This is a genomic window from Bacillus cereus group sp. BfR-BA-01524 (assembly GCF_022662595.1).
Lineage (GTDB): Bacteria > Bacillota > Bacilli > Bacillales > Bacillaceae_G > Bacillus_A > Bacillus_A thuringiensis_S.
Genome location: NZ_JAKUDW010000013.1, coordinates 1 through 89300, shown reverse-complemented (window position 1 = coordinate 89300; position 89300 = coordinate 1). Strand labels below are relative to the sequence as shown.

Here is an 89300-nt window from a genome sequence, read left to right as displayed (position 1 = left end):
AAACAAGAAGAAGAAAAGAAACAAAATGAACAAAATAACGGAAATGGTCAAGGAACGACACCTCCAGCGAATAACGGAGGAGGCCAAGGAACGACACCTCCAGCAAATAACGGAGGAGGTCAAGGAACGACACCTCCAGCGAATAACGGAGGAAACCAAGGGACGACACCTCCAGCAAATAGCGGAGGAGGCCAAGGAACGACACCTCCAGCACATAATGATGGAGGTCAAGGAACTCCAACCCCACCTGCAACAGTACAACCAAATAATGGTGGAAATGCAGGAGAGGTTCCTGCCAATAATGGACAATAAGAAAAATTTATAGAAAAGTTTTCAAAAGAGCACTTAAGATTTGTAGGAATTTACAATCTTAAGTGCTTTTTTCATTTTGCTACAGAAAATGTAATGTTAAGGGCTGGATAGAAGAAAAAGAGTGAATTAACGTAAAGAGAGGAAAGTCTATTTGCAAAAGATGGTATGTGTTGGTTATCCCGCAAAGTGACTAACTGTGATGAATCATATAAAGTATTAAATAAGTAAAAATTATATTCAAATCTTTAATAAATATCTTTCTTTAATGGTTACTTTAGTTGGGGAAACAATTTAAAAAGTCGAATTTCTTATTTAGGAAATTCGACTTTTTTATGTTGAAACTGGAGTGAAGTTAATCTTTATTGCAATGTAGGGGGAATACAGTGATGGCTATTAAATGTTAAACGTACCATAAAAATTTTGAAAATAAATTGATGGGAAATGATAAAAGACTTGGGCCTGAGGTGGTGGAGCGTAGCTAGGGTGATAAAAGGTAGTGCTACTTGGATGGGCACCATGATGCCAAAATGAAGGGGTAGTTTGACCTGGTGATTGGTATTGTTGCCAAATTGCTGGAAGTTCAATGCCGACATCGGAACTTGCTGTATGAACGGCGGGGGCATGTATTTCGGGTATCGAAGGAACCGCGACAGTTACTCTTGATGATAATACCCACATAAAATAATCACTCCTAAGTTGTGATAATAAATTAGTATATTCTTTTCACACGTATAAAGGTACATATATAGGACTTTCGTTTAAAACATGCGTACAAAGTCTTAAGACTAATGTAAGCTGATGGTGGACTATTTAATAAGAAAAGATACGTCTATTTGCGGAGGGAAAAAAGATCAATAAAATGTACAATGAGGGTGTTAATCGTAATATTTTACGAGTGTATGGAGGGGTTTTTATGGAACGATTATGGACGAAATCATTTATTCAAATGACTTTCGCAATGTTATTTTTATTTACAGGATTTTATTTACTTGTCCCAACGCTACCGCTATTTATTAAAGAGATAGGTGGCAATGAATCGCAAGTTGGACTCATGATGGGGATGTTTACAATAGCTGCTGTTGTAATACGACCGATTATTGGAGGAATGTTAGATCAATATGGTAGAAGCTCCTTTATTATTTTCGGACTCATCTTTTTTGGATTAACGATGTATTCCTATAATATAGCATCGACTATTGTCCTTTTAGCTGTTTTACGTGTTATTCACGGAGTAACATGGGCTGTTTCTACAACAGCTGTTGGAACAGCAATAACGGATATTATTCCAGATTCACGCCGCGGTGAAGGTATGGGTTGGTACGGGATGGCGATGACAATTGCAATGGCGATCGGACCAATGATTGGACTATGGGTTGTACAAAATTATTCATTTCATGGTCTATTTTTATTAGCGACGTTGTTATCTTTTATGGCAGTCGTATTATCACTAATAACGAAGATGCCATTTACGCCACAAAAAGAAAAAGGAAAAATTCAGCTATTTGAGAAATCCGTATTAACAATCACGATTGTAGTATTCTTTTTATCGTTTGCATATGGAGGAATTACAACCTTTTTACCGTTATTTGCATCATCAATTCATGTGAATCCGGGAACTTTCTTTCTTGTATATGCAATTGCATTAACAATTGTAAGACCAATTTCAGGGAAACTATTAGATAAGTATGGAGAAGTATTCATCATACTCCCCGCATTATGTATTACTATTTTAGCTATAGTTGTTTTAACTATTTCAAATGGTTTGTTAGGTGTAATTATCGCAGCAACATTATACGGTATTGGATTTGGTTCAGCGCAGCCAGCTTTGCAAGCGGCAATGCTTACAATTGTTGATCCGAGTAAAAGAGGAGTTGCGAATGCTTCATTTTTTACAGCATTTGATTTAGGAATCGGATTAGGTGCTATTTTACTTGGAGTGGTTTCACAAATGTTTGGTTATCGTATTTTATTTTCAGGGAGCGCAATTTCAGCATTAATAGCCTTAATTATTTTCGTCTTCTTTGTAAAACAACGATTAGGAAAAAAAGAGTTTGCGTAAACTGGAGGAATAAAGATGAGAATTTCAATTGATCGTAAAGCTCTGCAATGGTTCCAGGAAGAATTACGTATAAAGCACGGTGAATCTGTACGTTTTACTGTAAGGTACGGAGGGGATAGTTCAATTCAGCCCGGATATTCTTGAGGGGTTGTTGCTGAGAAAGCAGATGGGGAAATAGTGTCAGTTGAGAAGGAAGGTATTATATTCTTTGTAGATTGTGATGATCTTTGGTATTTTCAAAACTATGATTTATTTGTAAGTTATCATGAGAAAATGGAAGAAATTCAATTTAATTATGTAAAATAATAACTTTATTAAAAATGAATAAGTTTTATATAAAAATTATATTTAAGAGATAGTGAAATAAATATCATATAGTAACGAGCTGTATTTATGTACAGCTCGTTTTTTCTATTTCTCAAATAAAATTAGAATAATGGTGTATTTGGCGGTGTTATATGAAAAATCTTTATATCTTGTTTTTGAAAATACACAAAGAAGTCTATTCTTTCTTTATAAAACATAATAATTATTTTCAAAAAATTGTATTGTTACAGTAAAAAAAGTGTAGGAAACTTATCATTATAAAATAAATTGAAATCTTCTAAAAACTCTGATACATTGAAATAGAAATGTAGTTTCACAATATTGTAAAGGCTTACAGTTATGTGCACGAAGATCTATTAGGATTGGAGGAAATAATGATGAAAGCTGAAGAAAAATTTTCCCCGGGATTAGATGGTATAGTGGCAGCGGAGACGAAAATCTCGTTTCTTGACACAGTAAAAGGTGAAATTGTAATTCAAGGGTATGACTTAATCGAACTCTCAAAAACAAAAGAGTATTTAGACATTGTGCACCTTTTATTGGAGGAACAACTACCGAATGAAGATGAAAAAGCAGTACTTGAAAAGAAATTAAAAGAAGAATATGCAGTACCAGAAGGTGTATTCAACGTACTAAAGGCATTGCCTAAAGAGACGCATCCTATGGATGGATTACGTACAGGTGTGTCGGCGTTAGCTGGTTACGATAATGATATCGAAAACCGCTCGTTAGAAGTGAATAAAAGCCGAGGGTACAAGCTGTTAAGTAAAGTGCCAAACATTGTAGCGAATAGCTATCATATTTTAAATAATGAGGAGCCAATTGAACCTCTTAAAGAATTATCTTATAGTGCGAATTTCTTCTATATGTTAACTGGTAAAAAACCAACTGAACTTGAGGAGAAGATCTTTGATCGTTCCCTTGTTTTATATAGTGAGCATGAAATGCCAAACTCTACATTTACAGCTCGCGTTATTGCATCAACACAATCAGATTTATACGGTGCTTTAACAGGTGCAGTTGCATCTTTAAAAGGAAGTTTACATGGCGGTGCAAATGAAGCGGTTATGTACATGCTTTTAGAAGCTGGTAATGTTGAGAAATTTGAAGAGTTATTACAGAAGAAACTATATAACAAAGAAAAAATTATGGGCTTTGGACACCGTGTTTATATGAAGAAGATGGATCCAAGAGCACTTATGATGAAGGAAGCTTTAAAACAGTTATGTGATGTAAAAGGTGATTATACACTATATGAAATGTGTGAAGCTGGAGAAAAGATTATGGAAAAGGAGAAGGGAATTTATCCAAATCTTGATTATTATGCAGCTCCAGTATATTGGATGCTAGGTATTCCAATTCAACTTTACACACCAATCTTCTTTAGCTCTAGAACAGTGGGATTATGTGCACACGTTATTGAGCAACATGCAAATAATCGTTTGTTCCGTCCACGTGTAAATTATATTGGCGAGCGACATGTACTTAGTAAATAAGAACAACTGGGGAGTTGTTAGCGCCGCCCGCCAGATGGGTGTTTGACCGACACCCATCATTAATAATAACGAATTTTCGACAGAAAGGAAAGGATAGCATGATTAAAACAAATGAAATTAAGCAAAAAGATGCATTATTAGAAGAGATTACGGATTATGTATTAAATAAAGAGGTTACTAGTGCAGAAGCATTCAGTACAGCTCGTTACGTATTACTTGATACACTTGGATGTGGAATTTTAGCACTACAATATCCAGAATGTACGAAATTACTAGGACCAGTTGTGCCAGGAACAGTCGTGCCAAATGGTACACGTGTACCAGGTACGTCTTATGTACTAGATCCAGTAAAAGGTGCATTTAATATCGGATGTATGATCCGTTGGTTAGACTATAACGATACTTGGCTTGCAGCAGAGTGGGGACATCCATCTGATAACTTAGGCGGAATTTTAGCGGTTGCAGATTATATTAGCCGTGTTCGTATTTCAGAAGGAAAAGAAGCTTTAAAAGTACGTGAAGTATTAGAAATGATGATTAAAGCACATGAAATTCAAGGCGTCCTTGCTTTAGAAAACAGCTTAAACAGAGTTGGTCTTGACCATGTATTATATGTAAAAGTAGCAACAACTGCAGTAGTTGCGAAAATGCTTGGCGGAACACGTGAAGAAATCTTTAATGCATTATCACATGCGTGGATTGATAATTCTAGTCTTCGTACATATCGTCATGCTCCAAATACGGGCTCACGTAAATCATGGGCTGCAGGTGACGCAACGAGCCGCGGTGTTCATCTTGCAATGACTGCTCTAAAAGGTGAAATGGGTTATCCAACAGCATTATCTGCACCAGGTTGGGGATTCCAAGATGTATTATTTAACAAACAAGAATTAAAATTAGCTAGACCACTAGAGTCTTATGTAATGGAAAATGTATTATTTAAAGTATCATATCCAGCAGAATTCCATGCACAAACAGCTGCAGAGTGTGCTGTGAAATTACATCCAGAAATTAAAGAAAGATTAGATGAGATTGACCGTATTACAATTACAACTCATGAATCAGCAATTCGTATTATCGATAAAGAAGGTCCATTAAATAACCCGGCTGATCGTGATCATTGTTTACAATACATTACGGCAATTGGTTTATTAAAAGGAGATATCGTTGCGGATGACTATGAGGATGCAGTAGCAAATGATCCACGTGTAGATGAATTACGTAATAAGATGGTTGTTGTTGAAAACAAACAGTACAGTTTAGATTACCTTGACCCGAACAAGCGCTCAATCGCCAACGCTGTTCAAGTTCATTTCAAGGATGGCACTGTAACAGAAAATGTGGAATGTGAATATCCACTTGGTCATCGTTTCCGTAGAGACGAAGCAATTCCAAAAGTTGTTCAAAAATTCACTGCAAATATGGCAGGTCATTATTCTAGTAAGCAACAAGAACAAATTCATGAAGTTTGTTTAAATGAAGAAAAGCTAGAAAATATGAATGTAAATGAATTTGTAGATCTATTCTTAATTTAATAATAGGGGGAATTTAGAATGGCTTGGGTTGTGAAAAAGCAGTCAACACAAGAGGAGCTTGCGAATCGATTCCGAGCTTTAGTAGAAGCAAATGAAATTTTGCAAATTCCAGGTGCTCATGATGCAATGGCGGCTTTAGTTGCAAAAAATACAGGTTTTTCAGCTCTTTATTTATCAGGAGCTGCTTATACTGCAAGTAAAGGCTTACCAGATTTAGGTATCGTGACGTCTACTGAAGTGGCTGAGAGAGCAAGAGATCTAGTTAGAGTTACAGATTTACCAGTTCTTGTTGATATTGATACAGGATTTGGCGGTGTATTAAACGTAGCGAGAACAGCAGTAGAAATGGTGGAAGCAAAAGTTGCGGCTGTTCAAATTGAAGATCAACAATTACCGAAGAAATGTGGACATTTAAATGGTAAGAAACTTGTTACTACAGAAGAATTAGTTCAAAAAATTAAAGCGATTAAAGAAGTTGCGCCAAGCTTATATATTGTGGCACGTACAGATGCTCGCGGTGTAGAAGGCTTAGATGAAGCGATCGAAAGAGCGAACGCCTATGTAAAAGCAGGTGCAGATGCGATATTCCCTGAAGCGCTTCAATCAGAAGAAGAGTTCCGTCTATTTAATAGTAAAGTAAATGCGCCTTTACTTGCGAATATGACTGAGTTCGGGAAAACACCGTATTATAGTGCAGAGGAATTTGCAAATATGGGCTTCCAAATGGTTATTTATCCTGTAACTTCACTTCGTGTTGCAGCGAAAGCATATGAGAATGTGTTTACTTTAATTAAGGAAACAGGTTCTCAAAAAGATGCACTTTCAAGTATGCAAACGAGAAGTGAGTTATATGAAACAATTTCATATCATGACTTTGAAGAATTAGATACTGGAATTGCAAAAACAGTATTATCAGAGGATCAATAGATAAAACAACTAAGGCGATGAGAATACATCTTTGGCAAAACGAACTGCTTGATGTGAAAATTCATCGCCTTCTGTTTTCAAAAATAAGAAATTCCACTCATCGTAGACGAGCATACATAGTAGCAAGTAAGGCCGAAATGATAGGGGGATTCAGATGGAGAAAACGAAGTTACCGTGGGATGAATTTTTTTCACTTAATAAAGATGTGAATCATGCTTTCTTTACGCCAGAAGATTTTTCAGGTGATGAAGATTTAATCGCAAAAACGACAGAACAATTCGTTAAACAAGAAATTGTTCCACAAATGGACAATATAGAAAAACATAACTATAAAGTTTCTCGTCAATTATTTGAGAAAGCTGGAGAACTTGGATTATTAAGTATTGAAGTCCCAGAAGAGTTTGGCGGGTTTGAGTTAGGAAAGGCAGTTTCAGGGCTTGTAGCAGAAAAAATGGGATATGCTGGGGCATTTAGCGTTTCCTTTAATATACACGCTGGTGTTGGTACATTGCCTTACATATATTACGGAACGAAAGAACAGAAAGAAAAATATTTACCGAAAATTGCATCAGGAGAATGGATTGGGGCTTATGCTTTAACTGAGCCAAATGCTGGCTCGGATGCATTAAGTGCAAAAACGAGCGCAGTATTGAATGAAGATGGTACAGCTTGGAAGTTAAATGGTGAGAAGCAATGGATTACAAATGCTCATATGGCAGATGTATACGTTGTTTTTGCGAAGACAAATAAAGGAATGACAGCGTTTATTGTCGAAAGAACATGTGAAGGTGTATCTATTGGATTAGAAGAAAAGAAAATGGGGATTAAAGGTTCTTCAACAGCGACTCTTATTTTAGAAGATGTTGTCATCCCTGCTGAAAATGTTTTAGGGGAAGTTGGGAAAGGGCATCACGTAGCCCTTAATATTCTTAACTTTGCTAGACTTAAACTTGCTTTTGGAAATATTGGAACAGCAAAACAAGCAATTGGTTTGTCGGTTCAATATGGAAAAGAGCGAAAACAGTTCCAAACGGAATTAGTAGACTTTACGATGATTCAAGAGAAAATTGCAAATATGATCATTGCTACATATGGAGCAGAAAGTGCAGCTTATCGTACAGCAGGTGTAATCGATGAAGCAATTCATGAGAGCGATGAAGATCTTATGAAGAAAATGTCCCAATTTGCAATTGAATGTGCACTGAATAAAGTGAACGCTTCTGAAACACTTGCTTATATCGTAGATGAAGCTGTACAAATTCATGGTGGTTACGGTTATATGCAAGAGTATGAGGTAGAACGATTATATCGTGATGCTAGAATTAGTCGTATTTTTGAAGGAACGAATGAAATTAATAGATTAACAGTTGCCAAAATGTTAATGAAGCAAATCGAACAATTAGAAGATACTGAAGTAGAAAGTGATGTAGCAAATGTCGAAAGAAACCATCGTTACATATTATTAGCGAAAAAATTGTTGAAACAATCTTTGAAAACGCTCTCTAAAACTCCAGGTCTAAAAATCGACCAAGAACAAGAATATTCACGTGTAATTTCAAATATGTTGACGGACGTGTACGTCATGGAATCAGCGTTTTTACGTACGAGAAAAGCGGTAAGTAAAAATGGTGAGGAAAAAGAACGTACGAAGCAACTCATAACGGATGTTATTTGTGAAGAAGGATACCGTAAAGTAGAAGAAGCAGCGATTTCTGTACTTTCGGCGGCTGTCACAGAAGAACAAGATAGACATGTGATTTTAGCTGAAATCCGTCAATTATTAGTACCTTTATACACGAACGTATTTACGAAGAAGAGAGAAATTGCGAAAGCTATTATAAATCGCGGGAAATATATTGTGTAAATAGGAGGAAAGCGATATGAAAAAGATTGGTTTTATCGGTTTAGGTAACATGGGTCTTCCGATGTCAAAAAATCTAGTTAAATCAGGTTACACAGTATATGGCGTGGACTTAAATAAAGAGGCAGAAGCGTCCTTTGAAAAAGAAGGCGGAATTATCGGTCTATCAATCTCAAAACTAGCAGAAACATGTGATGTAGTTTTTACAAGTTTACCTTCACCTCGCGCTGTTGAAGCGGTATATTTTGGAGCAGAAGGATTATTTGAAAATGGTCACTCAAATGTAGTTTTCATTGATACAAGTACGGTATCGCCGCAGTTAAACAAACAATTAGAGGAAGCTGCAAAGGAAAAGAAAGTAAACTTTTTAGCAGCACCTGTGAGCGGCGGTGTAATTGGAGCCGAAAATCGTACATTAACGTTTATGGTTGGTGGATCAAAAGAGGTATATGAGAAAACGGAATCTATCATGGGCGTACTAGGCGCGAATATTTTCCACGTTAGTGAGCAGATTGATAGTGGTACAACTGTTAAGTTAATTAATAACTTATTAATTGGTTTTTATACAGCTGGTGTGAGTGAAGCTTTAACATTAGCGAAAAAGAACAATATGGATTTAGATAAAATGTTTGATATTTTAAATGTAAGTTATGGTCAAAGCAGAATCTATGAACGTAATTTTAAAAGTTTTATAGCACCTGAAAACTACGAGCCAGGATTTACTGTGAACTTATTGAAGAAAGATTTAGGGTTTGCAGTTGACTTAGCTAAGGAAAGCGAACTCCATTTACCGGTAAGCGAAATGTTATTAAACGTATATGACGAAGCGAGTCAAGCTGGATATGGTGAAAATGATATGGCAGCTTTATATAAGAAAGTTAGCGAGCAATTAATTTCTAATCAAAAATAAATTATACAAAGGAGAGAATATAATGATTACAACTGAAATTAAACGAGTAAAAAATCACATTAACGGTGAGTGGGTTGAATCGACAGGTACGGAAGTAGAAGCAGTTCCAAATCCAGCGACTGGAAAAATTATCGCTTACGTTCCACTATCTCCAAAAGAAGATGTTGAAAAAGCTGTTGAAGCGGCAAAAGCAGCATTCGAAACATGGTCTAAAGTACCAGTTCCGAATCGTTCAAGAAATTTATATAAATATTTGCAGCTATTACAAGAAAATAAAGATGAGCTTGCAAAAATCATTACGCTAGAAAATGGTAAGACGCTAACGGATGCAACAGGTGAAGTACAGCGTGGTATTGAAGCGGTAGAACTTGCAACATCTACGCCAAATTTAATGATGGGTCAAGCGCTGCCGAATATTGCTAGCGGAATTGATGGATCAATTTGGCGCTACCCAATCGGAGTTGTTGCTGGTATTACGCCGTTTAACTTCCCGATGATGATTCCGTTATGGATGTTCCCACTTGCAATTGCTTGCGGTAATACATTCGTATTAAAAACATCGGAAAGAACGCCACTTTTAGCGGAGCGACTTGTAGAATTATTCTATGAAGCAGGTTTCCCAAAAGGCGTATTAAATTTAGTACAAGGCGGAAAAGATGTTGTAAATAGCATTTTAGAAAATAAAGATATTCAAGCTGTTTCGTTCGTTGGCTCTGAGCCGGTAGCTCGTTACGTATATGAAACAGGTACGAAACACGGAAAACGTGTACAAGCGTTAGCAGGTGCGAAAAACCATGCGATTGTAATGCCAGATTGCAATCTTGAGAAAACAGTACAAGGTGTAATTGGATCTGCATTTGCAAGTAGTGGAGAGCGCTGCATGGCATGCTCAGTAGTAGCAGTAGTGGATGAGATTGCTGATGAATTCATTGATGTATTAGTAGCAGAAACGAAAAAATTAAAAGTAGGCGATGGCTTTAACGAAGATAACTATGTTGGACCATTAATCCGTGAATCTCATAAAGAGCGCGTTTTAGGCTATATTAATAGCGGTGTAGCAGATGGGGCAACTTTATTAGTAGATGGCCGTAAAATTAATGAAGAAGTTGGAGAAGGTTACTTTGTAGGTGCGACAATCTTTGATGGCGTGAATCAAGAAATGAAAATTTGGCAAGATGAAATTTTTGCTCCAGTATTAAGCATTGTACGTGTTAAAGATTTAGAAGAAGGTATTAAACTAACAAATCAATCTAAATTTGCAAATGGTGCGGTTATTTATACGTCAAATGGTAAACATGCACAAACATTCCGTGATAACATCGATGCTGGTATGATTGGTGTAAACGTAAACGTTCCAGCACCAATGGCATTCTTCGCATTTGCAGGAAATAAAGCTTCATTCTTTGGTGATTTAGGTACAAATGGTACAGATGGCGTTCAATTCTATACACGTAAAAAAGTTGTAACTGAGCGCTGGTTTTAATATAGAGTAAACAGCCAAATCAGCTATTAAATGAAAACCACCACTATTAATAGTGGTGGTTTTCATCTTGTTAATTATTTTTTTCAAAAGCTAGTTTAATACCAAATCCAATTAGGACGACTCCTGTTAGCCCTTGAATATAACGTTGCGTCTTTGGTTTTTTCATAAAAGCACTAATTTTATCAATTAAAAATATATAAAATGCAAACCAAATGACTGTTAAAACGAGGTAAGTAAGGCCCATTACAAGAAGTTGAATAAATGTATTATGATTTGGATTTAAAAATTGCGGTAAAAAAGTTAAAAAGAAGACTGCAACTTTAGGATTTAATAAATTTGTAAGAAATCCTTGGCGAAAGCAAGAAGTATGTTCGTTTTCATTATTCAAAGATAGATCATTTGTATCTAAGTTTTCTTTGTTTCTTACTGCTAAAAGGGCTTTAATACCGATATATATTAAATAGAGAGCCCCAACGTACTTGAAAATAGAAAATAAAAGAGCTGACTTTACAATAAGTGCAGAAAGACCAATTACAGCAGCTAAAGTATGAATTAATAGTGCAATACATGTACCAAACACTGTTTTCACTCCACCGACTTTACCAGCAACCAATGTGTTTTTCGTAGCCATTGCTGTATCTGGACCAGGTAAAATGATAAGGCAAATAGACATAATGATGAAAAGAAGATAATTTTCTATCATAGCCGCCCCTCCTTTTTATTTTTAGAATATTTGATTAAAATCAGTGTAGCACAAAAATGGATTTAATAAAATTAAATTTTATTAAAAATTATTAAATAAAAAAGGCTATATAGTAGCTGTAATTTCACTACTATATAGCCTCGATTTTATCCCGCAATTTGCGAGTAGTAAGATTTCCACCGCACAAGATTTAGCTGGAGCAAAGAAATTAGGTGGGGGATGAACAAACCACCCACTCGTTACAGTTTCATTTTATGCATTAAGTAAATTAAAGAAACGATTCACATCTTCTTCTGAAACGTCACTTAACTGTTTATATTTATAATTCGGATTTTGATCTTTATCAACGACAACGGAGCGTACTCCTTCGAAGAAATCTTCATGTCTCATGAAGTTTTTAGCAAGTATAAGGTCCGTAGCGAAACATTCTTCAACGGATTTATCTTGTCCATCAATAAACTGTTTTAATGTTACTTTTAGTGAAATAGGGGATTTTGATAACAGTGTTTCTTTCGTTTTTAGAGCAAAGGAGCTTTCATCTTTCTCCAATGAATGGATGATTTCTTCAATTGTATCGAAAGCAAAATGTGAATTGATTACTTCTAATGAAGGAGGCAGCTCGCTTTCTAAGTTTGGAGCAGTTGCGAATGTACGAATAACTTCTTTTAAATTAGTATGTACATCATCTTCTTTATGCCAATTTACACTTTCAAGTTCAGTAAGAAACTCTGGTAATGAATCAGATGTCATAAAGTAATCAGCAGCATTAATAAATAATACGTCAGAAGCTTTTAAAATAGATGCTGTTAAAGCAACGAAGCGTCCTGTATATCCAGGTGCTTTATTTAAGAAATATGCAGCTCCGACATCTGGGAAGAAGCCGATATTCATCTCTGGCATTGCCCATTTCGTACGTTCAGTTACAATGCGATACTTCGCACCATTTGTAAGACCGACACCACCGCCCATTACAATTCCATCTAAACAAGCAATAATCGGTTTTGTATATTGATAAATATATGTATCAATTTCATACTCTTCTTCAAAAAAACTTTCTGCATGTTGCAATGCCACTTCATTGGAACGCGCTTCATAAAGAGTTTTAATGTCGCCACCTGCACAAAAACCTTTTGTGCCAGCTCCTTTTAACACGATAAGTGCAATACGCTCATCGCGTTCCCACTCTTTAAGTTTTTGTCCGATAGGTTGTAACATGTCATAAGATAAAGAATTAAGTGCTTTTGGACGGTTTAAAGTAATTGTTGCAACGCCGTTTTCACTAACAGAAAATAAAACGTGTTCAGTCATAATGCATCCTCCCTTACATATCTTCTTATTCTTAATTCTTGATATGTACTGAAATGTCCTTTATAAATTTCGTCAAAAGTTGACGGTAAATATTAATTTGGTCACCGCGTATTTTGACGAGTTATCTTTGCAGGATTTCAGAGACTGAGGGGGAATATTACAACATTACTGTAAGTGTAATTATTTGAAGTTATAATGATAAAAGCGCTATTATATAGGTGTGAATTGTTCATTATCAATTCTAAAAAGAGTGTTTGAAGAAAAAATGAATCGTACAATTGTAATAAAAAATTTTACACTGAATTAGAAATAGAGAAAGGAGAAATCGGAATGCCAGGACCTTTACTATTGTCGGTTATTATTTTGTCTTCTTTAATGATAGGGATAACGCAGTATTTTCATCATACAGATACGACAGAAGAAGTGAAGGATAAAGTACGTCTCGTATTTCCGATTTTTATAATATCTATTTCATTCTGTATTTTATTAAATAAAGATGGGTACATTGTCGCAGTGTTCTCATTTTTCGTCGCAATCGTTTTAATTACCGTTTTATATTATGTAATGAAAGACTTTATACAAAAATAAAGATGTCATAATAGGCATTTTTATTTTGGGGAAAATATAAAATTTCACATACCGTATTTTATATAAAATACATAAAACATATAACAATAGAAAAGTATGTACTTTGCTGTGTATGTACTTGTCAATCTTGCATAGCCACTATACTATTAAAATGTAGAGATTATAAAAAGGGGTTGTATCTATCATGAAATTTGAGATGCACACAAAAATTATTTCAAATGAAAAAGAAGTAAGATTACATATTGAAGAAAATATATTTCAATTAATATTGGATGGTTATCACTTATTTACAATTCAAGAAATATTGCCTTTATATAAATCAAATGAAGAAAGAATTGGAAGTGCAACGATATTGAAGCTAGAGTGGGAGAACGGAAAAACTACAATAAACTATCAACTCGTTTCACTAAAATCAGTAAATTAAAAGGAGTAGAAAAATATGAAGTTATTTCATACAGCGGATTGGCATTTAGGTAAGCTTGTTCATGGCGTGTATATGACTGAAGACCAAAAGATTGTATTAGATCAGTTTGTACAGGCTGTTGAAGAAGAAAAACCAGATGCTGTAATTATTGCAGGGGATTTATATGACCGAGCAATTCCACCTACAGAAGCAGTAGACTTATTAAATGATGTGCTGCAAAAAATAGTTATTGATTTACAAACACCAGTTATTGCAGTAGCTGGTAATCATGATAGTCCGGATCGTATCCATTTTGGAAGTAGTTTAATGAAAAAACAGGGATTACATATTGCAGGCCAATTTCAATTCCCGTATGAACCTGTTGTACTAAATGATGAATATGGAGAGGTTCACTTCCATCTAATACCGTATGCAGACCCAAGCATAGTTAGACACGTGTTGAAAAATGAAGACGTACGTTCTCATGATGATGCGATGCGCATTTTTATGAATGAGCTCTCTGAAACAATGGATAAAGAAGCTAGACATGTATTTGTTGGACATGCATTTGTAACTTCTTCAGGAGAAGCGGAGGAGAATACAAGTGATGCAGAACGACCACTTTCAATTGGTGGTGCTGAATATGTAAATAGTCATTATTTTGATAAGTTTCATTACACAGCGCTTGGACATTTACATCAAGCGCATTTCGTACGTAATGAGACCATTAGATATTCAGGTTCACCACTTGCCTATTCAATTTCTGAAGAGAAACATAAAAAAGGTTATTACATTGTAGAACTGAATGAAACTGGTGAAGTAGCAATTGAAAAAAGGTTACTTTCACCACGTCGTAAAATGCGAACAGTAGAAGCGAAAATAGATGAATTATTACAGCACCCAGTAAGTGAAGATTACGTATTTGTAAAATTATTAGACGAAAACCCTGTCTTACAGCCAATGGAGAAAATACGATCTGTATATCCAAATGCAATGCACGTTGAAAGAGCGATGCAAAGGCGAGAACTCACAGATACAAATGAAGTAACTGTTTCAAGACATAAAACGGATGATTTATCTCTTTTAAAGGCTTTCTATAAAGAAATGAAAGGGTTAGATTTATCAGAAGAGAAAGAACGCCTATTTATAGATGTATTACAAACAGTGCAAGAACGGGAAGGTGAACGAGGATGAGACCGATTCAGCTTATTATGACAGCATTCGGGCCATATAAACAGAAAGAAGTAATCGATTTTGAAGATCTTGGAGAACATCGTATTTTCGCTATTTCTGGGAATACGGGAGCTGGAAAAACAACGATTTTTGATGCGATTTGTTATGTGTTATATGGTGAGGCTAGTGGAGAAGAACGTAGTGATACGAGCATGCTTCGAAGTCAATTTGCTGATGATGATGTTTATACAAGTGTAGAACTAACCTTTCAGTTAAAAGGGAAGCGCTATGAAATAAAAAGACAACTTGGACATAAAAAACAAGGGAATAAGACCATTACAGGACATGCAGTAGAATTATATGAAGTGATTGATGGAGAAAACGTTCCAGCCGTCGATCGTTTTCATGTAACAGACGTAAACAAAAAAGTGGAGGATTTAATTGGGTTAAGTAAACATCAATTTAGCCAAATTGTTATGTTACCACAAGGGGAATTCCGAAAACTATTAACATCTGAGACAGAAAACAAAGAAGAGATTTTACGTCGCATTTTTAAAACGGATCGTTATAAATTAATGCGTGAGTTACTTGATCAAAAGAGAAAACAATGGAAAGACGTCTTGCAAGAAAAACAAAAAGAGAGAGAGCTCTATTTCCGTAATGTTTTTAAATTACCAATCCGTGATGGAGCATTATTAGAGACATTAGCGGCACAAGAACATGTAAATACGCATCAAGTAGTAGAAGCGTTAGAACAAGAAACAACAGTGTATAAGGCAGAGGTTGAGCAATTACAAGTAGAACAAGATGTTCAAACGAAGCAATTAAAGGATGCAGAAACACGTTTTCATGCAGCAAAATCTGTAAATGAGAAATTTATAGATTTACAACAAAAGAATGAGAAATATAACACTTTACAAGAGAACCGTGCAGCAATTGAAAGAAAAGAAAAATCCTTTAAACGTGCGGAACAAGCAAAGCGCTTATTACCATTTGAACAATGGTATGAAGAAGCGATGCAAAATGAGCAGAAAGCTGAAAGTTTGTTAAAACAGATAATCGTCAAACAAGAACAGATAATGAACAGCTTTGAACTTGCTGAGGAGAAGTATGAAGTAGTAAAGAATAAAGAAGCTGAACGAGAAGAGGCTAAAAAACTTGTTCAAAGATTAGAAGAGTTACAAGCAATCATTGAATCATTAGCTGAGAGAAAGCTGAATTTACAAAATGCCGAGATTCAAATAGGGAAATTAAAAGAAAGTATGCAAAAGTTGGATCAACAACTAGAAGAGCATACAAGCCAAAAACAGAGAATGTCTGATGAATTGCAACAATTAGAACAAGCACTTGAGCAATATGTAGCTAAAGTAGAAGAACTAACGAATATGCGAGAAGATGCAAAAGTTTTAAAGCAAGCATATGATGTTTGGCAAGAAAAACAAAAATTCGAGCAAGAAAAAGAATCGGCAAATAATAAAATGCAAGTGGCAGTTCGCGCATACGAAAACATGGAGCGCCGCTGGTTAAGTGAACAAGCTGGTATATTAGCTCTTCATTTACATGACGGTGAATCTTGTCCAGTATGTGGTAGTACGAATCATCCGCAAAAAGCTACAGAGCAAAGTAATGCGATCGATGAAAAAGAGTTAAACGATTTAAGAGATAAGAAGAACATTGCTGAAAAATTACATGTGCAAGTAGAGGAGAAATGGAATTTTTATCGACTACAATATGAACAAGTGATAGAAGAAGTTGTGAAGCGTGGCTATAACTCCGAAAAATTAGTTGAAACATATAGTGCACTTGTTCAAAAAGGAAAACAATTAGCAGCAGACGTTAATACGTTAAAAGCAAGTGAAGAAACACGTAAGCAGATTGCTGCGAACATGAAAAGCGTAGAAGAAAAAATAGAAGAACTTCAGAAACAAAAACGGGAAGTAGAAACAATGCAGCACCGTACAGAAATGGAGTGCATGCAACTTCGTACGTCATATGAACATGATAAACGAAATATTCCAGAAAACATACAAACAGTACAAGCTTGGAAAGCACAGTTTGACCAAGCTATGCACGAACTCAAGTTTATGGAGGATGAATGGAAGAAAGTGCAGGAAGCGTATCAGCATTGGCAAAATGAAAATATACGTATTCAAGCAGAACAGAAAGGTGCTTCTAATCAATTTGAAAGTGCAAAATTGAAGAAAGAAGAGACTTTCGCACGCTTTATGAAAGAACTAGAACAAAGCGGATTTACAGATCAATTCACGTATAAAGCAGCCAAATTAAGCGATGCCGAGATGGAGATGTTACAGAAAGAAATTCAAGGTTATTATTCATCTCTTGAAGTGCTTGCAAAACAAATTGAAGAGCTAAACTCAGAATTAAAAGATAAAGAGTATATGGATATTACATCTTTAGGTGAACACATAAAAGAACTAGAAATTAATCTCGATATAATTAAAGAAAAACGTCAACGTGCGCAAAATGCGGTAACATATATTTCTGATTTACATGAAAACATTAGACGTATTGACGAACAAATTCACGAGGAAGAAAAAGCCTTCCAAGAACTTGTTGATTTATATGAAGTAATGAAAGGTGATAACGAAAGTCGTATATCATTTGAACGTTACATTTTAATTGAGTATTTAGAACAAATCGTTCAAATCGCAAATGAACGACTACGTAAATTATCAAATGGACAATTTTATTTAAAACGAAGTGAACGAGTTGAAAAAAGAAACCGTCAAAGTGGATTAGGCTTAGATGTGTACGATGCATACACTGGCCAAACGCGCGATGTAAAAACATTATCCGGCGGAGAGAAATTTAACGCATCACTTTGCTTAGCGCTAGGAATGGCAGATGTCATTCAAGCATATGAAGGTGGTATTTCTATCGAAACGATGTTCATCGATGAAGGGTTCGGTTCATTAGATGAAGAATCATTAACGAAAGCAGTTGATGCCTTAATTGACCTACAAAAATCAGGCCGATTTATCGGTGTCATTTCACACGTACAAGAACTGAAAAACGCAATGCCAGCTGTATTAGAAGTAACGAAGCAGAAGGATGGTTGTAGTCAGACTAGGTTTGTGGTGAAGTAAGCTTAGAAGATGGAGTAGGGAATCTACTGATACTTTTAGTGTCATATGTATGAATCATAAAACGTCGTCTCTTCATATTGGAGGCGACGTTTTATTTTATAAAATATCTATGAATTATCTGTAGAAGGCGGCGTATTCTCCAAACGATTATAAGCTTTAAAGGCTGAAATTGCTGAGATAACCCCGCCTACTAAAAATAAAGCGGATCCTCCAACTAAGATGATACGACTGACATATGTTTCCCGTGCTTCTTCGACTTCTTCTTGTAACGCTGTAGGCATATGAATTCCCCTTTATAAAAGTTGTTTTATAAATAGTATATACAAACGCCTAAAATGTGTTAAAATAACTGATGATTTTATGCAGTGGGTAATTAGATGAGTAGGATGCGAGTGGCTAAATAAATCTTCATCACAAATTTATGCGAACTTCACATAGAGCACATATTAACATTGTATTATGTATATGTACCAAATAAATAAAGTGAATGTAAGTTCTGTTTTCAAAAATTTAAAATCCTTTTATTTCTATATGAAAGTTTTAATCGAGGGTTTTAAAAATTTTGGAAATAGATCTTATAAAAATGGAATTCATATAAAAGGGGAATGTCTTATGACAACATATACAAGTGAAATGAAAAAAACTTTAGTTTCAGAAGAAGATGTAGATATTTTAAAAATTATGGCGCATCCAATCCGACTGCAAATTGTAAATGAATTAAGTACAAGAAAAACTTGTAATGTAACACAATTAACAGAGTTACTGAACATCCCGCAATCTACTGTTTCACAACATTTATCAAAAATGAAGGGTAAAGTGTTACGAGCAGAGAGAAGAGGTTTAGAAATTTATTATCATATTAACAATTTAAAAGCGAGTAAGATTGTTAATGTTTTAGGGTATATAAACTAGTGAAATATTTTTATATAAAATAGCCCCTGCTGTTTAGCAGGGGCTATTTTGTGTTGTTTTATGTATTTGTATTTAAAACTTTATAGTTTTTATGATTTACAATTGTTCGATCAAATTCAAAAGTACCACCGCTTACATTTGTAATTTCAACTAAGACCGATTCAGTATAAAGTTTTAATACAGATCCTGTAATCTTTAAATTGTTTCGTTGAAAAAGTATAGTATCCCCTACGTTTGCTTTCATAGTACCTCCTCATTAAAGACAGAAATATTTTTTTATTATATATATTAAACCACGGATAGATATATTAGTGAATATTTAGTTTTATTTATTGGGAAAAAAATTGTGATTTTATAAAAAATAAGGTGAATCGAAGTATAAAAAATTTTTCTATTGTATTTAATCAGTAGCTTTTTGTATTTCATCCTTCGTTTCTTGTAACTGATTCCATGTTTTTGACGCTCTATCTTGTAAGTGCTTACATAAACGGAAACATCTTATACAATGAAGGTGTTAAATCAAAAGAGGTGACCAAAATGAACATAAAAAAAGTAATTTTAGCGAATAGCATTGAAATAGAAAGAGGAGGCGGAAAGATATGAAAAAATCAACTGTTAATCCATGGTTCGTTGTCCTTGGCACAGTTATAGTACAAATGGGGCTTGGAACGATATATACATGGAGTTTATTCAATCAGCCTTTAGTTAGTAAATACGGTTGGAGTCTTAACGCTGTTGCGATAACTTTCTCAATTACTAGTCTTTCTTTAGCATTTTCAACTTTATTTGCGAGTAAATTGCAAGAAAAATGGGGACTTCGTAAACTTATTATGATAGCTGGATTAGCATTAGGACTAGGGTTAATACTTAGTTCACAAGCGTCTTCATTAATATTGCTTTATGTACTAGCAGGAGTTGTTGTAGGTTATGCAGATGGTACAGCATATATCACTTCACTATCAAATTTAATAAAGTGGTTTCCAGAGCGTAAAGGTCTAATTGCTGGTATTTCTGTCTCTGCATATGGTTCAGGTAGCTTAATCTTTAAATACGTTAACGCACAGTTGATTGAATCAGTTGGTGTATCGCAAGCATTTATATACTGGGGTTTAATTGTTACAGCTATGATTGTAATTGGTGCTTGTTTAATTCATCAAGCTGCAGATCAAGGAGCAGTTCATGAAACAAAAACTAAGGAATACACAACGAAAGAAATGTTAGGCACAAAACAAGTATACTTATTATTTATCATGTTATTTACATCATGTATGAGTGGCTTATACTTAATTGGTATGGTAAAAGACATTGGTGTTCAACTTGTAGGACTTAGCGCAGCAACAGCAGCTAATGCGGTGGCTATGGTTGCAATCTTTAATACATTAGGTCGTATCATTTTAGGACCGTTATCGGATAAAATCGGGCGTTTAAAAATCGTTACTGGTACTTTTGTTGTTATGGCGAGTTCAGTCTTAGTTCTAAGTTTTGTAGATTTAAATTACGGTATATACTTCGTATGTGTAGCAAGTGTAGCGTTTTGCTTTGGTGGAAATATCACTATTTTCCCAGCTATTGTTGGTGATTTCTTCGGTATGAAAAACCATAGTAAGAACTACGGAATTGTGTATCAAGGATTTGGATTTGGGGCGCTTGCAGGTTCCTTTATCGGTGCACTTCTAGGTGGATTCAAACCAACGTTCATGGTGATCGGTGTATTATGTGTCGTGTCATTCATTATCGCAATTTTAATTCAAGCACCTAAACAGAAAAAAGAACACGAAGAAGAGTATCGCAGCGTAGCGTAAGTATACAAATCTTCTATAACACTATGATTACGAAAAAGCATCCTATTCTATTAATTAGGATGCTTTTTTTTATGAGTTATTTTAACAAGGTTAAATTACTTTTGGGATTTTTATAGATGTAAAAGTGAGTGGAACACCCATTTGGATTATATTGGAATATGATAAATTGATACATGGCATTCGAAATATATATTAAATCTTAAATGATAAAGAAGACATTCGTTAGTATTTGTAAGATATATTTTCAGAAAAATATTGAGAAAATATATACTTGAGTTTTTCATAAAGCATTGTAAATGAACGTATCTCTAGTTTGTCTTCTTCAATTTTAAAAAGAGGATTTGGAATTTTATTTATAATATAAGTACATTTAATACGTTTACATATGATTTTATTAAGAAGCATTAAAATACTTTGTCTGAAAAATAAAAAAAGATTGACAAGTTTATTGAGAAACATTATCATTTCGGTGTAAGATAGTAAATGAAAAACATTATCAATAAAATGGATTTTAAAGTAATGCGCACTTGACCAATTAGTTTAGTAAGTGTATTATTTTTTACAACACAACTGATAATGAAAATCAATATCATTGGTGTTACTTAATGAAATTAATGTTTATGTGAAAGGATAGAGAAAATGAACTTAGGGGAATTTGATGGGAAAACAGTTTTAGTAACAGGTGCAGCACAAGGCATAGGCAGTGTTGTTGCCAAAATGTTTTTAGAAAGAGGAGCCACAGTTATTGCGGTTGATCAAAATGAAGAGGGGTTAAATGTACTCTTAAATCAAAATGAATTAAATAATACACGTATGAAAACGTTTCGTTTAGATGTGAGTGATAGCGCTGCTGTTGAAGACATGGTAAATCATATTGCAAATGAAATAGCGCCAATAGATATTTTAGTAAACGTTGCAGGGATTTTGCGTATGGGACCAATTCATTCGTTAAGTGATGAAGATTGGAATAAAACATTCTCTGTAAATACTACAGGGGTTTTCAATATGTCCCGAACGGTAAGTAAAAATATGATGTTAAGAAAATCAGGGGCAATTGTTACAGTCGGTTCAAATGCGGCAAATACGCCGAGAATGGAGATGGCTGCGTATGCTGCGTCAAAGGCTGCAACGACGATGTTTATGAAATGTTTAGGACTAGAGCTTGCGGTATACAATATACGCTGCAACTTAGTTTCTCCAGGTTCTACTGAAACTGAGATGCAAAGATTACTATGGGCTGATGAGAATGGAGCTAAAAATATAATTGCTGGTTCTCAAAATACATATAGACTCGGAATTCCATTACAAAAAATTGCACAACCTTCAGAAGTTGCTGAAGCAGTGTTATTTTTAGCCTCAGATAGAGCAAGTCATATTACAATGCACAATTTATGTGTCGATGGCGGTGCTACGTTAGGAGTTTAATAAAAATTCAGGAGGTTATTATATTATGAATGAACATATAGCTGTAAAGGAATTGTCAGAAAAACTTTTAGAAGATTATAAGACTGAATCTTCATTCTTTTTCGCTTCACCAACTCGAACTATATTAGCAGAAGGAGAGTTTACTACAGTAAAGCATCGTGAAATTGAAAATTTCCCAGAGCTTGTGCAAGCGACATTAAGTAATGCGAAACAAGCTGGAAATCCAAATCCTATCGTTGTGGGTGCTTTGCCATTTGATCGTAAAAAAGAAGTTCAACTTATGGTACCAGAATATAGTAGAATTTCTGAGCGTTTACAATTGGATACAACAAATCAGCTTGAAACAAATGAGAACGTAACATTTGAAATGACGCCAGTACCAGACCCTGAAGTTTATATGAATGGTGTGAAGCAAGGAATTAAAAAAATACAGGACGGTGATTTAAAGAAAATCGTTCTATCTAGATCGTTAGATGTTAAATCTTCCGAAAAGATTGATAAGCAAAAACTTCTGCGAGAATTAGCAGAACATAATAAGCATGGTTATACATTTGCTGTGAATTTACCGAAAGATGAAAAAGAGAACAGTAAGACGCTAATTGGAGCAAGTCCTGAATTGCTTGTTTCACGTAATGGTATGCAAGTTATTTCTAATCCGTTAGCTGGTTCAAGGCCACGTAGTGAGGACCCAGTAGAAGATAAAAGAAGAGCAGAGGAATTACTTTCTTCTCCAAAAGATTTACATGAACATGCGGTAGTAGTTGAAGCGGTTGCCGCTGCACTTCGTCCGTATTGTCATACATTACATGTTCCAGAAAAGCCATCAGTTATTCATAGTGAAGCGATGTGGCATTTGTCTACAGAAGTGAAAGGTGAACTTAAGGATCCAAATACTTCTTCTTTACAATTAGCAATTGCCCTTCATCCTACGCCAGCAGTTTGCGGAACTCCGATGGAAAAAGCAAGAGAGGCTATACAGCATATTGAGCCATTTGACCGCGAGTTCTTTACAGGAATGCTAGGATGGAGCGATTTAAATGGAGATGGAGAATGGATTGTTACAATTCGTTGTGCTGAAGTACAAGAAAATACACTTCGTTTATATGCAGGAGCTGGAGTTGTTGCTGAGTCAAAACCAGAAGATGAGTTAGCAGAAACATCGGCTAAGTTCCAAACAATGTTAAAAGCTTTAGGGTTAAGAGATAGTTCACTTAATGAAAAATAGGGGGAAGAAAGAATGCTAGTAGGTTATACGGAATGGCCAAAAGAATTTGCAGATCGTTATCGAGAAGAAGGGTGTTGGCTTGGTGAAACATTTGGAGGAGTGTTAAGAGAGCGGGCTGAGAAATACGGAGATCAAATCGCGGTTGTAAGCGGTAAGACGCATATAACGTATAGTGAACTTGATAAAAAGGTAGATTGTTTAGCAGCAGGTTTACTGAGTTTAGGAATAAAGAAAGAGGACAGAGTTGTAATCCAGTTACCTAACATTATCGAGTTTTTCGAAATATGTTTTGCACTATTTCGAATTGGAGCGCTTCCTGTCTTTGCACTACCTTCACATCGAAGTAGTGAAATTAGTTATTTTTGTGAGTTTGGCGAGGCGAACGCTTACGTTATTTCAGATAAGGCTCTCGGTTTTGATTATCGAAAACTAGCAAGAGAAGTGAAAGAGAAAGTGCCAACTTTACAACGTGTAATTGTAGTGGGGGAAGAAGAAGAGTTTGTGAACATAAATGATCTGTATATGGATCCCGTCTCATTACCAGAAGTTCAGCCAAGTGATGTTGCATTTCTCCAATTATCAGGAGGGACAACAGGTCTTTCTAAATTAATTCCTAGAACACATGATGACTATATTTATAGTTTACGTGTAAGCGCTGAAATTTGTAATTTGAATGCAGAAAGTGTCTATATGGCAGTTCTTCCAGTAGCACACAATTACCCAATGAGTTCTCCAGGGACATTTGGAACTTTCTATGCGGGTGGAAAAGTGGTATTGGCAACTGGTGGTAGTCCAGATGAGGCATTTGCTCTCATCGAAAAAGAAAAGGTTACAATTACAGCGCTCGTTCCGCCATTAGCAATGATTTGGCTTGATGCTGCATCTTCTCGTAATGCCGATTTATCAAGCCTAGAGGTTATTCAAGTAGGTGGTGCTAAGTTTAGCGCTGAGGTTGCAAAACGTATACGTCCTACATTTGGATGTACGTTACAGCAAGTATTCGGTATGGCGGAAGGATTAGTGAACTATACAAGATTAGACGATCCGGAAGAAATTATTATTTATACACAAGGTAGACCAATGTCTGCACTCGATGAAGTACGAGTTGTTGATGAAAATGACAACGATGTAAAACTTGGCGAAGTAGGTAGTTTATTAACACGAGGTCCATATACAATTCGTGGTTACTATAAAGCCGAAGAGCATAATGCACGATCATTTACAAAGGATGGGTTTTATCGCACAGGTGATCTTGTAAAAGTAAATAAACAAGGATACATCATTGTAGAAGGAAGAGATAAAGATCAAATTAACCGTGGTGGTGAGAAAGTTGCTGCGGAAGAAGTTGAAAATCATCTATTAGCACACGATGCAGTTCATGACGTAGCAATTGTATCTATGCCTGACGATTATTTAGGTGAACGCACCTGTGCTTTTGTTATAGCTCGCGGACAAGTTCCGGCAGTAAGTGAATTAAAAATGTTTTTAAGAGAACGTGGTATCGCGGCTTATAAAATTCCAGATCGAATTGAATTTATTGAATCATTCCCGCAAACAGGAGTCGGAAAAGTCAGCAAAAAAGAACTACGTAAAGTCATTGCTGAAAAACTAATTATAGTAAAACAATAATAAAAACCGGAAGGAAGTGATTAGATGGCTATCCCATCTATTTCAGTATATAAAATGCCAATTGAATCAGAACTACCAAAAAATAAAGTGAATTGGACACCAGATCCGAAACGTGCAGTACTTTTAATTCATGACATGCAAGAATATTTTCTTGATGCATATAGCGATAAAGAATCACCAAAAGTAGAACTTATTTCAAATATTAAAATGATAAGAGAAAAATGTAAGGAACTTGGTATACCAGTTGTTTATACAGCACAACCTGGTGGGCAAACGTTAGAACAACGAGGTTTATTACAAGACTTTTGGGGTGACGGTATTCCTGCTGGACCAGATAAAAAGAAAATTGTTGATGAACTTACTCCTGATGAAGATGATATATTCCTAACAAAATGGAGATATAGTGCATTTAAAAAGACAAATCTATTAGAAATTTTAAATGAACAAGGAAGAGATCAACTCATTATTTGCGGTATTTATGCGCATATTGGCTGTCTTTTAACAGCTTGTGAAGCATTTATGGATGGTATAGAGCCGTTCTTTGTAGCAGATGCAGTTGCTGATTTTTCACTAGAGCATCATAAACAAGCATTGGAGTATGCATCTAATAGATGTGCAGTAACGACATCAACAAACCTACTGTTAAAAGATTTACAAAGTGTAAAAGGTGATGAGAGTAAAGGAATCACTATACAGGAAGTGCATGAACTAGTTGCACAACTACTTCGTGAGCCAGTAGAGAGTATTGATATTGATGAGGACTTATTAAATAGAGGGCTTGATTCGGTCAGAATTATGAGTTTAGTAGAGAAATGGCGTCGTGAAGGGAAAGAAATCACTTTTGCAGATTTAGCAGAACGTCCAACTGTTGCAGGTTGGTACAGTTTACTATCTTCACAAACAGCACAGGTGCTGTAACAAATAGACTACATAATAAAGGGGTAGTAAAGAATGCCTAACAGTCAAAAGATTCGTCATTCGTTATCATCTGCGCAGTCTGGTATGTGGTTTGCGCAACAATTAGATCCGCTTAATCCGATATATAATACTGGGGAATATGTAGAAATAAATGGAAATATTCATCAAGACATTTTTGAATTAGCTGTACGTAAAGTTGTAATGGAAGCAGAGGCACTTCACGTTCGCTTCGAAGAGGATGAAATTGGCCCATGGCAAGTTGTTGAAGAATCACAGTTTCATATGCATTTTATTGACGTTCGTAAAGAAGAAAACCCTGAAGAAGCTGCTAAAGTATGGATGAAAAATGATTTATCTATACCAGTCAATTTGAAAAAAGATATATTATTTACTGAAGCACTTATTCAAGTTGAAAATAATCGTTTCTTTTGGTATCAGCGCATCCATCACATTGTGATGGATGGCTATGGATTTTCACTTCTTAGCCAAAAGGTAGCGAATGAGTATACATCACTTATAGAAGAAACAAACAAGAGTCAAAAGCCATTTGGTTCTCTTGCAAAAGTCGTGCAAGAAGATATTGAGTATCGTGAGTCTAAACAATTTCAGGAAAATCGTACTTTTTGGTTAGAAAAGTTTGCGGATGCCCCAGAAGTTGTAAGTTTGGCAGAACGAGCACCGAGAACATCAAATGGATTTTCACGAGAAACAGCTTATTTATCTAGTTCTAGCACGAAAACTTTACTAGAAGATATCAATATTTCGTTAACAAGTTGGCCGGAATTCATTGTCGCTGTAACAAGTATTTATATGCATAAATTAACAGGTGAAAATGATATTGTTTTAGGTTTACCGATGATGGGACGTCTAGGTTCTGTATCTATTCATACACCAAGTATGGTAATGAATTTAGTTCCACTTCGTATTACAGTAACTCCAAATATAACTCTTGCGGAATTATTGCAGCAAGTTTCTAAAGAAATTCGAGATGTACGTCACCATCATAAATACCGTCATGAGGAATTAAGAAGAGACTTAAAGTTACTAGGTGAAAATCAAAGGTTGTTTGGACCGTTAGTGAATGTTATGCCTTTTGATTACGGGCTTAATTTTGCTGGAAATCGTGGTATTACACATAACTTATCAGCAGGACCTGTAGATGATTTATCGATAAATGTATATAAACGTTTTGATCAAAATGAGCTAATGATTCATTTTGATGCGAATCCCGAAGTATATAATGGCGCAGAGCTAGCATTGCATAAAGAAAGATTTATGAATCTATTTGAATTAGTAATAAATAATTATGAGAAAAACGAGTCGATTGGAAAAATAAACATTACTCTGCCTGAAGAAAATCATAAAGTTTTATTGGAATGGAATGAAACGAAGGAAGATGATGAGTTAATTAGTCTACCTATATCATTTGAAAAACAAGTGCAAAAAAATCCAAATAAACTAGCGATTACTTGTGACAGTGTAAACCTTACGTATAAAGAGCTAAATGAACGAGCGAATGAACTAGCACATTATTTAGTAGAAGAAGGAATACGACCAAATCAGTTTGTAGCTTTAGTATTCCCTAGATCAATAGAAATGGTAGTTAGTATGCTAGCAGTCGTAAAGGCTGGTGCAGCGTATTTACCAATAGATCCAGAATACCCAGCAGAAAGAGTTAATTATATAGTAAATGATGCAAAACCAGTTTGTATCATAACACATTCATCTGTTTCATCTAAGTTAGTTATAGAAAATGATATGAAAAAAATTGTATTAGATGATGAAGAAACGAAAATAGCGTTACATACATATTCTCGTATGAATATAGCATGTAAGAATGATGTATCACTTTTAAACCCAGCCTATACAATATATACTTCAGGCTCAACAGGAAACCCAAAAGGTGTAATTGTTCCTATGAGAGGTTTAAGTAACTTTTTAATGGCTATGCAACAAAAGTTTTCATTAAATGAAAATGATCATTTATTAGCAGTTACAACGTTTGCGTTTGATATTTCTGCTCTAGAAATTTATTTACCTCTTATTAGTGGTGCAAGTTTAACAATTGCGCAAAAAGAAGACATACAAGAGCCATCAGCATTAACGACACTTTTACAAGAAGAAAGAGTGACCATTATGCAGGCTACACCGACGCTTTGGCAGGCGTTAGTAACTGATTATCCAGAAAAGCTACAAGGGCTAAACATACTAGTTGGTGGTGAAGCTCTTCCAGCGCATTTAGCAAATAAATTAAAAGAATTAGGTTGCTCAATAACTAATTTATATGGACCAACTGAAACGACGATTTGGTCTACTTTCATGAACATTGATGCAGGTGAAAAGGGTATACCTCCTATCGGAAAGCCAATTTGCAACACAGAAGTGTATGTATTGGATGCAGGGTTACAACCAGTTCCACCTGGAGTTATTGGGGAATTATATATTGCAGGTGAAGGACTTGCAAGCGGATATTTAGGAAAACCTGAGTTAACAGCTGAACGGTTTGTTGCAAATCCTTATGGAGAATCAGGGAAGCGCATGTACCGTACAGGAGATCTTGTGAAATGGCGTAGTGATGGTGCGTTAGAGTACATTAGTCGCGCAGATCATCAAATTAAAATTCGTGGATTCCGAATTGAATTAGCTGAAATTGAAACGGTATTACAACGACATGAAAATATTCAACAAGCGGTAGTAATGGTACGAGAAGATCGTCCCAATGATAAACGCATCATTGCGTATATCGTTGCAGAAGAAAAGGAACCGATTAATCTTTCAGAAATTCGTTCTTATGTTTCAGAAAGTTTAGCGAATTATATGATACCATCGGCATTTGTTGTGCTAGAAGAATTACCATTAACGCCAAATGGTAAGGTTGACAGAAAGAAATTACCTGCTCCTGATTTTAATGGAATGAACAATGAGAGGGTTGCTAGAAATCCGAAAGAAGAAATATTATGTGATTTATTTGCAGAAGTACTTGGTGTTTCTCGAATTAGCATTGATGATAATTTCTTTGAAATGGGTGGACATTCACTTCTCGCATCTCGTTTAATGGCAAGAATTCGTGAAACGTTAAGTGTGGAATTAGGAATTGGGAAACTATTTGAATCACCAACTGTTGCCGAACTGGCGAAACAATTAAACCATGCAAAAAGTGCAAGACCAGCTATTCAGAAAGCAAGTAGGCCAAATGAAATTCCACTTTCATTTGCACAGCGCAGGTTATGGTTCTTAAATTGTTTAGAAGGTCCAAGTCCTACTTATAATATTCCGCTAGTCATTCGTATGAATGGAATATTGAATCGGGAAGCATTACAAGGTGCTTTTTATGATGTAGTTGAGAAACATGAAACACTTAGAACAATTTTCCCTAACGTATTAGGTAGTTCCTATCAGAAAATTTTAGATATGGAAAACTTAAATCTAGAAATGGTAATAACTAATACATGTAAAGATGAATTAGAAAGTGTACTTTCAAAGGCGGTAAGATATAGTTTTAACCTCGATATTGAGCCGGCAGTTCGTTTGCAACTTTTTACAGTGAGTGAAACCGAACATGTATTATTAATTCTATTGCATCATATTGTAGGTGATGGCTGGTCATTACAGCCGTTAACGAGAGATTTTACAGCGGCGTATAAAGCACGATGTCAAGGTGACAGAGTTCAGCTGGAGACACTACCCGTTCAATACGCAGATTATGCACTTTGGCAACAGCAATTGCTAGGTGATGAAACGACACCAGAGAGTCTTATTTCAACACAATTAGATTTTTGGAAAGAAGAACTTAAAGGTTTACCAGACCAAATGGAGTTACCTACAGATTTCCAGCGTCCAATTGAGACGAGTTACCGCGGGGAAACAATTCATTTTCATATAGATGAAGGTATGCATAGTAGGTTAGTAGAGCTTGCACGTAAAAATGGAGTTAGTTTGTTTATGGTATTGCAAGCAGGGCTTAGTGCACTATTTACAAGATTAGGTGCAGGAACTGATATACCAATTGGAAGTCCGATTGCTGGAAGAAATGATGATGTACTTTCAGATATTGTTGGTTTATTTGTAAATACATTAGTGTTACGTACAAATACTTCAGGAGATCCAAGTTTTAAAGAATTATTAAATAGAGTGAAGCAGGTAAATCTTGCAGCTTATGAAAATCAAGATGTTCCATTTGAAAGGCTTGTTGAAGTGTTAAATCCAGTACGTACTCGAAACAGCCACCCGTTGTTTCAAGTTATGTTAGCTTTTCAAAATACACCAGAAGCAACGTTTCATGCACCAGATTTAGAAGCGAGCCTTGAAATTCAAAGCGTTGGTTCTGCAAAATTTGATTTAACATTTGAAATTAGTGAGAGTAACGGGGTTGATGGTACTCCGAACGGTTTACATGGATTACTAGAGTTTAGTACCGATTTATATAAACGTGAAACGGTTCAAAAACTAATAGAACGATTCATTTTGTTATTAGATGATGCAGCTACAAATCCGGATCAATCAATTGGCAGATTAGAAATATTAACTGTAGCAGAGAAAAATACAGTGTTAGAAAAATGGAATGGTGGTTTTCAAATTGTACCAGAGATGACATTGCCACAATTGTTTGAAAAGCAGGCTCATATAAATCCAAATTCTATAGCTGTTGTCTTTGAAGATAAGAAATTAACTTATGAAGAGTTAAATAGAAAAGCAAATAAAATAGCTCGATTCCTAATAGCAAAAGGGATTGGTCCTGATCAACTCGTTGCTTTAGCGATGCCAAGATCATTAAACATGGTTGTAAGCTTATTAGCTGTTCTTAAAGCTGGTGCTGGATACCTTCCGTTAGATCCAGATTACCCAGCAGACCGCATTTCATTTATGCTACACGATGCGAAACCATCATGTGTTTTAACGAATTCAGAAGTGGAAATTGAATGTGATGAGGCACTAAAAGTTTTAGTTGATGATGTGAAAGTAATAGCAGAAGTTGAGAAATATAGTGATGACAATATTGATGAAGTGGAACGAATTAAGCCATTATCTCCATCACATATTGCTTACGTTATTTATACGTCAGGCTCAACGGGTAGACCGAAAGGCGTTATGATACCTCATCAAAATGTAGTAAGACTTTTAGGAGCAACTGATCATTGGTTCCAGTTTGACGGAAACGATGTTTGGACGATGTTCCATTCATACGCTTTTGATTTCTCGGTTTGGGAAATTTGGGGACCTTTATTATACGGAGGGCGTTTAGTTGTAGTGCCACATACTGTAAGTCGCTCACCGAAAGAATTTTTACAGCTTCTTGTTAAAGAAAAGGTTACGGTTTTAAACCAAACTCCATCAGCGTTCTATCAATTGATGCAAGCAGATCGTGAAAATGAAGAGATTGGCCAAAAATTATCTTTACGATATGTTGTTTTTGGAGGAGAAGCACTTGAGCTAAGTCGCTTAGAAGATTGGTATAGTCGATATCCTCATAACGCACCAAAGCTTATTAATATGTACGGTATTACGGAGACGACAGTACATGTTAGTTATATTGAATTAGATGAAACTATCGTCTCTTTACGAGCAAATAGTTTAATTGGGTGCAGTATACCTGACCTTAAAGTGTATGTGTTAGACAACTATTTACAACCAGTGCCACCTGGAGTAGTTGGAGAAATGTATGTTGCAGGTGCAGGGCTTGCGCGTGGATATTTAGGAAGAGCAGGATTAACGGCTGAACGCTTTATCGCAGATCCATTTGGAAAGCCAGGTACAAGAATGTATCGTACAGGAGACTTAGCTCGCTGGCGTAAAGATGGGACGCTAGATTATATAGGACGTGCAGATCATCAAATAAAAATTCGTGGATTCCGAATTGAATTAGGAGAAATAGAAGCAGTCACAATGAAGCACCCTAAAGTTGAGCAAGTAGCCGTTATTGTACGGGAAGATCAGCCAGGGGATAAACGGTTAGTTTCTTATATCGTTGCATCAAATAATGAAGCGATTGATACGAATGAAATGCGTCAGTTTGCTAGTGGTAGTTTACCAGATTATATGGTTCCATACGCTTTTGTAGTAGTAAATGAGTTACCTTTAACTCCAAACGGTAAGTTAGATAGAAAGGCATTGCCAGCTCCAGAATTTATTGCATCATCTTCTAGTCGTGGTCCAAGAACACCGCAAGAAGAAATGTTATGTGACTTGTTTACAGAAGTGCTAAGTGTACCTCAAATTGGAATTGATGACGGATTCTTTGATCTTGGTGGCCATTCACTCCTTGCAGTGCAGCTTATGAGCCGCATTAAAGAGGCGCTTGGAGTGGAACTAAACATTGGTACTTTATTTGCAGCACCGACTGTTGCAGGGTTAGCTGAAAGACTTGAGATGGGGAATGGTCAAAGTGCACTTGATGTGTTGCTTCCATTACGAGCAAGTGGGGATCAATTACCACTATTTTGTGTACATCCAGCAGGTGGATTAAGTTGGTGCTATGCAGGACTTATGAAATCTTTAGGAACAGATTATCCAATCTATGGTGTACAAGCACGTGGTATCGCTAAAAATGAAGAACTTCCAAAAAGTTTAGAGGAGATGGCGGCGGATTACTTGAAACACGTTCGTGAAGTACAGCCTCATGGACCATATCGTTTATTAGGTTGGTCGCTTGGAGGAAATGTTGTGCATGCAATGGCGGCGCAACTACAAAATGAAGGGGAAGAAGTAGAATTACTCGTTATGCTTGATTCTTATCCTGGACACTTCTTACCGAATACGGAAGCGCCTACTGAAGAGGAAGCGTTAATCGCATTACTCGCTTTAGGAGGATATGACCCAGATAACATGGATGGTAAACCACTTACAATGGAAAGTGCAGTTGAAATCCTTCGTAAAGATGGAAGTGCATTAGCAAGTCTTGAAGAAGAGACTATATTGAACTTGAAAGAAACATATGTAAATTCAGTAGGGTTGTTAGGGAAATATGTACCGAAAGTTTATAACGGAGACATCTTATTCTTTAGATCTACTGTTATACCAGACTGGTTTGATCCTATTTCTCCAAATACGTGGCTAAATTATTTAGATGGGCAAATTGTGCAGCATGATATTGACTGTAGACATAAAGATTTATGTCAGCCAGGTCCACTTACGGAAATTGGACAAGTATTAGCGAAATATTTGCAGAATAAGAAAGGGGTAAGTAGAGTATGACGAATCCATTTGAAAATGATAATTACACATATAAAGTATTAATAAATGAGGAGGGCCAGTATTCTCTCTGGCCTGCTTTTCTCGATGTACCTATTGGCTGGAGTGTCGTATATGAAGAAGCTAGTAGGCAGAGTTGCTTAGAATATGTTGAATATAACTGGAAAGATTTGAATCCAAAAAGTAATCAAGTTCGTGAAAAAACATTAGCAGGAAAACGATAATGAAAGCAAAACTAAATCCAAAAGTAGTCGTAAGTATCGTTTATATAACTGCGATGTTTATGGCTGCGATGGATGCAACGATTGTAAATGTAGCACTACAAACGATAAGTAAAGAACTGCAAGTACCTCCATCTGCAATGGGGACGGTTAATGTTGGGTATTTAGTTAGTTTAGCTGTTTTCCTTCCGATTTCTGGTTGGTTAGGAGATCGATTTGGTACGAAAAGAGTATTTTTAATTGCTCTTTTCGTATTTACAATTGCCTCTGCTTTATGCGGAATGGCTAACGATATTACTTCATTGAATATTTTCCGTATTATTCAAGGTGCTGGTGGAGGGCTTTTAACACCGGTCGGAATGGCGATGTTATTTCGAACATTTTCACCAGAGGAAAGACCGAAGATTTCTCGGTTCATTGTACTTCCAATTGCTGTAGCACCAGCAATTGGTCCTATCATCGGTGGTTTCTTTGTAGATCAAATGTCTTGGCGTTGGGCATTTTATATTAATCTACCGTTTGGAATCGTTGCATTGCTCTTTGGACTTCTATTTTTAGCAGAGCATGTTGAAAAATCAGCTGGTCGCTTTGATTCTCTCGGCTTTATTTTATCAGCACCAGGATTTGCGATGCTCATATATGCACTCAGCCAGGGACCATCAAAAGGGTGGATTTCTCCAGAAATTATGAGTACTGGGATAGCTGGGGTTGTATTCATTACATTGTTTATAATCGTAGAACTGAAAGTAAAGCAACCAATGTTAGATTTACGCTTATTAAAAGAACCAGTCTTTAGAAAGATGAGCCTTATATCATTATTTTCATCAGCTGGTTTACTAGGAATGTTATTTGTTTTTCCACTTATGTATCAAAATGTGATAGGAGTTTCCGCGCTAGAATCAGGACTTACGACATTTCCAGAGGCGATTGGATTAATGATTTCTTCACAAATTGTGCCATGGTCATATAAGAAATTAGGAGCTCGAAAGGTAATTTCTATAGGATTAATTTGTACGGCGATTATCTTTGTTTTATTAAGTTTTGTAAATCACGATACGAATCCGTGGCAAATTCGGGCATTATTGTTTGGTATCGGTATTTTCTTAGGTCAATCTGTCGGTGCGGTTCAATTTTCTGCCTTTAACAATATCACGCCGCCTTCCATGGGGAGAGCGACTACTATATTCAATGTGCAAAATCGATTAGGTTCAGCGATAGGAGTAGCTGTTTTAGCTAGTATACTAGCTGGTTTTGGAAGTAATAACGTTCAATCCGATTTTTTACCATATCAAGCAGCATTAATTGGATCAGCAATATTTTTGCTCATAGCACTACTATTTTCTTTACGTATTTCCGATAAAGAGGTAATGTCAAATAAGAAAGAAAAAACATTATCTGTATCAAAAAAAGAGAAAGCACTCGTCAATGAATAACAATATACGTATGCTTTTTTATGAAAATTGATATTCGTTGAATAAAGGAGAGTTTACATGATAGAAAGTAAAGTTGCAGATTCTGTTCCAACTTTGAATGAGAATGATTGTCAAATATGGTGGGCAAGAATTTCAGATTTACAATCATGGCATTACAATTTACTAAATGATATAGAGCGAGAGAAAGCAAATTCGTATCATCATTCGGCAGATCGAGCTCGTTTTATAATAGGTTGCGTAATTAGTAGATTAGTTCTCGGCAAGATACTTTCTATGTCACCAGTCCAAGTACCAATTGATCGAATGTGCTCCGTATGTAAATTGCAACATGGTAGACCACAATTACCAGAAGGTATGCCGCAATTATCTGTTTCGCATTCAGGTGAGTGGGTTGTCGTTGCATTTACAAAATCTGCACCTGTTGGCATAGATGTAGAACAAATGAATCCAAATGTAGATGTTGTGAAAATGGCAGAAGGTGTATTAACAGACATTGAAATAGCGCAAGTTATGAAACTACCAAATGAACAGAAAATAGAAGGTTTTTTAACATATTGGACTCGAAAAGAAGCGGTGCTGAAAGCGACAGGCGAAGGACTATTGATTCCACCAGTACATATTACAGTATCAGCTCCAAATAATCCTCCAAAATTGTTAGTTTTTAAGGATAAGCAAGAGTTGGCAGATAATACAATGATGGAAGATGTAAGACCTAGTTTAGATTATATGGCTTCTGTTGCAGTATTCAGTAAGGAAGTGACTGAAATTACGCAATTAGACGCGGTAGCACTTTTAAATCTTAAATAAAAAAATTATAGAAGAGGTGTTCCTCATGTTAGTGGCGGAAAATAGAAAGAATGAATTCACTTATAACATACAAGCAATTAAAAATATTTTATTTTCTGGAGATACATCATCCATTCACGCTTTAGAAAAGCTTTTAAATGATACAGTTCAGTTTGATGTTCTTGAACAAGAGGCACTTGGTAGACAGTACATTCCGAAAGAAGCAAAGAATTTCTTTGATAAAGATGGAACATTTCTTTACCGTGTATCTAATGTTAGTTATAAAGGCAAGGTGTTATCTGAAAATCTAATTTTTGCAGACACTTCGTTTTTACCGGACGCAATAAAGAGTGAATTAGAGAGTGGAAATATTCCTGTTGAAAAGCTTATAGAAAAGATGGAAGTAAGAAGAAACGTATTATATGAAGGATATCAGCCATCTGGAAATATTATCGAATTGTTTGATGGATGTTCTGTTACAGCGAATGTGTATCCAACTAGAAAGTATCAAATTGTCAGTAACTGCAAATGTGTATTTTATATTTGTGAAGTGTATCATGCAGAGAATATAAAGCAATTGCTTAAATAAAAACAAGAAACCAGCCTATAAAATGGCTGGTTTCTTGTTTATTTAACAGCTTCTTTTAATTCTTTACCTGCTTTAAATGCAGGAACTTTACCAGCTGCGATTTGAATTTCTTCGCCAGTTTGCGGATTACGTCCTGTACGAGCAGATCTTTCGCGCACTTCAAAAGTTCCAAATCCGATTAATTGAACTTTATCGCCAGATTGTAATGCATTAGCAATTGTGTCAAATACGGATTGTACAGCTGCAGAAGCGTCCTTTTGAGAAATATCAGCTGATTGTGCTACGTTTTTAATTAATTCTGTTTTGTTCATGTTTTCACCTCATAAAAAAATTTTTGGAATGAATGTTTTAGTATAATAGATAGTAAAGATAAAGCTATCACTATGATTAGAAAGAATACTATATAATTATGTTAATTTCGTTGCAAGAGACTGAATCCCTTCTATTATTTGGGGATTAATTAAGAATCGATGCATATAAAAAGCTTTAGTATGAGGATGAGGGGGAGTATACGAATGATTTTTCGTGAAAAAAATGAGAAGGAAAGTATATTAATTCGTCAACATGATCATGGTTTTTTAGCTGGAGAGATTGCAAAGCATATAAAAGAACACTTTTTTGAAGGTAAAACATATTTAAAAGAAACAGTTGATGCAATATATGAGCATGACAGAGGATGGATAGAGCTTGATAAAGTACCAATTTTAAATGATGCTAAAAATATTCCATATACATTTATGGATTGTCCAAGCCCATTACGTTTTGTTTTTTATACGATTGGTTTGAATGAAATTGAAAATTCTAATCCATACGGGGCATTGCTTTGCAGTAAACATTTTTTATCATTTCCACTAAACGAGGAAGATGAAGAGATGATGTCATTTTATAAACATGAATTAGAACGACAAAAAAGAATTTTGAAAACGTTAACAAAGGAACAGTTTGCGATGTTTGATAAACATTATAGATTATTAAAGTTTTGTGATGAACTTTCTTTATACGTATGTATGAATAAGCCTGGTGTAAAAAAGAAAGATGAAATTGATTTATTTAAAGATGGTTTTGAAGGAACAGAAATGTTTAATAGTAAGGATGAGAAACTTATTCAAGCTGAATGGGTGGACGAGGAAACAATTCGGATTACACCATTTCCATTTCAAACGGAATTTCATACGTATGTAAAATATAAAACGATAAATAAACATGAAATGAAAGAAAAAGGGATTGCAAAGGTTGATAGAGAATCGGAAACGAAGAAACAAATTATTCGTTTCATACAATAGGGAGGTAATATAAATTGAAAGATTATATATTAAAACAGTTTGATTACCATGCTTGGGCTAATACTAGATTATTCAATCGATTAAAAGAGTTACCAAACTATGAGACAATTTTTAATGAGCAGATACAGAGTGTATTCCCATCCATTAAGGATACTTTTGTGCATATTTATATTACAGATCAAGTGTGGTTACACATATTGCATGGTAAAAGTATGAATGAAGCAATACAAGACCGAGAAAATTTACGAAAACAAATTGAAACTAAATCGTTACATGAATTAGAAAAAATGTTTGAAAACATGGCAAATCAATATAAAGACTTTTTAATTACAATACAAGACGTGAATGCTTTATTTGTTATTGAGAACCCATATGCAGAGGCATTAGAAACTTCAATTTTAGAGTTAGTACAACATGTCGTAAATCATGGTACATATCATAGAGGAAATATAACAGCGATGATCCGTCAACTTGGTCATTCGTCGACAATGATGGATTTTGTACTGTATTTACATATGGTTAAAAAGCAGGGAGAGTAATATAGTTTGTAAGAAGGAGAGGCTTTAATTATAGAAGTCTCTCCTTCTATTTTATCCCGCATTCATGGTAGATCGACTGATTAAAGTTTTCTTAAGAAGCTTTATTTTCTTGTAATTGCTTAGCGTATTGTACAGCCTTAAATGCATTGACTCTACCATTTTTCCAGTACGTACCTGTACCGCTAATTTTATCAGAAGTTGACTCAATAATTTGGCGAATTTGTGTATTGCTATATCCTTGATTTGCTAAAAGGGCAGCGACTCCTGCAACATGAGGTGTTGCCATAGATGTACCACTTAATGATTGATACGTGCTTCCTTTATATGTGGAATATATATTTGAACCTGGTGCTGCAACATCTACCCAGCTACCATAAGTAGAAAATGAAGATTTTCTATCTGCTTGATCCGTAGAAGCAACTGCAATCACTTCGCTGTAATAAGCAGGGTAATTAGCTTTTGTATTTCCAGCATTTCCAGCAGCTGCAACTATAACAGAGCCTTTATTCCATGCATATTGAACGGCTTGTTGTAATGCAGTACCACCATTTGGAGCTCCTAAACTTAAACTAATTACTTTTGCACCCGAATCAGCAGCTTCTCGAATACCTTGCGCTACAGCATCAAGAGTACCACTTCCTTGATTATCTAATACGCGGACAGCATAAATTGAAGTTTGTGGGGCAACACCAGCAATTCCGACACTGTTATTCGTAAGTGCTCCAGTAATTCCAGCGCAATGTGTACCATGACCATTACCATCATCAGATTTATTGTCATTATCAACATAATCATGCCCGTAAATTACTTTTGAAGCCAAATCGGGATGTGAACCTTGAACTCCTGTATCAATAATAGCTACTTTTACACCAGGATCACTTCGTTGGCTATCCCAAGCTTGTGGAGCTTGAATTTTTTGTAATCCGTATTGATTGTTAAAATATGGGTCGTTTGGAGTCCAAAAGGCGTGAACGTAATAATTCGCTTCTGCATATTCTACATCTGGATTATTTTTATAACTCTTTATTTTTTCTTTTACAGTACCTTTTGAAAATTGAACGACTTCAAAACCTAATTTATCATCTTTAGATAAGACATTAGCTCCGACAGATTTATGAAAAGATTGCACATTACTTAAAGATGCATTTTGCTTGAACTTAACGATTAATTGGTTAGGAACGTAATCAGTAGATGATGTTTCAGCGCTTGAAGTATTCGTGTTAAAGAAGAAACCACCAATGATAAATGATAAAACTGATAGGAAAACAATGATTTTGTTTTTCAAAAGATTTTTCCTCCCTTTTCTTGGATGAGTTTTTCAGCGACACTTTAATGTCGCATTCCTTTTCAACTATATAGTTAGACCATACGATTTATGACATTTATGTGAAAAACTTTTGGAGGAATAAAAAGGAGTAAACATTGATATAAATATATTTTTAATGATAGTAATTAAGTAAAAGAGGGGATGAAAAAAGGAATGCTCATCATGTATGAGTCATTCCTTTTTTCATAGATTAACTTGCCTGTTTTTTATTATTTTCTTTCAATTTCTCTGCTTGTAAAAAGCGATTCGTTTCAGCAACAACAATACTACTTAATCCAATTAGACCAATTAAGTTTGGAATGGCCATAAGTCCATTTGCAATATCAGCAAATGTCCATACGATTCCTAGCTTTAAATTAGCACCAATTGCAATCATGACGATAAAGATTGCTTTATAATATTTAACAGCACTTTCTCCGAATAAATAAGCTACACATTTTTCTCCATAATACGACCAGCCTAAAATAGTAGAGTAGGCAAATAAAATAATTGCGATACCGAGAATCATACTACCAGCAGTACCAAATACAGATTGGAATGCAAGTGTTGTAGCTTCAACGCCTGTTTTACCAGATTTCCAAGCACCTGTAGTAATTAATACTAGTCCTGTAATTGTACATACAATAAACGTATCTAGAAAAGTACCAGTCATTGAAACTAAAGCTTGCTTTGCAGGTGAATCAGTTTTTGCAGCCGCTGCAGCAATTGGTGCACTCCCTAAACCAGCTTCGTTCGCAAATACACCACGCGCCATTCCGATTTGAATAGCTGATGCAACTGTTGCCCCAATAAAACCACCAGCAGCTGCTGTACCATTAAATGCACCAGAAAAAATAAGTAAAAATGCTTCTGGAATTTGGTCGTAGTGATAGAAAATAATTATAAGACCAGCAATTATATAAAAGAAAGCTTTAATAGGAACGACATATCCCGTCACTTTCCCGATTTTTTTTACACCGCCTAAAATAACAATTGCGATTAAAAATGCCATTAGTATACCAGTTAAAGCAGGAGGGAAAGAGAAATTAATTCGCATTGCCTCTGCAACTGAATTAGATTGCACCATATTACCAATACCGAAAGAAGCAGTTGTACCGAATATAGCGAATAATACTGCCAGCCATTTCTTACCTAAACCACGTTCTAAATAATACATTGGTCCACCTGAATATTCACCATTTTCATTACTAACACGGTATTTCACTGCAAGTATTGCTTCAGCATACTTTGTTGCCATACCGAACAATGCGGTAATCCACATCCAAAATATTGCACCAGGTCCACCTATAGTAACAGCTGTTGCAACACCAGCGATATTTCCCATACCAATCGTTGCGGCCATAGCTGTCATAAGTGCTTGGAAGTGACTAATATCTCCAGAAGAAGAGGTATCTTCTGATTTTTTAAATGCTAGTTTGTGAGCGTATAATAGTTTACTAAACTGTAAACCTTTTAAACGCACTGTGAGAATGACACCAGTTCCAACGAGTAGCAACAAAGTTGGTAATCCCCACACGTATTGATTCAGTTGTTCTAATACTTTACTTACTGTCTCCATCTTTATTCTCCTTTTTTAGAAAAAATAAAAACCACTTCAAGTAAATGAAATGGTCTCTGGAGAAACAAGGGATAGAAAAATAAACCGATACAATCGGCTTTTTCTTTCGCTTGTCTCTGTCCTTTTACCTGAGAGATTATCCGCTAAAGTAGCGGATTTGCTCCTTCGGTGCTCGTTTTCCTCCGCGCTATATAAAAGCGAGAGGGAGTCTCTCCAGAGATTCGTCCCCATGCAGTTCTACTTGTAACCAAGACCTGAGAGTTTCAAAGTTGGTATAACAACTTTTTGCCCCGTCGGTAGATCAATAGACCTTCTCCTGAATGGTTCATCCGAATTATAAAATTTACAAACACATTGATTGTAAATCAATAAAAACATTATAGACATACAAATTGTGAATTGCAATCATTTTTTATTTTAAAATAGTAAATAGTTTTATTTTTTTGTAAGTCCTAATTTATCTTCAACTTCATTTAAAGTAGATAAAGCGATGACAATATGTTGATCCGCAAGTCCTAAAGCTTGTTTTGTTTTTTCAATAGTTTCATTGGTTGGAGTAGAGTTATTTGCTCCGTCTATAATCAAATTTGCTGCATTTTTCATGAAATTTGATGCGGATTTAAACTGATTTGTGAATTGAAGTAGTTGTTTTTGTATATCTATATTTGTTATGTTTTCTTCAATTTTAAGCGTGTCTATTTCGTTCATAATTGTTTCATACCGCTTGGAAACGGCATTCATTGTAACTAATAGTTTATTTCGATCTACTGAATCTCCATTCGTGTTAATCTCTTCCCAGGCAGGCAACCAATCTTTTTCGATGATGTTATTATAAGTAGTAGTCAATTCATTAATTTTAGGTTGTAATTTCGTTTTGAAAGTTTTTGTATCCGCTGTTTCTACAGGTGCTTTTTCGTTGTTATTTTTAACATTAGTAACGTAGAAAATTGTACTGAAAATGATGAAAATAGAAATAATAACTGTCCATTTAGTAAAAAGTAATTTCTGCAATATGTAACGCCTCCAAAATTTAAAAACTTATAATTATAATATATAACAATAATGTTGTTTTAAGTAGAGAAAATAGGTTGGAAATGATTTAAATTATATCTTTTCTATACATAAATAATTAAAGTTAGTAAAATGATGAAAGTTATATGTGAGAAAAGAGGGTTTTTAGTGAAAATGAATAGAAGAAAACTAGTTTCAAATATTTCAATGGCTATGTTATTAGTTGGTTTAATTGCATTCATATTTATGAATAAAGAATCTAAAATTAAAGGTTTTCCAGTACCAATGTCAGCAATTCATATTAACGATGATAATGAAGAGGACTATCAATATATAAGTGTAATACCTATTACAAAAGCAAATGGATGGGAGAACTTAGGGGAAAACGGGCATACTGTTAGTTTTAAAAAAGGGGAGCGGAAGGTAACTGTATTACATTATCCAGGAGAAATTACGTATTCTATATTTGAAAAATAATTGATGATTAAAAAGATAGGGAGTAGATGATATTGTAGGATTGTTTACTTCCTATCTTTTTTAGTTTTTAATTCTGAATTGTTTGAATTAAAATTATTATGCGTATAGAATAAAATAGTATTTCTTATGAAAATAAGTGGATAGTTTACCAAGTATAAAAAATAGGATGTTTTATTGAATGATATAGATAATCAGTAAGGTATAATTATGTTATGTAAACTGCAAGTGGAATAAGAAAGCGAAGCAAGAGATTTGAATTTTTATATTCTAGATGTCTTTTTACAAGCTAAGTATTTCGGTAATCAACTTACAGCATTTACGGAGGGGCATCAAACTTCGAGTAAGTAAATGGATCGAATCATAAGGGGGAATTAAAAATGTTACTAAAAACAATCTACTGTAAGGTGGAAGAAGAGAAAAAAGAATTGTTTTCCAGTGCGCAAGAAAAATGGCGTGATATACAGCACCTAGATGGTTTTCATGGACAATTTGGTGGATGGAATGAAGATGAGGCATGTGTATTTACTTTATGGGAAGATAGAAGTGCATATCAATCATTTATGAATGGTGCTCACGATACAATTTATTTAAATAGTAATCAAGAGGATACGTTTCTTTCATGTGAAATTGAATTATTTCAAACGTTGTATGATATAACTGATATGCATTTGAAAGACGTTGTAGTAGAGGGAGCATTCGTAAGAGTTGCTATATGTGATGTAAAGTTGGAAAAGGAAAAGCATTTTTTACATAAGCAAGAAACAATTTGGAATAAAGGAATGGAAAAAGCAAAAGGAATGCTAGGTGGAGTAGTTGGAAAGTCTTTAAAAAATGAAAATCGTTACATAGTATTAACGTATTGGAAAGATGAAATAGCGCACCAACATTATGTGGAAGAGATTTTCCCAGATTTATATAAATTAGCTAATATTCATGAAGATATAGAAGAGATAAAAGGAAAACAAGCTGTATGTAAGGAAGAATGGCTTGTATATTAAACGATGAAAAAGTGCATAAATGATTGTATAATAACGATATTTTCTTATAAACAAGTAATTAATAGAAGACGTTATATACCCTTTCATGTTAATATATTTAAGTTATAATAGGAGGCTTACCCTTTTGTATTGTACGGTAGAAGCAGTGTGAGCTTGAAATTTTTTTTAGAAAAGGATGTGCCTAATTTGCGTATCAATAAATTTATTAGTGAAGCTGGAAAAGCGTCTCGACGTGGAGCGGATAAACTAATTAATGAGAGAAGAGTAATTATTAACGGTAAGGTTGCAAAAATTGGTGACCAAGTAAATCCAGGTGATGATGTACGAGTAAATGGAGAGCAGCTTCGAATTGCTCGAGATCACGTATATATCGCTTTAAATAAACCAGTAGGTATTACATGTACGAGTGAAAAAGCAGTAAAAGGTAATATTATCGATTTAGTGAATCATCCTTTACGAATTAGTCACATTGGACGTCTTGATAAAGACTCAGACGGTTTAATTTTGTTAACGAATGATGGTGATATCGTTAATGAAATTTTACGTGCTGAAAACAAACATGAGAAAGAATATATCGTTTCAGTAGATAAGCCAATTACTCCTGATTTCTTAGAGAAAATGGCAGCGGGTGTTAAAATTCTAGGTACAAAAACACTTCCTTGTGAGATCACACAGTTATCAAAATATGAGTTCAACATTATTTTAACGCAAGGGCTAAATCGTCAAATTCGCCGTATGTGTGAAGCTTTAGGTTATCAAGTATACACGTTAAAACGTACGAGAATTATGAATATCGAATTGAATAATTTACCAGTTGGACAATGGAGAGATTTATCGAAGAAAGAGAAAAGACGTCTATTTGCAGACTTAAATTACGAACCACAAGATTGGTAAAATTGAGAAGGGAAACCAAAAATCTATTTTTGGTTTCTTTTTTTATTAAAAAAAAATCATTTTTAAACACTTGCAAAAATAAAATGAATAAGATATAGTAAATAACAATTAATGGATGTACTTTTAAAAGCAAAGAAAAGGACACGAGTTATTTTACCCGGTTATACAGAGAAGGAAGGAAAGCTGAGAACTTCCTAACGCAGAAAAATAACTTACCACCTTAGAGCTGCACTAGGGAAATTAAGTATCTAGTGCCGTGTAAGCGACGTTATCGCAAAAGAAGCCATTATGTTTTTTGTGATGGGAATCTGGGTGGAACCACGGATATAAGCATATTCGTCCCTATATTTAGGGATGAATATGCTTTTTTGCATTCAATTTCATAATAAGCGAAGAAAAGGACACGAGTTATTTTACCCGGTTATACAGAGAGGGAAGGAAAGCTGAGAACTTCCTAACGCAGAAAAATAACTTACCACCTTAGAGCTGCACTGGGGAAATTAAGTATCTAGTGTCGTGTAAACGACGTTACCGTAAAAGAAGCCATTGTATGTTTACAATGGGAATCTGGGTGGAACCACGGGTAAAAGCACGCTCGTCCCTATGTTAGGGATGAGTGTGCTTTTTATTATGAAATGGAGAGATGAAAAATGAAAGAGCAAATGATTGAAATTAAATTTCCAGATGGTAGCGTTAAAGAATTTGTAAATGGAGTTACTTTAGAAGAAATTGCGGGATCCATTAGCAGTAGTTTGAAAAAGAAAGCAGTCGCAGGGAAAGTAAATGATGGGTTATATGATTTACGCCGAAATATTGAAGAAAATGCGGAAGTAGAAATCATTACTATAGATTCAAATGAAGGTGTAGAAATTGCAAGACATTCCGCGGCACATATTTTAGCGCAAGCTGTAAAAAGAATGTATGGTGATATAAATCTTGGGGTGGGGCCTGTTATTGAAAATGGATTTTATTATGATATGGATCTTCCAAGTAGTGTAAACGTAGAAGATTTACGAAAAATCGAAAAAGAAATGAAAAAGATTATAAATGAAAATATAAAGATAGAACGAGTTGAGGTTTCTCGAGAAGAAGCAGCAAAACTGTTTCAAGAAATGAACGATCGCTTGAAATTAGAACTTTTAGAAGCAATTCCTAGTGGGGAAAGTGTAACACTATATAAACAAGGTGAATTTGTAGATTTATGTAGAGGACCTCATTTACCATCAACAGGTTATTTGAAAGCATTTCAATTAACTCAAGTTTCTGGGGCATATTGGCGAGGTGATAGTAATAACCAAATGCTTCAGCGTATATATGGTGTTGCATTCTCTTCCCAAAAAGAATTAGAAGAGTATTTACATTTCGTTGAAGAAGCAGCAAAAAGAAATCATCGTAAGTTAGGCAATGAGCTTGAGTTATTTATGTTTTCTGAAGAGGCTCCGGGAATGCCGTTTTATTTACCGAAAGGACAAATTATTCGTAACGAATTGGAAGCATTTTTAAGAGAAATTCAAAAAGAGTACAATTATCAAGAAGTACGCACTCCGTTCATGATGAACCAAGAAGTATGGGAGAGATCAGGGCACTGGGGACATTATAAAGATAATATGTATTTCTCAGAAGTGGATAATAAAAGTTTTGCATTAAAACCGATGAACTGCCCAGGGCACATGCTTATGTTTAAAAATAAATTGCATTCTTATCGCGAATTACCAATTCGTATGTGTGAATTTGGTCAAGTACATCGCCATGAATTTAGTGGTGCGTTAAACGGATTATTAAGAGTACGTACTTTCTGCCAAGATGATGCACATTTATTTGTAACTCCAAAACAAATTGAAGATGAAATCAAATCCGTAATGGCGCAAATTGATTACGTATATAAAACTTTTGGATTCGAATATGAAGTAGAGCTTTCTACTCGTCCAGAAGATTCAATGGGTGACGATAAATTATGGGAGCAAGCAGAAGCAGCATTAGAAAATGTATTACAATCGCTAAATTATAAATATAGACTAAATGAAGGTGACGGTGCATTTTACGGGCCGAAAATTGATTTTCATATTAAAGATGCTTTAAATAGAAGTCACCAGTGCGGAACAATCCAGCTTGATTTCCAAATGCCAGAGAAATTTGATTTAAATTATATAGATGAAAATAATGATAAGAAAAGACCAGTTGTTATTCACAGGGCAGTTTTAGGGTCATTAGATCGCTTCTTAGCAATATTAATTGAGCACTTTGGAGGTGCGTTCCCGGCATGGGTGGCACCAGTTCAAGTGAAAGTAATTCCAGTTTCAAATGCAGTACATGAACAATATGCCAATGAGATTGCACATAAATTAGCAAAAGTTGGAGTTCGTGTTGAACAGGATGCACGAGATGAAAAATTAGGATATAAAATAAGAGAAGCACAAATGCAAAAAGTACCGTATGTTCTTGTTATTGGGGATAAGGAAATGGAAAATGGAGCTGTAAATGTACGTAAATATGGGGAAGAGAAGTCAGAAGTTGTTGCGCTAGATGTATTTGTGGCAAGTATTGAAGAAGAAATAAAGAATAGAAAATATTGATTGTAAAGAAAACACACTATTAGAAATTAGTGTGTTTTCTTTTTTATCTTACAAAAATGTAAGGTAAATGTAAGCGAAATCGAGGGAACGAGTTGTAGAAAAATGAGAATATGAAGTAGGAAATAGGTTCATGTTACGGGTGTAAACCTTATTGAATGAATAATTAAAAAATTCTTAAGAATTTACATGACAAAATAATAAGAAATATGTGAGAAATTGATTTTATACAAAAGGGATGGAGTGAAAGAGATGTCAACAAATGTAGTTACTGTAGAAAGTGTAGAAAAAACGTATGGGAAAAGAAATGAGAATCAGTCAAAAGCATTAAGAGGCGTATCGTTAAGTATTAAAGAAGGAGAATTTGTCGGGATCATGGGGCCTTCTGGATCTGGAAAAACGACATTACTTAATGTGATAAGTACACTTGACCAGGCGACAGGTGGTAGTGTGACGATAGCTGGAACAAATATTACTTCTATGAAAGGTAATGCATTATCAGATTTTCGATCTCAAAAATTAGGTTTTATCTTTCAAGATTTTAACTTACTAGAAAATTTATCAATTTATGAAAATATCGCTTTACCACTTTCTTTGCAAGGCGTACCGTCAAGTGAGATTACCGGAAAGGTAAATGACGTTGCAAAAAAATTAGGCATCACTGAAATTTTAACAAAATATCCGACGGCGGTTTCTGGAGGACAAAAGCAAAGAACAGCGGCGGCAAGAGCTTTAGTACATAATCCAGCAATTGTATTAGCAGATGAACCGACAGGAGCGCTTGATAGTAAAAATGCAAAAAGTTTATTAGAAGCGATGCAAGATTTACATGAAAATCATAATGTAAGTATTTTAATGGTTACACACGATGCATTTAGTGCAAGTTATTGTGAGCGTATTTTATTTATTCAAGATGGTCTTCTTTATAAAGAATTAAATCGTCAAGGCACTAGAGAGAATTTCTATCAAGACATTTTAGGTGTGCTCGCTCATATGGGCTCAGCTGCTGAGTCTAAGTAGGGGGCGAAACTATGTTATTTAAATTATCACGTCATAGTATGAAAAAGATGTTAAAAGATTATATGGTTTTACTTATTGGTCTCGTTATTAGTATTAGTATTTTCTACATGTTCCAAACAATGGCGATGAATAGTGAATTTACGAAAGATAATAGTCTAATTAGTAGTATTAGACTCGTCTTTTGGGTAGGTGCAATACTATTATCTTTCATTACTGTATTTTATATTATATATGCCAACTCTTTCTTGCTCACGTTAAGAAGAAAAGAACTCGGTATGTACATGATGCTTGGTGCGAAAAAGAAAAAAGTAGCACAGTTATTATTTATTGAAACATTCGGTATGGGTATTGTTAGTATTATTATCGGTATTTTAGTAGGGATGTTACTTGCAAGTGTAGCAGGGAATTTTTTAATGAATGGAATGGAAATTTCAGCAAAAGGTAGTTACGCATCTGTATACACACCAGCAATTTTAGTTACAGCTATTTTCTTCTTAATACTATTTTTCATTACTGGCTTAATGAACAGTGTCCGATTGTTACGTAAAACTGAACTAGAGTTAATTCGTGAAGATGAAACACTAGATGAAGTGAAGAAAAGTAAAACTCGCATTATTATAATGACAGTACTTGGTGTATTACTAGTAAGTACAGGGTACTATTTTATGATCAATGTAAAAATATATGCTGAATTAGGTTTTATTATAGCAACCATCGTTACAACACTTGGAACATATTTTATCTTTAGTTCATTACTCCCATTTTTTGTGATGAAAATTAAGGGGAATAAAAAACGAAATGAAACTGGTCTAAATAGTTTTACATATGCACAGCTACGCTTTCGAGTAAATAGTTTATCGAGAGTATTAGGTACTGTAGCAATGTTAATTGCACTAGGCGCAGGTGCGATGACGGCAGGTATGGCTTTCCAAAAAAATGTAGGTATTATGACAGACTTTTCTCGTGTATATGATGTTGTAATTCATGATCCGAATGATCAAGACAAAGCTGCCTTAAAAGAAATGGAAATTGTTGAAGAAAGCAAGTACAACTATAAAGTAGATGGAGAAGCGGTTTATTATTTACGTAACGACTTAACTGCGAAACCACCACTTGTTTCAGACCATTTTGATACAAAAACGTTAAAAGAGCCTGTTCGTAAACGTGTGACTGATCCTTTAACTGAACCTGTATATTCTGCTTTAGAGGCTCCTGAATTAGCAAAATTCCCTCGTATGCCAAAGGATTGGGAAGACGCAGTTGTAAGAGAGATACAAATTACGCATAATCAATTTAGCGGAAAACCAGTAAGAATTGCAGACGAAGAGCATTATAAAGGAATTCAAGGAACAGAACACACTGTAACATTAGCAAAAGTAGATGATATGAAAAAATATAAACCGTTATTGATCGAAATAGACAAGAGACAAAAAGCACAAATTGAAAAAGCAACAGGTGAAAAGGTAGACTTATTTACGAAAATGACAATTTATCAGTTTATGAACAGCTTCATGAGCGGAACAATGTTTATGGGATTTTTCCTCGGAATTGCCTTTTTAGCAATGATGGCAAGTTCCCTTATGTTCAAAATATTAACAGGTGCTTCTCGCGACGTACGCCGTTATGAAATGTTACGAAAAATTGGTGTGAGACGTAGTATGTTAACGAAAAGTATATATAAAGAAATTTCATATTTATTTATCTTCCCAGCGATCATTGGCATTTCTCACGTTTTAGTAGGGCTTAACTTATTTAGCTTTATATTAGTTGACCCGTTTGTGAAAGTGTGGGTGCCAATAGGAATTTTCTTAGTCATTTATTTCATTTATTACTGGATAACTGTTCAACTTTATAAAGGTATGGTAATGCCGAAAGAAGAGGTAGCTAAATAGTTTATGAAAAGAGTCCTTATGTTGAGAATAAGGGCTCTTTTTTTATGTTTTTTATAAAGAAGGAAAAGATTGGATAATGGTCGAAAAAGATAATGTAACTTCCAATAAATGACTGAAATAATACTATTTTGTCGAGAGAAAGGATACGAAGTATGAAAGAAATGCTACAGTTATTTCGCAACAAAGTGTATGCACGTTTTTTTCTAGCAAATATTTTAGAGCGACTCGGTTCTATGATTGCTGGAATTTCTTTAATGTTTTATTTGCTAGATCAATACGGAAAACAACCAGTTTACGCAACGATGACACAAATTATGATTGCATTACCTGCATTAATCTTTTTTCTATTGGTAGGGACAGTAGTGGATCGATTTGATAGACAACGTATATGTACAGTAAGTAACATATGTTGCTCGCTCTGTAATATTGGAATCCTAATTTCGCTTTATTACGGGATGATTATACTTGTCTTTATATTTTTATTTTTGGAAAATGCGTGTATACAATTTTTCTCTCCAGCAGAACAATCGATGATACAGGGAGTAGTTGAATCAGACCAATACGGTGCAGCAGCGGGTATTAATCAAATGGTAAATAGTTTGTATGCTTTGTTTGGTGTAGGAATTGCAACGATGGTGTACTGGACTTTTGGAATTTACGGGAGCATTTTAGTAAATACGCTCACTTTTATTATGAGTGGTATTTTGATTCAAACAATCTCCATTCCAGAAAAAGTTCGTTTACCAAATGGTAGAACAAAATGGAAAGAAGTTAATTTGAAGATGTTAATAACAGAGTTTAAAGAAGGGATTAGGTATATATACCAAAATGAAACTTTAAAAAAATTACTTTTAGGATTTATCGTATTTGGTTTATTAAATGGTGTTTTAAGTGTATCCACTACTTACATATTAAAATACAAACTAGCTCCAGAAACGTATGAAAGTTTAGCAATGGTGGGCGGTGTAGTTGGAGGGATTTCATTACTAATTGGAAGCATAGTAGCAACGAGTATAGGTAAGAAATATGCGCCAAAATCTATTATAGTTTTTGGTATGGCAGGCTCAGGAGTCTTCTTTGGTATGTGTTACTTTGTAAATTACGTATGGTCTTTTTATGTATGTATCGCTTTAGCGACATTCTTTTTACCGTTTATTAATGTTGCAATATCAGGATGGATGTATGAAATCGTAGAAGAATCGTTTATGGGGCGTGTTCAAAGTTTGCTAAGTCCATTAACGACAGGGTTTCAATTGTTATCTCTTGGAGCGATAGCTATGTTATTCCCGAAATGGATTGAGGCGGATACTTTGTATATTATTTTATTTGGTTTATTATTTTTTGTTACGTGTCTATACCAAGCTATTTTACCTAGTGGGCAAAAGCGAGTACATGTTGTAGCTAAAGAGATGTGACATATTTAGCTCTTTTTGTTTCTAGATATTCTATCGAATGGTAAGGGGTAATAGTTATGTTCATGCGAACTGCCAAGTGGTGTTGGATTACTTGTTTACAATTATTAGCTGCAATTCTATGTATAATCTGTTTAGGTGCGCTCCCTCGATTATTTAAGGGATTGCAAATTGATTTAATCGGTTTTTGGAACACGATTGTGTTTATTGGGGGAAAGTTACTCCGACCATGGGAAATTACATTTGGATTTCGAGACTCGAGGAAATTATTTCCACAAATATGGATTCATTATAGTGAAACTATGCTTGTATTTCTATCAGCTTTTTTACTATCTTTGCTTATAGCGTATGTACTTGTTGTTTGGGTATTGCAGCGTTCTCATATGAAGCAAAAAATGTGGAATGGAGTTTTTCTTACGCTAGAGAGTATACCGGATATATTACTTATTTTATTATCACAACTTCTTGTCGTAATTGTTTTTCAAAAAACAGGTTTTATGCCAATAAAACTTGCTGGATTAGGAGAAGAGAGAGTACGATTGTTACCGATTATATGTCTTACAATACCAACAACGTTATTATTTATTAAACTATTGTTATTACGTTTTAAAGAAGAAATGGAGAAAGATTATAGTATATTTGCGAAGAGTAAAGGACTAAGTTTGCAGCATATTTTAACACATCACGTTTCAAGGAATGTTTTATTGACAACAATCTACTATGCGAAAACAAACATTTTATTTATGCTATCCAATTTATATATTATCGAATGGATTTTCAATACATATGGAATGTTTGTTTTTGTAAAAGAAAATTCTAAATTAGAAATATTTACAGTGAGTCTAGTTATATTATACGTTCCACTTTTTATACTATTTCGTATATTACATACGCTTTTACAAAATGTTATAAGGGAGCGTGTGTAACATGTGGCAAGTTGTAAAAAGAGATGTGAGATTTTGGATAGGTGTTACTTTTCTGAGTGTACTAATGATTATTAGTATTGGATATACGTTATTTTTCGATGGGAATATTCGTGAACTTACGATGATGTATAACGAAAAAGGAGAACTAGAGGCTGCGCCATTTTCGCCATCAAGTAAATTTTGGTTCGGAAGTGATACGAAAGGCCGTGACCTTGTCCAATTAATAATAGAAGGCGCGAAATGGACAGTTGGAGCGAGTATAATTATAGCAACTTTACGAGTTATAGTTGGAGGAGGGATTGGGTTACTTCTTGGTATGTATGGTAAGCGATCTTTTCCGGTTATCTCATCCTTTTTTGATCCTTTTAGTATTGTACCGATGGTTATGATTTCTTATTTTATGTTAAATGAAGTTTTAACGTTTGATAGTGGAGCGGAAGTTGTGCCGTTGTATTTGCGGGTGACATTTCAAATTATAGTTCTTACATGTCTTGCTGTACCAACAGTTATGTTGTATGTAGCGCAAGAAGTTAAACGTATTAAGAAAGAAGAATTTATGTTGGCAGCCACTGTGCTTGGCGGGAGTAAGTGGCAGAGGTTGAAGCGCCATATATGGCCTCATATGTTGCCATCATTTCTTTTATTAGTAGCACAACAATTTGTGAGTACTTTATTACTTCTTTTACACCTTGGTTTGTTGCAATTATTTTTTGGTGGAACAATAACCTTCAGTGGAATGGATCCAGATAGTGTAACAAAAGAATGGACCGGCCTAATTGGTCAAAACTTCCGCCACTTAACTACTCATACATGGATTGTACTTATACCGATTGCTTTTTATAGTATGACAATTTTAGCTGGAAACTTAATTAGTAATAGTATGCAAGATGCGATTAAGTTAGGAAATGTGAGAAGGACAGAGAGGGAGAATAAAGAATTACAAGTAGAGAAACAAGTACAACCAACTATGAATGACTTTTCTTTTTATAGGGAGATACAAAAGTAAAGAAAGATAGCTGAAGACAAATCGTTTTCAGCTATCTTTTTTCGTTTATAGTGGAGGTAAATCAATCTTACCTTCTTCAAATAATTCTTTTATCATATGCTTCGTATAACCAGCGGCTTGACCAAATGTGATTTTTGCTGGCATTGGTGCTTCGTTAGCATCTACAACTACATCAATAATACACGGTTTATTTTGTTTTACTGCATTTTCGAAAGCGGGAAGTAGTTCATCTAAATTCTCAACACGGTATCCAATACCTCCACACGCCTCTGCATATTTTGCAAAATCAGGGTTCGTTAAGTCTGTTTCGAATTCGATATTACCCATAACTTCTTGCTCGAATTTAATCATCGCGATTTTATTATTATTTAATACGACGACAACGATTGGTAGTTTATATTTTACAGCTGTTACGAAATCATTCATCGTCATTCCAAATCCGCCATCACCACAAACTGCAAATACTTGTTTATCCGGGAATGCAATTTTTCCAGCAAGGGCACCAGGTAAACCGCAACCAAGTGTTGCGAGCCAGCTTGAAATGACAAATTGCTGGTTTGTCATACGGAAGTGTCTTGCGGTCCATACTGTTACATTTCCGACATCGACTGATAGAATTGCGTCATCATGTGCTACTTGCTGCAGAGCGTGCATAACGCGTTGTGGTTTAATTGGAATAGAAGAGTCTTCTTCTTGATCGTGTAATTTTTCTTCCCACTTTTTCATCATTTCTTGATGATGTTCTAAGAAGGAATGGTCTGTGTGTTTTTCAACATTTTCAATTAACCATCGCAATGTTTTATCAGCATCACCAGCTAAGCCAATATCTGTTGCATAACGTTTCCCGATTTGGGCAGGATCTGTATCGATATGGATTGTTTTAGCTTTTTCAGGTAAGAAACCAGTGAACGGATAAGAAGTACCAACCATAATTAAAGTATCCGCATGTTTCATTGCTTCATAAGAAGGTTTCGTTCCGATTAATCCTAATCCACCAATACAAAGAGGATGTTCATCAGGAATAACGCCTTTAGCTGGTAATGTAAGTACGATTGGAGCACCAATATGTTCTGCCAATGCAAGTAAAGATTCTCTTGCATGTTTTGCTCCTTTTCCAGCTAAAATAACAGGTTTTGTCGCTTCATTTATTGCAAGTTTCGCTGCATCTAAATCTTCTTCTTGCGGAAATAACTCAGGTAATGTAAAGGAAGTATTTGTAACACGAGCACCACTTTTCACTTCGAATTTTGGAACATCATCAGGAATCGTAAGAACGGATACACCTTTTTTCGTATAAGCCATTCGAATCGCTTGATTTACGACAGCAGGTAGTTGTTCTGCTGACATAATGCGCTGGTTATAAACCGCGACATCATCGAACATTCTTTCCAAGTTTACTTCTTGGAAAAAATCCGTTCCGAGTAAATCGGTTTCTACTTGACCTGAAATTGCTAGTACAGGAGCTTTATCGAGTTTCGCATCATATAAACCGTTTAATAAATGAATAGCTCCAGGTCCTGCGATTGCCATGCAAACGCCGAGTTTTCCTGTTAACTTAGCATAGGCAGCTGCTGCTAATGCACCAGCCTCTTCATGGCGAACTTGAATGAATTTAATTTTATCTTGTTTTTTTCTTAATGCTTCAATAATAGAATTGATGGAATCACCAGGCATACCGTATATATGTTCTACTCCCCAGTCAATTAATAAATCAACTAATGCTTCACCGGCTGTTTTTCCAAACATAATTGTTCCTCCTTATAATAGGTAGATAACATTATGTTTTGGATAAAAAGGAAAAATATACAAATAAGAAAATTTATCTGGTTATTTGTGATCTAAGAATCAGTTTGGGAGGCACAAAATTTTCACTTTAGCAACTTTAATGATGACCAGCGAATAAAGTGAACAATGTTATTAGTAAAAAACCACTAGTTGCCCACATTAGAAATGTAAGGAAAGAGAGCTGTTTCTTAGCTTTCCAAAGCATTTCATGAATTGTGACATATCCAAGTGAACCAATAGCACTTCCCATAATGAGGCCTTGCAGGTGAAGAGCTTTTCCTTCCATCAAAATGCCAAAAACTGTGCCAGTACCAAGAATAAGAGAAAGTAATAAAGTCGTTAATAAAAAGGAAATATATTTATGCTTTGTAAAGAGAAAGGGGATAATTAATGCTAAGCCTTCTGGAATATGGTGAATTACAATTGCAAGTAAGAAAGGAATGGCAGAATCATTATGATTTATAAAAGCTGTACCTAATGCAAATCCACTCGGCAAATTATGAATAAATATAGCGAAAGAGAGAAAAAGGAAAGTTTGCCATGCTTGTTGATCTTTTTTATGTATCATTGGATGATGACAATAGTTATCTAATAAGCTCATAACTAAAATACCGATGGCTATACCAAGTATAGGCCCAATCATTTCGTAGCTTGAAAATGTTTCAGGAATAATTTCAAGGGATAAAAGCCCAAGCAAAATACCGCCACATAATGCATATAAACGATGCATTTTTTCTTCAATGAGTTGGCGTGTTGCTACTCCAACAGCACCTCCTAATAGTAATCCACCGAACGAAAAAAATGTTACAATCATTGGGATCCATAAACGTTCCATAGTATCACACTCCGATTCTATTCCCTTATTTTTAGCTTACGAAAAGGAAAGTTAGATTAGTCCAAGTAATTGTGTTTGATTATAGAGAAAAAAGTAGTGATTCGTTATAATTTATATATTAAATTTAAGTGAGAAAATGAAAAGGGGAATTGGTTATGCAACAAATTAAAAAAATAGGAAACTCATTTTGGTATATGACACCTGTTTCTGAAACAGATAGACCTATCTTAGGAATGGTTGTTGGAAAAGAAAAAACTTTAATGATCGATGCAGGGAATTCAGAAGAACATGCACAATTATTTTTAGAAATGTTAAAAGAACAAAATGTATCGAATCCAGATTTCGTAGCACTAACCCATTGGCATTGGGATCATATTTTTGGATTGCCTGTACTACAAGATGCATTGTCTATGGCACATTCTGAAACGAAAAAAGAGATGAGTACACTTGTTTCTTATGAATGGACAGATGAAGCTTTGGACGCACGCGTAAAAGAGGGTACTGAAATTGCATTTTGTGCGGATTGCATCAAAAAAGAGTTTGAAGAAAAAGCGAGAAATATTAAAATCATTCCTCCAACTTTCACGTTCCAGGATCAAATTGAATTAGACCTTGGTGAAGTGACATGCGTGTTAAAACATGTGGGTGGAGATCATGCACATGATTCAGTTGTTATTTACGTGAAAGAAGAAAAGATATTATTTTTAGGAGACTGTATATATGCAGATATTTTTTCTTCGAAGTGGAACTATACGACGAAAAGAACGTTTAAATTGATAGATGAATTAGAGAAATTTGATGCTGAGACATATATTCTCTCTCATGGAGAAGCGATGAATCGAGAGGAGTTTTTACAAGAGATTCGTATGTTAAAAACAGTAGGAACTTATACAGAAGCTCATAAAGGTGATGAAGAGAAGATAAAGGCAGCGTATAAACAAGAACTAGATAGAGAATTAAATGAAGATGAGTTAGAAACAATAACTTATTTTGTCAATGGTTATGAAATGAATAATCAATAAGACACTACATTAATCCAATATAATTAAATTGCACAAAAAGAGTATTGAAATTTAATTCAATACTCTTTTCAATAGTTAAATATGTAGTTTCAACCAAATTCTAAATATAGGGGTTCATCGTCTGAAGTGATTTTATTCTATTTATTTTTCGTATAGATAGTGGTTCAAGTAGAAGCTTTCTTTGCTAATTCAGTAATATATTCAAAGAATACATCACGTTTTACATCATAAACGACATTTACAGGTCGTCCATCAGCAGTTTCCTCTGTACGCCCCTGGCTAGGTCCATATGTATGAACAATACTATTAATCGTTTCAGTTTTTGCAAGGCTAGTGTTTCCGACAAGCGCGGTAGTTAGTACATCCCATAAATAGTAGGTAGAGTTCGTTGAGAAGTGAACGAGAGGGGGGACCATTGCATAACATTGACCAAGGAAATCAACACCAATATACTTTCTCTCTTTTGCCCACTGTTCACGTATGTCTATAGTTAACGGAACTTGGTTTGTACTTTCTAGTGTCACTAAGTCGATTTTAATTTTTGCATCCCATACACGAGCTACTGCTTCAGGGTCCCAAAACGAATTCCACTCAGCTGTTCCATCATGCTCTGGTTCATGTACATTGCCTGCTGTAAGAAATGTACCACCCATCCAAACGAGACGTTCAATTTTATCTTCAATTATGGGAGCTTCATATAATGCACGAGCAAGGTCAGTTAGGGGCCCGGTAAATAATAAAGTTGTTTTTCCTTCCGTTTGTAGAAGCGTTTCTATTAAATGGTGATGTGCAGGCTTTGCTGCTACAGGTGTTACAACTTTTCCAGCCTCATTTAAAATTGGTAAAGCATCTACATAAAATGCATGCATCCGCCAGTCTTTCGGAAACGGATTTTGCCCACGAGAGTTTGAAGCGGCTACTGCAATATTACCTTCGCCGAAGCGATCAATAATTTTACGACTTGCAGACATTGCAGGTTCTAAATAGCAGTCTGCTGGGATAACAGATACACCGGTAAGTTCAACGTTTTCCATTTGAAGTAATAAAAATAATGAAATTAAATCATCTACGCCGCCATCATGATTGAAGTATACTTTTTTCTTCATTGTAATCTCCATCCTATATAATTTAGTTAGAAATTAAATATGAATTGAGGAAAAGTCATCAATAATTTCCACCACTTCAATTTCTCCATTAATCAGTAGCTCAGGAAGCTCATTTCTAATATTTCCTTTCCAATACTCTCTAGCTTGTTGGATTTTTTGAGAAAAAGGAATACCATCTTCTTTCGGTAAAAGATTACCGTCACCTTCAAAAGAACTTCCGATTACTCGTAGTTTAACAATCTGTAAAACTTCTCGATTGTAAGAATCAAATAATGCTTTCCATTTTAAAGCATCTTCGTAGCTTTTTGAAGCGTATAAAAGGGTATTCAGGGAATTCTTGTAGTCTAACCATTTCTACAATTGTTTCTCTAACTGCTCTAATTGTTTGATCCATATAACTCATAACTACTGTAGCATTTTCATTATTTATATGTAATTCGTCATTTTTATAGTGATTATTTAAAATTTGTATGCCATCTTCACCATTAGCATTTAATTGTTCTCTTTCAAAAAAGAAGTGATATAGAGTATTTTGTTGATTTTTGTTAAAAGGAATCATTTGTCCGATATGCATTTTTTTCCTTGTTACGATGTGATATGCGTAAAATTCTGCTTCATTCATGGTTATCCTCCTAGTAATAATGTAATGCAATGTTAAATTTAGTAATTCAACATTGAAATATATAAAACCTTTATAAGTAAAAGTGAGAATTTGAGTTGAAAGTAAAGAAAATATATGAAAACGTTTTAAATTTGTTCACAAAATGTTCACTTACGAAGGGGTTTCCAATGTCGATATAATGACAAAGACTCAAAGAGAAAGGATGATGAAATTTGCCAACAACAAGAAAGGAAAACCTCCAATTTGGCATGATGATGTGCCTTGGAATGGTTATCGTAATGACGTTTTACAATTTACTAATGAATGAAACAGGAGGACCAATTTATATTAAAGAGATTGCATTAGAACTATTAATTTGCTTTATTATTGCGCTATTAATTGAAATATGTATCGTTGGACCTTGTGCGAAAAAAATTGTATTGATGTTACCGTTTGATAAATCTAAGAAAACAAATATTATCATTGCGATGGCAACGGCTATGGTAATCGGAATGGTGTTCTTTATGTCATTTTTCGGTATGGCTATGATGTATTTACATGGTGGACTACAAGGAGATTCATTTGTTTCAATTTATTTTTCGATTTTTATTAAAAATTTCATAATGGCATATCCATTACAATTAATTATTATGGGACCGCTTGTACGTTTCTTATTTGCAAAGTTTGTTATGAAAAAGAAATCTTTTAATGTAGCGTAATCTAATTAATAAAACATTATATATAAATAATAAGAATAAATACATCTCGCATTTTTGAGGTGTGTTTTTTTTTCATTCCAAGTTATTTTCATAGTGATGTGACATTTGTCCTTTTGCCATTATAGGATGATGGTTTTTAATTAAGTCAGAAATAAAGGATGAGGAGATGATTTTTTGAAAGGTATTCTATTTGCTGTTTTTGCGGGGATATTTATAACGCTTCAAGGAACCTTTAATGCGAAACTTAGTTCACATATCGGTATATGGTCGACGAGTATTATAACCCATTTAATTGGATTCATTATTGCAACAACTGTATTTTTGTTAAAGAAAGAAGAGAAAGTAACAGATTTAAAGAGTGTAAAAAAAGTATATTTAGTAGCGGGTGCATTTGGTGGATTCATTATTTGTGCAGAAACTATGTCGATATATTCACTAGGAGTTACATTGACAGCTGGCACACTAATGGTTGCTCAATTGTTAACGGCAACAGTTATTGAAATGAAAGGACTGTTTCATATAAAAAAGATACAGATGGAGAGATATCATATTGTGGGAACAATAGTAATGATTATAGGTATTGTTGTATTTAATATGTAAATGAAAGGAGAAATGCATATGGAGGATAGATCAGGTTTAATTACGCATTATTTGAAAATCAATAAAACGCTTGAGATTTTTTCAGAAATAGATACATCTTATTTTCAATTAAATCACTTTGAAAAAGGCGAGCTTATTTGCAATATAGATGACGAAATGAATCGTTTATATTTTGTTGTTAAAGGTAAAGTAAAAGTTTACACGATTACACCTGAAGGGAAGAAACTAATCCTTCGCTTTATCAATCCACTCGCAATTGTTGGTGATATTGAATTAATTCAAAATAGCAAAGCACATAATGTCGTTGAAGCTTGTTCAGATGTTGTAGCAATTTCCATTTCTAATACGGTTATTAGAAACAAGTTATTACATGATCCTATATTTATGAAGTTCTTACTTGAAAACATTGCGAACACGTTAAAAATATCGACTCGTTTTACTGCTCTTAATTTACTTTATCCTGTAGAAGTACGTGTAGCTAGTTATTTACTTTCAATTTCAACAGATAGTAACGGGAATATGTACAAAGGTGATTTGGATACGACTTCGGTAACAAGTATTGCAGACTTTATAGGGGTAAGTTATAGGCACGTAATTCGGGTATTACAAAGATTTTATAATGAAAAATTAATTAAAAAAAGTAATGGAGTTATTGTCATTAAAGATTTTTCTAGAATGAAGGAAGTCGCTAAAGATAATATATATGAGCAATGAAAGGGAGAGGAAGATTTTGATTGGATTTAGTTTAGCTATATTAGCAGGAATATTAATTAGCTTACAATCTGTTTTTAATGCAAAAGTAAATGAAAATGTAGGACAGTGGTTAACGACTACATGTGTCCTTGGAATAGGTCTCATTAGTTCTATTCTATTTTATATCATTACAGAAAACAGTATTAACATTAAAGTGTATACTACAAATTATTTGTTTTATGTAAGTGGACTGTTTGGCATTGGATTAATTATTTGTATATTGGGTGCAATAAAGAGTTTAGGTCCAGCGTATACGGTGCTAATTAGTCTTATTACTCAATTGGTCGTTGCATTATGCATTGATACATTCGGATTATTTGGAATGGAGAGCATGCCATTACAAATAAATAAATTAGTTGGTATAGGCTTATTAATTGTGGGAGTAGGGATTTTTAAAAATCTATTTTCGAATAAGAAAGCTATTCATATAAGAAAGGATAGGGTTTAAAGAATTTAAAGGTAAAAGCTGTTAATGGTCAGAACATATACATTTAAATAGTAGTAAGTGATTCAATATATGTTGCAAGATGGTGTACATGATTTGAAAATCGATGAGATTCAACATTTTAGCTCCCACGTAAAGCGCATGCAAGATTTTATCCCGCATTAACGGGCAGTAAGACCCCCACCTGAAAATTCAGCGAAAGCAAAGAAGTTAGGTGGGGAGCGGGCTGCCCGTAAAAACCCGATTGGTGAGGGCTGATAATCAGTGGGGGATGAACAAAACCCCTACTGATTAAAGTTTCACTTTATAAAATTTTTCGGCTATCCAATAACAAAAGAGAATTCTAGAATCGCACAAGGATAGAGGTGTGTAAAAACGAATAGGTTTATAGAATGAAAAGGGAGATTCCTTGTGAGATTAAATTTTTGATTTTGAAGTAATTCAAAATCTTAGCCAGATGCCTATGTAGCGGTACCTCATAATAAAAAGGCAGGAACATATCAATTATGTTTCTGCCTTTGATTTTATTAAGATTAACATTTATGACCTAAGTATAAATGTATTGAGCTCTTCTTTATTTATTATTTTTTGAACCGTAAATGAACAAACTTCAACATTTTTATTAAGTTTACAATTCTCATCATTATACGCGTACTACCATCCCAATCTTTATTTGTAGCTATATCTTTAAAAAAAGGGGAGCAGCTTAATACTTTTATTGTAGAGGACCATTTTTCTATTGATTTTGGATTGTTTACGTAAAAATACATCATAGCACCGTTATTACCGGATTTCTTTACAGTAGCATTCGAAAGATTCAGTGCGAACTTTGATTCAGCGTCAAAATATAATTCTCCTCCAGGGAAACGTTTTGACATAGCGACTATGATCTTTTTTAAATCTTCTTCTTTAAAGTAATAAAACACACCTGCTGATATAAAAAGAATTCCGTCGTTTGGATTATATTTTATATCGTCAAACCAAGAAGTATCAAAAAATGATTTAGCAATGCTAATGTTTCTAGGGGTATCTTCAATTAAAGTTTTGCGAAAAGAGATTGCATCAGGCAAATCAAGGTTGTACCAATGTATTGTACCGTTATCGATTCTTGAAAAAGTAGTGTCAAGTCCGGAACCGATGTTGACAATAGTAGCATTCGGGTGTTTTATTATAAATTGTTTTATCGTATCGTCAATTTTTCGTGCACGTGTAATGTATGTGATACATCCGTATTCGCCAAATGTATTTGCTATTGTTGAGAAGTCAAAATCACATTCTTTAATAATTCGAATAGCTTCTATATCATCTAAAATATCCTTATTTTTCTCACTGCCATATGCTCTTCCCCATAGTGGAATAAGCATTGTACCTTGTACAGATTGCAAATCTAATTCTTTAACCATGAAACATCCTCCGTTTAATAATAAACAATATATTTAGTCGTTATTTAACATTTTTGAGAGCATTGTATTTGTTTTATATAGTCCATAAGTTAAATCCCGCCTATCTTCTTCAGATAACTTTTCGAGGTTTACTGTGAAATTATTATATATTTGTTTCCATCTCTCATAATGTACTTTTTCAGCTTTTTCTGTCAGAGAGATTAATATAGCTCTTTTGTCTACCATATCTTGCTTTTTTATGATGTATCCGTTTTGTTCTAAGTTACGCACTGTTACACTTAATTGTTGTTTAGGGATGTTTAAATAACTAGCAATCATTTTTAAGTTTACAGGCACCTTTTGCTGGGCGATATACTCTACTACGTGTTGTTCTAAATGTGTAAATTCTGAGGATTTCTCCGATAGTAATTTAAAAGTACCTGACATATTTAATAATAAATTCATGTATTCGTTTAATAATTCGTTTTGGTTCATTGTTTTTGATTCCTTTATGAGTTTAGTTATTATTTTATTACTAAATTCACTATAAATCAATTGAAATTACTATTTATAGTAAATTAACGTTTACTAATAACTGTTTTTTTGAATTTATGTGGACTGAATTATGAAGGTGCGAGAAGTGGTTTTAGGGAACGAGAATATAACCGAATATAAAATATTACTAAACATATATAACTAATGAATACAATGTCTTTTTCAGTTATTAAGTTGTAAATCATTTTATGATAAAATCTTTTACATAATTTAATAAAGGGGTAGTTTTCAATGGGTTATTTCTCGAATGGTTTATTAGTTTTGTTTGTGCTAATCGTATGCAGTTGTATATTTTTTGGTTGATAATATAATGAGAGTCTTATATAAAAGAAGTTATCTTAAGTGAGATAACTTCTTTTTATTTTATGTTGAGAAGGAATTCTATCTTTCTTATTGAAGTTTGTTCTAGTTATTTTTACATCGATCAGATTTGTGTAATGGGAATTTTATGAAATATAAACAAGCCAGAGAATAGGGAGTATTTACATGGAAAATAGTATACGCTACACAAGTGAACATCCTACAGATTTTAATGGATTATTATCCTTATACGAATCTTTAGAATGGAATTCTCTTAAATTAACGGTTAACGAGTTAGAACGAATGTGTACACAAAGTTGGTATGCAATATATGCATTTAAAGAGGAACAATTAATTGGGATGGGGCGTGTTATATCCGATGGAGTAATAACAGGCGTTATTTGTGGTGTATGTGTATTGCCAAAATATCAGTCCATTGGTATTGGGAAAGAAATAGTGGAACGATTAATCCAGCACTGTGAACAAAATAAGGTTATTCCACAACTTATGTGTGTAGAAAAATTGCAATCTTACTATGAATCTATAGGGTTTGAAGCATTCTCTATTGGGATGACAAAACATATTATAAGATAGAAGTGCTTTATCCCGCTATTTGCCGGGTAGTAAAACCCCACAGATTAAAGTTTCACTTTATATTTTCAGTTTACTCGTACATATTTTCAAACTTCAACATAAAGGAGAATGGCTATATGGAGATTGCTAAAGGGATAGAAATGTTACAACTTGAATTTCAAGAATTTGTTATTCATCCAATTCTTTTATGGGATGATGAAATGGCAGTATTAATAGATACGGGTTTCCCAGGGCAAATTGAAGATATACAAGTAGAGATGGAAAAGGTTGGGGTATCATTTGATAAGTTAAAAGTCGTGATTTTGACGCATCAGGATATTGATCATATAGGTAGTCTTCCAGAGTTGTTGCAGCGCTGTCGAAGTAATATTAAAGTTTATGCGCACGAACTAGATAAGCCATATATCGAGGGGGATTTACCTTTATTGAAGGACGGAAATATAGAGAACCGACCAAAAGGAAAAGTGAGTGATACTGTGATTGACGGGCAAGAACTTCCGTATTGCGGTGGAATACTAATTCTTCATACTTCAGGGCATACTCCGGGTCATATTAGTTTATATTTGAAACAAAGTAAAATTCTTATTGCAGGAGACTCTATGTATAGTGTGAATGGGATGTTAGGAGGAATTCATGCCCCAACAACTATAAATATTATGGAAGCACGACAGTCTTTGAAGAAGTATTTAAATCTAGATATTGAATCTGTAGTTTGTTACCATGGGGGATTAAGTAAGGGGAATATAAAGATTCAGCTTCAAAATTTGTAAAAGGTAAAGATAATAATTTTTTAATAATGGATGCTAAAGTGTAGTCTAATTGTTGATATATAAATAAAACACTTAAATGATAAAAAAGCATGTTTGAAAAAATTCAAACATGCTTTTTTATTAAAGGAAATCTATTTAATATGAATGACCTAGACCGTTCCAATAAAACGAAACAATTTCTTCTGCTAATTCATCTATATTTGCAAGAATAGGATTATGATTTTCATCTTTAAAATTCCCAATTGATAATAAAGATACGAAAGCATGAGCCGCAAATTTAGCGTTTCCTTTCGGAATTTCTCCGATGTGCATCGCATTATCGAGTGCTTTTTCTAGTACTTCATACATATTATCTTCAGCATTTTTTAATTCTTTCAATTGTTCTTCAGATAACGACAGTTTTGCATCTTTCATAAAATTTTTCATATCAATATCCATCGTTGCGTGTAAGTAAACTTTAGCGAAGTCTAATAATCTTTCTTCTAACGTTTTGTTTGTAGAGAGTATTTGAGACATATTCTCACGTATACGTACCATCATTTCGATCATAGTAGCGGTAAATAAATCGGCTTTTGTCGAATAGTAATAGTAGACAGTTGCTTTCGTAACACCACAAACTTTTGCGACCTCATCCATAGAAACGACTTGATAATTTTGCATAAGAAATAAGCGGGTTGCCACTTCTAAAATGGTTGCTTTTGTAGATTTTGTATTTTTATTTTGACGCGGCCTTCCGAGAGGACGTTGTTTTTGTTCCAAATACATTCGCTCCTGACATTTATGATTGAGATAATTATAACATAATTTTCAATCATTCTTGATTAATTAACCGACCAGTATATATAATTAATAATGGAGGAAAAAAGGAAGGTGGGTTTTTATGAAAAAGCACCCGTTACATATGTTAGGGAGGCTTGTAGCAGGGAGAAATACACAATGGATCACTTTATCGGTGTGGGTTCTTATTACATTATTACTTTCATTTACGTTACCACAAGTGAACAGTATGAAAGAACCGAATCCGAAAAATTTACCTGAAACAGCTATGTCACAGCAAGCGGAAGCGCTTATGAAAAAAGAGTTTCCGAATAATGCAGGGAATCCGTTGTTAGTAGTATGGTATAGAGATGGTGGATTACAGTTACAGGATTATAAACTCATACAAGATGTTTATAAAGAGTTAAAAGCTAGTCCTTTAAAAGAACAATCAACGTTACCACCATTTGATACAATCCCAGAGCAAGTATTATCAAAAAGTGCATCAAAAGATGCTACATCATTTGTTACACCGGTATTCTTTAATAAATCTGCTGGTACAGATATATTAAAAGGAAATCTTGAAGAGTTTAGAAAAATAGTGAATAGTAAGGTGGATGAAGATCCATTTAAACAAAAAATAAGTGAATCTGGTTTACATGTTCGATTATCAGGACCTGTAGGTATTCAAACGGATGCAGTTAGTTTATTTAGTCAAGCAGATGTGAAATTGTTAGTGGCTACTGTATTATTAGTCTTGGTCTTATTAATTTTGCTTTACCGTTCGCCAATTTTAGCAATTTTACCTATACTTGTTGTTGGCTTTGCATACGGTATTATTAGTCCTACACTCGGTTTTTTAGCTGATCACGGATGGATTAAAGTAGATGCCCAAGCGATATCAATTATGACAGTATTATTGTTTGGCGCTGGAACGGACTATTGTCTATTTTTAATTTCGAGATATAGAGAGTACTTGTTAGAAGAAGAAAGTAAATATAAAGCATTGCAACTTGCGATTAAAGCTTCTGGCGGTGCAATTATAATGAGTGCGTTAACTGTTGTACTTGGATTAGGAACATTATTACTTGCTCATTATGGTGCCTTTCATCGATTTGCAGTACCATTTAGTGTTGCTGTATTTATAATGGGAATCGCGGCTTTAACAATTTTACCAGCACTATTATTAATTTTCGGTAGGATTGCATTTTTCCCGTTTATACCGAGAACAACTTCAATGAATGAGGAGTTTGCAAGAAAGAAAAAGAGAGCTGTAAAAGTTGAAAAATCAAAAGGCTCCTTTAGTAAAAAACTTGGAGATATTGTAGTACGAAGACCGTGGACAATAATTATGGTAACTGTATTTGTATTAGGCGGATTGGCTTCATTCGTACCACGTATTCAATACACATATGATTTACTAGAGTCGTTTCCAAAGGATATGCCTTCTCGTGAAGGGTTTACGTTAATTAGTGATCATTTCTCAGCTGGTGAACTAGCACCAGTAAAAGTTGTTGTTGATACGAAAGGAAAAGAGCTTCCTATTAAACAAGAACTAGAGAAATTTTCTTTCGTAAATACAGTGAAAGAGCCAAAAGAGGGAAAAGAAAATAAGCAAATACAAATGTATGAAGTTTCTTTAGCGGAAAATCCATACTCAATTGAAGCGTTAGATCAAATTCCTAAATTGAAAAGTAGTGTAGAAAAAGTATTAAAAGATGCTGGGATTAGTAATGCTAAAGATCAATTATGGATTGGTGGGGAAACAGCTTCATTATATGATACAAAGCAAATTACGGAACGTGATGAATCAGTAATTATTCCAGTAATGATTAGCATTATCGCTTTACTATTACTTGTCTACTTACGATCGGTTGTTGCGATGATTTATTTAATTGTAACTGTCGTTTTATCATTCTTCTCAGCGTTAGGAGCAGGATGGATATTACTTCATTACGGTATGGGTGCGCCGGCCATTCAAGGTGCGATACCGTTGTACGCATTCGTATTTTTAGTTGCTTTAGGTGAAGATTATAATATCTTTATGGTTTCAGAAATATGGAAAAACAGAAAGACACAAAATCACTTGGATGCAGTAAAAAATGGTGTAATACAAACAGGTAGTGTTATTACATCGGCAGGTTTAATTTTAGCAGGAACTTTTGCAGTGTTAGGTACACTTCCAATTCAAGTATTAGTTCAATTTGGTATTGTAACTGCAATTGGCGTATTACTAGATACGTTTATCGTAAGACCGTTACTTGTACCCGCAATTACAGTAGTTTTAGGCCGATTTGCTTTTTGGCCAGGTAAACTTTCAAGAAAGAGTGAAGAAATACAAAAGGTGGATGCATAGTTAAAAAAGCCAAGGATATTTTCCTTGGCTTTTTTCAATTTAGTTAATTAATTTTTTGAAGTCAAATCATCAGCTGCAGCGTGATCAGCATCTTCAATTGTTGTTTCGGGCATTCCATATAAGCCGTTCATTGCTTGTTCTTCGATAGTAAGGTTTGCAGTATTATTATTTTGAATAGATGTAGTGTTTTCAGTAACATTTTCTTTTTTATTCATATTTTTGTTATTCATGTATGTATCCTCCCAATTTCATTTGATTTATCTATAGTATGTGGATGGATTTCCAGAAATATGTGAATTGATTCTTACATATGTTATATAATTAAATAAATAATTAGGGTGAAATGTACACTGTTAGGAGTGAACAATTATGGTGAAAGCAAGGGAATTAGCCTTCTAAAATAAAAAGAAAATTTTAGGAGGCTATTAGAATGAAGTTTCATGTAATTGATAGAGAAGATTGGAATAGAGAGCAGTATTTTGAGCATTATTTAAAGTTGAAATGTACATTTAGTATGACTGTGAATGTTGATATCACGATGTTATTAGAGGAAGTATATCAAAAGGGAATAAAATTTTATCCCGTTTTTATATATTTAATTTCTAGAATAGTAAATAATCATAAAAAATTTCGAACATGTTTTAACGATGAAGGAGTTTTAGGCTATTGGGAGGAAATGATCCCGAGTTATACAATCTTTCATAAAGATGATAAGTCTTTTTCAAGTATATGGACGGATTATTCAAGTTATTTCCGCACTTTCTATAAAAATTATGAAGACGATATGAGATGCTATGCTAGTGTTCATGGTCTTTTCACAAAAGAAAATATTCCGCCTAATGTATTTCCGATTTCTAGCATACCTTGGACTAGTTTTACTGGATTTAATCTTAATATTAATAATGATGAAAATTTTCTATTGCCAATTATAACTTGTGGGAAATATTTTAACGAAGGAAACAAGGTTATGCTACCAGTTTCATTGCAAGTACATCATTCGGTTTGTGATGGATATGATGCGAGTAAATTTATAGAAGATTTACAGCAGTTAAGTAATACTTGCAACGATTGGCTTAAGTAATATCTAATTTTTAATTATATAAAGTGAAACTTTAATCAGTCCTCACCAATCGGGCTTTTACGGGCAATTGATCCCCCACCTAACTTCTTTGCTTTCGCTGAATTTTGAGGTGGGGGTCTGTCTTACTGCCCGGCAAATAGCGGGATAAAATTGAAAATGAATAAAAGAAGAGAACATGTTTATATTACATGGTCTCTTTTTATTATTCATTAATACTAAGTAACTGTGGAAAATGTAGGGTGATTTGTAGTTTAATAGTAAAGAGAATGATTAGTGTTAATTTTCTTAGTTTTGAAAAAATAAGGATATAAATGTTTTAATAGGGGGGGAATAAAGTGAAATTCGTAAGCATTGAAAAAAATGAGGTCCTAATTGGGAATATGGCAAATTTGTATTGTAAAGTATTTGAGAAAACAAATTTCAATGAAATGATCAAGCGAATGAATAGGCATATAGAATATACAGGTTTTAAAGGTATAGTAGCAATAAATGATGAAAATGAAGTAGTTGGTTTTACTTATGGTTATCGCTCAATGGAGGGACAGTACTATAATCAATTAATGAGAGAAGCGTTACATCTAGAGCAAGTAGACGAATGGTTGCAAGATTGTTTTGAATTTGTAGAGTTAGCAGTTCACCCACAATATCAAAATAAAGGTCTTGGAACGAAATTACATAATAAATTACTAGAAGGGGTTTCAAATAGAACGAGTGTTTTAACAACACAAATAAACAATGAAAAAGCACATTCGTTATATGAAAGATTAGATTGGATAAATGTATTGGAGCCATTTCATCCAAGTAAAAATGATGTTCCATATGTAATAATGGGAAAAGCATTAAAAACAAAAGTGAATTGATAATTATGGCATTCACAAAAATTATTGGTTTGTAATAATGAAGGGGAAAACAACAATGATATCTATAGAAAAAACTACAATTTTAGATGCTGAGAAATTAACAGAAATAATGAAAAGAACATTTGATGCAGAAGCAAAACAATGGCTATACGGCCAAGATGATGTCATGGATTATAACATTCAACCGCCAGGATATTCTTCAGTTGAAATGATGGAATATTCCATTGAAGAATTGGATTCTTTCAAAGTTGTAACGGATAAAGAAATAATCGGAGGGATAATAGTTACGATTTCTGGTAAGTCGTACGGTCGAATTGATCGTATTTTTGTAGATCCTGTTTATCAAGGAAAAGGAATTGGATCACATGTTATGAAATTAATAGAAAAGGAATATCCAAACATAAAGATTTGGGATCTCGAAACATCTAGTAGACAAATTAATAATCATCACTTTTATAAAAAGATGGGTTACCAAATGATTTTTGAGTCGGAAGATGAGTATTGTTACGTGAAAAGAATAAAAACAAGCTCAAACAAAGAGAGTGTAGTTACAAATAAAGATATGAAAAATAGTCAATACGAAAACTGTAATTTAGCAAATACAGAGTATTATCAAGTGAATTTAAAAAACAGTTCATTTGTTGGTAGCAATATAATGAATATGAATATGAGTAATTGTAATGTAAGTCAATCAAAGTTTAGAAATATAAATTTTAGATGGTCATCATATGCAGATTTAAATCTTTCTGGCAGTAAATTTAATTTGGTGACTTTAGGTGGAGTACAATTTAAAAATACAAGTCTCGGAGATGAGAAGGAACCTATTTTATTCAATAAATGTGATTTGGAAGGTAGTACCATAAGTGATAGTAATCTGAAAAATATTGAAATAGAAAATTGTGATATAGTCGGTATGAAACTAAATGGCATTCCGATTGAAAATTTGCTTAATTTATATAACAAGGTGAAAAGTTAACCATATCCATATAGTTGTTAATCTTTTTGGAAGTTAAGTATTATATCGAAATAATTATGTAAAAATGACACAAAGAAATACGGATGAGAAGGTCATTCATGATCGTTTCTAGAATACACCACAAATATATTGTTATTTATATGGAGGAGAGAAAGATGGGGATTAACGTTAGAGCGGTAGAAATACAAGATGCTAGAGCAATTCATCGTATATGTATACAAGATGACGTTTTACCGTATATGATTTTCTTACCTAGCATGCGTGTAGACGCTATGGAAAATAGAATTCGAAATTTAGCACCAAATCAATTTGAATTTGTTGCAGAATATGATAGAGAAGTTGTTGGGTTTGTAGGTTTAACACAAAGCCAGGGCCGAAGATCTCATTCAGGTGATTTATTCATTGGGGTAGACAGTGAATATCATAATAAAGGAATTGGGAAAGCACTTCTTACGAAGATGCTTGATCTGGCTGATAATTGGTTAATGTTAGAGAGAGTAGAACTAGGTGTGTTAGAAACGAATCCAAAAGCAAAAGCTTTATATGAAAAATTTGGATTTGTAGAAGAGGGAGTAAAGATAGGGAATTTGAAAGCTCATGGAAAGTTTATTAATGAAATTATGATGAGTCGTTTTAGACCGGATGGTTTAATTGTACATAATGAATAGTTAAAAGCATGACAGTATACTGTCATGCTTTTTTATTAGAACTTGGCTGTAATAAAAATAATACTAAACCAATAAAAATAACGGTAATTCCTAGTCCTTGTTGTAAAGAAATGGTCTCATGTAATATAAAGTACGCTAGTATACAAGTTCCAATTGTTTCTCCTAAAATACTCATTGAAATTACAGTAGCACTCATCCATTTTAATAACCAATTAAAAATGGTTTGTCCTAAAATTGTAGCAATGAAAGCTAATCCAATAAAGCACAACCAAGTTTGTGTAGAGTAATGGATGAAAGATTCTTGTTGCGTGAAAGCAAATATGCCAAGAAAGCCAGCACTACTTCCATAACTAATTACCGAATATGGTATAAGTGCTAAATCTTTACGAACGTGTTGGCTAATGAAAAAATAAGCAGTAATGATACCGGCAGCGATAAATGCTAAAATATCTCCATATAAAGCTTCTCCGCTAATTTGGAAATCTTGCCAGCCAATGATGATACTACCTGAAATAGCGATGAGGCAACCAATAACTGCTCCTTTCGTAAATCTCTCCTTAAATAAAAAATAACCACCAATCATTGAGAATAAAGGTTGTAGCGTTACGATAACTGTAGAGCTTGCTACAGAAGTATATTGTAATGATTCAAACCATAGTACATAATGTGCAGCTAAAAATAGCCCAGATATGAATCCGAATACCCATTGTTTTTTCGTTAAATTTTTTAGCTCATTTCGACTATTTTTATTAAATAGTAATAACGGTAACAGAATTAGTGTGGCAAAGAATAATCGGTAAAAAGCAATGATTGTCGCAGGAGCATCTGCCAATTTTACAAAAATAGCTGAAGTTGATAAGGCGAATACACCAAAAAATAAGATGCAATATGAAAGAATAGGTGATTTCAAAGTTTGTCCCTCCGATAGAATGTTTATTATAATAAACTTAATGCGATATAATGTACAAAGGTAAGTATATAAGTCCCGGAGATAATAGGGAAGGGTTATTTGCCTTTGTTTAGTATGTCAGCACAAAGACAACGAAACATGCATTATGATGGACGAAAGGAAGTTTTACTATGGTACATGATAGGCTTGGACAAACAGTATTAAGTTATCGTAAGAAAAATAATATGACAATTCGTGAATTCGCTGATTATGCAGGGATTAGTACGTCGTTAATTAGCCAAATTGAAAGAGGACATGCTAACCCTTCTTTAAATGTTTTGGAATTAATTGCAAAAGCATTAAATGTACCGCTGTTTACACTTTTTATTAACGATATTGATACAGATTCGCTCATTTCTAAGAAAAAAGATCGAAAAAAAGTATATCGGGAAAACAATAATCACATTGTATATGATGTATTAACACCTGATTTTATGAAAGCACGTATTGAAATGCTAATGATGGATTTAAATAAACAAGCAAACACAACAGAAAGCCATTATTCCCATGAAGATAAGGAAGAAATTGCTGTTGTTATGAAAGGGGAAGTGTATGTGGAATTGGAGGGAAAAGAATATTTTTTAGAAGAAGGCGATGTTGTACGTATTCCACCGAATGTGAAGCATCGATTTTTGAATAAAAGTGATGAATCGAATCACATTTTATTTGTACTGACACCATCTTTAGGATGAAAATATAGTGATTTTTATTAGGGGAGAAAGAAAATGGAAAACAAAAGTATTTTAAAAGGCGGCCTTTCAATTATTTCTCAATGTAAAAAAGAAACAAATGATATTTGGCATGCGCATTTTGGAGCAGCTGCAATTGCTAGTTATTTTTTTATGAAAGATAATAATATTGATGAAGAAACAGCTCGTAATATGTATTCGCAAACAAGGATGATGCTAAGCAAGAAAAAAATTGGTGAGATGATTGATGATAAAAAAGAAATAGATTTTCAGATTGCGGAGAATATGATTATAAAATCTTTAGAACAAACGATTGATGAGCTTCATTGGGTGGGGCATAACGTCATTTATGCATCATTAAGTTTATTAGCTATAAAAGAGCTACAAAAATGGGGTGATAATCAAGCAATTGAAGGGATTACTACTCTTATTTTATCATTTCGAAAAACAATTCCAGGTAGATCGTGGATTGGTTATACGACGAAAGAAGTAAAACAATTAAGTTTTGAAGATGAGATACAAAGTGAATTGAGTAATCCAACACAAGTATCTCAGTTCATTTTAAATGAGTTATCGAAATTTAATAGTATTTATCGAGCGGAATCACATCATGATTTAATTGGGCATTTGCTTACATACTCCCACGCAATTAATATAATGTACGATTTAGGACATATAGATATATTTCAACGAGGGATACGTCCGCTTTTAAAACTAGTATACGTACTAAGAGCTAGCCAAAAGCTCAAGCTGAATACGGAAATAACTTTACACTCACCTATAGATCGATTACCTTTAATTCAATCTAAACGTGCAAATATTTTACCAACTGAAAATATATTTTGGATAAAAGACTATAGTGAATTCGATTGGGATTTTGGTCATGTATTTAAATTCTCATATAGTTATTTTAATCATATACAGAGAGCTCCAAATTATAAAGATATCACATTAGAAAAATTCCGGTATGTTATTCATTCTTAATGAACGTCAATAATCTGTAAAAGGAAGTTTAATCTAGTTTCTTTTTTGTTAGTAGTATATTATTTTTTCAAATATGTAAGATTTTACATGCGTATTTTACTTTTACTAATTATGTAAGTAGGCTATACTGAAATACATACATTTTATTTTTGGAGAGATGTAAAACGACATGGAATTAGCGAAATTGGAAAAAGTAATTGAAATAAAAAAAGAAGAACTTTTATATTTAGTATCGGATTATGGAATTCAACATGAAAAAGTATTGGCATTGAGTCAAGAACTAGACAAATTAATCAATTACTTTATGTTTTTAAAATAAAGAGAACTATGACGGGGTTTGTAAATGTTATAGTTCTTTTTTATTAGGCAATTTGAAAATATATTCAAATATATTGTCTAATTTCTTACAGAATGCGCAACTTGCTAGTCGAATATAAGGACTTTTGGTTATAATAAAAAAGAATTATTAATTGTATCGGTTAGGAGCGCAGTACATATGAAAACAGTTGTTGTTATCGGTGGAGGTATAACGGGACTTTCTACTATGTTTTATTTAGAAAAATTAAAAAAGGATTATAATATCGATTTAAATTTAATTCTTATTGAAAAAGAAGAGTATTTAGGTGGTAAAATCCATAGTGTGGAAGAAAAGGATTTCATTATGGAGTCAGGAGCGGATTCAATCGTTGCTCGTAATGAACATGTTATGCCACTTGTAAAAGATTTAAATTTAGAAGATGAAATGGTATATAATGAAACGGGTATTTCTTACATATATTCTGAAAACATGTTACATCCGATTCCTTCTGATACTATATTTGGGATACCGATGAGCGCCCGGTCGTTGTTTAGCAGTACGCTAGTCTCAACGAAGGGGAAAATCGTAGCTTTAAAAGATTTCATAACGAAAAATAAAGAGTTTACGAAAGATACATCACTTGCTCTATTTTTAGAAAGCTTTTTAGGCAAAGAGTTAGTGGAAAGACAAATTGCTCCTGTGCTTTCAGGCGTATATTCTGGTAAATTGAATGAGCTTACAATGGCATCTACATTACCGTATTTACTGGATTATAAAAATAAGTATGGAAGTATTATTAAAGGTTTTGAAGAGAATAAAAAACAATTTCAATCAGCAGGAAATAAAAAATTCGTATCATTTAAGGGTGGACTATCTACGATAATTAATCGCTTAGAAGAAGTGCTGACTGAAACTGTCGTAAAAAAAGGTGCTATAACGACGGCTGTAAGTAAACAAGAAGATCGATATGAGATTTCTTTTGCAAATCATGAAACAATACAAGCTGATTATGTTGTTTTAGCAGCTCCACATGATATAGCGCAAACTTTATTACAGTCTAATGAGTTAAATGAGCAGTTTAATACATTTAAAAACTCATCTCTTATAAGTATTTACTTAGGATTTGACATACTAGATGAACAACTACCAGCTGACGGTACGGGGTTTATTGTAACGGAAAACAGTGATTTACATTGTGATGCTTGTACATGGACAAGTCGAAAGTGGAAACATACATCGGGTAAACAAAAATTATTAGTTAGAATGTTTTATAAGAGTACCAATCCGGTATATGAAACAATCAAGGATTACAGTGAAGAAGAATTAGTACGAGTAGCTTTATATGATATTGAAAAGAGTCTCGGAATTAAAGGTGAACCAGAAGTAGTTGAAGTTACAAATTGGAAAGATTTAATGCCGAAATATCATTTAGAACATAATCAAGCGGTTCAAACATTGCAAGAAAAAATGACAAATCTTTATCCAAATGTATATTTAGCTGGTGCCTCATATTACGGTGTTGGAATTGGTGCGTGTATTGGAAATGGAAAGAATATTGCCAATGAAATAATGGCTACATTAAATAAATAATACTGTAGAATAAATAAAAACTGTTCCTTCAGTAAAATGAAGGAACAGTTTTTATTTATTTTATTTGAATGGAAATTTTATTGTTTTTTACATTGTTTTCTTTTATTGTTAATGTTATTTCTCCAGATTCTTTAAATGAATACGGTGATAGTTGATACATATCTTTTATATCATGTTTTTCTTGTAATTTACTTATCGGTATTAATACGATATTTGGCGTCCATGTTTCTTGTTTTCCTGAAGGATATTCTATAAGTATTACCGGATTTTTTAACTGCATTGTTTTCCAAGAGACGAAATATAGTTGAACTTCTGTATCTTTTTTTAATAATTCTTCGGAGAAATAACCGAATTCGCCTACATTACCGAAAACAGTGTAGTTTTGATTTTTTAATTTAATATCTAAATAACTAGGTTGATATGTTACTGCATGATAAGTTCCATATGAAAGTGAGAGTATGGCAGCGATTAAAATACCGATTGAAAATGTCTTAAAGCTATTGCCTTTAAAGTTAGTCATCATGAAAGAGTTTGGTGTGAATTTTTGTGCGAATAAAAAAATAAGTAATATGAGTAAGAGGGATAAGCCGATGAATATATACATAGGAAATTTACACCTCCACAATAAAATAATATATTAACTATATTTTACCATAAATGTATGGGGTAGGGTGGTTGTTTGGAAGGAGAAAATGAAGAAACAATTTTTTTTACAGTTCTTGATAATTTGAAATTCGATTTATGGAAATTATAGCGTACTGTTTGAGTAGTAATCAGAAGGTATCCAATTCGTGTATATAGAATAAAGAGGGAATGCGTCATTAGAAATGTTTGATTTATGGAACAATAAGGACTTTACTAATTATAAATATTTTTTCTGATATAATGAATGAGTAGAGAGAAAGGAGTGATCCTATGGCATTTCCTATATTAGAAACAGAACGCTTACGTTTAGTTGAAATAGAACAATCTTATTGTCAAAAAATATATGAAATCTTTTCATTGGATGAAGTAACGTGTTATTACGGTATGAATTCTTTTACGGAGTTTGGACAAGCTTCACGTATGATCGAATCTTTTTCGAAAAATTACTTTGAGAAAAAGGCAATACGATGGGGAATTGTGTTAAAAGAAACGAACGTTTTAATAGGAACAATTGGACTAAACAATTTACAATTATGGAGTAAACGATCTGAGATTGGATATGACCTGCATCCTCGTTATTGGGGAAATGGTTATGCGTCAGAAGCGGCTCGAGAAATTATTGATTATGGGTTTAAAGATTTAGGTTTGTTTAGAATTGGAGCTATTACATATCCTGAAAATGTTACTTCTTGTAGAATGTTATCTAAAATCGGCTTTCAAAAGGAAGGTCTATTGCGCGGATATATTCATCAAGGAAATAAGCAACACGATGCATTATTGTATTCTATAGTGCGAACTGATATTGAGGACATAAATTTATAATAAAAAAAACCTCTTAATTAAAAGAGGTTTTTTTTATTATAAATTAACCTAATTTAGGTAATAAACGTTCTCCGCTTTTCATACTACTTTTACATAAAGGGCATTTAGGCTCTTCTTCAAATGAAAAGTTCTTTCTCATCCATCCTAAACAATCCTCTGATTCACATTCCCAAACAGGGGTTTGTTCTGGTGGTACTTCTGCTACATCGTTCTTTCGATTGCGATACATGTAACCACTCCTTTTATGTAAAAAATTTTAGTTATATATTAAAAAGGTTGTTAACCTTGCTGGTAACAACCTTTTTATTGTTTGAATTATAGCTTTACAACGTTTTTAGCTTGAGGTCCGCGGTTACCGTCTTCAACTTCGAAGCTAACTTCTTGACCTTCGTCAAGAGACTTGAAGCCGTCGCCAGTGATAGCTGAGAAGTGAACGAATACGTCGTTACCGTCTGCAACTTCGATGAAACCGAAACCTTTTTCGCTGTTAAACCATTTTACTTTACCTGTTAATGTCATGGTAATGCCTCCTAAAAGTAGAAAAATTACAATATGATCGGCCTTATTTGAATGAAAATAAAAGTTCACATATTATCAAAAACCCATAAGGAGTACAAAATGTCCCTGATTGATACTTGATAATATGCAAAGAAAATATAGTGTTAAATTGACCTTAATTACTATCTTACAACAAATGGTGGGAAATAGCAAGTGCTGGTAATACCAGTGTGAAATAGGGATGGTAAAAGACACAAAAACATCTCTTTTATTTATATATTATTCCTAATTTTGGTTTATGATAAACTAAGAACATTTTTATTGGGAAATTGTATTAGTGAATCGATATATAGTATAAGAATAGTGTTGATGTATTTGTTAAGGAGGCGAGAATATTGCAGTCTAATAAATTTAAAATAATTGAAGCAGCCAAAGAAGGAAGAAGAAAAGTTCATCCAGTATTTGCTGTTATACTTGCAATTGTATTTTTAACTTTAGGTGAATTGTTTATGTTATTTATGTTGTTTTTACCGAAAGCAGAAACGCTTTTAATGAAAGCAATTTATAGTGATATTGAAATGATATTGACGTTTGGCGGAGCTATATTTTTTGTTTTTTTATGGATTAGATTTGTAGAGAAAAGATCAATTTCATCCATTGGATTTTGGAGGAATCAGTGGATAAGAAAATATTTAAGAGGTGCATTAATAGGTTTTGTTTTTATTTCAATACCAGTCATGCTACTTTTATTAACTGGAAATGTACAACTACAAATGCAACACATTACACCAACCGCTATACTTGGAATTGTGGGATCTTTAGTTGCTTTTTTAATACAAGGTGCAACAGAAGAAATTGTTGTTCGGGGTTGGTTATTTCCAGTTCTTTCTGTTAGAAGCCGTATATGGATCGGTATTGTTGTAACTTCATTTTTATTTGGTTTTCTTCATTTACTAAATCCAGGTATTACAATTCTTTCAATATCGAATATAATATTAGTTGGTGTGTTTGCAGCTTTTTACGTTTTGAAAGATAGTAGTCTTTGGGGGATATGCGCATGGCATTCCATTTGGAATTGGGCACAATATAACGTATTTGGTTTTGCGGTTAGTGGAATGACAATGTATTCTACACCACTTTTTAAACCTGTAACAACTGGATCGGAATTCCTTCATGGAGGCTCGTTCGGAATTGAAGGGAGTATCATTACAACAATAATGCTCTCTATCGCTTCAATTGTTTTATGGAAACAGTTATGGGGGAGAAAAGCGAAACAACGAGATTTTAGTTAATGAAAGAGGGAGAAACTATGGGGATTATAGCGTTTGAGGGAGCGAGTGCGGTTGGTAAGAGCACAACGTGTCGTGAGTTAGAAAAGAATTATGGTGCTTATATTATACCTGAAGTGAATTTTTTATTTGAAAGACCAAAAAATGAGCATAGAACATGGTATTTTGAAAAACAAGTAGAGCGCTGGAAAATAGCAATGCAGAAGTCAGAGCAATATGAATTAGTAATACTTGATGGAGACATTTATCAGCCACTTAGCTATAATTGGTGTTTCCATTTTGAAATATTTGATCAGTCATTATCTTTAATAGAAGACTTTTATAAGGAAAAGCTGATACATAGGGAAATTGGTTTTCCTGATCAATATTTTTATTTATATACGAATGATGAAGAACTTAGAAAACGGAAAGAATCTGATGAGACGAGAAGAAGAAGAAACTTTGAAAAGCATTTACATATATCAAAACCACTTCAGCGTTATTATGAAAATTTAAATACCGTTACAGACGGGTATTGTAAATTAATTGAGGCGAAAAGTGTAAAATCGAATGAAATAGGAATTGTAAATAATTTAAACAGTTTAAATGTTTGTGAAGAAAGACGTTTTGATGTTTCGAGGTTAGATGCTATTACGAAGTGGTTAAAAGAAAATTGTGCATAAAGTAAAAACAACGAGTGTTGTAGAACGCGCTCGTTGTTTTTTTGCTTCTTTATAAATATAAAGGAAAAATTTGTAGAATACTTTCAATATTTAACAGAATAATCTTTCAATTTTAAAGAAAAAGAAATACAATATGAGAAAGTATATATAAATAATATGATAGGGGATGGGATGCGATATTTTAAATGAAGTAACAGTTTTTATATAAAAAATAATTAGGTAGTCAGAACAGAGATATTTGGGAGGAAACAAGCGCGATGAAAACACTATTTAAAATAATCGGTATTCTAGCTGGTATGGCGGTAATCGGAGTAGGTTTAACATATGGTATGCTGCATTATTTAAATAATAGTAAACCAGCTGCGAAAAAGGCATCACCAGCTGCTCCAGCAGTAGAAGTACTAGCTGATAGTAACGTAAAAGCAGAAGATGCGAAGCTTTTAGAAAATGGAAACTATTCATTACCGAATAGTGGTTTTAATAAAAATTTTAAATGGACAGATGAGAACATACAGACAGCATTACATGAAATGGCACATCAAAAAGCGAAAGCTGATCAAAAGTGGGGCTATATTTTTATTACACAAGAACGGATTGAAAGTTTAATTGATATTGTAAAGAGTAACGATCTTGTACAGGGAAGTACATATGTAGAAATTTTAGAACGATGGAAACAAGGAAAATATGAAAAAGTTGATGGGGATCATAATAAGATTTGGAAATTACAAAGTGGGAATTTAGGAGAAGGAAAAGGAGTAATGTCGGAAGCTGAGCAAAAAGAATTAATTAATCAAGTGTTTATGCAAAAAGGTACATATTCAGGTAGTAAATTAATTGCAGATGGGGGAAAGACTAATAAATAATATACTAATTAATGAAAGGGAGTAATTGCTTATTAGGCAATTACTCTTTTTATATGTACTTCTTAATATCTTAATCTCGTTCAAGTAAGGAAAGAAACGACTGTAGTACCGGAGAAATCCATCTAGATTTATGATAGATGACATGACTTTGAATAAATGCTGGAGTTTCAATAGGCTGAAAACATAGTTGTTCTTTTTGACAACTCTCTTGTACAACGATATAAGGAAGAATTGAAATGCCTAACTCACACATGACGGATTGTTTAATGACTTCAACATTGGAAGTTTCAAATGTTTTAGCTGGAATATTTCCGCTTTGACGTAAAAAACGATCTACCATTGGCCTATAGCCGCAGCTTTGTTCTGTAAAAATGAACTGGGTGTCCTGTAATAACTGGAATGGATTTGTATGTGCAGCGGAATAAGCTGGTAAAATCCATCCAAATGTTTCATTACTAAAAGTTCGCGTAATAAAATCATTATGTTCTATACTTTCTCCAATTATGAAGACAATGTCTGTTTCTCCTTCACGTAATTTTTGTAATGCTTGTTCATTTGTGTTCGTTTCAAGTACGATATTTACTTTCGGATTTTTCTGTTTGTAAGTACGTAACAATTGTGGTAAGCGGTATACCGCTAATGATTCATTAGATGTAATACTCAATGTACCTTCTAAATAATCTGTATTTTGGGGGATTTCTTGCGCTTTTTCATATATTGCAAGTAATTCTAATGCATAAGGATGAAATTGATGACCTGCTTTTGTAAGTAGCACTTTTTTCCCTAACCGATCGAAAAGAGGAATATGTAAATCGTTCTCTAAAGCTTTCATATGTGCTGTAACAGTAGATTGCGCATAACCTAGCGCGTGCGCAGCTTTAGAAAAATTACCATACTTCACAATGGCGCAAAATGTTTTAACATGTCTCATTTCCATAAGCGATCCCTCTTTTATTATCATGATTTGTGAATGATTATATCATGTATTTTAATTTTCCAAATGATTAAATTCTGTATAAAATGAAATTGTAGAAATATTCATTCAGGTGATATTGGAGGAGAAAAGATGATCAAAAAGGGCTATCATGTAGCTGTTGTTGGGGCTACAGGTGCGGTAGGGCAAAAAATTATTGAACTGTTAGAGAATGAAATGAAGTTTAATATAGTTGAAGTTACATTGCTTTCGTCCAAACGATCCGCTGGTAAGAAAGTAAGATTCAAAGGACGAGAGATAATTATACAAGAGGCAAAAACAACTAGCTTTGAAGGTGTAGATATTGCCTTTTTTAGCGCTGGGGGAGAAGTATCTAGACAATTTGTAACTCATGCAGTTTCTAGTGGTGCGATTGTAATTGATAACACAAGTGAGTACCGAATGGCGCAAGATGTACCGCTCGTTGTTCCGGAAGTGAATGCGCACACTTTAAAACAGCATAAAGGTATCATTGCAGTTCCAAATTGTTCAGCATTACAGATGGTAACAGCACTTCAGCCGATTCGAAAATCATTTGGTTTAGAAAGAATTATCGTTTCAACATATCAAGCTGTATCGGGTTCTGGCATTCATGCGATTCATGAATTACAAGAGCAGGCTAAGTCTATACTTGCAGGTGAAGAAGTGAAGAGTGATATATTACCGGTGAAAAAAGATAAAAAACATTATCCAATAGCATTTAATGTACTGCCTCAAGTAGATATATTTACAGACAATGATTTTACTTTTGAAGAAGTCAAAATGATTCAAGAAACGAAGAAAATATTAGAAGATGAAAACCTGAAAATGGCAGCTACTTGTGTACGTGTTCCAGTTGTATCGGGGCATTCAGAATCGGTTTATATAGAACTGGAAAAAGAAGCAAGCGTTGCGGAAATTAAGGAAGTATTAATGGATGCACCAGGTGTTATTTTGCAGGATAACCCTAGTGAACAGCTGTATCCAATGCCATTATATGCAGAAGGGAAAATAGATACATTTGTCGGAAGAATACGTAAAGATCCTGATACGCCAAACGGATTCCACCTTTGGATTGTTTCCGATAACCTATTAAAAGGTGCGGCTTGGAATTCAGTTCAAATCGCAGAGACTTTAGTGGAAAAGGGGATACTTTAATATAGTTTAAAAAACTGGGGAATCGTTAATGATTCCCCAGTTTGTATTTCATAATTGTTTTCTTTATTTCGGCCAACTTTAATTAAAATTAGTCGTTATTGAATTTTTATAAATATCTACTTTATGTGCAGTGAAGCGTAAGGTTTTGGATTCTGCATGAATTGTAAGATTAATAATAATCGATAACGGCATTTCGACCGTTTTCACAATATCTTCTATAGCAATATACTCATTTTTTGCTTCCTTATAATAAACAACAGAACGAATTACGGCCTCGTCACCTTCAATATCAATTTCACACATCATAGGGAATTTTTCACCATTATGTAAGAATAATTCGCCTAGTACGATTGAACCGTTTAATTCTTCTGTAAAATTAGTAGTTGCCGCTGGTTTTACCCATGTTTCGTCATGTTCTTCGTTTTCCTCTTCATCTATTGCCCATTCCCAAATGGGGTTTTGTTTTAGGTCCTCAATAGTTAATTTATCAATTGGTTTGCAATTATTCATACATAAATTCTCCTTTTATTTTGATAAGTAAGTTTCGTAGTTTCATGAATTAGATGATTGCTTATAAGTGGATTCAACAAAGTATTTTGCTCATTTGATATCCAAACTACTTTATTTTGAAATAAAGTTATTACAGCAATATTAACAAAACTTTAATTGTCTAGTAAATAATTATTAGTGGAGATATTAAAATGGGATGGTGTTAAAGAAAGATAGTAAAAAACATCAAGGATGAATGAAATCCATTTGGTATGATATGGATATATCCAATGTGAGGGGGAGTTTGATGTATCAAGTAAAGGGGTATTTTTCATCATTAAAAGGAAGTTATTATGAGATTGGAAAGCAACAAGGGGAGTTCGTGAAACAAAATCCGTATCTCATCCCGCAATTTATACACGAAGAAAATGTAATATCTAATAACCATTGGACAGAATCGAGAAATATACTAAACAAACATTGTCCAGGCATAAATGAAGAAATTGAAGGTTTTTGTGAAGTGTTGAAAATTCCTTCTAAAAATATAATGTATTACTATCAAACACTATTGAAAGCAGGTTGTAGTCATTGTGCAGTATTACCTAAAAAGACAGATTCAACTCACACTTATGTATTAAGAAACTATGATTTATCACCAGTAATAGATGATATGCGTTTTTGCTCGACGCATGTTGAAGGTGCGTATGCGCATAGTGGTTTTTCTACTCAATATTTTGGTAGAACAGAAGGAGTTAATGAACATGGATTATCTGTTACATTTTCAGCATGTGGTCAACCAGTAGGAAATATTGAAGGTCTACGAAAGCCAGTAGTAAGTGGTTTACAATGTTTTGCGGTAATTCGACTGTTATTGGAGAAATGCAAAAATGTGCAGGAGGCTAAGTCACTAATAGAAGAAATACCAATTGCTAGTAATATTAATTTAATACTAGCTGATCCTTTAAATGCAGCATATATTGAAATATTTGACGGTCATAAATCCACAATAACGATTGATGGTGAAAAACAAGCTTTTATTGTATCAACAAACCATGCAGTTAGTTCATCAATTCAGAAATTAAATAATAGGAGATTAGAACAATCTACAAAGAGATATCACGTTTTACATGAGCATTTAAATAGATATGAACAAGTAAGCATAGAGTCTTTAAAAAAATTAGTAGAAGAAGAATATCCTGCTGGACTAACTGTACATAACTATGAAGAATGGTTTGGAACTTTACATTCTGTATTATTCGATTTACATGATCGTACAATGAAGATTTGCTTCGGATCACCACTTTTAAACGACTGGTACCTATTGAAAGTTGGAGGAAGTATGCCGTTTTCTGAGGTGAACGTGAACTTTAAAAATAAAACTTATACTGACTTTTGGAGGGAAGATAAGAATAAATTGATGCCTAAAAGATAAATGGGATAAGATGGTAATATAAAGAGTGCATTTATACTGGAGGGATTACCAATACTAAAAGTTATGTTACCATTTGTTCTTATCTTTTTTCTTGTCATTGCGATGTATATTGCTTATCAAAAGAGAAAAAAATCTGGGATAAAAGGATTGAAAAGTGCGTTAACTTCTATTTGCTTCTTTTCACTTGCAGTCTTAAATATGTTTGCATAGTGGTTTCATTTTGGTGGTGCTTTTACTTGGTTATTTTCAATTGTATTATTGCTAGTTGGTGCATATTTTACTAAATATATTCCAATATCTAAAAAGGTACATTAAAGTTTATAAGAGTTTAAATATAATGTTTACTTTGTTTTGAGAAGAGATTATTCTACTAAATTGTTGTGAAACGGTTTCATAGGATAATCTCTTTTGTTTAGTTTTGGAAAGAATGTACTGTAATTTTTAGTTGCTCAATAAATTCTCGAGTTGCAGCACACATATATTTATCTTTTCTATAAATTAGCCCTATTTCAATTGTTGGAGTAGGGTTTTCTATTTTAATAGCTTTAATGTTTTTATTTTGTAAAAAGTCTATATATGGTTTGGGTAACACTGTAATTCCCATTCCTTTGGAAACCATTTGGATTAAAGATTCCATCGTACTAATTTCTAAAATTGGCCTTGGTTTAAAGTTTAATTTTTGACAATGAGATGTAATTAGTTCGGTTAAAAAGAAATTTTTAGGTAAAAGAATTAAAGGGTAGTTCTGTAATTCAGCAATAGATACATGATTACGTTCAGCTAATCGATGACCAGTGGGCACGACCAATGTAAGATCGCTTTTGTATAGAGGGGTGGAGATAATCTCTTTATCTTGCACCGGGAGAAATGTAATTCCAATATCTAGTTCGTTTTGTAATAATTTTTCACGAATATCTCCTGTACGAAGCCCTAATACAGAAAGCTCTATATTGGGATATAAATTATTAAAATTTAAAATAGCTGGTGGTAGTAAATAATTTACGACGGTTAACAAAGCCCCTATTGTTAAGGAACCTTGCTGTAATCCGTTTAGGTCTTGAATAGCTGAACGAGCTTGTTCGACTTCATGAAAAATGGTTTTACTATGTGATAATAAAACCTTCCCTGCTTCAGTTAAAGATATTTTTTTACCAATTCGATCGAAAAGTGGCATTCCTACTTCATGCTCTAATGCACGTATTTGTTGACTTAGTGAAGGCTGTGAAATATTTAATTTTTCAGCTGCTTTTGTGAAATGTAATTCTTTTGAAACAGCTAAAAAGTATTCAAGTTGTCGTAATTCGATTGGAATCACCTCAAGTATAATGATAGGTTATACCTATCATTATTATATAAATAATTGAATTGAACAATGATTTTAGAGGTTTTATAATCATCTTTATGTAACAGAGAGGGTTGTAAAAATTAATCGAGAGAAAATACATGTAACACCTGTAAAGGAGGAAATAGAATGGCTAAATGAATATCAATTATTATCTTTAAATATAGGATTACCAAAAGAGGTTATATACGGCGGAAAAGTAATTCATACAGGCATAAATAAGAAACAAGTAAAGGAACCGGTATATTTATCCTTTGTAAAATTTAATGGAGATGGACAGGCGGACTTAGTTCATCATGGAGGAGTAGATAAAGCAGTTTGTGTTTATACTGGTGATCACTATCCATACTGGGAAAAAGAATTGAATCAAGATCTTGTATATGGGGCTTTCGGAGAAAATATAACAGTTAGTGGTATGCGCGAAGAGGATGTTTGTATTGGTGATACATTTGAGCTCGGAGAGGCAATCGTACAGGTAACACAACCAAGGCAACCTTGTTTTAAATTAGCAAAAAAATATAATATTCCAAAGTTACCACTATATTTTCAAGAAACAGGATATACAGGATTTTATTTTCGTGTATTAAAAGAAGGATGGGTATCATCAGTCGATACATTAAAAAGTCTACAGTCTGATCCGAAAGGTGTTTCAATAGCGTTTGCTAATCGTATCATGCATAAGGAAAAACAAAATATTGAAGGGGTAAAAAGAATATTAGAAGTAAATGCACTTTCAAGTAGTTGGAGAAAGTCTTTTGAAAAGCGTATAAGTGGAGAAGAAATTAATACGAAGGAAAGACTTGAAGGGATAAAAGAATAAAAATATTTTATTATAAATAGTGTATTTCTATTAGTAAAAGCTAATTAGAAAGCGCTATTTTTATATAATAAACTAATTAATATCCAGAAATCTTAATATTGTTTTATTCGACTTATTTTCAAATAGTCAAAACATAAAATTAATTAGACTTTTTTTTTATGTTTTATGATAGTATATTGATTGGTAAGACCTCTATTTTTAAGAGTAGGTCATATAAGTATATCTAATTTAATGGAATTTAACATTTGGAGGTACAACATGGGGAATGTTGAAAAATTGGCAAGTCTTCTAATAGAAGAACCGAAAAGAGAGCAGTTATTTCCTTTATTTGAAGAAGTGTTTGGAATTAAAACTCAAACATTGAATGATTTTTCGGATAAAGGATATTGGGATGATACATATAAAGCTTTATCGTTTTTACAAGAAGATAAAGTGATTGCAAATGTTGCGGCATTTTCACTCCCATTATTAATTAATGGTGAAAAAATAAATGCGGCGGGTATTCAATCAGTAATGACACACCCTAATTTCCGTAGACAAGGGTTAATGACACAATTAATGGGTAAAATGATAGAAGAAATCGATAAGAAATGTGAATGTGCATTATTGTTTACGGAAAACCCTGAACTATATACAGCATTTGGATTTAAAGTTGTGCAGGAATATTTGATGACTATACCATATAATAATAATAATAACGATTCACTACTTAAAAAGTTAGATTACTATAATATAGAGAATAGACAGTTAATACATGAAACTATTGATAGTAGCCAAAGACTTTCAAATAGTTTTTCAACTTTAAACTTCCATCCTTCATTTTATTTGAATATGTATGACTCGGAATGGAATGAGAAATTGTATTATTCAGAGAAGCTAGATGCTCTAATCGTTTATGAAGTAGACAATGAAAAGTTGAAATTATTTGGAGTATTTGCGCCAGTACTTCCGGTTTTAGATGAATTATGTGGAGAAATCAATGAAAGGTTTACGGAAATCGAATTTTATTTTTCTCCAGATCAATTAGGGGTTGAGGATGTACAGTTTACAGAAGTACAGTCTAGCAAGTATTTAATGGTTCGAAGTGATAAAGAGTTAGATTTTAAAGGTTATAAATTCCCAGTATTAGCGGAGTTTTAAATGTCTATATAAATGCTTTATTATGGAGGAGCTATGAATATATCGTATATACCAGAACATATTGAGCAACTCACTATAATGAATGTACCTGAATACTATAAAATTAATGATAATCATGCGTTTATTGTCCGTTCGAAAGCAGAAACTGATTTTTGGCTTAAAACACATTATGGTTTTGAAGTAATGAATGGTCATGTATTTTATAATGAGATGATGACAGACTTTCAAGCTGAAGTTCAGTTACGTATGAATCCAAATTCAAAATTCGATCAAGCAGGTCTTTTTGTTATGATTTCGGAGAACTGTTGGCTAAAAACATCTTTAGAATATATCCCTGAAGGGCCATCTCACTTAGGTGCTGTCGTAACGAATAATGGATATTCTGACTGGTCAACGCAAGATTATCCAACTGAAGCAGCTAAGCAACAACTTCGTTTTCGAATTATTCGAAAAAGCGGTGATTATACAATATATGTGAAAAAGGGCCATCAATGGGAACAAATAAGAATCGCTCATTTAATGGAGGATATAGGGAAGGAGCCTGTTAAAATAGGTTTTTACACGTGTAGTCCTTCTAAAAATAAGGGATTTGAGACTGAGTTTTTACATTTTACAATTGAAGAAATATAGATGAAAAACCGTATTCTTTTCATTAAGAATGCGGTTTTTGTATTTATATAATATAAAGCACATTTATTGACTAGAAAGTCATTAATACTTATCATTTAATAATGTTAAATATTAATTTACATAATATAATAGAAGTAATAAAGAAATTACAAAATATATAGCTTAAATAAGGAGGGATATGAATTATTCAGTGGTAATTTCATGGGAAAAGGAGATTATGTATGAAATCATTTCGTAAGTTATTACAGTATTTAAAACCATACATGTTCTTCGCTATTATTGGGCCGCTATTTATGGTACTTGAGGTTGCGATGGACTTAATTCAACCGACTATTATGCAACATATCATTGATGTTGGGATTGCAAATCGGGATTTAAATTATGTAATAAAAATGGGGCTTCTTATGATAGGAGCAGCAGCACTCGGTTTAGTTGGAGGGCTTGGGTGTATGATGTATTCTACAAAAGCAGCTGTTAATTTCGCTACAGACATACGAAAAGATGTGTTTGCGAAAATAGAAACATTTTCTAGTAATAATCGGGACTCATTTGGAACAGGTAAATTATTAACGATCGTGACAAATGATGTCACTTCCATTCAATCGGCAATGACGATGACATTACGTGTTCTCGTTCGTGGTCCACTGTTAT

The 89300-nt window shown here is 33.8% G+C and carries 82 protein-coding genes, 4 pseudogenes, 1 riboswitch and 2 other annotated features; of the genes and pseudogenes, 62 read left to right on the top strand and 24 right to left on the bottom strand.

Annotation, left to right across the window (positions count from 1 at the left end; translation table 11 throughout):
* Nucleotides 1-312, top strand: a pseudogene (locus MR170_RS06760) (penicillin-binding protein); the annotation flags it as partial.
* 393 nt (nt 313-705) lie between these two features.
* On the opposite strand, the gene MR170_RS06755 reads toward MR170_RS06760, so the two are convergent.
* The gene (locus MR170_RS06755) at nt 706-990 is read right to left on the bottom strand and encodes a hypothetical protein (protein ID WP_016081731.1); all 285 of its coding nucleotides are present in this window, start codon (nt 988-990) and stop codon (nt 706-708) included.
* Between the two features lie 235 nt (nt 991-1225).
* On the opposite strand from MR170_RS06755, the gene MR170_RS06750 reads away from it, so the two are divergent.
* From MR170_RS06750 to MR170_RS06715, 8 genes and pseudogenes are all read left to right on the top strand, one after another.
* Entirely contained in the window at nt 1226-2371 is a 1146-nt protein-coding gene (locus MR170_RS06750) for an MFS transporter (RefSeq protein ID WP_098641294.1), read from the top strand.
* A 15-nt stretch (nt 2372-2386) separates the two neighbouring features.
* Nucleotides 2387-2677, top strand: a pseudogene (locus MR170_RS06745) (HesB/YadR/YfhF family protein).
* A gap of 395 nt (nt 2678-3072) precedes the next feature.
* Nucleotides 3073-4194, top strand: a complete 1122-nt coding sequence (mmgD, locus tag MR170_RS06740) for a citrate synthase (RefSeq protein WP_016081729.1) — start codon at nt 3073-3075, stop codon at nt 4192-4194.
* A gap of 98 nt (nt 4195-4292) precedes the next feature.
* The gene (gene prpD / locus MR170_RS06735; RefSeq protein ID WP_000598139.1) at nt 4293-5729 is read left to right on the top strand and encodes a 2-methylcitrate dehydratase; all 1437 of its coding nucleotides are present in this window, start codon (nt 4293-4295) and stop codon (nt 5727-5729) included.
* An 18-nt stretch (nt 5730-5747) separates the two neighbouring features.
* A complete protein-coding gene (gene prpB / locus MR170_RS06730; RefSeq protein ID WP_242307801.1) occupies nt 5748-6656 on the top strand; it encodes a methylisocitrate lyase in 909 nt (302 codons plus the stop codon).
* Between the two features lie 154 nt (nt 6657-6810).
* A complete protein-coding gene (locus MR170_RS06725; protein WP_242307800.1) occupies nt 6811-8520 on the top strand; it encodes an acyl-CoA dehydrogenase family protein in 1710 nt (569 codons plus the stop codon).
* Nucleotides 8521-8536: 16 nt separating this feature from the next.
* Nucleotides 8537-9427, top strand: a complete 891-nt coding sequence (locus tag MR170_RS06720; RefSeq protein WP_016081726.1) for an NAD(P)-dependent oxidoreductase — start codon at nt 8537-8539, stop codon at nt 9425-9427.
* Between the two features lie 22 nt (nt 9428-9449).
* Nucleotides 9450-10910 (top strand): CoA-acylating methylmalonate-semialdehyde dehydrogenase, encoded by a 1461-nt coding sequence (locus MR170_RS06715; protein ID WP_000633344.1) that lies wholly within the window; start codon nt 9450-9452, stop codon nt 10908-10910.
* Nucleotides 10911-10980: 70 nt separating this feature from the next.
* Here the strand turns inward: MR170_RS06715 and MR170_RS06710 are convergent, their stop codons facing one another.
* Nucleotides 10981-11613, bottom strand: a complete 633-nt coding sequence (locus tag MR170_RS06710; protein WP_000572360.1) for a LysE family translocator — start codon at nt 11611-11613, stop codon at nt 10981-10983.
* A gap of 252 nt (nt 11614-11865) precedes the next feature.
* Entirely contained in the window at nt 11866-12921 is a 1056-nt protein-coding gene (locus MR170_RS06705) for an enoyl-CoA hydratase/isomerase family protein (RefSeq protein WP_242307798.1), read from the bottom strand.
* Nucleotides 12922-13251: 330 nt separating this feature from the next.
* Here MR170_RS06705 and MR170_RS06700 point away from each other — a divergent pair, with 330 nt between their 5' ends.
* The 4 genes from MR170_RS06700 to MR170_RS06685 all read left to right on the top strand — a co-directional run bounded on the left by MR170_RS06700 (nt 13252) and on the right by MR170_RS06685 (nt 18192).
* A complete protein-coding gene (locus MR170_RS06700; protein WP_001119409.1) occupies nt 13252-13509 on the top strand; it encodes a hypothetical protein in 258 nt (85 codons plus the stop codon).
* 184 nt (nt 13510-13693) lie between these two features.
* Nucleotides 13694-13933 carry a DUF2584 family protein gene (locus tag MR170_RS06695; protein ID WP_000667344.1) on the top strand — a complete coding sequence of 80 codons (240 nt, stop codon included), beginning with the start codon at nt 13694-13696 and terminating at the stop codon, nt 13931-13933.
* Between the two features lie 15 nt (nt 13934-13948).
* Entirely contained in the window at nt 13949-15106 is a 1158-nt protein-coding gene (locus MR170_RS06690) for an exonuclease SbcCD subunit D (RefSeq protein ID WP_000765150.1), read from the top strand.
* Entirely contained in the window at nt 15103-18192 is a 3090-nt protein-coding gene (locus MR170_RS06685; RefSeq protein ID WP_016081722.1) for an AAA family ATPase, read from the top strand. Before MR170_RS06690 ends, MR170_RS06685 begins: the two co-directional genes overlap by 4 nt.
* A gap of 107 nt (nt 18193-18299) precedes the next feature.
* On the opposite strand, the gene MR170_RS06680 is transcribed toward MR170_RS06685, so the two are convergent.
* Entirely contained in the window at nt 18300-18473 is a 174-nt protein-coding gene (locus MR170_RS06680) for a hypothetical protein (protein ID WP_016081721.1), read from the bottom strand.
* A gap of 331 nt (nt 18474-18804) precedes the next feature.
* On the opposite strand from MR170_RS06680, the gene MR170_RS06675 reads away from it, so the two are divergent.
* Complete coding sequence (locus MR170_RS06675; protein WP_000214794.1) at nt 18805-19104, top strand: ArsR/SmtB family transcription factor; 300 nt, start codon at nt 18805-18807, stop codon at nt 19102-19104.
* Nucleotides 19105-19162: 58 nt separating this feature from the next.
* Here the strand turns inward: MR170_RS06675 and MR170_RS06670 are convergent, their stop codons facing one another.
* Nucleotides 19163-19348, bottom strand: coding sequence for a YkvS family protein (locus MR170_RS06670; protein ID WP_000646793.1), 186 nt, complete (start codon nt 19346-19348; stop codon nt 19163-19165).
* A 355-nt stretch (nt 19349-19703) separates the two neighbouring features.
* Between MR170_RS06670 and MR170_RS06665 the strand changes: the two genes are divergently transcribed.
* From MR170_RS06665 to MR170_RS06620, 10 genes are all read left to right on the top strand, one after another.
* Nucleotides 19704-20906, top strand: coding sequence for an L-lactate MFS transporter (locus tag MR170_RS06665; RefSeq protein ID WP_000750109.1), 1203 nt, complete (start codon nt 19704-19706; stop codon nt 20904-20906).
* A 639-nt stretch (nt 20907-21545) separates the two neighbouring features.
* A complete protein-coding gene (gene dhbA, locus MR170_RS06660) occupies nt 21546-22331 on the top strand; it encodes a 2,3-dihydro-2,3-dihydroxybenzoate dehydrogenase (protein ID WP_242307796.1) in 786 nt (261 codons plus the stop codon).
* Nucleotides 22332-22356: 25 nt separating this feature from the next.
* A complete protein-coding gene (dhbC, locus tag MR170_RS06655) occupies nt 22357-23556 on the top strand; it encodes an isochorismate synthase DhbC (protein WP_242307794.1) in 1200 nt (399 codons plus the stop codon).
* A 12-nt stretch (nt 23557-23568) separates the two neighbouring features.
* Entirely contained in the window at nt 23569-25185 is a 1617-nt protein-coding gene (locus MR170_RS06650) for a (2,3-dihydroxybenzoyl)adenylate synthase (protein WP_029442250.1), read from the top strand.
* 24 nt (nt 25186-25209) lie between these two features.
* On the top strand, nt 25210-26103 hold the full coding sequence (locus MR170_RS06645; RefSeq protein ID WP_088114356.1) for an isochorismatase family protein: 894 nt from the start codon (nt 25210-25212) through the stop codon (nt 26101-26103).
* 33 nt (nt 26104-26136) lie between these two features.
* Nucleotides 26137-33294: an amino acid adenylation domain-containing protein gene (locus tag MR170_RS06640; protein WP_242307793.1), complete on the top strand. Its 7158-nt coding sequence runs from the start codon at nt 26137-26139 to the stop codon at nt 33292-33294.
* A complete protein-coding gene (locus tag MR170_RS06635; protein ID WP_000184060.1) occupies nt 33291-33515 on the top strand; it encodes an MbtH family protein in 225 nt (74 codons plus the stop codon). Before MR170_RS06640 ends, MR170_RS06635 begins: the two co-directional genes overlap by 4 nt.
* Complete coding sequence (locus MR170_RS06630; RefSeq protein ID WP_000644934.1) at nt 33515-34945, top strand: MDR family MFS transporter; 1431 nt, start codon at nt 33515-33517, stop codon at nt 34943-34945. The genes MR170_RS06635 and MR170_RS06630 overlap by 1 nt, the downstream gene beginning before the upstream one ends.
* 57 nt (nt 34946-35002) lie before the next feature.
* The gene (gene sfp / locus MR170_RS06625; protein ID WP_016081714.1) at nt 35003-35752 is read left to right on the top strand and encodes a 4'-phosphopantetheinyl transferase Sfp; all 750 of its coding nucleotides are present in this window, start codon (nt 35003-35005) and stop codon (nt 35750-35752) included.
* Between the two features lie 25 nt (nt 35753-35777).
* On the top strand, nt 35778-36320 hold the full coding sequence (locus tag MR170_RS06620; protein ID WP_000959120.1) for a hypothetical protein: 543 nt from the start codon (nt 35778-35780) through the stop codon (nt 36318-36320).
* Between the two features lie 38 nt (nt 36321-36358).
* Here the strand turns inward: MR170_RS06620 and MR170_RS06615 are convergent, their stop codons facing one another.
* Nucleotides 36359-36631, bottom strand: a complete 273-nt coding sequence (locus tag MR170_RS06615) for an HU family DNA-binding protein (RefSeq protein WP_001043905.1) — start codon at nt 36629-36631, stop codon at nt 36359-36361.
* 204 nt (nt 36632-36835) lie between these two features.
* Between MR170_RS06615 and MR170_RS06610 the strand changes: the two genes are divergently transcribed.
* Both MR170_RS06610 and MR170_RS06605 read left to right on the top strand, forming a co-directional pair.
* On the top strand, nt 36836-37603 hold the full coding sequence (locus tag MR170_RS06610) for a DUF3891 family protein (RefSeq protein WP_016081712.1): 768 nt from the start codon (nt 36836-36838) through the stop codon (nt 37601-37603).
* A gap of 14 nt (nt 37604-37617) precedes the next feature.
* Nucleotides 37618-38142, top strand: a complete 525-nt coding sequence (locus tag MR170_RS06605) for a DinB family protein (protein WP_016081711.1) — start codon at nt 37618-37620, stop codon at nt 38140-38142.
* Nucleotides 38143-38233: 91 nt separating this feature from the next.
* Here MR170_RS06605 and MR170_RS06600 read toward each other — a convergent pair whose 3' ends face one another.
* From MR170_RS06600 to MR170_RS06590, 3 genes are all read right to left on the bottom strand, one after another.
* Entirely contained in the window at nt 38234-39427 is a 1194-nt protein-coding gene (locus tag MR170_RS06600) for a S8 family peptidase (protein ID WP_242307790.1), read from the bottom strand.
* 232 nt (nt 39428-39659) lie between these two features.
* Nucleotides 39660-41027, bottom strand: a complete 1368-nt coding sequence (locus MR170_RS06595) for an alanine/glycine:cation symporter family protein (protein ID WP_016081709.1) — start codon at nt 41025-41027, stop codon at nt 39660-39662.
* Nucleotides 41028-41133: 106 nt separating this feature from the next.
* Nucleotides 41134-41254: riboswitch (glycine riboswitch) on the bottom strand.
* Nucleotides 41255-41462: 208 nt separating this feature from the next.
* Nucleotides 41463-42038 carry a hypothetical protein gene (locus tag MR170_RS06590; RefSeq protein ID WP_097911767.1) on the bottom strand — a complete coding sequence of 192 codons (576 nt, stop codon included), beginning with the start codon at nt 42036-42038 and terminating at the stop codon, nt 41463-41465.
* A 132-nt stretch (nt 42039-42170) separates the two neighbouring features.
* Between MR170_RS06590 and MR170_RS06585 the strand changes: the two genes are divergently transcribed.
* The 9 genes from MR170_RS06585 to MR170_RS06545 all read left to right on the top strand — a co-directional run bounded on the left by MR170_RS06585 (nt 42171) and on the right by MR170_RS06545 (nt 53233).
* Nucleotides 42171-42515, top strand: coding sequence for a hypothetical protein (locus MR170_RS06585; protein WP_142333861.1), 345 nt, complete (start codon nt 42171-42173; stop codon nt 42513-42515).
* A 377-nt stretch (nt 42516-42892) separates the two neighbouring features.
* Nucleotides 42893-43513, top strand: a complete 621-nt coding sequence (locus MR170_RS06580; RefSeq protein ID WP_016081706.1) for a YdbC family protein — start codon at nt 42893-42895, stop codon at nt 43511-43513.
* A gap of 186 nt (nt 43514-43699) precedes the next feature.
* Nucleotides 43700-44407 (top strand): pseudouridine synthase, encoded by a 708-nt coding sequence (locus tag MR170_RS06575; protein ID WP_029442257.1) that lies wholly within the window; start codon nt 43700-43702, stop codon nt 44405-44407.
* Between the two features lie 123 nt (nt 44408-44530).
* Nucleotides 44531-44754 (top strand) — a binding site (T-box leader).
* A 36-nt stretch (nt 44755-44790) separates the two neighbouring features.
* Nucleotides 44791-45013: a binding site (T-box leader), on the top strand.
* 44 nt (nt 45014-45057) lie between these two features.
* Nucleotides 45058-46980: a threonine--tRNA ligase gene (thrS, locus tag MR170_RS06570; RefSeq protein ID WP_242307788.1), complete on the top strand. Its 1923-nt coding sequence runs from the start codon at nt 45058-45060 to the stop codon at nt 46978-46980.
* A gap of 249 nt (nt 46981-47229) precedes the next feature.
* Complete coding sequence (locus MR170_RS06565; protein ID WP_000106426.1) at nt 47230-47997, top strand: ABC transporter ATP-binding protein; 768 nt, start codon at nt 47230-47232, stop codon at nt 47995-47997.
* Nucleotides 47998-48008: 11 nt separating this feature from the next.
* Nucleotides 48009-49889: an FtsX-like permease family protein gene (locus MR170_RS06560; RefSeq protein ID WP_016081703.1), complete on the top strand. Its 1881-nt coding sequence runs from the start codon at nt 48009-48011 to the stop codon at nt 49887-49889.
* A 143-nt stretch (nt 49890-50032) separates the two neighbouring features.
* Entirely contained in the window at nt 50033-51304 is a 1272-nt protein-coding gene (locus MR170_RS06555) for an MFS transporter (RefSeq protein ID WP_254907413.1), read from the top strand.
* 56 nt (nt 51305-51360) lie between these two features.
* Nucleotides 51361-52227: an ABC transporter permease subunit gene (locus MR170_RS06550; RefSeq protein ID WP_016081701.1), complete on the top strand. Its 867-nt coding sequence runs from the start codon at nt 51361-51363 to the stop codon at nt 52225-52227.
* Nucleotide 52228: 1 nt separating this feature from the next.
* Nucleotides 52229-53233, top strand: coding sequence for an ABC transporter permease subunit (locus MR170_RS06545; protein ID WP_242307786.1), 1005 nt, complete (start codon nt 52229-52231; stop codon nt 53231-53233).
* Between the two features lie 45 nt (nt 53234-53278).
* Here the strand turns inward: MR170_RS06545 and MR170_RS06540 are convergent, their stop codons facing one another.
* Nucleotides 53279-54979 carry a pyruvate oxidase gene (locus MR170_RS06540; RefSeq protein ID WP_016081699.1) on the bottom strand — a complete coding sequence of 567 codons (1701 nt, stop codon included), beginning with the start codon at nt 54977-54979 and terminating at the stop codon, nt 53279-53281.
* A 136-nt stretch (nt 54980-55115) separates the two neighbouring features.
* Complete coding sequence (locus MR170_RS06535; protein WP_016081698.1) at nt 55116-55853, bottom strand: ZIP family metal transporter; 738 nt, start codon at nt 55851-55853, stop codon at nt 55116-55118.
* Nucleotides 55854-56008: 155 nt separating this feature from the next.
* Here MR170_RS06535 and MR170_RS06530 point away from each other — a divergent pair, with 155 nt between their 5' ends.
* On the top strand, nt 56009-56875 hold the full coding sequence (locus tag MR170_RS06530) for an MBL fold metallo-hydrolase (protein WP_242307784.1): 867 nt from the start codon (nt 56009-56011) through the stop codon (nt 56873-56875).
* Between the two features lie 164 nt (nt 56876-57039).
* On the opposite strand, the gene MR170_RS06525 is transcribed toward MR170_RS06530, so the two are convergent.
* The gene (locus MR170_RS06525) at nt 57040-57993 is read right to left on the bottom strand and encodes a nucleoside hydrolase (protein ID WP_080681762.1); all 954 of its coding nucleotides are present in this window, start codon (nt 57991-57993) and stop codon (nt 57040-57042) included.
* A gap of 21 nt (nt 57994-58014) precedes the next feature.
* Nucleotides 58015-58603: pseudogene (locus tag MR170_RS06520) on the bottom strand (DUF2441 domain-containing protein).
* Nucleotides 58604-58815: 212 nt separating this feature from the next.
* On the opposite strand from MR170_RS06520, the gene MR170_RS06515 reads away from it, so the two are divergent.
* The 4 genes from MR170_RS06515 to MR170_RS06500 all read left to right on the top strand — a co-directional run bounded on the left by MR170_RS06515 (nt 58816) and on the right by MR170_RS06500 (nt 61102).
* Entirely contained in the window at nt 58816-59301 is a 486-nt protein-coding gene (locus MR170_RS06515; protein ID WP_242307783.1) for a DUF2798 domain-containing protein, read from the top strand.
* Nucleotides 59302-59475: 174 nt separating this feature from the next.
* Complete coding sequence (locus MR170_RS06510) at nt 59476-59901, top strand: DMT family transporter (RefSeq protein WP_050843495.1); 426 nt, start codon at nt 59476-59478, stop codon at nt 59899-59901.
* A gap of 18 nt (nt 59902-59919) precedes the next feature.
* Nucleotides 59920-60615: a Crp/Fnr family transcriptional regulator gene (locus MR170_RS06505; protein ID WP_242307782.1), complete on the top strand. Its 696-nt coding sequence runs from the start codon at nt 59920-59922 to the stop codon at nt 60613-60615.
* A gap of 16 nt (nt 60616-60631) precedes the next feature.
* Complete coding sequence (locus MR170_RS06500) at nt 60632-61102, top strand: DMT family transporter (RefSeq protein ID WP_029442268.1); 471 nt, start codon at nt 60632-60634, stop codon at nt 61100-61102.
* 578 nt (nt 61103-61680) lie between these two features.
* On the opposite strand, the gene MR170_RS06495 is transcribed toward MR170_RS06500, so the two are convergent.
* Together MR170_RS06495 and MR170_RS06490 are read right to left on the bottom strand one after the other, a co-directional pair.
* Entirely contained in the window at nt 61681-62502 is an 822-nt protein-coding gene (locus MR170_RS06495; protein WP_016081690.1) for a class I SAM-dependent methyltransferase, read from the bottom strand.
* Between the two features lie 33 nt (nt 62503-62535).
* Nucleotides 62536-62976 (bottom strand): MarR family winged helix-turn-helix transcriptional regulator, encoded by a 441-nt coding sequence (locus MR170_RS06490; protein WP_016081689.1) that lies wholly within the window; start codon nt 62974-62976, stop codon nt 62536-62538.
* A 546-nt stretch (nt 62977-63522) separates the two neighbouring features.
* Here MR170_RS06490 and MR170_RS06485 point away from each other — a divergent pair.
* Complete coding sequence (locus tag MR170_RS06485) at nt 63523-63930, top strand: GNAT family N-acetyltransferase (protein WP_048564081.1); 408 nt, start codon at nt 63523-63525, stop codon at nt 63928-63930.
* Nucleotides 63931-64046: 116 nt separating this feature from the next.
* On the top strand, nt 64047-64700 hold the full coding sequence (locus MR170_RS06480; RefSeq protein WP_029442269.1) for an MBL fold metallo-hydrolase: 654 nt from the start codon (nt 64047-64049) through the stop codon (nt 64698-64700).
* A gap of 135 nt (nt 64701-64835) precedes the next feature.
* Here MR170_RS06480 and MR170_RS06475 read toward each other — a convergent pair whose 3' ends face one another.
* The gene (locus MR170_RS06475) at nt 64836-65459 is read right to left on the bottom strand and encodes a TetR/AcrR family transcriptional regulator (protein ID WP_242307781.1); all 624 of its coding nucleotides are present in this window, start codon (nt 65457-65459) and stop codon (nt 64836-64838) included.
* 121 nt (nt 65460-65580) lie between these two features.
* Here MR170_RS06475 and MR170_RS06470 point away from each other — a divergent pair, with 121 nt between their 5' ends.
* Complete coding sequence (locus MR170_RS06470; RefSeq protein WP_029442271.1) at nt 65581-67812, top strand: MMPL family transporter; 2232 nt, start codon at nt 65581-65583, stop codon at nt 67810-67812.
* Between the two features lie 47 nt (nt 67813-67859).
* Here the strand turns inward: MR170_RS06470 and MR170_RS06465 are convergent, their stop codons facing one another.
* Nucleotides 67860-68042 (bottom strand): DUF4021 domain-containing protein, encoded by a 183-nt coding sequence (locus tag MR170_RS06465; protein WP_001060657.1) that lies wholly within the window; start codon nt 68040-68042, stop codon nt 67860-67862.
* A 200-nt stretch (nt 68043-68242) separates the two neighbouring features.
* Between MR170_RS06465 and catA the strand changes: the two genes are divergently transcribed.
* The 4 genes from catA to MR170_RS06445 all read left to right on the top strand — a co-directional run bounded on the left by catA (nt 68243) and on the right by MR170_RS06445 (nt 71397).
* On the top strand, nt 68243-68893 hold the full coding sequence (gene catA / locus MR170_RS06460; protein ID WP_016081684.1) for a type A chloramphenicol O-acetyltransferase: 651 nt from the start codon (nt 68243-68245) through the stop codon (nt 68891-68893).
* A gap of 335 nt (nt 68894-69228) precedes the next feature.
* Nucleotides 69229-69753 (top strand): GNAT family N-acetyltransferase, encoded by a 525-nt coding sequence (locus tag MR170_RS06455; RefSeq protein WP_048564078.1) that lies wholly within the window; start codon nt 69229-69231, stop codon nt 69751-69753.
* 37 nt (nt 69754-69790) lie between these two features.
* A complete protein-coding gene (locus MR170_RS06450) occupies nt 69791-70729 on the top strand; it encodes a GNAT family N-acetyltransferase (RefSeq protein WP_242307780.1) in 939 nt (312 codons plus the stop codon).
* Between the two features lie 155 nt (nt 70730-70884).
* Nucleotides 70885-71397 (top strand): GNAT family N-acetyltransferase, encoded by a 513-nt coding sequence (locus tag MR170_RS06445; protein WP_048564076.1) that lies wholly within the window; start codon nt 70885-70887, stop codon nt 71395-71397.
* A 22-nt stretch (nt 71398-71419) separates the two neighbouring features.
* On the opposite strand, the gene MR170_RS06440 is transcribed toward MR170_RS06445, so the two are convergent.
* Nucleotides 71420-72307 carry a DMT family transporter gene (locus MR170_RS06440; protein WP_043938717.1) on the bottom strand — a complete coding sequence of 296 codons (888 nt, stop codon included), beginning with the start codon at nt 72305-72307 and terminating at the stop codon, nt 71420-71422.
* A gap of 170 nt (nt 72308-72477) precedes the next feature.
* Between MR170_RS06440 and MR170_RS06435 the strand changes: the two genes are divergently transcribed.
* From MR170_RS06435 to MR170_RS06420, 4 genes are all read left to right on the top strand, one after another.
* On the top strand, nt 72478-73038 hold the full coding sequence (locus MR170_RS06435) for a helix-turn-helix domain-containing protein (protein WP_043938719.1): 561 nt from the start codon (nt 72478-72480) through the stop codon (nt 73036-73038).
* 33 nt (nt 73039-73071) lie between these two features.
* Entirely contained in the window at nt 73072-74019 is a 948-nt protein-coding gene (locus tag MR170_RS06430) for a hypothetical protein (RefSeq protein ID WP_048564074.1), read from the top strand.
* Nucleotides 74020-74188: 169 nt separating this feature from the next.
* Entirely contained in the window at nt 74189-74338 is a 150-nt protein-coding gene (locus MR170_RS06425) for an aspartyl-phosphate phosphatase Spo0E family protein (protein ID WP_000417698.1), read from the top strand.
* Between the two features lie 177 nt (nt 74339-74515).
* Nucleotides 74516-75907, top strand: coding sequence for a protoporphyrinogen oxidase (locus MR170_RS06420; RefSeq protein WP_048564073.1), 1392 nt, complete (start codon nt 74516-74518; stop codon nt 75905-75907).
* A gap of 55 nt (nt 75908-75962) precedes the next feature.
* Here the strand turns inward: MR170_RS06420 and MR170_RS06415 are convergent, their stop codons facing one another.
* The gene (locus MR170_RS06415; RefSeq protein WP_048564072.1) at nt 75963-76511 is read right to left on the bottom strand and encodes a hypothetical protein; all 549 of its coding nucleotides are present in this window, start codon (nt 76509-76511) and stop codon (nt 75963-75965) included.
* 311 nt (nt 76512-76822) lie between these two features.
* Between MR170_RS06415 and MR170_RS06410 the strand changes: the two genes are divergently transcribed.
* Nucleotides 76823-77374 carry a GNAT family N-acetyltransferase gene (locus MR170_RS06410; RefSeq protein ID WP_000885398.1) on the top strand — a complete coding sequence of 184 codons (552 nt, stop codon included), beginning with the start codon at nt 76823-76825 and terminating at the stop codon, nt 77372-77374.
* 43 nt (nt 77375-77417) lie between these two features.
* Here MR170_RS06410 and MR170_RS06405 read toward each other — a convergent pair whose 3' ends face one another.
* Both MR170_RS06405 and cspD read right to left on the bottom strand, forming a co-directional pair.
* Nucleotides 77418-77603, bottom strand: a complete 186-nt coding sequence (locus MR170_RS06405; protein ID WP_000286203.1) for a cold-shock protein — start codon at nt 77601-77603, stop codon at nt 77418-77420.
* Nucleotides 77604-77689: 86 nt separating this feature from the next.
* Complete coding sequence (gene cspD, locus MR170_RS06400) at nt 77690-77893, bottom strand: cold-shock protein CspD (RefSeq protein WP_000176365.1); 204 nt, start codon at nt 77891-77893, stop codon at nt 77690-77692.
* Between the two features lie 374 nt (nt 77894-78267).
* On the opposite strand from cspD, the gene MR170_RS06395 reads away from it, so the two are divergent.
* From MR170_RS06395 to MR170_RS06385, 3 genes are all read left to right on the top strand, one after another.
* Complete coding sequence (locus MR170_RS06395; protein ID WP_048565426.1) at nt 78268-79164, top strand: CPBP family intramembrane glutamic endopeptidase; 897 nt, start codon at nt 78268-78270, stop codon at nt 79162-79164.
* The gene (locus MR170_RS06390; protein WP_242307779.1) at nt 79164-79823 is read left to right on the top strand and encodes a nucleoside/nucleotide kinase family protein; all 660 of its coding nucleotides are present in this window, start codon (nt 79164-79166) and stop codon (nt 79821-79823) included. The genes MR170_RS06395 and MR170_RS06390 overlap by 1 nt, the downstream gene beginning before the upstream one ends.
* A 257-nt stretch (nt 79824-80080) precedes the next feature.
* Complete coding sequence (locus MR170_RS06385; RefSeq protein ID WP_029442281.1) at nt 80081-80686, top strand: PRK06770 family protein; 606 nt, start codon at nt 80081-80083, stop codon at nt 80684-80686.
* A 70-nt stretch (nt 80687-80756) separates the two neighbouring features.
* Here the strand turns inward: MR170_RS06385 and MR170_RS06380 are convergent, their stop codons facing one another.
* A complete protein-coding gene (locus MR170_RS06380) occupies nt 80757-81623 on the bottom strand; it encodes a LysR family transcriptional regulator (protein WP_016081671.1) in 867 nt (288 codons plus the stop codon).
* A gap of 129 nt (nt 81624-81752) precedes the next feature.
* Here MR170_RS06380 and MR170_RS06375 point away from each other — a divergent pair, with 129 nt between their 5' ends.
* On the top strand, nt 81753-82796 hold the full coding sequence (locus MR170_RS06375) for an aspartate-semialdehyde dehydrogenase (RefSeq protein WP_043938951.1): 1044 nt from the start codon (nt 81753-81755) through the stop codon (nt 82794-82796).
* A gap of 78 nt (nt 82797-82874) precedes the next feature.
* Here MR170_RS06375 and MR170_RS06370 read toward each other — a convergent pair whose 3' ends face one another.
* On the bottom strand, nt 82875-83306 hold the full coding sequence (locus MR170_RS06370; protein WP_029442283.1) for a hypothetical protein: 432 nt from the start codon (nt 83304-83306) through the stop codon (nt 82875-82877).
* A 286-nt stretch (nt 83307-83592) separates the two neighbouring features.
* Here MR170_RS06370 and MR170_RS06365 point away from each other — a divergent pair, with 286 nt between their 5' ends.
* Complete coding sequence (locus tag MR170_RS06365) at nt 83593-84717, top strand: C45 family autoproteolytic acyltransferase/hydrolase (protein ID WP_029442284.1); 1125 nt, start codon at nt 83593-83595, stop codon at nt 84715-84717.
* Nucleotides 84718-84768: 51 nt separating this feature from the next.
* Nucleotides 84769-85032, top strand: a pseudogene (locus MR170_RS06360) (hypothetical protein).
* Nucleotides 85033-85129: 97 nt separating this feature from the next.
* Here MR170_RS06360 and MR170_RS06355 read toward each other — a convergent pair.
* Nucleotides 85130-86032 (bottom strand): LysR family transcriptional regulator, encoded by a 903-nt coding sequence (locus MR170_RS06355; protein WP_242307778.1) that lies wholly within the window; start codon nt 86030-86032, stop codon nt 85130-85132.
* A gap of 151 nt (nt 86033-86183) precedes the next feature.
* Between MR170_RS06355 and MR170_RS06350 the strand changes: the two genes are divergently transcribed.
* From MR170_RS06350 to MR170_RS06335, 4 genes are all read left to right on the top strand, one after another.
* Nucleotides 86184-86879: an MOSC domain-containing protein gene (locus MR170_RS06350; protein ID WP_242307802.1), complete on the top strand. Its 696-nt coding sequence runs from the start codon at nt 86184-86186 to the stop codon at nt 86877-86879.
* A gap of 258 nt (nt 86880-87137) precedes the next feature.
* On the top strand, nt 87138-88019 hold the full coding sequence (locus tag MR170_RS06345) for a GNAT family N-acetyltransferase (protein WP_242307777.1): 882 nt from the start codon (nt 87138-87140) through the stop codon (nt 88017-88019).
* A gap of 33 nt (nt 88020-88052) precedes the next feature.
* Nucleotides 88053-88649, top strand: a complete 597-nt coding sequence (locus MR170_RS06340; RefSeq protein WP_001027675.1) for a DUF1349 domain-containing protein — start codon at nt 88053-88055, stop codon at nt 88647-88649.
* Nucleotides 88650-88870: 221 nt separating this feature from the next.
* Nucleotides 88871-89300 (top strand): ABC transporter transmembrane domain-containing protein (locus tag MR170_RS06335; RefSeq protein ID WP_242307775.1); only part of this gene is annotated, 430 nt, incomplete at its 3' end.

Coding starts and splice junctions, on each gene's coding strand:
- dhbC (WP_242307794.1), top strand. CDS start 22,357: ATGAATGAACATATAGCTGTAAAGGAATTGTCAGAAAAACTTTTAGAA.
- MR170_RS06665 (WP_000750109.1), top strand. CDS start 19,704: ATGAAAAAATCAACTGTTAATCCATGGTTCGTTGTCCTTGGCACAGTT.
- MR170_RS06750 (WP_098641294.1), top strand. CDS start 1,226: ATGGAACGATTATGGACGAAATCATTTATTCAAATGACTTTCGCAATG.
- MR170_RS06725 (WP_242307800.1), top strand. CDS start 6,811: ATGGAGAAAACGAAGTTACCGTGGGATGAATTTTTTTCACTTAATAAA.
- MR170_RS06365 (WP_029442284.1), top strand. CDS start 83,593: ATGTATCAAGTAAAGGGGTATTTTTCATCATTAAAAGGAAGTTATTAT.
- MR170_RS06470 (WP_029442271.1), top strand. CDS start 65,581: ATGAAAAAGCACCCGTTACATATGTTAGGGAGGCTTGTAGCAGGGAGA.
- thrS (WP_242307788.1), top strand. CDS start 45,058: ATGAAAGAGCAAATGATTGAAATTAAATTTCCAGATGGTAGCGTTAAA.
- MR170_RS06525 (WP_080681762.1), bottom strand. CDS start 57,993: ATGGAGATTACAATGAAGAAAAAAGTATACTTCAATCATGATGGCGGC.
- MR170_RS06755 (WP_016081731.1), bottom strand. CDS start 990: ATGTGGGTATTATCATCAAGAGTAACTGTCGCGGTTCCTTCGATACCC.
- mmgD (WP_016081729.1), top strand. CDS start 3,073: ATGATGAAAGCTGAAGAAAAATTTTCCCCGGGATTAGATGGTATAGTG.
- MR170_RS06495 (WP_016081690.1), bottom strand. CDS start 62,502: ATGGTTAAAGAATTAGATTTGCAATCTGTACAAGGTACAATGCTTATT.
- MR170_RS06505 (WP_242307782.1), top strand. CDS start 59,920: ATGGAGGATAGATCAGGTTTAATTACGCATTATTTGAAAATCAATAAA.
- MR170_RS06535 (WP_016081698.1), bottom strand. CDS start 55,853: ATGGAACGTTTATGGATCCCAATGATTGTAACATTTTTTTCGTTCGGT.
- MR170_RS06340 (WP_001027675.1), top strand. CDS start 88,053: ATGAATATATCGTATATACCAGAACATATTGAGCAACTCACTATAATG.
- catA (WP_016081684.1), top strand. CDS start 68,243: ATGAAGTTTCATGTAATTGATAGAGAAGATTGGAATAGAGAGCAGTAT.
- MR170_RS06375 (WP_043938951.1), top strand. CDS start 81,753: ATGATCAAAAAGGGCTATCATGTAGCTGTTGTTGGGGCTACAGGTGCG.
- sfp (WP_016081714.1), top strand. CDS start 35,003: ATGATAGAAAGTAAAGTTGCAGATTCTGTTCCAACTTTGAATGAGAAT.
- MR170_RS06580 (WP_016081706.1), top strand. CDS start 42,893: ATGTTACTAAAAACAATCTACTGTAAGGTGGAAGAAGAGAAAAAAGAA.
- MR170_RS06465 (WP_001060657.1), bottom strand. CDS start 68,042: ATGAATAACAAAAATATGAATAAAAAAGAAAATGTTACTGAAAACACT.
- MR170_RS06530 (WP_242307784.1), top strand. CDS start 56,009: ATGCAACAAATTAAAAAAATAGGAAACTCATTTTGGTATATGACACCT.
- MR170_RS06490 (WP_016081689.1), bottom strand. CDS start 62,976: ATGAACCAAAACGAATTATTAAACGAATACATGAATTTATTATTAAAT.
- MR170_RS06390 (WP_242307779.1), top strand. CDS start 79,164: ATGAAAGAGGGAGAAACTATGGGGATTATAGCGTTTGAGGGAGCGAGT.
- dhbA (WP_242307796.1), top strand. CDS start 21,546: ATGAACTTAGGGGAATTTGATGGGAAAACAGTTTTAGTAACAGGTGCA.
- MR170_RS06380 (WP_016081671.1), bottom strand. CDS start 81,623: ATGGAAATGAGACATGTTAAAACATTTTGCGCCATTGTGAAGTATGGT.
- MR170_RS06610 (WP_016081712.1), top strand. CDS start 36,836: ATGATTTTTCGTGAAAAAAATGAGAAGGAAAGTATATTAATTCGTCAA.
- MR170_RS06445 (WP_048564076.1), top strand. CDS start 70,885: ATGGGGATTAACGTTAGAGCGGTAGAAATACAAGATGCTAGAGCAATT.
- MR170_RS06645 (WP_088114356.1), top strand. CDS start 25,210: ATGGCTATCCCATCTATTTCAGTATATAAAATGCCAATTGAATCAGAA.
- MR170_RS06420 (WP_048564073.1), top strand. CDS start 74,516: ATGAAAACAGTTGTTGTTATCGGTGGAGGTATAACGGGACTTTCTACT.
- MR170_RS06595 (WP_016081709.1), bottom strand. CDS start 41,027: ATGGAGACAGTAAGTAAAGTATTAGAACAACTGAATCAATACGTGTGG.
- MR170_RS06710 (WP_000572360.1), bottom strand. CDS start 11,613: ATGATAGAAAATTATCTTCTTTTCATCATTATGTCTATTTGCCTTATC.
- MR170_RS06700 (WP_001119409.1), top strand. CDS start 13,252: ATGCCAGGACCTTTACTATTGTCGGTTATTATTTTGTCTTCTTTAATG.
- MR170_RS06565 (WP_000106426.1), top strand. CDS start 47,230: ATGTCAACAAATGTAGTTACTGTAGAAAGTGTAGAAAAAACGTATGGG.
- MR170_RS06640 (WP_242307793.1), top strand. CDS start 26,137: ATGCCTAACAGTCAAAAGATTCGTCATTCGTTATCATCTGCGCAGTCT.
- MR170_RS06545 (WP_242307786.1), top strand. CDS start 52,229: ATGTGGCAAGTTGTAAAAAGAGATGTGAGATTTTGGATAGGTGTTACT.
- MR170_RS06630 (WP_000644934.1), top strand. CDS start 33,515: ATGAAAGCAAAACTAAATCCAAAAGTAGTCGTAAGTATCGTTTATATA.
- MR170_RS06715 (WP_000633344.1), top strand. CDS start 9,450: ATGATTACAACTGAAATTAAACGAGTAAAAAATCACATTAACGGTGAG.
- MR170_RS06435 (WP_043938719.1), top strand. CDS start 72,478: ATGGTACATGATAGGCTTGGACAAACAGTATTAAGTTATCGTAAGAAA.
- MR170_RS06550 (WP_016081701.1), top strand. CDS start 51,361: ATGTTCATGCGAACTGCCAAGTGGTGTTGGATTACTTGTTTACAATTA.
- MR170_RS06345 (WP_242307777.1), top strand. CDS start 87,138: ATGGGGAATGTTGAAAAATTGGCAAGTCTTCTAATAGAAGAACCGAAA.
- MR170_RS06540 (WP_016081699.1), bottom strand. CDS start 54,979: ATGTTTGGAAAAACAGCCGGTGAAGCATTAGTTGATTTATTAATTGAC.
- MR170_RS06425 (WP_000417698.1), top strand. CDS start 74,189: ATGGAATTAGCGAAATTGGAAAAAGTAATTGAAATAAAAAAAGAAGAA.
- MR170_RS06675 (WP_000214794.1), top strand. CDS start 18,805: ATGACAACATATACAAGTGAAATGAAAAAAACTTTAGTTTCAGAAGAA.
- MR170_RS06615 (WP_001043905.1), bottom strand. CDS start 36,631: ATGAACAAAACAGAATTAATTAAAAACGTAGCACAATCAGCTGATATT.
- MR170_RS06560 (WP_016081703.1), top strand. CDS start 48,009: ATGTTATTTAAATTATCACGTCATAGTATGAAAAAGATGTTAAAAGAT.
- MR170_RS06635 (WP_000184060.1), top strand. CDS start 33,291: ATGACGAATCCATTTGAAAATGATAATTACACATATAAAGTATTAATA.
- MR170_RS06415 (WP_048564072.1), bottom strand. CDS start 76,511: ATGTATATATTCATCGGCTTATCCCTCTTACTCATATTACTTATTTTT.
- MR170_RS06690 (WP_000765150.1), top strand. CDS start 13,949: ATGAAGTTATTTCATACAGCGGATTGGCATTTAGGTAAGCTTGTTCAT.
- MR170_RS06695 (WP_000667344.1), top strand. CDS start 13,694: ATGAAATTTGAGATGCACACAAAAATTATTTCAAATGAAAAAGAAGTA.
- MR170_RS06405 (WP_000286203.1), bottom strand. CDS start 77,603: ATGTATCGCAATCGAAAGAACGATGTAGCAGAAGTACCACCAGAACAA.
- MR170_RS06650 (WP_029442250.1), top strand. CDS start 23,569: ATGCTAGTAGGTTATACGGAATGGCCAAAAGAATTTGCAGATCGTTAT.
- MR170_RS06485 (WP_048564081.1), top strand. CDS start 63,523: ATGGAAAATAGTATACGCTACACAAGTGAACATCCTACAGATTTTAAT.
- MR170_RS06720 (WP_016081726.1), top strand. CDS start 8,537: ATGAAAAAGATTGGTTTTATCGGTTTAGGTAACATGGGTCTTCCGATG.
- MR170_RS06685 (WP_016081722.1), top strand. CDS start 15,103: ATGAGACCGATTCAGCTTATTATGACAGCATTCGGGCCATATAAACAG.
- MR170_RS06430 (WP_048564074.1), top strand. CDS start 73,072: ATGGAAAACAAAAGTATTTTAAAAGGCGGCCTTTCAATTATTTCTCAA.
- MR170_RS06370 (WP_029442283.1), bottom strand. CDS start 83,306: ATGAATAATTGCAAACCAATTGATAAATTAACTATTGAGGACCTAAAA.
- cspD (WP_000176365.1), bottom strand. CDS start 77,893: ATGACATTAACAGGTAAAGTAAAATGGTTTAACAGCGAAAAAGGTTTC.
- MR170_RS06450 (WP_242307780.1), top strand. CDS start 69,791: ATGAAGGGGAAAACAACAATGATATCTATAGAAAAAACTACAATTTTA.
- MR170_RS06385 (WP_029442281.1), top strand. CDS start 80,081: ATGAAAACACTATTTAAAATAATCGGTATTCTAGCTGGTATGGCGGTA.
- prpB (WP_242307801.1), top strand. CDS start 5,748: ATGGCTTGGGTTGTGAAAAAGCAGTCAACACAAGAGGAGCTTGCGAAT.
- MR170_RS06410 (WP_000885398.1), top strand. CDS start 76,823: ATGGCATTTCCTATATTAGAAACAGAACGCTTACGTTTAGTTGAAATA.
- prpD (WP_000598139.1), top strand. CDS start 4,293: ATGATTAAAACAAATGAAATTAAGCAAAAAGATGCATTATTAGAAGAG.
- MR170_RS06585 (WP_142333861.1), top strand. CDS start 42,171: ATGATGAAAGTTATATGTGAGAAAAGAGGGTTTTTAGTGAAAATGAAT.
- MR170_RS06670 (WP_000646793.1), bottom strand. CDS start 19,348: ATGAAAGCAAACGTAGGGGATACTATACTTTTTCAACGAAACAATTTA.
- MR170_RS06680 (WP_016081721.1), bottom strand. CDS start 18,473: ATGCCTACAGCGTTACAAGAAGAAGTCGAAGAAGCACGGGAAACATAT.
- MR170_RS06480 (WP_029442269.1), top strand. CDS start 64,047: ATGGAGATTGCTAAAGGGATAGAAATGTTACAACTTGAATTTCAAGAA.
- MR170_RS06705 (WP_242307798.1), bottom strand. CDS start 12,921: ATGACTGAACACGTTTTATTTTCTGTTAGTGAAAACGGCGTTGCAACA.
- MR170_RS06620 (WP_000959120.1), top strand. CDS start 35,778: ATGTTAGTGGCGGAAAATAGAAAGAATGAATTCACTTATAACATACAA.